This window comes from Plantibacter sp. CFBP 8775, assembly GCF_014839505.1.
Lineage (GTDB): Bacteria > Actinomycetota > Actinomycetes > Actinomycetales > Microbacteriaceae > Plantibacter > Plantibacter auratus.
On sequence record NZ_JACYNV010000002.1, the window covers coordinates 398,011 to 512,508 of the forward strand.

Consider the following 114,498-nt stretch of genomic DNA (forward strand, 5'->3'; position numbering starts at 1 on the left):
TGACCCCGGAAGACGTCATGTCGAGCCCGGTCCTTCCCCACCCGATCGAGGTGCAGGAGCACATCAAGCCGACCGTCCAGATCACGGTCCCGGCGCTCACGATGGCCGGTGTGAGCGATGCCCCGGCGACGCTCGACGGCTACGGACCCATCGACCCGGAGACCGCCGCACGTATCGCCGTGAACGCACCAAGCTTCACCCGGATCCTCGTCCAACCGGAAACCGGCGCGGTCCTTTCCGTCGGCCGCAATCAGTACCGGGTTCCGGCTGACCTGCAACGCGCGGTCCGCCTGCGAGACGGCACCTGTCGGGCACCGGGCTGCGGCAGACGAGCCCGGGCCTGCGATCTCGACCACTCAGTCGCGTGGCAGGACGGCGGGACGACGGATGTCGGGAACCTCGCCTGCCTGTGTCGACATCACCACCGGCTGAAGCACCTAGCCGGGTGGAACCTCGAACACGGAGCCGGCGGCGTCCTCGACTGGACGACACCCGACGGGAAACACCACCGGACCGAACGGGACCCTGCACCGTTCTGACCGCTGCCTGTCCCTGAGCTGCGTCGCACTGAGCTTGTCGACGTGTCGAAGGGGTTCTCGTGGGCACTTCGACAGGCTCAGTGACCGGGAGAAGTGTGCCCGGAACGTCTCGGTCCCTGAGCCTGTCGAAGGGCAGCTGGGTCGTGACACCGCAGTGGCCGGAGGAGGTTCACCGGGAATGCCTCGGTCCCTGAGCCTGTCGAAGGGCAGCTGGGTCGTGACACCGCAGTGGCCGGAGGAGCTCTACCGGGAACGCCTCGGTCCCTGAGCATGTCGAACGTTTCCTCGTGGGCACTTCGACGAGCTCAGTGACCGGGAAAGGTGTGCCCGGAACGATGAGGAGTCCTCGTGGGCACTTCGACAAGCTCAGTGACCGGAAGAGGTGTGCCCGGATGCGTTCCGGTCCCTGACCCTGTCGAAGGGTGTTGCACCGTCGGAGCGGGTCAGCCCTCGTCGGACACGCCGACCGCACCCACGCCGGCACGGGAGCCGTCGCGCGGGATCTCGAGCCAGACGTCGAGTTCCTCGTCGTCGTCGTCCGGACCCGCAGCGACGCCCGGTTCCCGGTGCACCGCACGCAGGCCGACCACGGTCACCGCGACGCGCTCGTCGTCCGGGACGCTCCGCACGATGAGGCGCGTGGCGTGCGAGGCGGCGAGCGCTTCGGCGATCTGCTCGTGGATCGCGTCGAGGACGCCGGCGTGGAGCTCCTCGAGGCCGCCTTCGTCCAGCATGTTCACGATCGCGCCGCGCCGTCGGGCCGCGAGCACTTCGGCACGGACCGGGTCGCTCAAGAGGTGTCGCCCGCGGATCTCGTCGCGGAGACTGGCCTCCAGCGTCCGGCACTCCGTACGATCGGCCACCGACAGCCTGCCGCCGTTGGCGATGATCGTGCGGAGCATCGGAGTCGCCAGGCGGCCCGTCTGACTGAGGCGTCGTCGCCGCTCGTGCACGTGCGCGTACTGCGCCGCCTGCCAGTCGGAGGTCGCATGCTCCGCCTGCGTGAGGCGCTCGGCGTCGTGCTGCGCCCCAGCGATCGATCGGGTGAGCACACTCGCGAGGACGACCCAGATGAGGCTGCCTGTGACACCCATCCCGAGCGCCAGTCCCGGACCCGCCCAGAGGAGCGACTGGACCGTGAGGAAGACGATCCCGATGTAGGCGACCGCCTCCCGCTGCCGGACCACGGTGATCGTCATCAGTGTCCCGATCGACGCGACGTGCCAGGTGGCGTACCCGTTGTTCCGCGTGGGGTCGAGCTGGCTGGTCACGAGCAACGGGACGATGATCGCGGTCGCGAGGTTGATGCTCGCGAGCCACGACGGCATGCGCGTCGTGCCCATCGGCCAGAGACTCAGGACGCTCGCGACGGCGTAGACGAGCATCGCGATGAGGACCGGGACGACGTCGCGGGGTGTCTCGAGCGTCAGCGCCGCACGGAGCAGGTGGTACGCCGAGAACAGGGCGGCGAGGATGACGAGGGCGTACCGCGGTGCCGGGGTCACGAGCCGTGCTCCGGTGACCACTCGATGCGGATCACGGCACCCTCACCCGGACGGGAGATCACCGTCGAGCGTCCGCCGACCGCGGCGACGCGCTCGACGATCGAGACCTTCAGCCCGAGCCGCTCCTCGGCGACCTGCTCGGGGCAGAACCCGACGCCGTCGTCGCCGACGATGACGCAGACGCCGCCGGAGACCGTGCCCTCGATGGACAGGCTCCGCGCAACTCCCGAACCCGCGTGCTCGACGCTGTTGACCATCGCCTGCACCGTCGCCCAGTAGACCGCGTTCGCGACCGTGACGGGCAGGACCCGGCCGGACGCCCCCTCGACCGTTACGGAGAACGGTTCACCGAGCATCGACGCGGCCGCACGCAGCCGTTCGATGAGCTCGGCGAGGCCGGTGACCTCGTCCTCGTTGGTCATCGGCGCTCCAACGCCCTCGAGCTGCTCGATCGCGACCCGCGCCATCATGACGGCGAGCGCCTCCGACTTCGGGGTCAGCGCCCGATCCGCGGCGAGCAGGGAGGCGAGGACGCTGTCGTGGACGATCGAATCGACCTCGACGCGCTCCACCTCCGTGGCGTGCTGCTTGACGGCCGCGTCGTAGGTGGCGAGGGCGGCCGCCCTCGCGATGTCGACCCGACCGGCCAGCACACGGAACAGCCCGACGAGGACGACGATGAGCCCACCGATGATCGTCGCGTACGAAGCGTCGAGCGCACCGATCTCGAAGGACGCCGGCGCGAAGTCGGCGTCGATGACGCGGTTGACGCCGTACATGACCGAGGTCACGACGAGGTACACGATGGCCCCCCGCAACTGCAGCGGGATGCAGGCGAACGCGACGGCGATCGTGCAGAGGTACCAGATCCACGGTTCCTGGTTGATGTCCGCCGACGCCTGCGCGTTCACCGCGGGCCAGATGAGGAGGGCCACGAAGAACACTGCGGCGAAGACGCCGGAGGCGATGCGGTGGTGCCACAGGAAGAAGCAGCAGATGATGGCGCCGAACATCGTCCCGAAGACGAGGGAGACGTAGAGCACGCCGAACCAGCCGGTGATCTGGACGCCCTGCCCGAGCGTGGTGAACGCGGTCTGCAGTCCGAAGACGAGTCCGATGATCGCGACCGAACGGCCGAGGAGGCGTTCGAAGTTCGCGGTGTTCAGCATCCGGCGCTGAACCTGGGCATCTCTCGTGGTCGCGGGGATCGCGGGATGCCTGGTCGGTGCCCGGAAGCTAGGAGACATCCGTCCCGCCTTGATCGAGGCCGGGGAGGATCCCGTCCTCGACCGCTCGGCGGAGCAGGTCGACCTTCGTCGGTGCCGGGCGCCCCACCTCGACGTACTTGACCCGGATGCGGTCGATGTGCTCTCGGGCCGTGGAGTAGGCGATGCCGAGCTGCATGGCGACGGTCTTCAACGGCAGGCCGGACGCGTAGAGGTGCAGGACGTCGCGCTCACGACGGCCCAGCTGCGCCCGCGCGAAGTCGCTGTCGGCGTCGATCGCGCTCGCCCATTCGATGTTGTTCAGCGCCTCGCCACGGGCCACCGTGCCGATGGCGGCGATGACCGTGTCCGTCGGCGACGACTTGGGGATGACACCGGACGCTCCGGCGGCCAGCGCCTCGCGCACCAGTGCGACCCGATCGGCGATGGAGTGGATGAGGACGTGCGCCCCCACCGCCTGCACCGCATGGATGTTCGAGGTCGGCGTGCTGCCGTCGGAGAGCGAGAGGTCGAGCACGACCACGTCTGGCACCACGCCGTTCAACGCGGCGATGCACTCGACGGCGGTCGGGGCACTCGCCACGACCTGATACCCGGCGTGCGCGCACACCGCTTCGATCCCGAGCCTGACGGACTCGTGATCATCAATGATTGCGACGGTCACCACGGCACCATCGTAGCGAGTGACGGACCCGCCGGGCGCGACGGCCTGATCGCGAGTCGCCTCCGTCGGCACGGGCCCGCTCAAGCCGTTCGCGAGAAGCCCGCGACGGCCTCGAGGTGGTGCGTGTTGGGGAAGAGGTCGTAGGCCGCGAGGTGGTCGAGCTCGTAGCCCTGCTCGGCCAGGAGGGCGACGTCGCGGGACAGCGCGATGGGGTCGCAGGCGACGTAGACGATCGAGGCGGGCCGGAGCTCGCCGAGCATGGCGACGATCTCCGCGCCGGCGCCCGAGCGGGGCGGGTCGAGCACGACGGTCGCGGTGGCGTACCGGGACCGCTCGATCCGACTGCCCGTCGCGATCTCCGACCGCAGGAAGGCGTCGACCTTCGCAGTGACGGCCTGTGCGCCAACCCACTCGGACAGGTTCTCGCCCGCGTACTCGGTGGCGCGTTCGTCACTCTCCACGGTCGTGATGCGGGTGGTGGAGCCGAAGCGGTCGCCCACGCCAGCGGCCAGGAGGCCGACGCCGCCGTAGAGGTCGAGGTTCGCGGCGCGCGGATCGAAGCGCGCGTCGTCGATGGCCGCGGACACGGCCTGCTGGAGGGTCGTCGCAGCCTGACGGTGGACCTGCCAGAATCCGTTCGCGTCGACGATGAACTCGCGCTCGCCGACGAGCTCGCGGATCGGGTCTGCCGCGGGACGGACCGGCTTCGGTCCCCCGCGTCGACCGCGCCCGCCACCGCGTCGGCGGTCGCCGCCTCCGGCCTCGTCCGCACGCGTCAGGACGCGGACCGTCCCGGTCGACGAGGCGACGATGTCGATGGAGGTGGTGCCGTGCGGCAGTTCCTCGAGCTTGGCCGCTTCGGCCACCGCTTCGATCGCGAGCGGCAGGTCGTCGACGGGGACGACGTGGTGGGACCTCGAGGCGTAGGGACCGATGTTGCCGTGCTGGTCGACGTGCAGGGAGACCCGCGTCCGCCACCGGGTGCCGTCGGGCGTCTCGCCGTCGATCGCGGCGACCGTGAACTCGGGAGCGACTCCGGCGAACCGTTCGAGGCCTTCCGCGAGGACCTGGTGCTTCAACGCGCGCTGGTGGGCGAGCTCGATGTGTCCGAACTCCGCTCCCCCGGCCCGCTCGCTCGGCTCGCGGTCGACGGAGGCCTCGGCCCAGACGTGCGGACGGCGGTGCTCGGACGGCGTGAGGACCTCCAGGGTCTCCGCCCGCCAGAAGCGCTTCTCGTTCTCGTCGACGATGCGTGCCCGCACGCGCTCACCGGGGAGCGTGTCGGGGACGAAGACCACCCGGCCCTCGTGCCGGGCGACGAAGACACCCCCGTGGGCTACGTTGGTGATGTCCAGTTCCACGGTGCGTGCAGTCGTCGTGCTCATGCGTCGAGCATGTCACACGGGCGGCTGCGGGGAGTCCACCGTCCACTGCAGAAGGAACCGTCATGCGCCTCACGCTCGCCTCCACGTCACCGGCCAGACTCGCCCTGCTGCGGTCGAGTGGCATCGAGCCGATCATCGTCCCGTCGTCGGTCGACGAGGAACAGGCCGTCGACGACGCGACCCTCGCCGCGGGTGCACCGCTCGCCCCCGACGAGGTCGTGGCACTCCTCGCCCGGGCGAAGGCGGAGGCCGCTCTGGCCGTCGTGCGCGAACGCGGCGACGCGGTCGACCTCATCCTCGGCGGGGACTCGGTCTTCGTCCTCGACGGCGTCGTCCACGGCAAGCCGCACACTCCCGAGCGCGCCCGCGAACGCTGGCACGCTCAGCGCGGGAGGACGGGGACCCTGTACTCCGGTCACTGGCTCATCGACTGCACCGGTGCCTCGCCGGTCGGGATCGGTGCGGTCGCGAGCGCCGAGGTGTCGTTCGCCGACGACCTCGACGACGCCGAGATCGACGCCTACATCGCATCGGGCGAGCCCCTGGCGGTGGCGGGGGCGTTCACGATCGACAGTCTGGGCGCCGCCTTCATCACCCGCATCGAGGGCGATCCGTCGACGGTCGTCGGCCTCTCGCTCCCGACCCTGCGGCGTCTCGTCCGCACGTTGGGACACGACTGGCACGAGCTCCGCAACCGGCGCGGCGCCCTCTGACGACCCGGGTCTTGTAGAGGCGGCACGTCGTTCCTGCGGCTTTTTTGTGCGTGTGAGCCAAAGGCTCACCCGGGCCTCCCGGTAGGCTCGTGGACTGTGCCACGTATAACCAAGGTCCTCATCGCCAACCGTGGCGAGATCGCCGTCCGCGTCATCCGAGCCGCGAAGGACAGCGGGATCGCCTCCGTCGCCGTCTACGCCGACCAGGATCGCGACGCCATGCACGCCCGTCTCGCCGACGAGGCCTACGCCCTCGACGGGACGACGAGCGCGGAGACGTACCTGGTCATCGACAAGCTCCTGTCCATCGCCCGACGGTCCGGCGCCGACGCCGTCCACCCGGGCTACGGCTTCCTCGCCGAGAACGCGGACTTCGCGCGCGCCGTCATGGCCGCAGGGCTGATCTGGATCGGCCCGTCGCCCGAGGCCATCGAGCGGCTCGGCGACAAGGTCTCCGCCCGCCACGTGGCCGAGAAGGTGGGCGCTCCGCTCGCCCCCGGCACGCTCAACCCCGTCTCGGGTGCCGAGGAGGTGCTCGACTTCGTCGACATCCATGGCCTGCCCGTCGCCATCAAGGCGGCGTTCGGCGGTGGCGGTCGCGGCCTGAAGGTCGCCCGCGAGCGCGAGGAGGTCGCCGAGCTCTTCGAGTCGGCCACCCGCGAGGCCATCGCAGCGTTCGGCCGGGGCGAGTGCTTCGTCGAGAAGTACCTCGACCAGCCGCGCCATGTCGAGACACAGTGCCTGGCCGACGCGCACGGCAACGTGGTCGTCGTCTCCACCCGCGACTGCTCGCTGCAGCGTCGCCACCAGAAGCTCGTCGAAGAGGCACCGGCACCCTTCCTCACCGACGACCAGGTCACGGAGCTCTACCGCGCGTCGAAGGCGATCCTCAAGGAGGTCGGTTACCTCGGTGCCGGCACCTGCGAGTTCCTCATCGGTAAGGACGGCACCGTCTCCTTCCTCGAGGTCAACACCCGCCTGCAGGTCGAGCACCCGGTCTCCGAGGAGATCACCGGCATCGACCTCGTCCGCGAGCAGTTCCGTCTCGCCGAGGGCGGCGTCCTCGACTACGACGACCCGCAGCCGAGCGGCCACTCCTTCGAGTTCCGCATCAACGGCGAGGACCCGGGACGCGGCTTCCTCCCGCAGCCGGGCCCGATCCACGTCTTCAAGACCTTCGGCGGCCCCGGTGTCCGCCTCGACTCCGGCGTCACGGCCGGCGACACGATCTCGGGGGCGTTCGACTCGCTCCTCGGCAAGATCATCGTCACGGGACGCACCCGCGAGGAGGCGCTTGAGCGCAGCCGTCGCGCGCTCGACGAGTTCGAGGTCGCCGGCCTCCCCACCGTCATCCCCTTCCACCGCAAGATCGTCCGCGACCCCGCGTTCACCGCGGAGGACGGCACCTTCGGTGTCTACACCCGATGGATCGAGACGGAGTTCGTCAACGACATCGAGCCCTGGGACGGATCCATCGATGCGCAGCAGGCACCCGCTGCCCGCTCGACGGTGGTCGTCGAGGTCGGCGGCAAGCGGCTCGAGGTCAGCCTTCCGGGCGGACAGCTGGGGCTGAACGTCGGTGCACCGGTCGCCGCTCCCGCTCCGCACCGCCGCGGTGGTGCAGCGGTGGTCTCTGGTGCGACGGGAGATTCCGTCTCGGCGCCCATGCAGGCGACCATCGTGAAGCTCGCGGTCGCCGAGGGCGATGTCGTCGTCAAGGGCGACCTCGTCGTCGTCCTCGAGGCGATGAAGATGGAACAGCCCATCACGGCGCACAAGGACGGCACGGTCGGCGCGATCGACGCGACGGTCGGTGCCACGGTCTCCTCGGGTCACCAGCTCCTCACCATCAGCTGACCCGACCGGCGCCTTCGGGCGTCGCATCGGACCCGGCGACGATACGCTGAGCAGGTGTCAGCAGCCGACCTCCTCGAAGATGCGTTGGATCGTGTGGCGGACTTCGACGCCGCCGGTGCGATCGCGCTGCTCGAGGCAGAGCCGCACGCGGCGTCCGATCCCCGCGTCCTCGCCCTCCTGTCGTACGCCAGGTTCACCACCGCCGACTTCGCGGGTTGTCGCCGGGACGCGGTGGATGCACTCGCCGCCTCGACGCACTCCGACCGGACGACGCGCCTGCTCGTGCTGGGAGCCGCCGGGCTGGCCCTCGGGTCGGACCGCTCGTCCGGCTCGGAGCTGGAGGGGTGCTTCGCGGAGGCGGACGCCCTCGTCGACGACGGCGGCGACCTCGAACCGACCCTGGCCTGGCTCGTCGGGTACCTGCTCGTCGAGGGTGCCGTCGTCAACGTCCTGATCCACGCGGCCCGGCGCTTCGCCGACGCGTTCGCCGACGACATCGCCGCCACCCCGGGCCGCTTGTACCGGACACTCGTCGACGGGGTCCTCGCTCGGCTGCTCCTCAACGAGGGACGCGTCGCCGAGGCTGAGGCCGCAGCGCTCACGATGTTCGAGCGGGCCGGGAGCGGACCGACCGCCCTGTACGCGGAGGCCGTGCAGTGCCTCGTCGCCGGGAACCGTGCCGAGCAGGGGGCGACCAGGACGCTCGCACGCCGCGTCCGTCAGGCCATCCCCGAACCCACGGGCGCCTTCCAGACGACGTGCTACCTCCTCGTCGGCTACGGTCTCGCCGCCCTCGCGGACGACCACGGAGCCGCAGCCCTCGCGCGGAGCGCCTCGGGGAACGACTTCAGCGGCCTGTCCGTCCAGGACCGGGCCCTCGCGATCGAGCTGCTCGTCTCAAGCGCCTTCCTCGACCGCGACATCGTCGAATCGGAACGCCTCATCGGCTTCATCGCCGCCGACGTCGACCGCAGGGTCCCCGGGCCGGCCATCCTCCGGATGCAGTGCAAGCTCGAACTCCTCCGTGGGCGACCCGCCGAGGCGCTGGCGCTCGCGCGCACGGCGACCACCCGCGCGTTGGTCGACGGCCGCATGCTGGAAGCCGGGATCGGTGAGATCCTCGCGACGCGTGCCCTCATCGCCATGTCCGACCGGACGCAGGCCGTCCGTGAGTTGGCCGCGCTCGCCGAGCAGGCGGTCCGCGGCGGGCACACGGCCGCGACCCGCTCCGCAGCCCGCGAGCTGAAGGCGATCGGTCGACGTCTCGCGCCGGTCGCGGGATCCGGTTGGGACGGACTGTCGCCGCGCGAACGCGAGGTCGCCCTCCTCTCCGCGGAGGGCAACTCGACGGCGGAGATCGCGTCCGTCCTCCAGCTCTCCTCGCGCACGGTCGACGCGCACGTCACCCGGGTGCTCGCCGCGTTCGGGATCGTGTCCCGCCGCCAGCTCCCCTCACGACTCCCGGCCACGCTGCCGTTGACCGCCGTCCCCGTCCCGACCGCGCCGCTGACGCCCCGACAGCGGGATCTCACCGAACTCGTCGCGGACGGCCTGTCGAACGACGAGATCGCGACGGCCCTCGGCATCTCCCGCAAGACCGTGGAGAAGCACCTGAGCGCCGTCTTCCACGCCTGGGGCGTGCGCTCGCGGGTCGCCGTCGCACGCATCGTGCTCGCGAACCGCGATCGGTGAACCCCGGCGCCTCGCCGACGGTTCGACGAGGACGACGCCTATTCGACGATGTGCATGGCGCGCGCCGCGTCGGTGATCGACCCGGTGAGTGACGGGTAGACCGTGAAGGCACGCGCGACCTGGTCGACGTTCAGCCGCTGCTCGACCGCGAGGGCGAGCGGGAAGATGAGCTCGCTGGCCTTCGGGGCGACGATGACCCCGCCGATGACCGTCCCGCTGCCGGTCCGCGCGAACAGCTTGACGAAGCCGTCCTTGATGCCCATCATCTTCGCGCGCGGGTTCTGGGCGAGGGGCAGCTTGTAGATCTCACCCTGGGCGATGCCGTCCTCGATCTGCTTCTGGGTCCAGCCGACGGTCGCGATCTCGGGCTGCGTGAAGATGTTCGCGGCGACGTTGCGGATCTCGGTCGGGTTCACGGCGTCGCCCATCGCGTGCAGCATCGAGGTGCGACCCTGCATCGAGGCGACGGACGCGAGCGGCAGGAAGGTCGTGCAGTCACCGGCGGCGTAGATGTTGGGGACGCTCGTGCGCGCCACCCGGTTCACGCGGATGTGCCCGGAATCGGTCAGCTGCACGCCGGCCTCCTCGAGACCGATCCCGGCGGTGTTCGGCACCGAACCGACCGCCATGAGGCAGTGCGACCCCTCGACGGTGCGACCGTCGGAGAGCGTGGCGACGACACCGTGCTCGGTGCGGGTGACGGAGTCGGCCCGCGACTTGGACAGGACCGTCATGCCGTTGCGCTTGAAGACGTTCTCGATGACCGCCGCCGCATCGGCGTCCTCACCGGGCAGCACCTGGTCGCGGCTCGAGATGAGCGTGACCTTGGAGCCGAGCGCCGTGTAGGCGGAGGCGAACTCGGCGCCGGTGACGCCCGAGCCGACGACGATGAGGTGCTCGGGGACGGAGGTGAGGTTGTAGAGCTGCGTCCAGGTGAGGATGCGCTCGCCGTCCGGCAGCGCGGAGGGCAACTGGCGCGGGCTCGCGCCGACGGAGACGACGACGGTGTCAGCCTCGATGCGGTCGAAGTCGGTGCCGCCGGACAGGTCGGTCGAGACGATGACCTCGTTCGGTCCGTCGAGCCGCCCCTGACCGTTGACGATGCGGACACCGGCACGGATGAGACTCGCCCGCATGTCCTCGGACTGCTGGCGGGCCAATCCGAGCAGTCGCTTGTTGACGGCGGCGAGGTTCACGGCGACCTCGGGACGGCTGGGCTTCCCGGTGGTCTCCGAGCGGACGAAGAACTGCACGCCGAGGTCGGCCGCCTCGCCGATGGCCCCGACCGCGTCGGCCGTGGCGATGAGGCTCTTGGACGGGACGACGTCGGTGATGACAGCCGCTCCGCCGACGCCCGAACGCTCCACGAGCGTGACGTCGGCCCCGAGCTGCGCCCCGGCGAGGGCAGCCTCGTACCCGCCGGGTCCGCCTCCGATGATCGCCACTCGCTGCTTGCGTTCGAACTCGTAGGCCATGCCTCCATTCTCGCGCGCCACCAGGGGCGGGACCAAACCCGTTCGGGCCTGCGGCGGCGGGGATCGTGCGCGGATGAGCGGGGTCGGCACGGTTGGGCGGCGGCCCCGCCCCTGTCTAGAGTGAGAGGATGTCCGAAACCTCTGCGAATCCACTCGATCTGTCCGATGTCGATCCCTTCGAGATCGCCCGCGAAGCCGCCGGCCAGATCGCCGAGAAGACCGGCGTCGAACGCCACGACATCGCGCTCACCCTCGGCAGCGGCTGGGGCAAGGCGGCCGACCTGATCGGCGAGACGACGGCGACGATCCCGGCCTCGGAGATCGTCGGCTTCTCGAAGCCGGCGCTCGAGGGCCACGTGGGCACCCTACGCTCGGTCCTGCTCCCGAGCGGCAAGCGTGCGCTCGTCATCGGCGCCCGGACGCACTACTACGAGAACCACGGTGTCCGCCGTGTCGTGCACAGCGTGCGGACGGCCGCTGCGGCCGGCGCGGGCATCATGGTGCTGACGAACGGCGCAGGCGGCATCAAGGACCACTGGACGCCAGGCACGCCCGTGCTGATCAGCGACCACATCAACCTCACTGCCGACTCGCCGCTCGAAGGTGCGACCTTCATCGACCTCACCGACCTCTACGCCAAGCGGCTGCGGGACATCGCGCACAGCGTCGCTCCGGAGCTCGACGAGGGCGTCTACACGCAGTTCCGCGGACCGCACTACGAGACCCCGGCCGAGGTCCAGATGGCGAAGGCGATCGGTGGCCACATCGTCGGCATGTCGACCGCGCTCGAGGCGATCGCCGCACGCCAGGCCGGCATGGAGGTCCTCGGGATGTCGCTCATCACGAACCTCGCCGCCGGCATCCAGCAGACGCCGCTCAGCCATGCCGAGGTCATCGAGGCCGGCCAGGCGGCCGAGCCGGTGATCAGCAAGCTCCTCGCGCAGATCGTCGCGGCCCTGTGAGCGAGGCGACGAGCCTGCTCGCGATCGCCGAGGCCTGGCTCGCCCAGGATCCCGACGACGAGACCCGGGCCGAACTGGCAGGCCTCGTCGAACGCGCCCGGGTGTCCGACGACGTGGCCGTCGCCGAGCTGCACGACCGCTTCGACACCCGACTGCAGTTCGGCACGGCCGGGCTCCGTGGTCGCATCGAGGCCGGCTCCAACCGGATGAACCGGGTCCTCGTCTCACAGGCCGCGGCCGGACTCGCCGCCTACCTGCTCGAGCAGGCGCCGGAAGGCGTGACGCCGAGCGTCGTCATCGGTTACGACGGCCGGAAGAACTCCGCCGTGTTCGCCAGCGACACCGCCGAGCTGATGGCCGGTGCCGGTGTCCGCGCCATCCTGCTCCCACGGCTCCTGCCGACGCCCGTCCTCGCGTTCGCCGTGCGGTTCTTCGACGCCTCGGCCGGAGTCATGGTGACCGCGAGTCACAATCCGCCCGCCGACAACGGCTACAAGGTGTACCTGGGCGGTGAGCACCACGGGTCCCAGATCGTCTCCCCCGCCGATGCGGCCATCGCCGCCCACATCGGGCGCATCGCCGAGACGGCGCTCGTCCAGGACCTCCCGCGCAGCGACGGGTTCGAGATCGCGGGCGAGGACGTCGTCGACGCCTATGTCGCCGAGACCGCGGCCGTCGCTCCCGCCCCGGCGGGCAGCCAGCTGCGCGTCGTCTACACGGCCATGCACGGCGTGGGTTGGGAGACGACCCGACGCGTCTTCGAGACCGCCGGGTATCCGGCACCGGAACTCGTCACCGAGCAGATCGATCCCGATCCCACCTTCCGGACCGTCAGCTTCCCGAATCCGGAGGAGCCGGGCGCACTCGACCTGTCCTTCGCGACGGCGCGAGCAGTCGGCGCCGACCTCATCATCGCCAACGACCCCGATGCCGACCGCCTGGCGATCGCGATCCCAGACGACGCGGCCCCCTCGGGGTTCCGTCGACTCACCGGCAACGAGGTCGGTCTCCTCCTCGGCTGGCGGGCAGCCCAGGCCGCCAGTGCTGCACTCGACGGCGATGCGGCTCCCGAGGGCACGCTCGCGTGCTCGATCGTCTCCTCCCCCGCCCTGCGCGTCGTCGCCGAGGCGCACGGCCTCGAGTTCCGCGAGACGCTCACCGGGTTCAAGTGGATCTCCCGGACGCCGGGCATGCTCTTCGGCTTCGAGGAGGCCCTCGGCTACCTCGTGAACCCCGGGACCGTGCGCGACAAGGACGGTATCTCGGCCGCCGTCGCGTTCCTCGGTCTCGCGACGGCGTCGGCGCAGGCGGGCGAGAGCGTCGCGGGGCTCCTCGACCAGTTCGCGGACACCTTCGGTTCCTTCGGCAGCGACCAGATCTCCATCCGCTACGCGGAGCTCAGCCGCATCGGCGAGGTCATGTCCGGACTGCGGGCGCTCCCACCGACGGAACTGGCGGGCGCCCGGGTGACCCGGATCGACGACCTCGCCGACGGGTTCGAGGCACTCCCGCCGAGTGACGTCCTGCGCGTCTGGCTCGACGACGGCACCCGGGTCATGATCCGGCCGAGCGGCACCGAACCGAAGCTCAAGGTGTACGTCGACGTCCATTCCGCCGACGGCGACGCCGCCGAGCGGGCGGCGACGGTCACCGCGCGGCTCGCCGCGCTGCGGACGGACCTGACGGCGCTCGTCTCCTAGCTGCTCGACGGGCTGAGCGGCCTGGCGGTGTGCGGCCCGGAGACCGGGCCGCACCGGTCAGCCGATGGCGCGTTCGAGCTTCTCGGTGAGTTCGGCGAGGTCGAAGTAGTTGTCGATGACGACGATGTCGGCGAAGGTCTTGCCGATGCGCTCGACGAGTTCCGGCGAGGTCAGGATCACCTGGGCGTCGGCCGCGGTCGTGCCGAGGCTCTCGATGTCGCCGGCGACGACGTCGGCCTCGAGGTCGAGGCGTTCGAGCGCGCGTTCGGCGTTGAGCTTGAGGATCGCGGAGGAGCCGACCCCCGAACCGCAGACGGCGACGATCTTCATGCCTGGTCTCCGATGCTCAGGGGGGACGCACCGAACACGGCCCGCACCTCGTCGAGCGTCGTGGCCGCTGCGAGCCGCGGGATGGCGGTCTCGTCGTTGAAGACGTTGGCGATCTCCGCCACCCAGCCCACGTGCGACTCGGCGGTGGTGACCGCGAGGCCGAGGACCACTGACACGGGGTCGTTGTGGGGGTGGCCGAACCGGACCGGAGCAGCGAGCGTCGCGACGACGAGGGCGTCCTCGTGGACGTCGGCACCCGGTCGGGCGTGCGCGAGCGCCAGGCCCGGCGCGATCACGACGTACGCGCCGAACTCCTCGACGACGTCGATCATCCGCTGGGTGTACGCGGCATCCGCCGCGTGGGTGTCGGACAGCAGCGCTCCGGCTACGCGGATCGCCTCGCGCCAGTCGCCGGCATCGACGTGGAGCGCGACGCTGGCTTCGGACAGTTCTGGGAGTGGCATCGCTTCAATCAGAGGATCGGTCGACCCGAATGGATCGGAACCATCGTAACGCTCCGAGGCTGGAAGCCTGCCGCGCAGGTGCCGCCCAGGCGGTCGCCGGAGCAGCACCTGCCGGCATCGTCAGTCCTTGTCGTCGTCGTCGAGGAACTCGTCGAACGCCTCCGAGATGCGGTCGGCCAGGGCCTCGCGGATCTCCAGCGGCTGGAACGTCGCGGCGGCGGCGTTCAGCTGGAAGGTCTCCAGGTCGGTGAGGTCGTAGTCGAACGCCTCGGAGAGGAGCGCGAGCTCCTTCGTCAGGCTCGTGTCGCTCATGGTGCGGTTGTCGACGTTGACCGTGACGGCGAAGTCGAGCTGGTAGAGCAGGTCGAACGGGTGGTCCTCGAGTTCCTCGCCCCAGGCCGCGATGGCGCCGGTCTGCAGGTTCGACTGCGGGCTGAGCTCCAACGGGATCTTGCGGTCGCGGACCCACTCGGCGACGGGACCGAGCGTGGCGTAGAGGGACTCGGCGTCGTCGCGCTCGATGAAGATGTCCTCGGCGATGCGGACACCGTGGCCGAGTCGCAACGCGCGGCCGTCGAGCATGGCGCTCCGGATCGACTCGATGCCGTCGGCCTCCCCCGCGTGGACGGTCACCGGGAACAGCTCGGCCGCGAGGTAGTCGAACGCCAGTCGGTGCTTGCTGGCGGGGAAGCCCGCCTCGGCGCCGGCGATGTCGAACCCGACCACGCCGCGCTCGCGATGGCGCACGGCGAGCTCAGCGATCTCGAGCGCGCGGTCGGCATGCCGCATGGCCGTGACGAGCTGGCCGATCTGGATGTCGGAGCCGGAGTGGGCCGCGTCCTTGATGCCGAGCTCGATGCCCTCCTGGACGGCCTCGACGACCGCGTCGAGGCTGAGGCCGCGGGTGAGGTGCTGCTCGGGAGCCCAGCGCACCTCGCCGTAGATGACGCCGTCCGCGGCGAGGTCCTGGACGAACTCGCGTGCGATGCGGACGAGCCCCTCCTCGGTCTGCATGACCGCGGTGCTGAGGTCGAAGGTCTTCAGGTACTCGACGAGCGAGCCGGCGTTGCACTGCGTGTAGAACCAGTCGGCCAGGCCGTCGGGGTCCGACACGGGGACGTCGACACCGTTCGCTTCGCCCAGCTCGATGATCGTGGCGGGCCGCACACCACCGTCGAGGTGGTCGTGGAGCGAGATCTTCGGGAGCGCGCGGAGGTCGACGCCGGAGAGGGGGGATTCGTCTGCAGAGGTCACGGGGTTCACTGTACCGCTCACGCTCACCGCGCGACATGGCCTGTCCTCGCCGGTTCGCCCGTGTGGCTGTCCGGCACACGCCGCGATGACCACACGGGGCGAATGTGTAGCGATCAGGGGCGCCAGCCTCGGCCGCGGAGACGGACGGCGAGTCGATCCAGCAGGTCGGCGCCGTCACGCAAATCGTCATCCGTGACACGCATGATGTGCCATCCAGCAGCTTCGAGGTCGTCGATCCGACGAATGTCGATGCGCCACTGGGTGCGGTTCGTCCGGTGATGGTCGCCCTCGTATTCGAGAGCGAGCTGCTGGGTCGGGAACGCGAGGTCCAGACGCACCCGCCGTCCGCCGGGCCGGAGCGTCAACTCATGATTCGGCGACGGAAACGGGAACGGGTACTCACTCAGCACGATGAGCACTCTGAGCATGGACTCGCGGTGCGATTGGGAACGGTCCGACAGCAGTGGAAGCGCTGCACGAAGGGAGCGGACACCGGCGCGCGTCACGTCGACGGCATCCTCGAGTTCTCGCCTGGTGCACAGCGGGTCCTGGAACCACAACAACCGGTCGCCCACGGCGACGAGCCCCGGGACATCGATCAGATTCGCCAGATCGCACCAGGTGCGAGCGGGGGTCGTCACCGGCAATCCGAAACGCACGGCCATCTCCGTCTCGGACAGCACCGACCGGTGTCCGATGACTCCTACCCCACGTCTCGCCCTGCCCGGTGGCGGGGTCGTCACGTGCAGCGACGGCGGCCGTGTTCCGTCGGGCAACGGTAGCCCCCAGACCGATGCAGCCGTGTGATGGCTGAAGACGGACCCGAGCGGCAGCTTGGGCAGGTACGCTCGCGCCAGCTGAACGGGATCCTCTGCATCGAACCCACTCGCGGCCAGCCGGACCCCGCGAAACGGGGCGGCCAGTTCAGGATTGCGGAGTTGCGCTCGAGTGACTCCGTGCTGCATCGCCGCCGCTGTCGAGAGCGCGCCGGCGGCAGTAGGCGGGAGCGGTTTCCGAAAGGCCATCCCCCGAGTTTCGACGCCGGTCCCGCCCCGCGCGTCACTCCGACCGACTGATGGGCACGCGCCAGCCGGCGGGGTCGCTGTGGAGCAGGGTCAGCGGGTATCCATTCGCCCCGTGTGGCGGTCCAAAGCAGAATTGGACAACCACACGGGGCGAACGGGCGGCCGTCAGGCCTCGATGCGGGCCCGGACGATGGGGCCGCGCGGCGGAGCCGTGTCCTCGATCGTGTAGGCGCCGTCGAGGGCCTCGAGCGCCCGCGGGAAGCGTGCCGCATCGTCGGCACTCAGCGTGAAGAGCGGCTGTCCGGCCCGGACCTCGTCGCCCGGCTTCGCGTGCAGGTCGATGCCCGCCGCGTGGATGACCGGGTCCTGCTGCCTGGCCCGACCGGCACCGAGGCGCCATGCCGCGATGCCGAACGGCAGTGCCTCCTGCGTCGCCAGCACGCCGTCGCGCGAAGCCGTGACGACGTGGGTCTCCTTGGCGACCGGCAGCGGTGCGTCCGGGTCGCCGTCCTGTGCGCGGATCATGCGCTTCCAGACGTCCATGGCCCGACCGTCCGCGAGGGCGCCCTCGACGTCAGCGTCCGGCTGCCCGGCGAGGGTCAGCATCTCCCGCGCGAGGGCGAGCGTCAGCTCGACGACGTCCGCCGGACCGCCACCCGCGAGGACCTCGACGGACTCGCGGACCTCGTTCGCGTTGCCGATCGCGAGGCCGAGCGGGACGTTCATGTCCGTCAACAGTGCTGTCGTCGCCACACCGGCGTCCGTCCCGAGCGCGACCATCGTGCGCGCCAGTTCCTCGGCACGCTCGTAGTCCTGCATGAAGGCGCCGGAGCCGAACTTGACGTCGAGGACGAGCGCACCAGTGCCTTCGGCGATCTTCTTCGACATGATGCTCGACGCGATGAGCGGGATCGCCTCGACCGTGCCCGTCGTGTCGCGCAGGGCATACAGACGCTTGTCGGCCGGGGCGAGACCGGAGCCGGCGGCGCAGATGACCGCGCCGACGTCCGCCAGCTGCGCCATCATCTCGTCGTTCGTCAACGCCGCACGCCAGCCGGGGATGCTCTCGAGCTTGTCGAGCGTCCCACCCGTGTGCCCGAGCCCGCGGCCAGACAGCTGCGGCACCGCGACGCCGAAGACGGCGACGAGCGGGGCGAGCGGCAGGGTGATCTTGTCGCCGACGCCGCCGGTCGAGTGCTTGTCAGAGGTCGGCTTGTCGAGCGACGCGAAACTCATCCGCTCGCCACTCGCGATCATCGCCATCGTGAGGTCGCGGATCTCGCGCCGCTCCATGCCGTTCAGCAGGATCGCCATCGCCAGCGCCGACATCTGCTCGTCGGCGACGTAGCCGCGGGTGAAGGCGTCGATCAGCCAGTCGATCTGCGGCGTCGACAGCTCTCCGCGGTCGCGCTTCGTGCGGATGAGGTCGACGACGTCGAATGCTTCTACGGAACTCATGCGTGGTACTCCTCGAGTTGACGTGGTCCGAAGGCGTCCGGCAGGACCTCGTCGATGGTGCGGATGCCGGAGACGGTGTCGAGCAGCATGCCCGCCGTCGAGTGCTCGTACAGCAGCTGTCGGCATCGGCCGCACGGCATGAGGCGTTCGCCCTTGCCGTCGACGCAGGCGAACGCCACGAGGCGTCCTCCGCCCGACATATGGAGGGCGGAGACGAGCGCGCACTCCGCGCACAGTGTCAGGCCGTAGCTGGCGTTCTCGACGTTGCAGCCGGAGATGATCCGGCCGTCGTCGACGAGGGCAGCCGCGCCGACCGGGAACCGGCTGTAGGGCACGTAGGCGTGACCCATCGCCTCCCGGGCCGCGGTGTGCAGCGCCTCCCAGTCGACGTGTGGCGTGGTCGTCGTGTCGCTCACGGTCAGCCCTTCACGTAGGGCTTGCCGGCGGCTGCCGGTCCGCGGGAGATGCCGACGAGTCCGGCGACTGCGAAGATCGTCACCACGTACGGCAGCATGAGCATGAACGCGCTCGGCACCGGGGAGCCGATGGCACTCAACGCGAACTGCAGGTTCTGCGTGAAGCCGAACAGCAGCGCGGCGAGCGTCGCCTTGAGCGGGTCCCAGCGTCCGAAGATGACCGCTGCGAGCGCGATGTAGCCGGCACCCGCCGTCATCTCCTTGTTGAACGCACCGACCGAGCCGAGGGTGAAGTACGCCCCACCGAGGCCGACGATCGCGCCCGCGAGCGCGACGTTCCAGAACCGCGTCCGGTTCACGTTGATGCCGACGGTGTCGGCCGCCTGCGGGTGCTCACCCACGGCGCGGAGGCGGAGGCCCCAGCGCGTGTAGAACAGGCAGAAGAAGACCACGGCCACGGCGATGTACATCAGGTAGATGATGATCGTCTGGCGGAACAGCACAGGCCCGATGAGCGGGATCTCGCTGAGGATCGGGATGTTGATCCGGGGGAACTTCGGCGGGCTGTTGAAGAGCGCCTCGTTCTTCGTGAGCACCTGCGAGTACAGGAAGCTCGTGAGTCCGACGACGAGGACGTTGAGCACCACACCGACGATGACCTGGTCGACGAGGTACTTGATCGAGAACGCCGCGAGCAGGAAGCTCACGAGCGTGCCGGCGATCATCGCCGCGACGAGCCCGAGGAAGGCGTTCCCCGTCACCGAGGCGACGAAGGCGGACGAGAACGCGCCGGCGAGCAGCTGGCCCTCGATCGCGATGTTCACGACGCCGACCCGCTCGGAGATGACGCCGCCGAGCGCACCGAAGATGAGCGGGACGCTCAGGGCGACCGTGCCGAGCAGGAGCCCGGTGATCGGGATCGCCTTGCCCGCGGCGGCCCACGACAGGAACCCGACCATGAACAGCACACCGAACACTGTGATGAGCCAGAGCGGGACCTTCTTGCCCGTCGTGACGAGGTACGCGCTCAGTGCCGCGATGGCGGCCAGGAGGATCGTGACGACGATGCCGGTGACCGTGGACGGGAGCACGACCGTCGGCAGCTGGATGACGTCGCCGTCGCTGGAGAGCCGGAACGTGCTGTTGCCGTCGCGGTGCCAGATGACGAACAACAGGAACGCGATGACGGTGAAGATCCCGAACGCGATCGGGGCCTTCCAGCTCCGGACGACGACCGTCTCGAGGACGATCGGGGCGTCGGGAGCCGGCTGCGGCGTCTGCTTGTCGAGCGTGAATCCACTCATGCGGACACCTCCTTCTTGGCGGAGCGACGCGTTCGGCGCGTCGAACCGTCGGGCTTCGGCAGGAAGAAGATCGCCCGCACGAGCGGCGGAGCCGCGATGAACAGCACGATGAGTGCCTGGAGGACGAGCACGATGTCGATCGGCACGTTGACGCCCTGGGTGGCCTGCATGGAGTACCCACCGGCCTTGAGCGCACCGAACAGGATGCCGGCGATGAGGATGCCGCCCGGCCGGCTGCGTCCGAGGAGCGCGACGGTGATGGCGTCGAAGCCGATGCCGGCGTCGATGCCGTTGTCGAACCCGGAGGTCACCGTTCCGAGCACCTGCGAGACGCCGGCGAGACCGATCAGTCCACCGGAGAGCAGCATGGCGTACACGTAGGTGTTCTTCACGTCGATACCCGCGACGCGCGCTGCGTTCGGGTTCTCACCGACCGCGCGGAAGCGGAAGCCGATCGACGAACGACTGAACAACCACCACACGAACACGACCGCGAGGATCGCGATGAGGAAACCGGCGTGCAGGTTGTAGCGGTCACCGAGGAGCTTGGGCAGGACGGCGTTCTCCGCCATCGCCGCGCTCTTCGGCACGTTCGACCCGGGAGCCTGCAACAGCCCCTGCGTGGAGAGCATGAAGGTGATGAGGTAGAACGCGACGTAGTTGAGCATGATCGTGATGATCACCTCGTGCGCGCCGGTGCGGGCCTTCAGGATGCCGACGATGCCGCCCCAGAACGCGCCACCGATGATGCCGGCGGCGATCGCGACGAGCAGGTGCACCACGGGCGGGAGGTCGAGCGTGAAGCCGACCCATCCGGCGCAGGCGGCGGCGATGAGCATCTGACCGCGTCCACCGATGTTGAACATGCCGACCCGGAACGCCAGGCCGACACCGAGTCCGGCGAGGATCAGCGGGGTCGCGAAGGTCAGCGTCTCCGTCAACGGGCGGATGCCGTTCAGGAAGTCGGGGCGCTTGAAGTTGTAGATCGACCCCTGGAAGAGCGCGCCGTACGCACCGGTCGCCGACTGCCAGACCGCCGCGATCGTGTCGCCCGGGCGCGCGAAGAAGTACCCGGCGGCGGTGTGGACCTTCGGATCGGTCAGCGCGATGAGGATCGCACCGACGACCATCGCCAGGACGACGGCGAGGATCGAGATGACGATGCTCGAGTTGAGGATCTCGGCGAGCACCTTGTTCGAGCGCGGCTGGGTCGTGTCGGGCTTCGCCTCACCCGGTGCCACCGGCTGGACCGTTCCGGGCGGGGTGTGGGACGTCTCGCTCATGCTGCTGCTCCTGCCGGGAGTTCTCCGGCCATCATGAGGCCGAGGACCTCTCTGGGGGTCGATGCCGGGACGATCCCGACGATGCCGCCGCGGTACATGACGGCGATGCGGTCGGCGAGCGCGACGACCTCGTCGAGCTCGGTCGACACGACGATGACGGGGATGCCGGCGTCGCGCGTGGCGACGATGCGCTTGTGCACGAACTCGATCGAGCCGACGTCGATCCCGCGGGTCGGCTGTGCGGCGACGAACAGCCGCAGCTCACGGCTGAGCTCACGGGCGAGGACGACCTTCTGCTGGTTGCCGCCCGACAGGGAGCCTGCCGGCGACTCGATGCCCTGCGACCGGACGTCGAACTCCTGCGACTTCTCGCGTGCGAACTCGTCGCGGAATCCGCGCTGGACGTTGCCGCCCTTCACGAAGGGTGCACCCGTCGATCGGTCCAGCATGAGGTTCTCGGCGATGGTGAACTGTTTGACGAGCCCGTCCTCGGATCGGTCCTCCGGCACGAACCCGACGCCGGCGTCGAGCACCTTGCGCGGGGTGGACCCGACGAGTTCGACACCGTCGAGCTTGATGCTGCCCTTGGTGTGCGGCTGCAGCCCGAGGATCGCCTCGGTGAGCTCGGTCTGCCCGTTCCCCTGGACGCCGGCGATGGCGAGCACCTCGCCCTCGCGCACCTCGAAGCTGACGCCGTTGACGACGAGCTGGCCGAGGTGGTCGACGACGGACAGGTCGTGCACGGTGAAGGTGGTGTCGCCGAGGTTCGGCGCCTCCTTGTGGACCGTGAGTTCGACGGGACGCCCGACCATGAGGGACGCCAGCTCGGCGTTCGTCGCGGTGGGCGAGGCCTCGCCGACGACCTTGCCGAGCCGGATGACGGTGATGCGGTCGGCGACTTCGCGGACCTCGCGCAGCTTGTGGGTGATGAAGACGATGGACGTGCCCTCGTCCTTCAACTGCTTCATGATCGCCATGAGCTCGTCCGTCTCCTGCGGGGTGAGCACGGCGGTGGGCTCGTCGAAGACGAGGACGTTGGCGTTGCGGGAGAGCGCCTTGACGATCTCGACGCGCTGCTGCACTCCGACCGGGAGGTCGCCGACGATGGCGTCCGGGTCGAGGCTGAAGCCGAACCGCTCGGAGATGTCGATGACGAGCTTGCGGGCCGCTGCGACGTCGAGGCGGCCACCGCCCTTGGTCTGCTCGTGGCCGAGCATGACGTTCTCGGCGACGGTGAAGACGGGGATGAGCATGAAGTGCTGGTGCACCATGCCGATGCCGGCGCCCATGGCGTCGCCGGGGCCCTGGAAGTGTTGGACGACGTCGTCCAGGAGGATCTCGCCCTCGTCGGCCTGATAGAGGCCGTACAGGACGTTCATGAGGGTGGATTTGCCTGCACCGTTCTCGCCGAGGAGACAGTGGATCTCCCCCGGTTCGACGGTGAGGTCGATGTGGTCGTTGGCGGTGAGTGCACCGAACCGTTTGGTGATGCCGCGGAGCTCGAGCTTCATGGGTCCCAATCTAGTCACGTGTCGAAGGTCGGCACAGGCGGTCGGGATCGCCGTCCGACCGTGCCGCGAACAAAGCGGGGGGAGGCCGCAGATCGCGGCCTCCCCCCGGAGTCCCGGGCGAGGGCCCGGGTGAAGAGGGACTACTTGACGGGCGAGGAGACCGAGGTCGCCTTGATGGAACCGTCGATGATGCCCTTCTTGATGGTCTCGAGCTCGTCGGCCAGGGTCGGGGAGACCTTGGACTCGAAGTCGTGGAACGGCGCGAGGCCGACGCCCTCGTTTTCGAGGGTGCCGATGTACGCGGCGGCGTCGAACTTGCCGCCGCCGGCCTCGGTCACGGTGTCGGCGACGCCGGCCTTCATGCCCTTGAGGATGGAGGTGAGGAACAGGCCCTTGTTCTCGGCGTTCGTCTCGTACAGGTCGGCGTCGACACCGATCATGGCGATGTCCTTACCGGTCTCCTGGATCTCGGCGATCGCGCTCAGGAAGATCGGGCCACCGACCGGAAGGAGCACGTCGGCGTTCTGGTCGATGAGCGTGCGGGCGAGCTGCTTGGCGGTGTCGTTCGCCTCGAAGCCACCGGTGAAGGAACCGGTCTGAGCGGCGACGTCCCAACCGACGACCTGGACGCTCTTGCCCTTCTGCTCGTTGTAGTACGCGACGCCCTCGGCGAAGCCGTCCATGAAGATCTGGACGGACGGGAAGGGCTGGCCACCGAAGGTACCGACGACGCCGGTCTTCGAGTAGTCGGCCGCCGCGTAGCCCGCGAGGAACGCGGCCTGGACGGTGTCGAACAGGATCGGCTTGATGTTCGGGGCGTCGACCTTGCCGTCGAAGTCGTTGTCGGCCGCGTCGTCGATGATCGCGTAGTCGACGTCCGGGTTCGCGAGTGCTGCGTCGACCGTGTCGGCGGAGAGGGCGAAGCCGACGCTGACGATGAGCGAGCAGCCCTGGTCGGCCAGGCTCTGCAGGTTCGGCTTGTAGTCGTCGGCCTTGTCGGACTGGACGGTGATGGGCTCGACGCCGAGCTCCTTCGCCGCCTCGGTCAGACCCTCGTAGCCGAGCTGGTTGAACGACTTGTCGGTGAACCCACCGGCGTCGGAGACCATGCACGGGAGGAAGTCGGATGCGGCACCGGTCGAGCCGCCGTCGCCGGTGCTGGGAGCCGATGCGCAGCCGGCGAGCAGTGCCATGAGACCGACGCCGGCGATTGCGCCCGCAGCGGCCTTCCGAGTTGAGATTGCCAAGGTAGCCTCCAAGATGCAGCCCCGCGGGTCACGGGGCGTATGGGGTTACGTTACCCAATGCGACGACTGCCGAACGGACGATCCCGGCTTCGCGACCGAAGCGTTACAGAACGGTGGCACCGGCGTCATGCGCCGGAAACACGGCAATGCGCAGACGCGCATCGGGGCTGGTCGTCGCTGCGCAGGTGAGCAGGCCGAGCCGCCCGTCTGCCCGGCTTGCGCTCCGGGTGCCTGTGGTTCCCGCCTGGGCACCGAGCGCTGCTCGGTGCCCAGGCCGAACCGACCGGGGTCCCGGTCAGCGGCGGTCCAGCGTCAGGGTGTCGCCGGCCCAGCGCCGACGGAGCCACCGGTCGTGGCTCGCGATGACGACCGCCCCCGGGTAGTCGCCGAGGGCGTCCTCGAGCTCCGTCGCAAGCGCGAGCGACAGGTGGTTCGTCGGCTCGTCCAGGAGGAACAGGTGCGGAGGCCTCGCGATGATCAGCGCCAGGGCCAGACGGCGCTGCTGCCCGACGGAGAGCTGGCCGATCGGACGGTCGAGGTCGCGAAGTGCCAGGAGCCCGAGACCCGCGAGCGGGGTGCGCGCTGCACGCGCCTCGCCGAGCGTCCGGTCGTAGACCTCCCGAGGTGATCGCTCCGTGTCCGGGAACGCGACGTCCTGCTCGAGGAGCCCCACGCGGAGCCCCTTCCGCCGGAGGAGCGTCCCCGCATCGAGGCGCAGCGACCCGGCGAGGACCGCCAGGAGCGTCGACTTCCCCGAACCGTTCGCCCCGGTGACCAGCACCCGCGACCGGGGTTCCAGCTGCAGGCGTTCGAGGTGCAGCCGGCCATCGACGCGGGCGTCGGCGAGGTCGAGCAGCTGCTCCCCCTCGTCGAGGACCGTCGAGCCGCTCGGGATCCCAGCGAACGAGAGTTGGCGAGGCGGGCGCCGCACCTGCTCGCGCTCGAGGACCTCGAGTCGGAGCTGCGCGTTCCGCACCCGCCGACTGATCTGCTGCTCGACGCGGTCGCCGCGCATGCCGAACGCCATCCGGTTGTTGTCGCGGATGCCCCGATCGTGGTTGATCCGCGGGGCCACGTCGTGCACCGCGGACGCGAGCCGTCGCAGCTCGGCCTGCTCCTCCTCGTAACGCGTCGACCACCGGTCGAGTTCCGCTGCCTTCCAGCCGAGGTACTCACTGAACGGCCCGCCGAACTCCACGACGGGTGATGCCTCGCCGACGGGGACCGGGCGGGACGGATCGATGTCGACGAGCCCCGTCGCCACCTCGTCGAGGAAGGCGCGGTCGTGGCTCGCGAAGAGCACCGGACCCGGCCACTCCGACAGGTGGCCGCGGAGGAAGGCGACCGCCTCGTCGTCCAGATGGTTGGTCGGCTCGTCGAGCAGCAGCGCGGTCGGTCTGGCGACGAGGAGCGCGGCGAGGGCGAAGCGGGATCGCTGTCCCCCGCTCACCCCACCGAGTCGTCGCGACCGTTCGATCGCGGCGATGCCGAGGCCGTCGACGACCGCGTCCAACCGGGCGTCCGCCGTCCAGACGTCGGCGCGTTCCGCCGCATCGAGCGCGGCGGCGTACCGCTGCTCGGCGGAACCATCACCGGCGGAACCCGTCTCACCGAGTGCCGCCGCCGACGTCTCGAGCTCCTGCTCGACGGCCCGAACCTCGCCGAGCGCCTGCTCCAGCAGCTCGCCGACCGTCGTGTCGTCCGGAAGTTCGAGTTCCTGCATGAGGATGCCGGTGCGAACCGGGCGGACGGCCTCGCCGTCGTCCGGCTCGTCGATCCCGGCGAGGATGCGCAGCAGCGTGGACTTCCCCGCGCCGTTCTCGCCGATCAGGCCGAGACGGTCCCCGGCCGACACGACGAGGTCGAAGTCGCGCAACACGACGCGGTCGCCGTAGGAGCGGGTGACGCCGTCCGCGCGGAGCTGCTGGATGTCGATGGATCGCCCGAAGGTCGATGCGGCGCGACGGTGGACTGGTGTTGCGTGGGTCATGGGTGCTCGCATGGAGGCCCCTTTCGAGATGGGGCACGCCGCGTACGGTCGTCGTCCGACACGTCAGGAGCGAGCGCTGGGCTCGAACTCCTGGGCGGACCTGGAAGCGTCTGGCGTACCTCGATGGATTCCCGCCGGGCGCATCACGTTCGTGATGGTCTGCCGCAGGCGCGGGACGTCGATTCGCTCAGTTCTTCACAGTGATCTCAGGCTATCCGTCGGTTGTCGACCGCCGCAAGCCCTTCGCGTCACCGGTCCCGATTAGGCTGGTCGTCATGCGTGCTCCGTCGGTCCCCTCGCCCGCGCGGCGTCGCCGTACGCATCGATCGGCCGCGGCCGCGCTGCTCACCGCGCTCGGCATCGGTGCGCTCGTCGCGCTCGGCGCACTGCCGACCACGCCGACGACCGCGGCCGCTGCGAGCTCGCAGTTGAGCCGGACGCAGACGACGCCGACGCCCACCCCGAGTCCCTCGCCGACCACGCCCTCGACGGCGACCCCGAAACCGACGAAGCCGACGACGCCGGCTCCCAGCAAGCCTGCCCAGCCGACACCGCCCACGGTCCGCGGTACGGACTTCGACCCGGGCGAGATCATCAGCGACGAGAACTTCTACGACGCGAACGCCATGAGCGAGGCGGACGTCCAGGCGTTCTTCGCCTCCCAGCCCTGTACCCCGAAGGACGGCGTGCCGTGCCTGGCGGACTTCCGTGCCAGCACCGAGTCCGTCCCGGCTGCCGAGCCCGGACACTGCGAGGCCTACCGCGGCGCCGTGAACGAGTCGGCGGCGAGGATCGTCGCGAAGGTCGCGCACGCGTGCGGGATCAACCCCAAGGTGCTGCTCGTCCTCATGCAGAAGGAGCAGTCGCTCATCACCGGCCCGAGCGAGTACGGCTACGCGCGCGCCATGGGTTGGGGCTGCCCCGACACCGGCCCGAACTTCAGCGCGAGCTGCGACGCGGACTACTTCGGGTTCCAGAACCAGGTCTACCGTTCCGCATGGCAGTTCCGGCAGTACACGCTGTACCCGCTCAACGTGCCGGGTGAGTCCTACCAGCGGGCGTACCACCTGGGATCGGTCTACATCCAGTACAGCCCCGATGCGGCCTGCGGCGGCACCCAGGTCGACATCCGCAACCAGGCGACGGCCAACCTCTACCTCTACACGCCGTACCAACCGAACGCTGCAGCCCTCGCGAACGTCTCGGGCACTGGCGACGCCTGCAGCGCCTACGGCAACCGCAACTTCTGGCGGCTCTACACGGAGTGGTTCGGCCCCGCGGTCTGATCGCCCGGTTCGTTCGCCCGAAGACGGGCGAACGAACGGGTCACTCGCCGATGAGGAGTGACACCCGGTCGTCGAGGTATGCGTCGAGCGGGGTGAGCCCGAGGTCGTGCCCGGCCCAGCGGAGCATGACCGTATCGTCGACGAGTCGCAGCGGACCCGACCCCTCCCGGAGTGACCCCTCGTCCAGCGCGAGCTCGACGACCTCGAAGTTCACGACGTCGCCCTCGGCGAACGGACCGCGATGGGCCGCCTGCTGCGCGATCCGACGGTGCTCGACCTCCGAGGAGCGGTGGTTGAACCACTTCGGCTCCACGGCCCGGGTGGACTCGGCGGCGGTGAAGAGGCGACCGTCGGCCGAGAGCAGGACGACCCCGAGGCGCCACGCCCGGCCGATCGGCCGCAGCGCGGGTGCCCGCTTCACGAGCGGGAGCCCGCGGGGTGTGTACACCTCTGCCAGGGCCTCGTCACGCACACCTGCGGCTTGGAGACGCGCGCCCGCCTGCAGGAGCAGCTCGCGCAGCGCGGTCACCGTCGGTCGCCGATCAGAGGACGTCGTCGCGACCGGACAGTTTGAGGGCGTCCACGACGCTCTTCACCCGCTGCGCGTTGGCGCTCGTGGTGACGAGCAGGGCGTCCGGGGTGTCGACGACGACGATGTCCTGCACGCCGATGAGGCTGATGACCCGACCGGTCTGGCTGACGACGATGCCGCTGGAGGCGTCCGACAACACCCGCGCGTTCTCGCCGAGGATGGCGAGGTCGGACTTGCGCCCACCGGAGTTGAGCTTGGCGAGCGAGGCGAAGTCCCCCACGTCGTCCCAGTCGAAGTGCGCCGGCACGACGGCCATGCGACCGGCAGCCGCGGCGGGCTCCGCCACGGAGTAGTCGATCGCGATCTTCTCGAGCGCCGGCCAGACGCGGTCGACGACCGGTCCGCGGGCCGCCGCGTCGTCCCAGACCTCGGCGAGTTCGAGGAGGCCCGCCAGGAGTTCGGGCTTCTGCCGACCGATCTCCTCGAGGAGGACGTCGGCCCGCGAGATGAACATCCCGGCGTTCCAGAGGTGCTCGCCGCTCGAGACGTACCGCTTGGCCGTGGCGAGGTCGGGCTTCTCGACGAAGGAGTCGACCAGCATGACCCCTTCGGCCCCGCGGATGCCGAGGTCGCGGGCGCTCTTGATGTAGCCGAAGCCGATGGCGGGCTCCGTGGGCTGGATGCCGATCGTGACGATGTAGCGCTCCTCGGCAGCCGTGACAGCCTGGGCGACGGCGGCGCGGAACAGGCGGTCGCCGCGGATCACGTGGTCGGCGGCGAACGAGCCGACGATGACGTCGGGTTCGCGACGGACGAGGATCGCTGCGGCGAGCCCGATCGCGGCGGTCGAGTCGCGCGGCTCGCTCTCGAGCACCACGTTGGCGTCGGCGAGGTCGGGCAGCTGCTGTTCGACGGCCGCGCGGTGCGCACGCCCGGTGACGACCATGATGCGCTGGTCGCCGGCGATCGGCGCGAGGCGGTCCCAGGTGGCGCGCAACAGCGTGCTGCCGGAGCCGGTGAGGTCGTGCAGGAACTTGGGCGCGTCGGCCCGCGAGAGCGGCCAGAGACGACTGCCGATGCCGCCGGCCGGGATCACCGCGTAGAAGCGTTCGAGGGGCGTGGTCATCCCCCGAGCGTACCGCCAGGCTCCAGCCTGAGGACGACGGCACGGAACCGTCATGTGACGGGATTACGATGAGCGCCAGATCGAGCATGAGAAAGAACGGTACGAGCATGGCTGGACGCAACGTCCTCGGGATCCCGATCCCGTCCTTCGGCAGCAAGCAGGCTCCGCCGGCCCCCGTCGGCCCGCCTGACGCCGCGGACCTCGACGGGCGCAACAGCATCGTCAACGCCTGCATCTACCGCCACGGTTCCCGTAGCTCGACGCTCACCTCGCTCGAGGACACCTTCCGCGCGCTCCACGAGACCCCGGACGGCGTCGCGTGGATCGGGCTCTACCGGCCCGACGCCGGCGAGCTCGGCGTCCTGGCGGCGGAGTTCGGTCTCCACCCGCTCGCCGTCGAAGACGCCATCACCGCGCACCAGCGACCGAAGATCGAGCGGTACGACGACGTCCTGTTCGTCGTCCTCCGGGCCGCCAACTACGTCGACGAGACCGAGACCGTCGAGTTCGGCGAGCTGCACGTCTTCGTCGGCCCGAACTTCGTCATCACCCTGCGGCACGCCGAGTCCCCCGACCTGTCGCACGTGCGGGCGCGGATGGAGCAGGAGCACGAACTCCTCGCCTATGGTCCGCAGGCGATCCTGTACGCCATCATCGACGCCGTCGTCGACGGCTACGGTCCGGTCGTCGCCGGGCTCTCGAACGACATCGACGAGATCGAAGAGCAGGTCTTCGTCGGCGAATCCCAGGTGTCCCGCCGCATCTACCAGCTCTCCCGCGAGGTCATCGCCTTCGAACGGGCGACGCACCCGCTCAGCGACGTGATGCTGTCGCTCGAGCAGGGCAGCGCGAAGTACGGGGTCGCCGACGAACTGCAACGCGGCCTCCGCGACGTCGCCGACCACCTCACGAGCGTCAACCAACGGATCGACGCCTACCGCGAGCTGTTGCGCGACATCCTGACCGTGAACAGCACCCTCGTCGGGCAACGCCAGAACGAGGAGATGGCGAAGATGACCGAGGCGAGCCTCAAGCAGGGCGACGAGGTGAAGAAGATCTCCTCCTGGGCCGCCATCCTGTTCGGCCCGAGTCTCATCGCGGGGATCTACGGCATGAACTTCACCCACATGCCGGAGTTGTCGTGGTGGTTCGGCTACCCGATGGCGCTCGCGCTCATGGCCACCACGAGCGTCATCCTCTACAAGGTGTTCAAGCGACGGAACTGGTTGTGAACACCCGGTGTCGCCCGGTCGTCGCGCAGGTGTCCGGCCTCTCTCGACGTCGAGACAGTTAGGCCAGCCTTAGCGGCGGGACCGCGCATCCCACGCCTACACTTGGTCCAGCGCGCCGATTCGACGCACGGCAGGCAACAACCCCCGCACGGCAGAACGATCTGCCGCAGATAGCGACTATCAGGGAGGACCTCGTGACCGCGAGTCTCACGCGAACGTCACCGTTGGAATCCACGACATCCAAACGCCCGGCCGGCACCCTGTACCGGGGCCGTGAGGGCATGTGGTCGTGGGTGCTCCACCGGATCACCGGCGTCGCCATCTTCTTCTTCCTCCTCGTGCACGTCCTCGACACCGCGCTGGTGCGGGTCTCCCCCGAGGCGTACAACGCGGTCATCGGCACGTACAAGAACCCCATCATGGGGCTCGGTGAGGTCGCGCTCGTCGCCGCCATCGCCTACCACGCGTACAACGGCATCCGCATCATCCTCATCGATTTCTGGTCGAAGGGCACCAAGTACCAGCGGCCCATGTTCTGGATCGTCATCGGTCTCTGGGTCGTGACGATGCTCGGCTTCACGCCGCGCCACCTGATCAACGTGTTCAGCGAGATGGGCCACTGATGACGACGATCGCCGCTCCCCGCACCCCCGCTCGTCCCGCGCGCCGCAAGGGCGTCAACTGGGAGAAGTGGGGCTGGATCTACATGCGCGTCTCCGGCGTGATCCTGCTGGTCCTCATCTTCGGCCACCTGTTCGTCAACCTCATGGTCGGCGACGGCATCAAGGCCATCGACTTCGCCTTCGTCGGCGGCAAGCTGTCGAACCCCTTCTGGCAGTGGTGGGACGTCGCCATGCTGTGGCTCGCACTGATCCACGGCGGCAACGGCATGCGCACCATCGTCAACGACTACGCCACGGGTCGCACGATCCGCGGTGTCCTCAAGGTCGCGATCCTCGCCGCCGTCACCATCCTCATCATCCTCGGGACCCTGGTCGTCTTCACCTTCGACCCGTGCCCCGCCGGCGCACCTGCAGACCTGCTCGCGTCGTTCTGCCCCGCCAACTGAGCAACCGAGACCGAGCAACGGAAACCGTGACTACAGAAACCACCGAGTCCACCGTCATCGACGGCATCCATTACCACCAGTTCGACATCGTGATCGTCGGTGCCGGCGGTGCCGGCATGCGCGCCGCGATCGAGGCCGGCCCCGGAGCGAAGACGGCCGTCATCTCCAAGCTCTACCCGACGCGGTCCCACACGGGAGCGGCGCAGGGAGGCATGGCCGCTGCGCTCGCGAACGTCGAGGAGGACAGCTGGGAGTGGCACACCTTCGACACCATCAAGGGCGGCGACTACCTCGTCGACCAGGATGCTGCGGAGATCCTCGCGAAGGAGGCCATCGACGCGGTCATCGACCTCGAGAACATGGGTCTGCCGTTCAACCGCACCCCCGAGGGCAAGATCGACCAGCGTCGCTTCGGCGGCCACACCCGCGACCACGGCAAGGCGCCGGTCCGCCGCGCCTGCTACGCGGCCGACCGCACTGGCCACATGATCCTGCAGACGCTGTTCCAGAACTGCGTCCGCCTCGGCATCAACTTCTTCAACGAGTACTACGCACTCGACCTGATCATGACGAACGTCGACGGCGTCGACAAGCCGTCCGGTGTGGTCGCGTACGAGCTCTCCACCGGCGAGATCCACGTCTTCCAGGCGAAGGCGGTCATCTTCGCCACCGGTGGCTTCGGCAAGATCTACAAGACGACCTCGAACGCACACACCCTCACGGGCGACGGCGTCGGGATCATCTGGCGCAAGGGTCTCCCGCTCGAGGACATGGAGTTCTTCCAGTTCCACCCCACCGGCCTCGCCGGTCTCGGCATCCTCCTCACCGAGGGAGCCCGAGGCGAGGGTGCGATCCTCCGGAACGCGAGCGGTGAACGCTTCATGGAGCGGTACGCCCCGACCATCAAGGACCTCGCCCCGCGAGACATCGTCGCGCGCTGCATGGTCCAGGAGGTCGCGGAAGGCCGCGGTGCCGGACCGAACAAGGACTACGTCTACCTCGACTGCACCCACCTCGGTGCCGAGGTCCTCGAGACCAAGCTGCCCGACATCACCGAGTTCGCGCGCACCTACCTCGGCGTCGACCCGGTGACGGAGCCCGTCCCGGTCATGCCGACGGCGCACTACGCCATGGGCGGCATCCCGACGAACGTCAAGGCCGAGGTCCTGAGCGACAACAACACCGTCGTCCCCGGCCTGTACGCGGCCGGCGAGTGCGCGTGCGTGTCCGTCCACGGCTCGAACCGACTCGGCACGAACTCGCTCCTCGACATCAACGTGTTCGGCAAGCGCGCCGGCAACAACGCCGTCGAGTACGTCCAGGGCGTCGACTTCACGCCGCTGCCCGAGAACCCCGCCGGCTTCGTCTCCGGCCTCATCGAGCAGATGCGGAACTCCAACGGCACCGAGCGGATCTCCACGATCCGCAAGGAGCTGCAGGAGGAGATGGACCGCAACGCCCAGGTGTTCCGGACCGACGAGTCCCTCGCCGGTGTCACCGCCACCATCCACAACCTGCGCGAGCGGTACCAGAACATCGCCGTCCAGGACAAGGGCAAGCGCTTCAACACCGACCTCCTCGAGGCGATCGAGCTGGGCTTCCTGCTCGACCTCGCCGAGGTCGTCGTCTACTCCGCTCGCAACCGTCAGGAGAGCCGTGGTGGTCACATGCGCGACGACTACCCGAAGCGCGACGACGAGAACTACATGAAGCACACGATGGCGTACCTGTCCGGCGACCCGCACTCGTCCGACGCGGCCGATCACATCCGGCTCGACTGGAAGCCCGTGGTCATCACGCGGTACCAGCCGATGGAGAGGAAGTACTAGCGATGAGCACTGCAACGCTCGAGAACCCGCCGGCCGCGGCCCCGGAGGAGATCCAGTCCTTCACGGTCACTCTGATCATCCGCCGGTTCGACCCGGACGTGGACGCCGAGCCGCGCTGGGAGGACTTCGACGTCGAGATGTTCCCGACGGACCGCATCCTGGACGCGCTCCACAAGATCAAGTGGGAGCAGGACGGGACCCTCACGTTCCGTCGCTCCTGCGCGCACGGCATCTGCGGCTCCGACGCCATGCGGATCAACGGCCGGAACCGCCTCGCCTGCAAGACGCTGATCAAGGACCTCGACATCTCGAAGCCGATCTACGTCGAGGCGATCAAGGGTCTGCCGCTCGAGAAGGACCTCGTCGTCGACATGGACCCGTTCTTCGCGTCGTTCCGCGAGGTGCAGCCGTTCCTCATGCCGGGCAAGCCCGCGGAGAAGAACAAGGAGCGCGTGCAGTCGGTCGCCGAGCGCGCCCGCTTCGACGACACCACGAAGTGCATCCTGTGCGCCGCGTGCACCTCGTCGTGCCCCGTCTTCTGGACCGACGGTCAGTACTTCGGCCCGGCGGCGATCGTGAACGCGCACCGCTTCATCTTCGACTCCCGCGACGACGCCTCGCAGGTCCGCCTGGACATCCTCAACGACCAGGAGGGCGTGTGGCGCTGCCGCACCACCTTCAACTGCACCGAGGCGTGCCCCCGCGGCATCCAGGTCACGCAGGCGATCGCCGAGGTCAAGCAGGCCATGATCTCCGGCAAGGTCTCCTAGCCCACACCCGGTTCGTCCGTCCGGCCCAGCGCACTGCGCTGGGCCGGACGTGTTCGTGCGGGACGACCCGTGCGTCGTGCGACGTCAGGCCAGCGCGGCAGCTCTGGCTTCAGCTGGTGACGCCGCGCTCAGGGCGTCCATGGCCATGGCGCGGGCCGCCTCGAGCGTGTAGCGGCGCAGCTCGCTCCGGACGTCGCCGAGCGCGGCCGGGGTGACCGAGAGACTCGTCGCCCCGAGGCCGACGAGCACGACCGCGAGGGCCGGGTCCGCTGCAGCCTCCCCGCAGACGCCGATCGAGCGCCCTGAGGCGAGACCGGCGTCGCCGACGAGCTTGACGAGCCGCAGCACGGCCGGGTGCCACGGGTCCTGATACGAGCCGAGCGGCCCGAGGAGACGGTCCGCCGCGAGCGTGTACTGCGTCAGATCGTTGGTCCCGATGCTCACGAAATCCGCGACCCCGAGGATCTGCGCGGCGAGCAGCGCACTCGACGGCACCTCGATCATCGTCCCGACCGTCCGCAGGCCGAGCCGCTTGGCGAGGGTCACGAACGCCGCGGCCTCGGGCAGGTCGGCGATCATCGGGGCCATCACCCAGAGGTCCGCCTCGTGGGCATCCTGTGCGAGCGCGAGCGCCGTGAGCTGGTCTCGGAGCACCTCGTCACGAGCGCGGAGCGCCCGGATACCCCGCACCCCGAGCGCCGGGTTGGGCTCGGCCTCGTCCGGTCGGAGGAAGGCGAGCGGCTTGTCGGCTCCGGCGTCGAACACCCGGACGACGATCCGCTTGCCCGGGAACGCCGCGAGCAACTCGCCGTAGCGGTCAGCCTGTTCGGCGACGCCCGGTGCTTCCGCGCGGTCGAGGAAGAGCAGCTCGGTGCGGAACAACCCGACCCCCTCAGCGCCGAGGGCGAGGGCACCGGCCGCGCCGGCGACGGACCCGAGGTTCGCGAGCAGGGGCACCGGGGTGCCGTCGGCGAGTTCGCCCGGTGAGCGCGGTGAGACCCGCACGCGCTCGGCCGCGGTGGACCTGGCCGACCGCACCTCGCGCTTCGTCGGCGACCCGGTGACGACCCCGGCTCCGGCGTCGACGAGCACGATCTCACCGTCCTCGAACTGCTCGGCTCCGGCGACACCCACGACGGCGATGAGGGACTGCTCGCGCGCGAGGATGGCCGTGTGCGAGGTCGCCGAGCCGCCACTCGTGACGAGCGCCAGCACCCGCTCGAGATCGAGGAGCGCGGCGTCTGCCGGCGCGAGGTCCGCGGCGACGAGGACGAACGGCTCGTCCGACTCGGGTGGGCCGGGGACAGGTCGGCCGAGCAACCGCGCGATGACCCGTTGCGAGACGTCGCCGACGTCGGTCGCACGCGCCGCCATCGGCTCCCCCAGGTTGAAGAGGACCTGCTGGACCGTCGCCAGGGCCTCGAACACCGCGCGCTCCGCGGAACGCCCGCCCGCGATGCGCGTCGCGACATCCGCCGCGAGGGCCGGATCGTCAGCCATGACCGCCTGCGCTTCGAGCACGTCCTGCGCATGGCCGCCGGCTCGGTGTGCCCGCTCCTCGAGGTCGGCCCGCGTCGCACTCAGTGCAGCGACGGCCCTGGCTTGTTCGAGCGCGACGTCCCCGCCGAACGGGTCGGCACTCGGCTCGGGCAGCGGCTCCGGCATGCGGAGCACGGGACCGGCGACGACGCCACGTCCGACGCCGGTGCCGGTGAACGTGCGTTGCCCCTCCGCCTCGCGCATGGTTCGACCCTAGTGCACCGCCTCTCCCCCGGTCCGGCCCGCTTGTAGGCTGGTGCGGTGACCAATCCGCGTGCGCCGAGGAAGGAATCCGCCGACGCACCGGACGTCAACACCACCCCCAGGGTGCGGCTGCAGCAGACACCACCGCCACTCGTGTTCCAGTGGATCCAGAACAGCGAGAACCCGTTCATCCGACGACTCGCGCCCCGCGCGGCGAGGGCGGAGCGCGCCACGACCTGGGTCATGCGGCTGAAGCCCTACCGCGTCATCCATCGGTATCTCGCCATGGACGGCAACCTCCTGGCCGCCGGGATCAGCTTCCAGGCCGTCTTCGCCGTGTTCGCCGCGGTCTACGTCGGATTCGCCATCACCGGCATCTGGCTCGGCAACAACGCCGAGGTCTTCCAAGCGCTGGTGGAGATCATCAACCGCGCCGTCCCCGGCCTCATCGGCACCGACGGCGAAGGCATCATCGCCGAGGAGCAGTTGTCGAGCGCCTCCCTGCTCGGGTGGACCGGGGTCATCGCCGCCGTCGGTCTCATCTGGACGGCGATCGGTTGGTTGTACTACACCCGGCAGGCGGTCAGGTCGATCTTCGCGCTCCCGAAGGTCGCCGCGAGCTTCTTCCTGCTGAAGGTCGTCGACTTCGTCCTGGCGCTCGCCTTCGGCGTCCTCCTCCTCGTCTCCGCGACGCTGTCGGTCGCCAGCACCCAGGCACTCAGCTGGCTGCTGTCGCTCGTCGGCTTGGAGGGCACCTTCTGGGTGACCGTCGGCAGCCGGATCGTCGGTCTGGTCGTCGCGGTCGTCGTGAACCTCGTCACCCTCGGCGCCATGTACCGCGTGCTCAGCCGGATCCGGATCCCGTGGCGCAACCTCTTCGGCGGCGCGCTCCTCGGCAGCCTGGTGCTCTCGCTCCTGAGCGTCGCGAGCAGTGCGGTGATCGCCGGGGCCTCCCGGAACCCGTTGCTCGCGACCTTCGCGGTGTTCATCGGTCTCATGCTGTGGTTCAACCTCGTGAGCCGCGTCATCCTCGCCTCCGCCGCGTGGATCGCCGTGGGGCTCGACGACCAGGGCATCAGTGTGCGCACGACGACGCCGGAGGAGCAGGCGGCCGAAGAGCTGGCGGCCAGGAGACTGATCGCCGAGGCGGAACTGCGGGAGGCTCGCGAATCCCTCCGGCGCGCCAAGGGCCCGGCGGTCTGGTTCGCCCGCCGGCGCGTCCGGCACGCCGAGGAGGCCTCGGCCGAGCTCATCCGAGAGCACGGCGAAGCCCCCGAGTCGCCAGCGGCGGACGCGTCGGACCCTCCCCATCGCCGACGCCCGGGCGGACGCCGGGGCCAGGGCGCTGTCGGCCCCCGCGACTAAGCTGGAGGCATGTCTGCACCCCTCCGCATCGCCAGTGTCAACGTCAACGGAGTCCGCGCGGCCTTCCGCAAGGGGATGGGCGACTGGCTCGAAGACCGCGGGGTCGACATCCTCGCCCTGCAGGAGGTCCGCGCCGCGACGAGCGACCTCGAGACGCTCTTCGGACCGGAGTGGAACATCCTGCACGATGCCGCGACCGCGAAGGGGCGTGCCGGCGTCGCGATCGTCAGCCGTCGCTCGGCGGGCATCCACCGCGTCGCCCTCGGAGCGGACGACTTCGACAGCGCGGGTCGGTGGATCGAGGCCGACTTCGACATCGACGGCACCCTCGTCACGGTCGTGAGCACCTACGTGCACTCCGGCGAGGTCGACACCCCCAAGCAGGTCGAGAAGTTCCGCTTCCTCGAGGCGATGCTCGAGCGGCTGCCCGCACTGCGCGAGCACAACCCGCTGTCCCTCGTCGTCGGCGACCTCAACGTCGGCCACACCGAGCTCGACATCAAGAACTGGAAGGGCAACGTCAAGCGTGCCGGCTTCCTGCCTGCCGAGCGGTCCTACTTCGACCGCTACCTCGGCCCGGCGGGCAAGACCGTGACGGGCGTCGACGGCGTGACCGGCACCGGCCTCGGCTGGGTCGACATCGGACGCCAGTCCGCCGGTCAGGTCCCCGGTCCCTACACCTGGTGGTCCCAGCGCGGCCAGGCCTTCGACACCGACACCGGATGGCGCATCGACTACCAGCTCGCCACCCCCGAGCTCGCGGCGCTCGCGTCCGGTTACACGATCGACCGAGCCGCGGCATACGACCAGCGATGGTCCGATCACGCCCCCGTCGTCGTCGACTACGCCGTCTGACCCTCCGGCATCACGCCACCCCACCACTCCGTGCCCCGGCTCCGGCCGCTCATCCCTCTGCGAGAACCCACATGACCAAGCCACGCCTGTACTCCGGCATGCAGCCTTCCGCCGACTCGCTCCACCTCGGCAACTACATCGGTGCCCTCCTGCAGTGGAAGCAGATGCAGCAGGAGCACGACGCCTTCTTCAGCATCGTCGACCTGCATGCGATCACGGTGCCGCAGGACCCCGCCGAGCTCCGCGAGAAGACCCGTCGCACGGCCGCTCAGTACATCGCCGCAGGCATCGACCCCTCGGCGTCGACCCTGTACGTCCAGTCGCACGTCCCGGCGCACGCGCAGCTCGCCTGGGTGCTCAACACGATCACCGGCATGGGTGAGGCCGCGCGCATGACGCAGTTCAAGGACAAGTCGGCCAAGCACGGGCGCGACGCCTCGTCGGTCGGGCTCTTCGCCTACCCGATCCTCATGGCTGCCGACATCCTGCTCTACCAGACCGACATCGTGCCGGTCGGCGACGACCAGCGCCAGCACATCGAGCTCACGCGCGACCTCGCCGAGCGGTTCAACGCCCGCTTCGGCGACACCTTCGTCGTCCCGAAGGCGCAGATCCAGAAGGACTCCGCGCGCATCTACGACCTCCAGAACCCGACGTCGAAGATGTCCAAGTCCGCCGAGACCCCGGCAGGGATCATCTGGTTGCTCGACGAGCCGAAGGTGACGCAGAAGAAGATCATGCGTGCCGTGACCGACAACGACGGCGTCATCGCCTTCGACGCACAGAAGAAGCCCGGTGTCTCGAACCTGCTGAGCATCTACTCCGCGATCACCGGCTCTCCCATCGAGGCCGTCGTCGGCGAGTTCGAAGGTCGTGGCTACGGCGACCTCAAGAAGGGCCTCGCCGAGGTCGTCGTGGGCGAACTCGAGCCGGTCCGTGCCCGGGCGCTCGAACTCCTCGACGACCCTGCCGAGCTCGACCGCCTGCTCGCGGTCAACGCCGCGCGCGCGACCGAGGTCGCCGAGCAGACCCTCGCCGAGGTCTACGACCGCGTCGGACTCCTCCGCCCCGTCTGATCCCGCCGTCCGTTCGCCCATCTTCGGGCGAACGAGGGCTCCGTCGCCCGAAGATGGGCGAACGGACCACGATAGAACGGCCCGCCCTCCGCGAGGAGGACGGGCCGTTCCGGTCGGTCGTGACTACTGCACGTCGTCGTCGACCCAGTCGAAGGTCTTCGTGACGGCCTTCTTCCAGTTGCGGTAGAGGCGGTCGCGCTCTGCGGAGTCCATGTTGGGCTCCCAGCGCTTGTCCTCCTGCCAGTTCTTCGCGAGGTCGTCGAGGTCGGACCAGAAGCCGACGGCGAGACCGGCCGCGTAGGCCGCGCCGAGCGCCGTGGTCTCCGCGACGACCGGTCGGATGACCGGGACGCCGAGGATGTCGGCCTGGAACTGCATGAGCGTGTCGTTGGCGGTCATGCCGCCGTCGACCTTGAGCTCCGTCAGCGGGACACCAGAGTCGGCGTTGACGGCGTCGATGACCTCGGCCGTCTGGAACGCGGTCGACTCGAGGGCGGCCCGGGCGATGTGGCCCTTGTTGACGTAGCGGGTGAGCCCGACGAGCGCACCGCGGGCGTCCGGACGCCAGTACGGCGCGAACAGCCCGGAGAACGCCGGCACGAAGTACGCGCCACCGTTGTCCTCGACGGTCTTGGCGAGCGCCTCGACCTCGGGAGCGGAGGAGAACATGCCGAGGTTGTCGCGCAGCCACTGGACGAGCGAACCGGTCACGGCGATCGAACCCTCGAGCGCGTAGTGCGGCTTCGCGTCGCCGAGCTTGTAGCCGAGCGTCGTCAGCAGACCGTTCTCGGAGTGGACGATCTCCTCACCGGTGTTGAAGATGATGAAGTTACCGGTGCCGTAGGTGTTCTTGGCCTCGCCCTGCTGGAATGCGGCCTGACCGAAGGTCGCCGCCTGCTGGTCGCCGAGGATGCCGGCGATCGGCGTCTCGCGGAGGAGGCTGTCGTCGGACGCGTGGCCGTAGATCTCGGAGGAGCTTTTGATCTCCGGGAGCATCGACTTCGGGACGCCGAACGCCTTGAGGATCTCGTCGTCCCACTGCAGGGTCTCGAGGTCCATGAAGAGCGTGCGCGAGGCGTTGGTGACGTCGGTGACGTGCACGCCGCCGTTGACACCACCGGTGAGGTTCCAGATGACCCAGCTGTCGGTCGTGCCGAAGAGGAGGTCGCCCGCCTCGGCCTTCTCGCGAGCACCCTCGACGTTCTCGAGGATCCAGACGATCTTCGTGCCGGAGAAGTAGGTCGCCAGCGGCAGGCCGACGGTCTTCTTGAAGCGCTCGACGCCACCGTCCGCAGCGAGGCGGTTCACGATGTCCTGCGTGCGCGTGTCCTGCCAGACGATCGCGTTGTAGACGGGCTGACCGGTGGTCTTGTCCCAGACGACGGCGGTCTCGCGCTGGTTCGTGATGCCGATGGCCGCGATGGCGTGCCGGGTGATGTTGGCCTTGCTGAGCGCCTGGCCGATGACCTCGCGGGTGTTGTTCCAGATCTGGTTCGGGTTGTGCTCGACCCAGCCGGCCTTCGGGAAGATCTGCTCGTGCTCGAGCTGGCCCGTCGAGACGATCGATCCGCTCTTGTCGAAGACGATGGCCCGGGAACTCGTCGTCCCCTGGTCGATTGCGATGACGTAGTCCGCCATTGGATACTCCTTCGTTGCGTGCGTTGCGAAGTGAGGCACCGGAACCGGTACCCCGGGGTGCCGCGGCGGTGATCGTGTCCGGTCACCGCCGCAGCGTCAGGTCAGACGGCCGGGAGCAGCACCATCGAGGCGAGGGCCGCGAGGACACCACCGAGCAGGGGGCCGACGACCGGCACCCAGGCGTAGGACCAGTCGCTCTTGCCCTTGCCCTTGATGGGGAGGAGGGCGTGGGCGATGCGCGGACCGAGGTCACGTGCCGGGTTGATCGCGTAGCCGGTCGGGCCACCGAGGGAGGCACCGATACCGACGACGAGCAGGGCGACGGGAAGGGCGCCAAGGGCTGCGAGTCCTCCGGGCACGCCCTCGATGACCACCGCGTCGGGGCCGGTCTTGCCGAAGGACATCACGACGAAGACGAGGACGAAGGTCGCGATGACCTCGGTCACGAGGTTCCAGCCGTAGCTGCGGATCTCCGGACCGGTCGAGAAGACGCCGAGCTTCTTGCCCGGGTCCTCCTCCTGGTCGAAGTGCTGCTTGAAGGCGAAGTACGTCAGCACGGCACCGATGAAGGCACCGACCATCTGCGCCGCCCAGTAGACGAGCGCCGTACCGAAGTCGATCGACCCCGTGGTGAGGAAGCCGATCGTGACGGCGGGGTTCAGGTGTCCGCCGGAGGCGTAGGACACCGTGACACCGGCGAAGACCGCGAGGCCCCAACCGAAGTTGATGAGCAGCCAGCCGCCACCGAGGCCCTTGGATTTCGTGAGGATCGCCGTGGCGACCACACCGGTACCGAGGAGGACGAGCATCGCCGTCCCCACGGTCTCGGAGAGGAAGATGGTTCCGAGGTTCATGTCTTCATTGACCTTTCATAGGTGTGGCCGTGTGGGGGCCGACGCCGAAGCGCGAGCCCCCGCTGGGCGAGGTTGCACTGACCAGTTGCTTGTAAGGTAGCCAGCTCCTGTTGCACAGGACAAGGGCCTTGCCTGCACATTCGTGCATTATGAGAACGCCGGGGCCTCCTTGGCGGCGTCGACCCGGAGGTCGACCTGGTGGGCGTCGCGCAGGCGGTCGAGCGCTGCGGTGATCTGCGCGGTCCGCTCGGCGTCGTCCCACCCGAGGACACCGCCGACGACGCGGGCGATCTCGTCGACGAGGTCGGCGGTCAGCGATCCGGTGAAGGCGAGGCTCGTGCGGCGGTGCAGCACGTCGGAGAGGTGCACGACCTGCTCCTGCTCGACGAGGTACTCCAGCTCCTGCACGCTGTAGTCGGCAGCGCCCTGCAAGCGGTCGTCGCCGTGCTCCGACAGGTGCTCGAGGAGTGCGGCGGCCTTCGTGCCGTACCGGTTGAGCAACTGCTCGGCACGCTTGGCACCGGTGCCGTCCTCGTGCGCGGCGACCCAGGTGCGCGTCGCCGAGTCGGTGCGCGGGAAGCCGGCTCCGCCGCCGATCGCGAGTCCGAGGGTCTCCACGGGACGCGGGGCCCCGAGGGTGTTGAGCACGTCAGTGCTGAGGTGCTCGGCGAGTGCCCGGAAGGTGGTCCACTTGCCACCGACGAGGCTGAACACGGTGGTGGACGGACGTGCAGCGGCGGCCCGGCGCTCGATCCGGTAGTCGCGCGACACGAAGCCGGGGGCCTCGTCGTCGTGCTTCGGGAGCGGGCGGATGCCGGAGAACCGGTAGACGATCTGCTCGCGCGAGGTCGCGATGGTCGGGAAGACGTGCTTCACGAGGTCGAAGAAGTAGTCGACCTCCTCCTCGGTGCAGACGCTCGGGGTGCTCGGGTCGGCGTCGATGTCGGTCGTGCCGACCATGACCTTGCCCTTGAGCGGGTAGATGAGGACGATGCGGCCGTCCTCGTGCTCGAAGAAGATCTCGCGCCCCTTGGTGGCCGCGTAGAGCTCCGCGTTGTCGAGGACGATGTGCGAGCCCTTCGTGCCACCCATGTAGGTCGTCGGCTCGCCGAGGCCGGCGTTCGTGAGGTCAGTCCAGGGGCCGGAGGTGTTGACCACGACGTCGCTCGTCACGGTGAAGGTCTGGCCGGTGACGGTGTCGCGGAGCTCGACGCCGTCGGCTCCCATGCCGACCGCCTCGACGTAGTTGACGGCGCGGGCGTGCGGGCCGGCGGCGAGGCCGTCCATGAGGACGTCGAGTGCGAGACGCTCCGGGTCGTGCATGGAGGCGTCGTAGTAGGTCGCCGTGTACTTGAGGCCCGGGTTCATCTTCGGCAGGTCGGCGAGGGACTTCTTGCGGCCGTGGAAGCGGTGACGCGGCACGCTGCCTCCGTCGCGGGAGAAGGAGTCGTACGCGGTGAGGCCGACCTTGATGAGCAGCGCACCACGCTCCTGCGGCTTGCCCTGCTTGTGGGTGAGGAAGCGCAGCGGTGCGGAGAGGATGCCCGAGAAGGTGGAGAAGATCGGGACCGTGGTCTCGAGCGGCTTCACGTAGTGCGGGGCGATCTTGATGAGCCCGTTGCGCTCCTGCACCGACTCCTGGACGAGGCGGAACTCGCCGTTCTCGAGGTACCGGATACCGCCGTGGATCATGTGGCTCGACGCGGCGGAGGCGCCGGAGGCCCAGTCGTTGCGTTCCACGAGTGTGACGTCGACACCCTGGAGCGCGAGGTCGCGGAAGGTCGCGATGCCGTTGATGCCGCCGCCGATGATGAGCACCGACGCCTGCGGGCGGTCGATGACGGACTGGACGGTGGAACGGGGAGCTGACGACTTGAGGGACATGAGATGCCTCGCTTCTTCGCGGTTGGTACGCGACGCTGCCGGGATTGCGCGCCGCTGAATGATGTGACTGAATACATCGTGACACCCGCTGCAACTCTGAACAGCCCTAGTGAACAAACGTGCAAGGAGACCCGATGTCGCTCGCAGACGCGCTCAGCCAGCCGGACAGGACGGCCGAGGCGCTCCGTGCCGCGCAGCTGTATTACGTGCAGGACCTCACCATGGAGGCCATCGCCCAGGAGCTCCACACCTCCCGGTCGTCGGTGTCCCGCCTGCTCGGTTATGCGCGGGAAAGCGGGCTCGTCGACATCCAGGTGCGCTCCCCGCACGACATGCCGTCGCGGCTCGAGGCGGAGTTCCGCGACCGCTTCGGGGTGACCGCCCACATCGTCCCGGTCCCGGACCACACGAGCGACATCGACCGCCTGGAGCGGGTCGCCCTCTCGGCTGCACGTTTTCTCGGCTCGGTGTTCGACTCGAACATGACGCTCGGCCTGGCATGGGGCTCGACCGTGAGTGCGGTGGCGAGGCACCTCACCCCCAAGCGGACCCACAACTCGCAGATCGTCCAGCTGAACGGTGCGGCCAACACGCGCACCTCGGGCATCCTCTACGCGAGTGAGATCCTGCACCGGTACGCGGACGCCTACGGGGCCTACGCTCAGCAGTTCGCGGTGCCGGCCTTCTTCGACGACCCGTCGACCAAACTCGCCCTCTGGCGGGAGCGCAGCATCCGACGCGTGCTCGAGATCCAACGCCGCATGGACGTCGCGCTGTTCGGTCTCGGTTCGCAGCTGTCGGGTGTGCCCAGCCACGTCTACGTCGGCGGCTACCTCGACGACAGCGACTTCGAGGCGCTCGCGAGCGCCGGTGCCGTCGGGGACGTCGCGACGGTGTTCTTCCGGGCCGACGGTTCCTGGCGGGACATCCCCTTCAACAACCGTGCATCCGGGCCCGACCTCGACGTGCTGCGCGGCGTCTCCCGACGGATCTGCGTGGTCGCGGGAGCCGCCAAGGTGCCCCCGCTCCTCGGGGCGTTGGCGGGCGGGCTCATCTCCGACCTCGTGGTCGACGAGGGAACCGCCCGCGCGGCGATCGACCAGCACGACGCCCAGCGCTGACCCCGGCCGCATCAGGCGCTGCAACCGGGCGTCATCCGAACCGGGAATAGGGCGGCCACTCAGCCCGTTGACCTAGAATCGACAACACGTAACGTGCTCCGGGGTCGGTGAGAGTCCGAACCGGCGGTGATAGTCCGCGACCCGTGTCTCGCGCAAGCGAGGCCCGGTTGACCTGGTGGAACTCCAGGACCGACGGTTATGAACGCGTCTGCTCGCAGGCGGCGTTCGAGTCCGGATGGAAGGAAGCACGGGCGTCGGCCGATGGTCGACGCCAGCGAGCACCTGCCCGCGACCCCGGAACTCGTGTCAGTACCGACCGAGATGACGGACAGATGAGCGCAGGAACCGAGGCACCGCAGGCGAGTGTCCGCGAGGAGCAGGCCATGCTGCGCGCGCTCGAACTCGCCGCCAACGGCCCGGCCCGCGGTGTGAACCCCCGCGTCGGCTGCGTCATCCTCGACGCCGACGGCACCGTACTCGCCGAGGGCTGGCACCGTGGAGCCGGCACCCCGCATGCGGAGGTCGACGCCCTGTCCCACCTCGCGCCCGCGGCGGCCCGCGGCGCGACCGCCGTCGTCACCCTGGAACCGTGCAACCACACGGGCCGGACCGGTCCGTGTGCCGTCGCCCTCCTCGAGGCCGGTGTCGAGCGCGTCGTGTTCGCCGTGGACGACCCCGGCCACCACTCCGGAGGTGGAGCGGAACGACTCCGCGACGGCGGCGTCACCGTCGTCGGCGGCGTGCTCGCCGGACCGGCGGAGGACCTCCTCGGTGACTGGCTCACCAGCGCCCGCCTCGGGCGTCCGCTCGTGACGGTGAAGTGGGCCTCGAGTCTCGACGGGCGGATCGCCGCGAGCGACGGCACGAGCCGCTGGATCACCGGCGATGCCGCGCGCGACGACGTCCACCGTCGACGGGCCGCCCACGATGCGATCCTCGTCGGCACGGGGACGGTCCTCGCCGACGACCCGAGCCTCACCGCTCGCGACGACCACGGCGACCTCTTGCCCGAGCAGCCCCTGCCCGTCGTCATGGGCGATCGCCCGATCCCCCTGGACGCCGCCGTCCACCGCCACCCCCGGCCGGTCGTCGTCCACCACGGGCATGATCCGGCTGCGCTGCTCGCCGAACTCCGCGCCGCGGGCGTCCGGAGCGTCTTCATCGAGGGCGGCCCGACCATCGCCACGGCGTTCCTCCGCGCAGGACTCGCCGACACGGTCCTCACCTACCTCGCCCCGGTGCTCCTCGGCGGCCCTCGCCTCGCGATCGGCGACCTCGGTGTCGACACCATCGGCGATGCGATCCGCCTCACCACCGTCGGCGTCGAACCACTCGGCGACGACCTCCTCGTCATCACGACACCCGACCGCAGCGCCTCCGCCTCGGCCGCCCGCCACCTCACCGCCTGACCCCCAGAGAACGGACCACCCATGTTCACGGGCATCATCGAAGAACTCGGCACCATCGTCGCCATCGACCACGGCGAGGACTCGGCACGTTTCACCGTCCGCGGCCCGCTCGCCCTCGAGGGCACCCGGCACGGGGACTCCATCGCCGTGAGCGGTGTCTGCCTCACCGTCGTCGAGCAGACCGGCGAGACGTTCACCGCCGACGTCATGGCCCAGACCCTCGCGATGAGCTCGCTCGACGGCGTCACGGTCGGATCCCCGGTCAACCTCGAGCGTGCGGCCCGCGTCGGCGACCGCCTCGGCGGCCACATCGTCCAAGGGCACGTCGACGGCACCGGCACCGTCCTGGCCACGGTGCCCGGCGAGGCCTGGCGCGTCGTGCGCGTCTCGCTCCCCGCGGCACTCGCGCCGCTCGTCGTCGACAAGGGGTCGATCACCGTCGACGGCGTCTCGCTCACCGTCAGCGCCATCAGCGCACCGGACGCACCGGAGGCCTGGTTCGAGGTGTCCCTCATCCCCGAGACGCTGGCCGCGACGACGCTCGGTGAGCGGGTCCCCGGCGACCGTGTGAACCTCGAGACCGACATCCTCGCCCGGCACGTCGAACGGATGCTCGCATTCAGCCGTCTCGAGTCGGCACTCCCCAGCAGCATCGACCAGGATCCGCAGTCCGCGGACCCGGTCGGCACCACCGCCACCGGAAGGGGCAACGCATGAGCATCGCCAGCATCCCGGAGGCCCTCGAGGCACTCCGCCAGGGCCGCCCGGTCATCGTGGCGGACGACGAAGGCCGAGAGAACGAGGGCGACGTGATCCTCGCCGCGGAGTCCGCCACGCAAGAGTGGATCGCGTGGACGGTCCGACACTCCTCCGGATTCATCTGTGCACCGATGACGAACGAGATCGCCGACCGACTGGCCCTCCCGCCGATGGTCGCGCTCAACGAGGACCCCAGAGGCACCGCGTACACCGTCACGGTCGACGCGGCCGACCGGCTCAGCACCGGCATCAGCGCCGCCGACCGCGCCCACACCCTGCGCGTGCTCGCCGACCCGGCGTCCGTGCCCGCCAGTCTCTCGCGCCCCGGACACATCGTCCCGTTGCGCGCCGTCGACGGCGGGGTGCGTGAGCGCGACGGCCACACGGAGGCGGCCGTCGACCTCATGAAGCTCGCTGGGCTGGTCCCCGTCGGGGCGATCTCCGAGATCGTCGCCGACGACGGCGAGATGATGCGCCTGCCCGGCCTCATCGCGCTCGGGGAGCGGGAGGGCGTGCTCGTCACGACGATCGCCGCACTCATCGCCTTCCTCGAGGAGAACCCCGATGCGGCTGCGGTCTGCGCCGAGGAACGCGCCGCCCAGGCGGCCATCCCCGAATCGTCGAACGTGTCGTTCGAGGTGGAGACGACCGTCCCGACGACGCACGGCTCGTTCCGGTTGCGCGCCTACCGCGACCGCAGGACCGGTGCCGACCACGTCGCCATCATCGCCGGCGACCCGCAGGCCACCGGTGCGCTCGTGCGCGTCCACTCCGAGTGCCTGACCGGCGAGGCGTTCGGCTCGCTCAAGTGCGAGTGCGGTCCGCAGCTCGACAGTGCTCTGGACACCATCCAGCGCCACGGCGGAGTCGTCGTCTACCTGCGCGGGCACGAAGGGCGCGGCATCGGCCTCGTCAACAAACTGCGCGCCTACCGGTTGCAGGAGGACGGTCTCGACACCCTCGACGCCAACCTCGCGCTCGGGTTGCCGGCCGACGCCCGCGACTACACGGCGGCGAGCGCGATCCTGACGGACCTCGGCATCACCTCCGTGCGCCTGCTCTCGAACAACCCGGAGAAGGAGCGACAGCTCACGAACCACGGCATCGCCGTGAGCGAGCGCGTCCCCCTGGTGGTCGGCGTCGGCCTGTTCAACGAGGGCTACCTCGAGACGAAGCGCGACCGCATGGGCCACAGCATCGGGTTCGAGCTCGCACCCGAACCGCACCCCCACCAGTAGTCCACCGCCGCCCTCGATTCCCTCGAGGAGCGAGAACACCACCAACCCCTCGACGCGCTCGAGGGAAGAAGACAGGAGACCGCATGAGCGGCGAAGGATCCCCCACCATCAGCGTCGACGGCACCGGCCTCGACATCGTCGTCATCGCCGGCACCTGGCACGAGACCATCACCGACGGTCTCATCGCCGGAGCAGTCAAGGCCCTCGATGCGAGCGGCGCCAACCACCGCCTCGTGCGGGTCCCCGGGAGCTTCGAACTCCCGGTCGTCGCCAAGGCCGCCCTCGAGGCCGGGGCCGACGCGGTCGTCGCACTCGGGGTCATCATCCGTGGCGGCACGCCGCACTTCGAGTACGTCTCCGACGCCGCGACGAGTGGCCTCACGCAGGTCAGCATCCAGACGGGCAAGCCCGTCGGCTTCGGCGTGCTCACCCTCGACGACGAGAAGCAGGGGCTCGACCGCGCAGGGCTGCCCGGGTCGAAGGAGGACAAGGGGGCGGAGGCCGCTGATGCCGCCGTCGCGACCGCGGTCGTCCTCCGCGAGCTGCGCGGCTGACCCGAGCAGAGGCGCATCACGCGGCATTCCGGTATCGGTATACGCCCTTCCTGGCAACCGAATACCGGAATGCCGTACTTCGGCGTACAGTGTCATGGTCCTGCCACAAGCGGGCGAACCTCTGATCCTGCCGTCGTCGGCGGGCGTGCGCGACCGGTGCTGATGCTTCGACGGCGTCCATTCCCGAACCGAAACGCGCACGCATGTCTCTCGAAGCAACCCCAGTCACCAAGGCCCCGGTCAATCCGCGCTCCCGAGTCGTCCTCGCCAGCCTCATCGGCACGACGATCGAGTTCTACGACTTCTACGTCTACGCGACGGCCGCCGTCCTCGTCTTCCCGCACCTCTTCTTCCCGAGTGAGGACCCGACCGCGGGTCTCCTCGCCTCCTTCGCCGTGTTCGGCGCCGCGATGGTGGCCCGCCCCGTCGGTGCCGTCATCTTCGGGCACCTCGGCGACAAACGCGGTCGGAAGGCGACCCTCGTCGGCGCCCTCCTCACCATGGGGATCGCGACCTTCCTCATCGGTCTGCTGCCGACCTACCAGCTCGTCGGCTGGGTCGCCCCGCTGCTCCTCGTGATCCTCCGCATCGGTCAGGGCTTCGCGCTCGGCGGCGAATGGTCGGGCGCCGCCCTCGTCGCGACGGAGAACGCGCCGACCGGCAAGCGTGCCCTGTTCGGCACGTTCCCGCAGCTCGGTGCGCCGATCGGCTTCATCATCGCCAACGGACTGTTCCTGATCATCGCGGCGATCCTGCCGAGCGACGACCCGTCCATGCCGTCCGAGGCGTTCCTCGAGTGGGGCTGGCGCATCCCGTTCCTCTTCTCCGTCGTCATGGTCATCGTCGGCCTCTGGGTCCGTCTCCGTCTCGTCGAGAGCAACGCGTTCACGAACGCGAAGGAGCAGGGCAAGGTGCAGCGGTCGCCGCTCGCGAGCGTCGTCAAGCTGCACTGGCGCAAGCTGCTCCTCGGCACCTTCTTCATGCTCGCCACCTACGTGCTCTTCTACCTGATGACGACGTTCTCCCTGAGCTACGGCCGTGCGCCACTCGACGCCCCGGTCGCCGGGCTCGGCTACAGCTACACGACCTTCGTGCTCATGCTCATCGCCGGCGTGGTCTTCTTCGGAATCTTCACGCTCGTGTCCGGTCCCTTCGCCGACAAGTACGGACGCCGCAAGACGCTCATCGTCGTGACGAGCGCGATCCTCGTGTTCGGTCTCGTCTGGGTCCCGTTGCTCGGCGCCGGGTTCACCGGGGTCATGATCTGGCTCATCATCGGATTCAGCCTCATGGGGTTCACCTTCGGACCGATGGGCGCCCTGCTGCCCGAGCTGTTCCCGACGAACGTGCGGTACACCGGGTCCGGGATCTCCTACAACGTGTCGTCGATCCTCGGTGCCGCGGTCGCACCGTTCATCGCCGTCGCGCTGTGGAGCGCCGGCGGCGGCAGCCCGTTCTGGGTCGGCGTCTACCTCTCGGCGATGGCCCTGATCACGCTCGTCGCCCTCATCGTCTCCAAGGAGACCAAGGACGTCGACATCGACGCCTGATCGAGGCGACCATCGAGGGCCGGTGCGTGGAGGACGTCTCCGCGCACCGGCCCTCGGTGCGTCCGCGCTCGGTGCGTCGGCTTCGGGCTCGGCGCGTGCGACCGTCGCCTAGAGTTGAACCACGGTGCGCCGTCGCCATGGACGTCTCGGAGCCGCGCACCGCACCTCGGAGGAAGAGCACCATGAGCACCCCAGCGCGCCCGGCACGCAGCCGCAACCCGTTCAGCCGACCGAAGGACGACGGTCCCCGCGCGAGCCTCAAGCAGCTCATGCCGTACATCTTCGAGCACCGCTCGATCCTCATCGTCGTCATCATCCTGAGCGTCATCGGAGCGGCCGCGTCACTCGCCCAGCCGCTCATCGTCAGCCAGGTGATCGGGGTCGTCGAGGCGGGCCGGTCGCTCGGCAACCTGGCGTGGCTCCTCGTCGGGCTCGTCGTGGTCTCCGGCGTCATCAGCGGGTACCAGCACTACCTCCTCCAGCGCGCCGGCACCGGGGTCGTGTACTCCTCCCGGCGCCAGCTGATCGCGCGCATCTTCCGGCTGCCGATCAGCCAGTTCGACACGCGCCGCACCGGCGACCTCGTCTCGCGGGTCGGCAGTGATACGACCATGCTCTACGCCGTCCTGACGCAGGGCTTCGTGGACGCCGTCGGCGGTGCCATCACCTTCCTCGGCGCACTCATCGCGATGGCGATCATCGACCCCGTCCTGCTGGGTCTCACCCTCCTCGTCGTCATCGTCTCGGTCGTCGTGGTCATCGCCCTGAGCGGACGCATCCGCGTCGCCAGCCGCGAGCAGCAGACCAAGGTGGGCGAGCTCGCCGCCGCGGTCGAGCGCGCCATCAGCTCCATCCGCACCATCCGGGCGTCCAACGCGACCGACCGCGAGATCGACGCGGTGGACGGCGTGGCCAAGGAGGTCTACGGCGTCGGCGTGCGGATCGCGAAGATCTCCTCGCTGGTCGTCCCGGTCGCCGGCATCGCCATGCAGACCTCGTTCCTGGTCGTCCTCGGCGTCGGTGGGTTCCGGGTCGCGTCCGGGGCCATCACCATCGCGAGTCTCGTCGCGTTCATCCTCTTCCTGTTCATGATGATCATGCCGCTCGGCCAGGCCTTCGGCGCGATCACGAGCGTCAACCAGGCGCTCGGAGCGCTCGGCCGGATCCAGGAGATCCTCGACCTGCCCGACGAGGGCGATGACGACGCGGCCATCGCCGCGCGGGTCGGGCGTCCCGGGACCGCCTCAGCGTCCGCGCCGGCGATCGAGTTCGACGGGGTCGAGTTCGCCTACCCGGACGCGGCGGTCATCGAGCGCGAACGGGCCGCAGCGGAGGCGCTCGCGACCGAGGCCCTGAGTGAGGGCACCAGCGCGCCGGAAGTCGTCGCCGCCGATGCCGCCCGACTCACCGAGGCGCAGTCCGCGCTCGGTCGTCAGGTCCTCCGTGGGGTGTCCTTCGCCGCGATGCAGGGCAGACGTACGGCGCTCGTCGGGCCGTCCGGCGCCGGCAAGAGCACCATCCTCGGGCTCATCGAACGCTTCTACGACCCGACGGCCGGTGCCATCCGCCTGGGCGGCGTGGACATCCGCACGATCCCCCGCGCCGACCTCCGGGACCAGATCGGATATGTGGAACAGGACGCCCCGGTCCTCGCCGGCACGCTGCGCGACAACCTGCTGCTGTCGTCACCGGATGCGAGTGACGCCGACTGCGAGCGCGTGCTGCACGCGGTCAACCTCGGTGGGGTCCTCGATCGCAACCCGCTCGGTCTCGCCGCTCCGGTCGGCGAGGACGGCATCATGTTGTCGGGTGGCGAGCGGCAACGCCTCGCCATCGCGCGCGCCATCCTCGCGGCTCCCCCGATCCTGTTGTTGGACGAGTCGACCTCGAGCCTCGACGGGGTCAACGAGCAGATGATGCGCGAGGCCATCGACGCGGTCGCGACGGGACGCACACTCATCGTCATCGCGCACCGGCTCTCGACCGTCGTCGACAGCGATCAGATCGTCGTCCTCGAGGAGGGTCGGGTGGTCGGCGTCGGCACCCACAGCGACCTCGTGACCGAGGTCCCGCTCTACCGCGAACTCGCCAAGCACCAGCTCCTCGTGTGACCCCGGTTCATTCGCCCATGTTTGGGCGAACGGGTGCTCAGTCGCCCAAAGATGGGCGAATGAACGGAGTCACGGGCGCCATCCTGCCGCGATGAGGCGCTCGCGCGCTCGGTCGATCGCGACGGCGGCACCCGCCTGCAGGTGATGTGCGAGGAAGCGGTCATGGGACCAGCCGAGTCTGGTGACGGCATGGATCCGGTCGACGTCCTTCGCGAACTGACCCGGGTCGGTGGCGTGCTGGCGCCCGTCGTACTCGAACGCTGCACGATACGCCGGGTAGGCGAGGTCGAGACGTGCGATGAATCGCCCCCGGCGATCGCGGAGTTCGTGGTTGAGCACCGGCTCCGGGAGGCCGGCACGAACGAAGGCGAGACGAAGTTCCGTCTCCTTCGGTGATTCGGAACCAGCGCGGATCTGCGGGAGCGCGGCACGGAGTGCCCCCGCGCCGAGATGCCGGGATCCGCTGAGCGCCGCTGCGAGGTCGTCGAGCGAGCAGAGTGGTAGAAGGCGCTGGTGGAGCCACCGGCCGGAGGCACCACGCTCACGGATCAGATGATCGCCGACCGCGACCAGCTCATCGATGTTGAGACTCGGTCCGAGCTGACGCCACATGTCGGCGGGACTCACGACCGCGAGCCTCTCGACGAGGACCGGATCGCCGAAGAGGCCCGCCAAGCGATGGCCGACGACCCCGGCAACCCTGGGCGCTCGGTCCGGCGGCCGGACGCCGACATGCACCTCGTCCCAGCGCAACCGCGCCGGGAGCGGAGCCTCCAGGAGATGCGCGGCCGACAGGTGCGAGAAGAACTGCGCCGGTGCCATTCGCAGTGCGTATGCCCGACACAGCTCCAGGTGCGCGAGATGACGCTGTTCGGGAGGCAGGTCCGCGCCCCTGCGTGGTGCAGCGAAGCTCCGAACCCCCGGAAACGGTGCTGGAACACGCGTCGTGCGGAGGCGCTCCGGCGAGACGCCCTGCTCCAGCGCCGAGCGGACGGAGAAGGCGTGGTGATCGGGTAGATCGGTCGGCATCATGCTTCGATCGTCGCGCGATCGGTCGGTCCGTGACCGGCGCACCCTCCTCACGTCGACGAGCAGCCGCGATCTCCGGCCGGTGGAGCGCCCTCGTCGCCGGTTCGTTCGCCCCTCTTTGGGCGCACGAACCTCCATTCGCCCAAAACTGGGCGAATGGAGGACGAGGATCAGGACCGGAGGCGGTAGCGCAGGGCGGCGAGTTCCGCACGGAGGGCGGCCGGGACGCGGCTGCCGAAGGTGTCGAAGAAGGACTCGGTGAGGTCGCACTCGACGAGCCAGGACTCGCGATCGACGGCGAACAGGGCGTCGAGGTCGGCGTCCGGCACGTCGATGCCGTCGAGGTTCAGCTCGTCGAGGACCGGCAACCGGCCGATCGCCGACTCCCGTGCGTCGACCTCGTGCTCGAGCCGCCGCACGATCCACTCGATGACCCGCGAGTTCTCGCCAAAGCCCGGCCACAGGAAGGAGCCGTCGGCGTCCTTCCGGAACCAGTTGACCTGGAAGATCCGCGGCGCCTTGCCGTGCTCGAGTGCACCGCCGACCCGCAACCAGTGACTCCAGTAGTCCGCCATGTTGTAGCCGCAGAACGGGAGCATCGCGAAGGGGTCGCGACGGAGCTCCCCGACCGTGCCCTCGGCGGCGGCGGTCTGCTCGGAGGAGATCGTCGCACCCATGAACACGCCGTGCTCCCAGCTGCTGGCCTCGACCACGAGCGGAACGTTCGTGGCACGACGCCCGCCGAAGAGGATCGCGTCGAGCGGGACGCCGTCGGCCGCGTCCCAGTCGTCGGCGATCGACGGGCACTGTGCCGCCGCGACGGTGAACCGCGAGTTCGGGTGGGCCGCCGGGCGCCCCGACTCGGGCGTCCAGTCCTGCCCCTGCCAGTCGACGAGGTGGGCGGGGGGCTCGGGGGTCAGCCCCTCCCACCAGACGTCTCCGTCGTCGCGGAGCGCGACGTTGGTGAAGATCGTGTTGCCCCACAGGGTGTCGACGGCCGTCGCATTCGTGCCGGCGCCCGTGCCGGGTGCGACCCCGAAGAAGCCGGCCTCCGGGTTGATGGCGTACAGACGTCCGTCGTCGCCGGGCCGGATCCACGCGATGTCGTCGCCGAGGGTCTCGACCGTCCACCCGGGGATCGTCGGCCGCAGCATCGCGAGGTTGGTCTTGCCACAGGCCGAGGGGAACGCGGCGGCGATGTGGAACGCCCGGCCCTCCGGCGAGACGACCCGGACCAGCAGCATGTGCTCGGCCAACCAGCCCTCATCGCGTCCGATGACCGAGGCGATCCGCAGCGCGAAGCACTTCTTCGCGAGGAGTGCGTTACCGCCGTAGCCGGAACCGAACGACCACACTTCGCGCGTCTCCGGGAACTGGACGATGTACTTGGTGTCGTTGCACGGCCAGACCACGTCGGCCTGCCCCGCTTCGAGCGGAGCGCCGACCGAGTGGACGGTCCGGACCCACGGCTGTCCGTCGGCGATGAGCTCAAGGACGCGGTCGCCCATCCGCGTCATGATGCCCATGCTGAGGACCGCGTACGCCGAATCGGTGATCTGCACGCCGAGCTGCGAGAGCGGCCCGCCGACCGCGCCCATCGAGAACGGCACGACGTACATCGTGCGGCCGCGCATGCTGCCGGCGAAGACCCCGTGCAGTTCGTCGCGCATCACCGCGGGATCGCGCCAGTTGTTCGTCGGGCCGGCGTCCTCCTCCTGCTCGGAGCAGATGAAGGTGCGGTCCTCGACGCGCGCGACGTCGCGCGGATCGCTGCGGGCGAGGAAACTGTTCGGCCGCCACTCCGGGTTGAGCTTGATCAGCTTCCTCTCCTCGACGAGCTGGTGGGTGAGCCGGTGCGATTCGCTCGCGGAGCCGTCGACCCAGTGGATCGCGGACGGCTCCAGGAGGGCCGCCAGGTCGTCGACCCAGTCGTGCAGCTCGGCGAGGCCGCTCCGCTTCGGGCGCGGCACCGCTCGGAGCTCCGCGCGGGCGGCGGGAGCGGGTGCGGTGTCGGGAATCAGTTCTGCGATGGACATGCGTTCCTCCGGCGTTGGTGGGACGGTCAAGAAGTGGTCGTAGAGCCACCATGCGCCCGTTTCGGTCGATCTTCTCGGTATTGCACCCTTCAAGAATCACTGTTCTTTCGATACGGTGAAGGAATGACTCCGACTCCCGCATCGACCGCCGCCGCCGAACTCCTCACGCTCGGCCATCGGATCCGGCACTTCCGGACCCGGCGAGGCCTCACCCTCGACGACCTCGGCGAACGGGTCGGGCTGGCGGCGAGCCAGCTCTCCCTCATCGAGAACGGGAAGCGCGAGCCGAAGCTGTCGGTCCTGCAGGAGCTGACGACCGCGCTCGGGATCGACCTGACCGACCTCCTGTCGAAGGAGGCACCGAACCCCCGCGCAGCGCTGGAGATCGAGCTGGACCGCCTCCAGCGCAGTGCGCTCTACGGCGAGTTGACCCTGCCGATCGTCAAGCCGTCGAAGGGCATCCCGGACGAGGCCCTCCGCGCACTCGTGGGCCTGCACCGCGAACTGCAGCGGCATGCAAACGAGGCGATCGCGACCCCGGAGGAGGCACGGCGTGCCAACACCGAGTTGCGGGAGTGGATGCGGGAGCGCGACAACCACCTGCCCGAGATCGAGGAACTCGCGGAGTCGCGCGTGCTGCGCGCCGGGCACAGCACCGGCGCGCTCACCCACCGCACGGTGAGCATCATGGCGGAACAGCTCGGCTTCGACCTCATCTACGTCAACGACCTGCCGCACTCCGCCCGCAGCGTCACCGATCTCGAGAACGGGCGCATCTACCTGCCACCGGCGTCGATCCCCGGCGGGCACGGCCTGCGGTCCATGGCCCTGCAGGCGATGGCGCACCGCCTGCTCGGGCACCAGCGCCCGACGAGCTACGCGGAGTTCCTCCGGCAACGGCTCGAGATCAACTACTTCGCGGCGGCGGCGCTCATGCCGCAGACGGCCGCGGTCTCGTTCCTGCAGCAGGCCAAGCGCGACCGCAACCTGGCCGTCGAGGACTTCCGCGACGCCTTCGGGGTCACCCATGAGGCCGCGGCGCTGCGCCTGACCAACCTGGCGACCGCCCGACTCGACATGCGCCTGCACTTCCTGCGGGTCTCCGAGGACGGGGCGATCTCGAAGGCCTATGAGAACGATGCTCTGCCGCTGCCCGTCGACGTGACGGGCGCGGTGGAGGGCCAGATCGTGTGCCGGAAGTGGAGCGCGCGGAACGCCTTCGCGCGGACGAACCGCACCACGGAGCTCTACCAGTACACCGACACCCCGGCCGGTACCTTCTGGTGTGCGACGCAGACCGGCACGACCGAGGCCGGCGAGTTCTCGATCTCGGTCGGCGTGCCCTGGGGCGAGGCGAAGTGGTTCCGCGGACGGGAGACCACGACGCGTGCGGTCTCCACCTGCCCGGACCCGACCTGCTGCCGTCGACCACCGTCGGACCTCGCCGACAAGTGGCGGGAGCAGGCTTGGCCGAGCGCCCGGTTGCACACCCACATCCTCTCCCCACTGCCGAGCGGCACCTTCCCGGGCGTCGACGACTCCGAGGTCTACGACTTCCTCGAGCGTCACGCGGCGGGCTGATCGCTCGGCGCGGCTACGCCGACGCGTGTTCCCGGGGCGCTGCAGAACGCCCAGGCCGGGAGGTGCCCCTGGCGGATCAGCGACCCGACGGTCGCCGCCAGCGGGTGGTCCAGCTCCTCGTCGACCAGCTCTGCGAGGAAGGCGGTCGCGCGCGTGCTCTGGCCGAGCGCCCACGACAGCCAGGCGAGCATGGCGAGCGGCGCGACGCGTGCCGACTCCGACGCTCGCGCCGCGACGCCGAGGAGCAGGCTGCTCGCCGCCCGGATGCGCTGGATATCGGGATGCGGTCCGTCGCCGACCAGCAGGTGGGCGACCCGGTGGAACACCTCCGGGTCGTCCGTCCCGACCGGCAGATGCCCGTACGCGCGTTCGGCGTCGTCGAGTTCCTCACCCAGCTCGCGCCCGAACGCCCACTGCATGAGTGCGAGATCGCTCGCCCACGGGCGTGACAGGCTCAGCAACAGGAAGGCCACTTCCCGGGCGGTCATCCCCTCGACGCCGCGGGCGAGCGCGTCCTCGAAGACCGCAGGAAGGCCGTCGAGTCGTTCCACGGCGTCTCCGACGTCGATCCGCCAGGTCGTGCGGGCGCGATCGGCGGCCGCGTCGAGCATGGAGGCCAGTCGAGCGCAGAGCACCCGGTACTCGAGGTCGACGGCTGCGAACGTCGCCACGTCCACCGACGGGACCTCGGTCGTGACGAGCTCCCAGGGGAGCGGTGGGACCGGCGGGACCGCCGCCGAGGCCACGATCGCCGGCGGACGCCCTCCGGCGGGGAGTCCGGGGTCGAGGTAGGAGCCCCATCCGTCGGCGGCCGAGCAGAGGGCGTCTTTGACCGTGAACCCCTGCGCGCTCGCCAGCTCCAGGACGGCGTCGGCGATCGTCCTGCCCGGCGGCTCCGCCCCGGCTCCGAACGCGTCGTCCGTGTAGACCACGGGCACGATGGCGTCGACACCCGGAGCCCGGCAGGCGAACCCGAGGGCGCGCTCCGCGGCGGCGTCCGCCACCTGCCGGTCGACGTCCGTTCCGGCCGGCAGGTGCACCTGGAGTGCGCCGCGGCTGTAACGGCCCGCGAACAGGACGACGACGAGACTCGATCTCGGAGTGCTTCCGACGAGTCCGGGGATGAGGGCGAGGAGGTCTTCGGCCGCGTTGGCCTGCACGATGTGGTTCATGGAGCCAGCCTCCGTCGAACCCGGGTCCGACTGTCCGGCAGGCGTCACGGATGTGGAGCGGATGCTGTCGCTGCCGCACTGTGCAGCGCGGTCGCTGCGGAGTAGAGTGTGCTCGTCAGACTCCGCAGCACGGGGGTCGTTGCTCGAAAAAAGGGCGATAGCGCGGCCAGCACCGGCGAGACACACACGGAATCCCATCCGTCCACGTTCTCGAAGGTCTCCCATGTCCGAACACGCTTCGTCGACCGTTCCCACGTCGATCCGCTCCTCCACCGTCTCCGCCCGGGTGGCACAGGCACTCAGCCGCCATGTCTCCGAGGTGTTCGGTGTCATGGGCAACGGCAACGCGCATCTCCTCGACGCCCTCGCCGCTACCACGACCCGCTTCACCGCCATGCGCCACGAGGCCGGGGGCGTCGCCGCAGCCGACGCCTACGCCCGCGCGGGCGGCGGTCTCGCTGCCGCGACTGCGACCTACGGAGCCGGATTCACCAACACCCTGACGCCCCTCGCGGAGGCGGTGATGGCTCAGATCCCGCTGATCCTCGTCGTCGGTGACGCCCCGACCACCGGGGCCCGCCCCTGGGACGTCGACCAGTTCCAGATCGCCGCCGGGCTCGGTGCACCGACCTTCACCGTCGGTCGTGACGACGCCACCGCGACCACGCTCCGTGCCATCGAGCACGCCGTCCACCGCCGGACCGCGGTCGTGCTCGCGATCCCCTACGACCTCGCCGCCGTGGCGTCCGACGAGCCGCTGCGGGCGGACGGGACACCACACCACCCGGCGCTCGTCCGGCCCTCCCGCGTGGAGCCCGTCGCGAGGCGCCTGGACACCGCCGCCGCCGCTCTGCGCAGCGCACACCGTCCGCTCATCCTGGCCGGGCGTGGAGCCTGGCTGGCCGACGCCGGACCCGTCCTCGGCGAGCTCGCCGAGCGGCTCGACGCCCACACCGCGACCACGGCGCTCGGACGCGGGCTCTTCGGTTCCAGCCCCCGTGATCTCGGGGTGGCCGGCGGCTTCGCGACGGAGCACGCCGCGAGGCGCATCGCCGAAGCAGACGTCGTGCTCGTCGTCGGCGCCGGCCTCAACCAGTTCACGATGCGGTTCGGCGAGGCCTTCGCCCACGATGCGCACGTCATCCAGGTCGACCTCGCCGACGCCCCGACGAATGCCAGGGTCGACGAGCTCATCCACGGTGACGCGGCCCTCGCAGCCGCAGGTCTCCTGGAACGGCTCGCCGACGGCGTGGGGTCCGGATGGGTCGCGTCGGCCGGTCCCGCCCGCCCCGCACCGCACCTCGACCGCGATTTGGGTGACGGCTCGTCCGGGGACGGACTGTGCGCCGACGGGCGCCTCGACCCACGCAGCCTCGCGCACCGACTCAATGAGCTGCTCCCGGCCGACCGCACGGTCGTGCAGGACGGTGGTCACTTCATCGGCTGGGCGCCGATGTACCTCGACATCCCCTCCCCCGACCGCCTCGTCATGGTCGGGACGGCGTACCAGTCGATCGGACTCGGGTTCCCGAGCGCCGTCGGTGCCTCGGTGGCCGGGCACACGGGCACAACCGTCCTCTGCACCGGCGACGGCGGCGGCCTCATGGCACTCCCCGACCTCGACACCGTCATCCGCACGGTGCCGAGCGGCGTGATCGTGGTCTTCAACGACGCCGCCTACGGAGCCGAGGTGCACCAGTACGGCTCGCGTGGACTCGACCAGACCCCGATGCTCATCGACGAGGTCGACTTCGCCGCCCTCGCGCGGGCCTTGGGGGGCCAGGGCGTGACGATCGACACGCTCGCGGACCTCGACGGACTCACCGACTGGGTCCACGCCGGGGCGCAGGGCGTCCTCCTGCTCGACTGCCGCATCTCCACGAGCGTCGTCGCCCCGTACCTCTCCGAGATGATGCAGCAGGGACCACGGCCGGTCGCCGTCGACTGAGCCTGCGCGGCGTCACCGCGGGTATCGTTGACGAGTGCTTCCTCAGCCTGCCCCGACCGCACCCACCTACGTCATGTCGACGGACGGCATCCGGATCGCGACGTACCTCCACGAACCGGCTCCGGGCACAGGCGACCTCGGCACGATCGTCGCGGTGCACGGCTTCGCCTCGAGCGCCGGACTCAACTGGGACCTCGCCGGGTGGACACGCACGCTGACGCGCGCCGGATACCGCCTGCTGACCCTCGATCAACGCGGTCACGGAGCCTCCGACAAACCGACGGATCCCGCCGCGTACCGACTCGACATCCTCGTCGACGACGTCCTGTCCGTCCTCGACGGCTACGGCGTCGACGAGCCGCACTATCTCGGGTACTCGCTGGGCTCCCGGGTGGGCTGGCGGTTGGGTGTCCGGCACCCCGACCGCGTGCGCTCCCTCAGCCTCGGCGGCCTCCCCGAGGGCGACTCGCTCCGCGACTTCGACCTGGAGGCGGCCCGTCACCACGTGAGGACCGGGACGACGATCACGCACGCCCTCACGGACACGTACGTGACGATGGCCGAGGGTGTCCCGGGCAACGACGTGGAGGCACTCATCGCCCTGGTGGACGGCCTGCGCGGAGGGCCACAGCCGAGCACGGCCGAGGTGCCACCGCCGCCGATGTTGCTCGTGACCGGAGACGACGATGCGGTCGCCGCCGGGAGTCGGCGGCTCGCCGAAGCCGCCGGTGCCCGCTACGTGGGGCTGCCCGGCCGCGAGCACTTCAACGCGGTCTCGTCGCGGGCGTTCAAGGACGCCGTGCTGGCGTTCCTCGCCGAGCAGGGGTAGCCGGTCGCGACCGCCTCGGTCAGCCCGCGTGCCGGTGCTCGACACGACCCTTCGCGAGCTTCGACGGCCACCAGATGGCGCTCCCGATGTCGTGGCTGAGGGCGGGGACGAGCAGCGTCCGGACGATGATCGTGTCGAGGAGCACCCCGAACGCCACGATGAACGCGATCTGCGCGAGGAACAGGATCGGAATGACGCCCAGCGCCGCGAACGTGGCCGCGAGCACGAGTCCGGCCGAGGTGATCACGCCACCCGTGATCGCCAGCCCCCGCAGCACGCCGGCCCTCGTTCCGACCCGCAGCGACTCCTCGCGGACCCTCGTCATGAGGAAGATGTTGTAGTCGATCCCGAGCGCCACGAGGAAGACGAAGCCGTAGAGCGGCACACTCGGGTCCGCGCCCGGGAACCCGAGCACGTGGTTGAACACGAGCGCGGACACCCCGAGAGCCGCCCCGAAGGACACCACCACGCTGAGGATCAGCAGGACCGGGGCGAGCACCGAGCGGAGCAGCAGCATGAGGATGAGGAGGATGACGGCGAGCACCACGGGGATGATGAGGTTCCGGTCGTGGATGGACGCGTCGTTCGAGTCGATGGCGGTCGCCGTGACGCCGCCGACCGGCGTGTGGGTGCCGACCTCGGCGTCGAGGGTCGAGCGCAGTTGTCGCACGCTCTCCTCCGCCGTCGTCGAGTCCGGTGCCGCGTCGAGCGTCGCCTGGAGCAGGATGCGGCCGTCGTCGACCGTCGGTTCGGCGGACGCCACCGGGGTCCCCGGGGGTCCCGCGGCGGGAGCCGTGAACACCGCCTCCCCGTCGCTCACCGTCGCGTCCGCGGTGCCGGTCGCGGAGTCGCTCGACAGCACCTGGACGCTGTCGAGACCGTCGGCCTCCTCGAGGATGCCGATGACCTGCGCGGCATCACCCTCCTGCGTGAGGACGTACACGGGGCTCGCCGAGCCGGCCGGGAAGTGCTCGCCGAGCGCGGCCTGACCGTCACGGGCCTCGGACGTGCCGAGGATGAGGTCGCTCTGGGCGACGCCGTCCGCCTTGAGCTGGAAGACCCCGAGGCTCGCGACCAGGAGGAGCAGGGTGCTCCCGATCCAGACGACGCGGGCGTGGCGGGAGATGAGGCGGGCGATCCCACCCCACAGACCGGTGGTCGGCACGGCGGAGTCGTCGGTCGACGAGGCGCGCACACGGTGCTCGCTCCCGACCTTCGGGCGCAGCGGCCAGAACGAGGTGCGACCGCAGGCCAGCAGGAGCGCGGGCAGGAAGGTGAGCGCCGCGAGGACCGAGAAGACGATCCCGATCGAGGCGACCGGCCCGAGCGCCTTGTTCGAGTTCAGGTCGCTGAGCAGCAGGCAGAGCAGTCCGGCGATGACGGTGCCGCCCGACGCGACGATCGGCTCGAACGATCCACGGAGCGCCGCCCACGTCGCATCCCACCGCCGCTCGTGGTCGCGGAGCGCCTCCCGGTACCGCGAGACGTAGAGCAGCGAGTAGTCGGTCGCCGCACCGATCACGAGGATGAAAAGGATGCCCTGCACCTGGCCGTTCAGCAGGACGACGCCGGCCTTCGCGAGCCACCACACGGTGAGGAGTGCGGTGCAGAGGGCGAACAGCGAGGTGCCGAGCACGAGGAACGGGAGGACCGGCGAGCGGTACACGACGATGAGGATGAGGAAGACGGCGCCGAGCGCGGTCAGGAGGAGGATGCCGTCGATGCCGGCGAAGGCGTCGGTGAGGTCGGCGGTGAACCCTGCCGGGCCGGTGACGAAGACGTCGAGGCCGGCCGGGGCAGCTTCGGCGAGCTGCGCACGGAGGGCCTCGACGACGTCGCCGACCTCCGCGTCACCGCTGATCGGGACGAAGACCTCGATCGCGTCGCCGTCCTCGGAGGGGATGGCCGGAGAGACGCCGTCAGCGACGCCCTCGGTGGAGGACAGGGCTGAGAGCTCGTCGTCGATCGCCGCCCGGTCCTCGTCGGTGATCCCGCCGTCGCGGACGAACAGCACGAGGGCCGGGATGTCGTCACCCTCCCGGAACCCGTCGAGTGCCGTCTGCACCTCGGTCGCGTCCGCGCTCGCTGGGAGGAAGCTCGTCTGGTCGTTGGTCGCGACCTCGCTCACCTTCCCGAAGTACGGACCGCCGACACCGGCGGCCGTGAGCCAGAGGAGGATGAGGACCGCGGGGAGCACGACCCGCAGCCACCGCGGCGCACCCGCCCGATCCCGCTGCTGCGTCCGGGTGTCCGCGTCCGTCTGCGTTCCGCCGTGTCGTCCGTGCGTCATGCGCGCGCCCCGTTCTCGCCCTGCTCGAAATAATATGCAGCTAGCTTACTATCTGCGACGGGCGGCCGGGGACGGAGTTCAGGCCGGGACGACGACTCCCCCGGCTTCGGTGATCTCGGCGAGCGCCGCATCCCCGGCGGCCCGGTCGACGGGCGCGACGAGTCCTGCGAGGACGCGGACCTGCAGGCCGTGCTCGATGGCGTCGAGCGCACTGCGGCGGACGCAGTAGTCGGTCGCGAGACCCACGACGTCGACCTCCGTGATGCCGGCATCCGTGAGGACCTCGTCGAGGCTCCGACCCTCCGGCATCACGCCCTCGAAGATCGAGTATCCGTGGGCGCCCTGGCCCTTGCGGATGTGGGTGTCGACGCTCTTGGTGTCGAGCGCGTGGTGGTACTCGGCGCCTGCACTCCCCGCGACGCAGTGCACCGGCCAGTTCGTCTCGTAGTCGGGCTCACCCGTCGCGAAGTGACCGTCGTTGTCGCCCTCGGCGTCGTGCCAGTCGCGTGAGGCGAACACGTGCGCGTACTCGTCCCCGTGCTCGGCCAACAGTTGCGTGACCCCCGCGGCGACGGCCTCGCCGCCGTCCACGCCGAGCGCACCGCCCTCGGTGAAGTCGTTCTGTACGTCGATGATGAAGAGCGCGCGCGCCACGATGCCTCCGGGTTGTCGTCGTCCCGCCTCGGTGGAGGTGGGTTCCATCGAGGGTAACGCCGGGGAACCGACCGGGTCAGGTGGTTGCGCCGTCGTGGTTCAGAGCCGACGTGCGCGCTCCTTGCGGCGGTCGAAGAACTGGAGACCGATGTTCACACCCATGACGACGGTGCCGAGGAGCATGGACACGAGCCCGGCGATCCGGAACCCGACCGGCAGCTCGAGGAGCAGCGCGAAGACGACCCCGAGCACGATGAGCGCGGCACCCGCGGAGAACAACACCAGATACTTCATGCCCCCAACGGTACCGGCTGGACGACGACCCCGGGACGGGACCGCGACCTAGGCTGGAGCCATGACCCGTCTCCCCCGTCGCGCGCACCTGCTCATCGCGGCGGGCGCTGCCCTCCTGCTCGCGGTCACCGCCGCCGGCTGCTCCACCTTCCCGAGCGGTGCACCCTCCAGGGCCGAATCGACCCCGTCGGCGGGCGGATTCCCCACGGACGTCGTCTTCGACTACCAGCTGGGTGGCGGCTACGAGCCGGCGGCCGGCGTGGGCGGCGTCGCCCGCGACAGCACCGACTCCCCCGACCTCGACCGGTACTCGATCTGCTACGTCAACGGGTTCCAGAGCCAGCCGGCCGATCGCGAGGCCTGGCTCGCCGAGCCGGACCTCGTCCTCACCGACGACGCCGGTGAACCGGTCATCGACGAGAACTGGCCCGACGAACTCATCTTCGACCTCTCCACCGACGACCGTCGCGCACGGATCGCCGAGCGGGTCGGCGCGAGCATCACCCGCTGCGCGGAGGCCGGCTTCGACGCCGTCGAGATCGACAACCTCGACTCGTACACCCGGTCCGACGGTCGACTCACCGTTGAGGACGCGATCGCCCTCGCCACCCGGTACGCCGACCTCGCCCACGACGCGGGTCTCCTCATCGGGCAGAAGAACGCCGCCGAGCTCGGCACGCGAGGTCGGGACGACGTCGGGTTCGACTTCGCCGTCGCGGAGGAGTGCCACCGCTTCGACGAGTGCGCCACCTACACCGAGGTGTACGGAGGCGCCGTGCTGGACATCGAGTACACCGACGACCTGCGCGGCACCTTCGACGAGGTGTGCGCCGATCCGCAGGTCCCCTTCTCAACGATCCTGCGCGACCGCGACCTCCGGACGGCCGACGACCCCGCCCACGTCTTCGACGCCTGCGCTCGGTAGGCACCGGCAGGAGATCCGCTCCGGGGCAGGAGGTTCCAAGGCGAAGCGTCCTGCTGCGGGGCGGACCCCCGGCACCCAGGCATGTCCAGCAGGTGTCGGTAGCGTGGAGGCATGATCCGGACCCACGACGCATGAACCTGGAGCAATTGGAAGCGGTCGTCGCGGTCGTCGACTACGGCTCGTACGCCGCAGCTGCCGACGTCCTCCGGATCTCGCAGCCCTCGCTCACGAGACGCATCCAACGCTGCGAGACGGACCTCGGGCTCGCGCTCTTCACCCGCGTCGGTCGGCGCATGCAGGTCACCGACGCCGGACGGTCCGTGCTCGGCCCGGCGAGGCGGATGCTCCAGGAGGCGAACGGGCTCCGCGCACTCGCCGACGCCCAGCAGGCGCTCACCGCCGGCACGCTCCGCATCGGCGCACTCCCCTCGCTCGTCGCGACCCACGTCCCGGAACTCGTCGCCCGGTTCCACGCCGCGCACCCCGACGTCCGCATCGAGGTCACGGGCGCCGTCGACTCCGCCGAACTGCTCGACGCCATCGACCTCGGGCGCATCGACCTCGGCGTGGCCGATGTGGCCACCGCCGGCCACGGTGTCGAGGTGCGGCTCCTGGAGGAACAGCGGTTCGCGATCGTCCTCCCCGGCCTCAGGACCGTCGCCGAGCGCGAGGCTGAGCACACGCCGCCGACCATCACCGGCGACGAGCTGGCTGCTCACACCCTGGTGACCCTTCCGCGCGGGACGTCGATGCGCGCCGTGACCGACGAGGCCTACGCCCGCTTCGGCGTGCAGCCACCGCGGGTCATCGTGACCACCCAGCGCGACGCGCTCACCCGGTTCGCGACCGCCGGCGTCGGACTGACCGTGGTCCCCGAGCGGCTCGCCGACTGGGCTGCGGCGAACGGCGCCCGGGTCCACCGGTTCCCGACACCGGTCACGAGGAGCATCGGCCTGCTCGTGCGCCACGACAGCGTCGGGACACCCGCCGTGAGTGCCTTCCTCCGCTTGGCGGAGCTGGTCCCACCCGGGGACTGACGACGCCCCGCGTCAGCCGCAGAGGTCCGCGGCGGCGTTGCGGGACTCGACCTCGACGGGCGCGGGCGCGGCAGGCGGGGTCAGTGAGGCGAAGTCGTCGCCGATGACGAGCACGACGTCCTCGTCGTCCGGCCCCGGTTCGCCGCTCACGACAATCGTGATCCCCAACTCCTGGGCGAGGGAGGCGGCCGTCGCCCGAGCCGCGTCCGAGTCGCGCGCGAGCAGGACCGTGACCGGGGTGTCCGTCTCCGCGTCGCCGATCGACGCGACGGTGTAACCGAGGGCGGTCAGTCGGTCGGCCGTCGCCGTCGCGACCCCGTTCGTCTGCGAGCCGTTGAGGACGCTGACCGCCACGACCCGCACCGGTTCGACCGGGGCGACCGGCTCGGCGGGGGACGCATCAGCGGTTCCCGCGATCGGCACCGGGACATCGGTGGCGAGGCTCGAGAAGACGATCGCGGCGTCATCACTCGGGATGACCCGGTTGGCGTCCGACGGCGCCTCGGTCCACGGCATCGTCAGGAAGGTGATGGCCGACGCCGGCACCTGCGAGACCCGGTGGGCGAGCGAGGTCAGGCTCGCGAGGTCGCCGAGCGCGGTGTCGACGGTGAGCGAGGAGGTGACCGCGTCCAGGAAGCGGATGAGGCGGTCCGGCCGGGTGAGCACCTCGGCACTCAGCGCCCGCTGCACGATCGCGGACATCACCATCTGCTGGTTGCCGAGGCGCGAGATGTCGCTGCCGTCACCCACCGCGTGCCGGGTACGGGCGAGCGCGAGCGCCTGCGTCCCGTCGATGACCTGCGCTCCGGCGGGCAACGCGAGGTTCGAATAGGGGTCCTCCATGTCCGACGGCAGACACACCGCCAGCCCGTCCATGCCGTTGACGATCGCCTGGAAGCCGCTGAAGTCGAGCTCGACGAAGTGGTCGATCGGCACACCGGTCATCGCCTGCACTGCGGCGACTGAACAGGCGGCCCCCGAGTTCAACGCCGCGTTCACCATCCCGTAGTCGTCGGGCGTCCCCCGCCCGGTGTCCGTGCACATCGACAGGTCGGTCAGCGTGTCACGTGGGATCTGCATCGCGTCGATCCGGGTGTTGCCCTCGGAGACGTGCACGAGCACCATCGCGTCGCTGCGCTTGGTGCCGGTGTCCTCGCCGTAGTCGCCGACCGCGAGGTCACGACTGTCGGAGCCGAGGAGGAGGACGTTGATCGCCGGGTCCGGTGCGCCCGGCTGCGCGGGCTCGGTCGAACGTCCGGTCGGGGCGGCGATGGCCTCGGAGCTGAGGTTGCCCTGCAGTCGCAGCGCGAGCGCACCGACACCCCCGAGGAGCGCGAGCACGAGGCCGCCTGCGATGCCGACGATGAGGCGCCGGCGGCGGACCCGTGCGCTCACCGCACCGCCGTGACGGCGAGCGTGGGCGGCACGTGGGCGGACGGACGCCTCGGGGAGATCGGGGAGATCGGGTCTGCGCATCGTCCCAGTGCACCAAGCGTCGAAGCGGCGGACAAGCAGCCTGCCCGGTGCGACTCATACGCGGCGCGCATGCGTCGGAGGATCAGCTCACGGGCGAGGCGACCTCCGAGCCACGCAGTCCGGGCACCGCACGATTGCCGAACTGGCCGGTGACGACCAGGATGAGCGTCGTCGCTGCGAGGAGGATCCAGCCCGGCCAGCCGAGCAGGGTGCCGAACACACTGCCGGTGTCCTGCATCGACGTCGGGCTGGCGAAGAGCAGCAGCGCCCCGACGGCGGCGTTCACCGCGCCGTGGGCGATCACCGCCGGCCAGACCGAGGCGGAGCGGAGCCGCAACCAGCCGATGAGGACGCCGAGCAGCATGCACCAGCCCACCATCAGGAGCAGGCCGAGGACGTCGGTCCGCTGGTAGTTGTAGCCGAGGAGGATGAGCGGTGCGTGCCACACGCCCCAGATCGCCCCGGACAGCAGGAGGGCGGGCCAGGTGCCGAGCGGCAGGAGGTTCGGCAGCAACCAGCCGCGCCAGCCGAGTTCCTCCCCGAACGCGGACAGCGATGCCACCAGGACGCCGAGGGGCAGGGTGAGGAGCTGGACCAGGGCGACCGTGGTGAGGTCGTCCCGCCCGAGCTCGCCGGCGCCCGAGGCGGTCATGATGGCGGCGAGACCGGACAGGCCGACGAGGTCGAGCTCGATGAGCCCCATGGCCTGCCCGAGCAGCATGGAACAGAACGCGAGGACCGGGAAACCGACGAGCGCCGCCGCGCAGAGCCCGAGGGTCCGGCCGAGGGGACGCAGCGGCGCGAGTCCGAGCAGCCGCGGGATGCTCCTCGGGCGGGCGACGAACAGCACCACGACGAGCGCGGCGATGGTCGGGGTGTACATCATGCCGAGGGCGATGAGCTGGAACCAGGGGTTCGCGAGTCCTTCACCGGACAGCCACAGCGGTGCGGCGATGAGCCAGGCGAGGCCGACGGCGAGCACGGTGAAGACCGTGACGGCGACCCACGGGACCCTGGCGGGCAGGATCGGGGCCAGCTCGCGGTTGCGCCGGCGCTGGCGGTCCGCCGCCGACTCCGGCTGCTGCGCGAGCACGGCCCGCCCGGCGGCACCGATCACCGGGCCCGCGGTCGGTGCTGGTGCTGGTGCCGGCGATCCGTCGGCGAGCGGCGTCCGGATCGGTCCAGGCGCGGGCTGTCCGATCGGCGCCCAGCCGCCCTCGGTCGGTGTGTCGTCCGGTCGCTGCATGTGATCCCCCGTGGTCGCGAACAGCTTCCCACGCTACGGAGCGACGGCGCGGGGCGCATCCGCCGCCCGGGGGATCACGCGGTGAGGTGACAGCCGCAGGACTCCCGCAGGAGGAGACCGACGGGGACGACGGTGCTGCGCTCGTGCTCGCCGTCCGCGTCACCGAAGCGGGCGAGCGCCCGGGTGGCGGCCAAGCGGCCGAGGCGTGCCGGGTCCTGTTCGATGACGCTGACGGCCGGATCGAGCTGGTCGGCCATCGGGAAGTCGCCGAAGCCGAGCGAGGCGATCCCGCGTGAGCGCAGCGCTGGGACGAGCGCCATCGTCACCCGCGCGTTCGCCGAGAACAGGGCCGTCGGCGGGGAGGCGAGGGCGAGGAGACCGTCGACCACGGCGGCAGCCGGTTCGCGATCCGTCGCGTCGAGGCTGACGAGGGCGTCGTCGAGGTCGATCCCGCTCTCGGCGAGCGCCGAACGGTAGCCCTCGAGCCGGCGACGGGTGCTCGGCGGGTGTGCCGAGTCGGCGATGAAGGCAACGCGGGTGTGCCCGTGCTCGAGCAGGTGCCTCGTCGCGAGGTAGGCGCCGCGGTGGTCGTCCTCGACGAAGCTGTCGGCGTCGAGTCCACCGGGGGCGCGGTCGACGAACACGATGGGCGTGTGCTCGGCCCACGGCGCGAGCCACGACTGGTCCTCCGCGACAGGCGCGAGGACGAGCCCCATGAGCTGTGACCGGAGCAGCGAGTCGAGCACGGCACGCTCGCGCGCCGGGTCGTCGCCGATGCTCGTGACGAGGGTGGTGATGCCCGAGACCGAACAGACCTCCTCGACGGCGCGGACGACCGCGGCGAAGAAGGGGTCGACGACGTCCGGGACCGCGACGCCGACAGAGGAGGACCGCCCGGCGCGGAAGGTGCGCGCCAGGACGTTCGGGACGTAGTTCAGCTCCCGCATGGCCGATTCGACCCGCGACCGCGTCTCCGGGAGCACGTGCGGGTCGTCGTTGAAAACGCGGGAGACCGTCTTCGAGCTCACTCCGGCGAGGGACGCCACGTCCTGCATCGTGGCCATGGCTGCTCCTCGGGTGGTTCCACCTGCGTGGCGTGGTCGGATCGGGCTGGTTCGCGGGCGGCGACCGAGGACGCCGCCCGCGATCCGTCAGCGACCGGCGAGCGCGGTCTCGATGACCTGCTCGAGCTCACGGAGGCGAGGCAGCGCACGGTTCGTGAGCAGTTCCTCACGCTTCGCCGACGAGATCGAAAGGCTATCCTTCCACAGCGAACGACCGGCCATCGCGCCGCCGGCACCGTTCTCGACCGCGGTGCGGACCTGGCCGACGAAGGTCTCGTGGTCGACGCCGGCGGAGAGCACGGCCCACGGCACACCGGCGGCGGCCTCGGTCACGGCTGCGGCGGCCTCGGCGGAGCCCGGGTACTGGAGCTTCAGGACCTTGGAACCGGCGGCGACGGAGATCTCCGCGGCGCCGCGCACGAGCTCGGGGAAGATCTCGGCGTAGGCCTCGTCGCTCTCGCCGTCGAGCTGGTAGACGAGGATCTCGACGATGAGCAACACGCCCTCGGCGGTGCACTCCTCCACGAGGCGGGCGATCTCGTCGATGACGACCTGCTCGGCCTCCCGCTGGTCGGAGCGCAGGTAGAAGAGCATCTTGGCGGCGTCGCCACCGAGTTCGCGGACCCGACGGGCGTCCATGCCGGGGACGTACTTCGTCCGGCGCAGACCGTTCTCGGTGTCGAAGCCCGAGGAGTCCATGCCGACGACGAGACCGGTCGTGCGGGAGAGGGTGCGCTCGTCGACGACGAGCGGGAGGGCGACCTCCGGGTCGAGGAGGATGGCGGGTGCGTGGTTGCCGAGGAACCGGACGAGGTCGCTCTTGGCCTCGGCGAGTTCGTCACGGCTGATGCCGGCCGCGCCATTCGGGGCGTCGGTCATGACGGCCTTCATGCCGTTGCGCTGGTCGCCGGCGACGATGAGCATGCCGCCGCCCGGGGTGCTGATCGTGGCCATGGCGCGGCGTTCGAGCGTCGTCAGCTCATTGGTCCTGGTGGCTACTGCGTTCATGAGGTGCTCCTTGTGCTTCGGATGGGGTCTGATCCCGGCAGCGGTCGCGCCGGGGAGGATCGGTCTGGGTCGTCGGGTGGTCGGTCGGTCAGGGATGTGATCGGGAGGTGGCTGGTTCGAGGAGGGTCCCGGCGAAGACGGCTGCGCCGTATGCCGTGTCCTGGGACCGGTGCGACACCTGCACACCGGGCAGGACGGCCGCTCGGGCGCGTTGCACGGACCGCATGCTCGCCCAGCCGCCGGTGAGCAGCGCCGAGGTGGCCGGCGCGACCTCGCGGTCCATCGCCGCGATGAGCACGGCGAGTTCGTCGTTGCCGTGCCGGAGCACCGCTTCGAAGACCTCTGCCGGTCCCGCGCCGTCGGCGCGGACCGTGAGCTTGAGGACGCCGTCGTCGTTCCGGGCGCCCGCGACCGAGATGTCGCCGTCACCGAGCAGCCCGCCCGCCGGAAGCGCCATGATCTCGTCGTCCAGGCGGTCGCGCCCTGCGCGGTCGGTCACCCCGACGAGCTGGAGGGTGCGACGCATGAGCAGGCCGGTCTTGACACCGGCGACGAGCACCCAGGTACCCGGCACGACATGACGGACGCAGTTGATGAACACCTCGGCGAGGCGCTCCCGGGCGGCGAACGGGAGTGGTTCGTCGAGGCGTCGCAGCAGGACCTCGGCCGTGCCCATCGACACGTGGTACCGCTCGGCGGGGAACGAGCCGGTGGAGACGGCCGACACGAGGTGGTCGTGGCCGGCGACGGTCAGGGCCGCACCGGAGAAGACCGGCGGCACCCACGGGCTGCTCGCGGCGCCGAGCGGGGCACCGGCGTCGGTGAACGGCGGGAGGAACGACGCGTCGACGCCGAGGTGGTCGAGCAGTTCGGGCCACGGCTCACCCGTGTCCTGGTCGAGCAGGCCGGTGCGCGACGAGAGCGAGTACTCGGCGGCCTCCTCGCCGCCGAGCGCCGAGACGAGGTACTCCGGCAGGTTGAGCCAGCGCGTTCCGGCGAGGTCGAGTCCGGCGTCACGGAGGTGGAGGAGCTTGATGACCGAGACCTGCACGCCGAGCGGCAGGCCGGTCCGACCGGCGAACTGCTCGGCGATCTCGGCCGGGAGGGCCGCGAGCTGTTCGGCGCCGCGCGGATCGAACCAGGCGATGGCGGGCGCGACGGGCCGGCCGACGGCGTCGAGGACGATCCCGGACTCCCCCATGCCGGAGACGGCGAGGGCCCGGACCCGCGCGGCCGGCCCGAACCGGTCGACGAGTTCTGCACCGACGTGGTCGAGGAGCTCCCGGACGGTGGCGATGAGGGATGCCGCCTCCATCACGGTCGTGCCGCCTGGACCGGCGAGCCACGGGGTGGGCAGCTGGTGGATGAGGACCTCGGCGCCGTCGGCGTCGGTCACGAGGATCTTGACGCCGGTGCTGCCGAGGTCGAGGCCGGCGACGAGTCGATCCGAGGCCACGGAGGTGACGGCGGTCGAGTCGAGGTTCGCAGCAGGGTGCACGGCGGTGTCCGTTCAGGTTCCGACGTCCGTGTCGGCTTCCGACGATGACTCCATGTCATCGATGTCATGGCGAGCATACCTCGTTCATGTCATCGATGACATACCCCAGCATGAATTCTTCGGAAACCGGGTACTTGACGGTGGCGGAGGCCGGTGGGCTCAGTCGCCGAAGTCGTCCACCGCCGGCTCGAACACGATCTCGAGGTCGACTTCGAACGACTCCCCGGGCTCCACGATCCGGCCCGCCTTCCCGCGATCCGGACCGGCCGCGTGACTCGGCCAGCAGGTGCCGGGTTCGATGCCGAGGGCGTACGACCCCGCGGCCGTGCTCCGCCACACCGTGAGGAACGGCAACTGCTCCGGCCGGAACCGGACCGTGACCGTGCCTGCCTCGCCCGACAGGGTCGCGATGGACCAGCCGTCGGGCCCGGCGACCGCGTCGAGGGCGTCGACCTGCTCGTCGGCAGCCGGCTCGGGCTCGCCGATCACCCGCCGCCAGCCACCGGCGTCCGGGCGTTCGGACCCCGCCCCGCCGGGGACGTCGGCCTCGGCCGCCACGACGGCACCGCCGTGCAGCACCGGCCAGCCGAGGTTCACGTGGTAGAGCAGGCGCACCGGCTCGGCGACGAACCCCTCGTTCCGGACGACGTCGTGCAGACGGATCCGCGCGACGCCGACCTCGGCTCGGATGCTGCGGGTCACCGTGAGGTTCTGCTGGAACACGGCGCCCTCGCGGAGCAGGCCGTCGACGAGGAGCTCGTACCGGCCCGCCGCGGTCCATCGCCCCTCGCGGCGGGTCACGGTCGCCGGGATACGATGCGCCCGACCGTGCATCCCACCGTCCGCCTCTGCGGCCACACCGACGGCGGTGAGTCCGCAGGTCGTCAGCAGACCGCCCTGCCATCGACGGGCCCAGCTCTCGGCCTGCGGAGCGGTCGTCGGCGCGACGAACGACACGATCTCGCCGTTCCAGGAGGCCTCGCCGAGGTCGAGGAACTGGTCGACCTCGACCGTGACCTCGAGTCCGCCGAGGTGGCGCAGTTCGACCTGGCGCCGGCCCGTCGACGGCCCGTCGTCGACGCGGACCGCACGCGGAGCCCACGCACGCTCGACGGCACCGGATCGGGCTTCGACGAAGCGTCGACGCCGGGCGCCCCACACGGCGTCGCGGTCGACCTGGTCGTCAGGCGTCTGTTCGGGCGGCGTCGTCGTCATGGCGGATCCTCGGGTCGGTGCGGTCGGGTCGAACGGTTCGGCGGGTGGGGCCGGCTCAGAGGGCGGTGTAGCCGCCGTCGATGACGAGGCTCTGGCCCGTGAGATACGAGGAGGCGTCGGACGCGAGCAGCAGGACGAGCCCGTGGAGGTCCTCCGGCTGCCCCATCCGGCCCGCCGGGATGTCCGCGGTCCACTCGGCGGCGAGGTCGGGGTTCGCCTCGGTGAACTCGCGGGTCATGTCCGAGAGGAAGTACCCGGGGGCGATCGCGTTGACCCGGACGTTGGAGGGTGCCCACTCGACCGCGAGCGACGACGCGAGGTGACTGACCGCCGCCTTCGAGGCGTTGTAGGAGGCCTGGAACTGCGGCTGGTTCACGATGAACGCCGACATCGACGAGATGAAGACCGCCGAGGCGGGCCGGCCCGCGGCGATGGCTCGACGGGCGAAGGACTGCGCGGCGAAGAAGGTGCCGTCGAGGTTCACGGCGAGCACCTTCCGCCAGGTGTCCGCCGGCACGTCGACGCTGTCGCCCCAGATGGTGATGCCCGCCGCGGTCACGAGCAGCGACGGCGCGCCGAGCTCGGCCTCGGCAGCGGCGAAGGCGGCCTCGACGGCGGTGGCGTCGGTGACGTCGACCGGGTGTGCCGAGGTGCGGACGCCGTACTCGGACGCCAACCGCTCGGCTGACTCGTGGACGGTCGGCAGGAGGTCGAGCAGCGCCACCTGGACGCCCTGTGCGGCGAGCGCCGTGGCGATCGAGTAGCCGAGCCCGCGGGCCCCGCCGGTGATGACGGCCGTGCGGCCGTTGAGGTCAGAGAACATGTGCGGTCCTTCGATCGGGGCGGGCTGGTGGAGGTGTCGTCGGGCGACGCGAGTCGCTCAGATCTCCTGGTCGGTGGGCAGGATGACGAGGTCGCGGATGGTGACGTGTCGGGGTCTCGTGAGCATGAAGAGCACGGCGTCGGCGACGTCCTCGGAACGGATGCCGGTGCGTGCGGCGATCTGGTCCTCCACTCCGGAGGCCCCCTCGGCGATCCCCCACAGCTCGTTGAGCACGACGCCGGGGGCGACCGCGCCCATCCGCACCCCGGATCCGACGAGGTTCCGCCGGGTGGTGTGGACGAACGACTGCATGGCGTGCTTCGTCGCGGAGTAGACGGGCTCCCAGTGGATGTCCTGGTGCCCGGACACCGAGCTCGTCACCAGGACGTCGCCCGCGCCCTGTTCGACGAGGTGCGGCAGCGCTGCGCGAACCGTCGCCATCGCTCCGAGGACGTTGACGCCGACGAGCTCCTCGATCGCGGTCATCGGGGTGTCGACGACGTCACCGCCGACGTAGAGGCCCGCGTTGGCGAGGACGATGTCGAGACGTCCGAAGGCGGCGAGCGCCAGGGCGACGGCCTGCTCGGACACGGCGGGGTCGGCGAGGTCACCCGCCAGGAAGACGCTCGGAGTCGGCAGGGCGTCGGCGACGCCCGAGAGTCGCTCGGTGGAGCGTCCGACGAGCACCGTGCGCACCCCGGCAGCGGCGAGCGCCTGGGCGTACGAGCGGCCGATGCCCGATGACGCTCCGGTGATGATCGCGACCTGCCCGGTGAGGTCGGTGGCGCTGGTCGGCTGGCTCATGACGTGGTCCTTCCGTGCGCCGTCCCGGCGCGGTCGGTCGTGGATTCCTGGGCGGCGAGCGCGGCTCGACGCAGCAGTTCGTCGGGTCTCGTGTCGATGCGGGCGACGGCCTCGTCGCTCAGGTACACCGGCCCGCCGGCGGCGAGTGCTCCGAGGAGCACCTGGGCGACCTTCACGGCCATCTCGGTGATGCGGAGGACCTCGGCCGCGCTCGATCCGAGGGCGAACATCCCGTGGTTCTGCAGGTACACGACCTTCGGCACCCGGTCCGTCGTGGCGAGCTGCTCGCGCAGCAGGCGGCGGACCGTGCGGGCCAGCTCGAGCCCGGGGTCGACGTACGGCACGAGCAGCGGATCGGTGCCGAGGACCACGATCTGGTCGGGGAAGAGCGACCCGCGGGTCAGGGCGTCGGCCGACGGCGAGCAGAGCAGCGCGTTGACCGGCACGGGATGGGTGTGGCCGACCGCGACGACGCCGGGCAGGTCGAGGCAGACGGCGTGGAGGATCGCCTCCACCGAGGGGCGCCGACCGTTCCCGGCGAGCGCCGCGGCATCGAACAGCGCGGCCACCTCGGCGTCCCCGCCCGCGTGCGAGTCGACGAGGTCGAGCACCGGTGCGATCGCGAGACGGACCGCGTCCTCGGCGGTCGCCACGGCCATCGACGCGCCGCTCGCCTTCACGAGCATCGCCGGATCACCCTCCTCGGGCAGGAGCAGCGAGGTGTTGCCCTCCGCCAGGAGCGCCCACGCCCGATCGGGACGGCCGAGGTCGCGCGAGAAGGCGACGAAGCGGTCGAGGAGGTCCGTCTCGGTCTCCGGTTGGTCGATGCGGTCGGTCATGTCGGTGTCCGCTCATGGTCATGGTCATGGTCGTCCTGGCCGTGCCGGTAGACCGCGTCGAGCGAGGGCGCGTGACCGGCCGCGACGAGTTGCACGGCCAGGTTGCCGAGCGCCGAAGCCTCCGCAGGACCGGCCGTGACCGGAAGACCGGTCCGTGCCGCCGTGCGGGCGCAGAGGAGTCGGTTGCGCGATCCGCCGCCGACGATACGGACCGAGCGGATCGTCACCCCGGTGATCGCCTCGCAGGCCCGGACCGTCTCGGCGTACGCGACCGCGAGGCTCTCGACCACGCTGCGCACGGTGTCGCTCCGTCCGCTCGGTGGACGCTGTCCGGTCTCCCGGCAGAGCGTCGCGATGCGTTCCGGCATGTCCCCCGGGACGAGCAGCCGTGGGTCGGCGACGTCGAACACCGCGGGCCTGACGTCCTCGTCCGTCTCCGCCTCCGCCTCCGCCGTTGCCGCCGACACGAGTTCGACGAGGTCGACCGCACTCCCGTCCTCGGCGGACCAGGCGCGGGCGCACTCCGTGAGCAGCCACATCCCCGCCAGGTTGCGGAGGAGCAGGGAGGATCCGGAGACACCGGCCTCGTTCGTGAAGCCGGCGTCCCGCGCGTGCTCGGTGAGCACCGGTGCCGACAGACATACCCCGACGAGGGACCAGCTGCCACTCGAAACGAGGAGCTCCGCACCGTCCGGGCGGGCGAAGGCGAGCGCGGACGCGGTGTCGTGCTCCGCGACGCGGTGGACGGGGATCGGCATGCTCGACCCGAGACGCGCGGTGACCTCCGGCGTCGTCGGGCCGACGACCGTCCCCGGTGCGACCACCGGCGGGAAGTCGAATCCGTCGAGACCCCAGCGACGGATGAGCTCCGCCGCCCAGTCACCGGTCCCCTGATCGAGCAGCTGCGTCGTCGAGGCGATCGTGCGCTCCGCTCCGACGACGCCGGTGAGCAGCCACACCCAGAGGTCCGGGACGAGCAACACGGTCGGGCGATCGCCGTCGGCTCGGCGCGCGTCGAGCTCCTCGGCGCGGGACCGCAGCTGGTACGAGGTGTTGATGGTCTGCTCCAGCACGCCGGTCACCGCGTAGGCCGTCGCGGCGTCGACGAGCACGGCGGCACGGGCCGGTCCGTCGGCGTCGGCGCCGCGGTGATGCGGCACCGACGGGAACGTCGGCGCGGAGCCATTCGGCATCGCCGTTCCGGTGCCGACGCCCACGAGCGCGACGTCGACGCCCCAGCTGTCGACCCCGATCCCGTCGAGCACACCGCCGGCGGTCTCTGCGATCCGGACGGCCTCCGCAAGCCCGACGAGGGTCTCCTCGAACAGGCGCTCCGCATCCCACCGGAGTCGACCGTCCTGCGTGATCGGGCCGTTCGGGAACCGGTGCACCTCGGTGAGCTCCAAGCGGCCGTCGGCCCAGCGCCCGAGCATGACGCGACCGCTCGACGCACCGAGGTCTACGGCGGCATGGAAGCGTGGAACGGCCTGATCGATCATGGCGTCGTCGCCTCGTCGCGTGGCGGCGTGGCCGGTTCGCTCAGCGGCGTCGTCGGGTCGGGGTCCTGGACGGCGACCGGTGTGGTGAGCGCCTCGAGGGAGGTGAGGATGGTCGTCGCGCTCGACACGGCGAGCGCACCCCAGGCGGCGGCAGACGCGACCGCCGCCGCCGGGTCGTCCCGTCCGTCCTCGCCGTGGAGTCCGACGAGGAATCCGGCCAACGAGGCGTCGCCGGCACCGGCCGTGTTCACGACCGTGGCTGCGACGTGCGCGTGCCACAGGCCCGCCGCGGTGCGGAGGAGCGCCCCGTCGGCCCCCATGCTCACGTAGACGAGGTCGCAGCCGGCACGGTGCAGTTCGTCGGCGGCGGAGGCGACATCGCCGATCGTCAGCAGCTCACGGCCGGTGAGCTCGGCGAGCTCGTGCGCGTTCGGTTTGAGCAGGTGGACGAGGTCGAGGTTCGCGACGGCGGTCTCGAGCGCCGCACCCGCGGTGTCGACGGCCACGCGCGCTCCCCGGTCACCCGCCTGCCGGAGCAACTGGAGGATGTCGACGAGGCCGGTGCCGCCCTGGACCGTCGGGATCGTGCCGGAGAGGACGAGCCAGTCCGCGCCGATCCGGTCGATCTCGGCCCCGGCGGTCGCGACGACGGCGGCCCAGTCCTCGGCGCGCAGCGGGATCGCCGGTTCGTTGACCTTGGTCGTCCCGGTCGCGGCGTCGAGGATGGTCGTGTTCACCCGCGTCCGACCGTCGGTCGGGACCACGGCGAGCAACGTCCGGAGTGCCGGGTCGTCGGCGAGGATCCGTCCGTCCGCACCCATCGGCACCACCGCACGGACCGGGAGCGGCGAGAGGGTGACCGCCCGCGCGACGTTGACGCCCTTGCCGCTCAGCTCGGTGGACACGCCCACCGCCCGGTTGACGTCGCCGAGTCGCAGCCCGTCGACGCGGTAGGTCTGGTCGATCGCGGCCGCCGGCGTGACCGTCACGATGCCGCTCATGCGTCCGCCCCGACCGTCTCGACGCGGACGCCGGTCGCGAGGAGGGCGGCGAGGGTCGGTTCGTCGACGCCGTGATGCACCACCGCCACGTCGAGGCGGGCGGCCGGGACGGAGGCCGCGAGGCCGTCGGCACCGAACGTCGCAGGGTCGCCCAGGAGGATCGTCGTGGAGGCCAGCTCGACCGCAGATGCGACGACCGCCGCCTCCTCCGGAGAGGCGTGGAGCAGTCGGCCGTCCGCGGAGACACCGAGCGCCTCGACGACCGCGACGTCGAGGCGGAGGCCGGCGAGCTGCTCGCGCGCCCAGGCGCCGGTGAGGACGCCGCGCCCGTCCGCCGTGCCGCCGACGAGGTGGACGACGGCCGATTCCTCGGCAGCGGCCGCGGCCAGGGCGACGGGCACCGAACCGGTCACGATGACGGTCCCGGCGGTCGTCGCGAGGCCCCCGGCGAGCGCCTCGCAGGCCGACCCCGCGCCGAGGAAGACCGCTGAGCCCGGGTCGACCAGGGTCAGCGCCCGCGCGGCGAGCGCACCGGACACCCCGGAGTCCTGGCCCGGGTCGAGGTCGACCCGCACCGCACCGCCGTGCGCGCGTCGGAGGCGTCCGTCGAGTTCGAGGACGCGGAGGTCGCGTCGGATCGTCTCCTCGGTCACGCCGAGGTCCACTGCGAGCACGCCGACCTCGACCCGCCCGTCCTGGTCGAGTCGGGTGAGGATCTCCCGACGCCGGTCGTCCACCGGGCTGGACGTGGCCGTCCCGCGGCCGCCGTCGGACGCGCTCATCGTTCCACCCCGGCACGGTCGTCGCCTTCGGACGCCGGACCGTCGGGGCTCGACTCCTCGGCCCGCCGTCGCCACCAGGGGCCGAGGGACTCGACGAGCTCGTCGAACGCGGTTCCGACCCCGGCCCAGTACGCGGCCGAGGCGTCCGTCGGCAGGACGGCGGGTGCGTGTCGGACGACGTCGTGCTGGGCCTGTTCCACCGACGGCAGGAGTCCGGTGGCGACCCCGGCGACGATCGCGGCGCCGAGGGCTCCGGCCTCCTCCGAGTCGACGACCGTCACGGGCGTTCGAAGCGCGTTGGCCACGAGTTGCACGTACAGCGGCGACCGTGCGAGGCCGCCGCCCAGGACGATCGGCTCGTCCCACCGGAACCGTTCGCCGAGCGCCCGGGTGTGCCAGCGGTGCATGAGCACGATGCCCTCGAGCGCCCCGCGCAGCACATGCGCCCGGGTGTGCCAGTCGCGGACGCCGACGAGGGTGGCCGAGGCTTCGGCGCCGAGCGGCGAGTCCGATTGGAAGGGCATAACGAGCGGCACCTGCTCCTCCGGAGGGAGTGCTGCGGCCTCGGCGATCAGCGCGTCACGGCCGGTGGCGTCAGTCACGCCCAGGAGCCGGAGCGTCCAGTCGAAGGAGGGCGATGCCGTCGCCGAGGTGGACATCGCGATCCGCAGGTCCGGGGTGATCGAGAGGCGGGACTGCCACCGCGGGTCCACGTCGGGCTGGGTCGTCGTCACGCCGTTGGTGCTGAACGAGCCGGCCACGAGGGCGAGCCGTCCGGGGACGAGCGCTCCCATACCGATCGACGAGGCCTGCACGTCGTGGAGTCCCGACACGACCGGTGTCCCGGCGACGAGGCCCGTGACCGCGGCGGCCGCCGGCAGCACCGACCCGACGATCGTGCCGCTCGGGTTGATCGGCGGCAGCAGACGGAGCAGTTCGGCAGGCAGGCCGTAGGCGTCGAGGACCTCGGCGCTCCAGGTGGCGGTCCCGACGTCCAGGAAGGAGGCGCAGGCGTCGGAGTAGTCAGTGGAGATCTCGCCGGTGAGCCGCAGGCGGACCACGTCCTTGCAGAAGAGCATCGCGTCTGCCTGCTCGACACGCTCCGGGTCGTGGCGGAGCAACCAGCGGAGGAGGTTGCCGGCGGCGCCCGGCGTCGGCAGCTGTCCGGAGCGTTCGAGCACCACGCGCAGCCGGTCCGGATCGGAGGCGAGTTCGGCGGCCTCGGCATGCGCCCGGGAGTCCATCGCCGTGATGGCCGGGCCGACCGGCTCTCCGGCGGCGGTCACGAGGTGCAGCCCGTCGCCGTGGCCGGTGATCCCGACGGCGGCGACCAGGGTCGGGTCGACACCCGACGTCGCCATCACCTCCGACACCGCGTCGGCGACCGCGGCCCATAGGGCGTCCTGCGGCCGCTCGGCATGCCGGGCGACCGGGCGGTCGACGGGGCTCGCGCGCCGAGCGACCGCGACCGGCAGCAACCGCTCGTCGTGCAGGACGGCCTTGACGGCGGTCTGCCCGACGTCGATCCCGAGCAGGAACCGCGACCCCGACTCGTGGGGTGCGCTGTGCGGCCCGTGCTCAGCCATCGGCGGCCTTCCGTTCGTCGTCATCATCGTCGTCGGGTGCGCCCGATCATGTTGATCTTTGCACCGATCCCACCGAATCGGAAGGTATATCGGACAGATTCGGATACGCTGGCCGGATCGGACGGAGCAGTCATGTACCCAGCAGAGCGTCACGCCGCGATCCTCGCGGGTGCCCGCGACGGCGACGGTGCCCTGTCGGTCGCCGAGCTGAGCAGCCGACTCGGCGTCACACCGGAGACCATCCGGCGCGACCTCGCGGTGCTCGAGCGACAGGGGCTCATCCGCCGCCACCACGGTGGCGCGGTCCTCGCCCGGCGACCCGCGTTCGAGCCCAGCCTCCAACGACGCCGCGAGGGCGAGCGCATCGAGCGCGCCGCCGTCGCCCGCCTCGTCGTCGAGCAGCTCCCCGAGGAAGGGGTCGTCCTGCTCGACTCCGGCGCGATGACCCTCGAGGTCGCCGCACTCCTCCCCCACTCCAGCCGACTCCTCGTGGTGACGAACAGCCTGCCGATCGTCGATCTGCTCGGTGGCCGACCGCGACTCACCGTGATCGCCCTGCCCGGGCGGGTCCGCGCCGTCACGCAGGCGACCGTCGGCGCGTGGACCGTCGAACGGCTGTCGGGGCTCCACGCCGACGTCGCCGTCCTCGGCGCCAACGGGGTGGGGCTCACCTCGGGCGCCACGACGACGCTGCCGGAGGAGGCCGAGGTGAAGCGGGCGATGCTCGGTATCTCCAGACGACGCATCCTCGCCGTCACCGCCGCGAAGTTCGCCACCACCTCGTTCCACCGGGCCGCGGGACTCGACGAGTTCGATCAGATCGTGACCGACGACGGGCTCGACCCGGACACCGTCGACGCGCTCGCCGAGAGCGGTCCAGAGCTGCTGCTGGCCACCACCTGACCATCCCCACCGGCACCGCCACCGCCACCGCCACCGCCACCGGGTCGATCGTCCCGCGTGCACCCCGAGAGGAACCACCATGACGCTCGTCTCCACCGCCGCGCTCCTCGACGCGCAGCGCGCCGTGCTCGCCTTCAACGTCATCCAGCTCGAACACGGCGAGGCCATCCTCCGCGGCGCGGAGCTCGCGGGCCGGGGCGTGATCCTGCAGGTGTCCGAGAACGCGGCGAGGTACCACGGCGGCCTCGCGCCGATCGGGCTCGCGAGTCTGGAACTCGCCCGTGAGGCCGGCACCGCGACCGCCGTGCACCTCGACCACGCCGAGGACGAGACGCTCGTCGAGGAGGCGGTCCGGCTCGGATTCACCTCGGTCATGTTCGACGCGGCGACCCTCCCCGACGAGGAGAACCGCGAACGCACCGCAGCGGTCGCCCGCTCGGCCCAGGCGCAGGGCGTGTGGGTCGAGGCGGAACTCGGGGCGATCGGCGGCAAGGGTGGCGCACACACGCCCGGCGTCCGGACCGACCCCGGTGAGGCCGTGGCGTTCGTCGCCGGCACCGGCGTCGACGGCCTCGCGGTCGCGGTCGGCAGCTCGCACGCGATGACGTCGCGGAGCGCAACCCTCGACTTCGGCCTCATCCGCGAACTCGCGTCGGCCGTCCCCGTCCCGCTCGTCCTGCACGGTTCGAGCGGCGTGAGCGACGAGGACCTCGTGCGGGCGGTGGACGCGGGCATGCGCAAGATCAACATCTCGACCCACATCAACGGCGTCTTCACCCGAGCCGTCCGTGAGCGCCTCGACGCGGACCCGTCACTCGTCGACCCGCGGAAGTACCTCGGCCCGGCGCGCGACGCCGTCGCCGCCGAGGTCGCGCGGCTCCTCACCCTCGTCGCCTAGGACTCGTCGCCGACCCGACCGTCAGTCGATCGAGTCGTTCACAACCAGTGGACGATGTCCGGGTCCAGGCAGACCCCGCCGAGGCCCTCGGTGGTGGTGACGCCGTCCGCGAACCGGATCACCACGGCCCGTCCCTCCATCCGCACGTACTCGGCCCGGAGTCCGAGTCGGAACGGGACGTCGGTCGACGCGGAGACCGCACGGCTCGCGCGTTCGGGGACCGTGATGACCAGGCGGTGGGCTCGCCCCGCTGCATCGACGACCTCGGCCTCGATCCGTCCCGGAGCATCGTCGGACAGCCGGCGCACTGCGGTCGCCGCGACGATCACCTGGGTCATGTCGCGATTCTCGCACCCGTGGAGGGTGGCGTCGAGGCGGAGCTGTCGGACGCAGCGCGACGGCGCCGGAGCTCGAAGCTCCGACGCCGTCGCGGTCTGGTGATGCGGAGTGGCCAGCAGGCCTAGCCGCACTTGGACTGGTAGACGGCATCCTTCGCGTCGCCGTCGACGTTGTCCTTCGTGATGATGGTGAAGCCGGTCTCGATCTTGGCCTCGACCTTGTCACCGTTCAGAGCGGCGATCGCCTGGGCGACGCCGTCCTTGCCGATGGTGGCCGGCTCCTGAGCGACGAGCGCCTGGACGGTGCCCTCCTTCAGCTGCTTGACCTGGGCGGGACCCGCGTCGAACCCGACGATGGTGACCGAGTCCTCCTTGCCGGCCTGCTTGACACCGGTCGCGGAACCTTCGGCCGCGAACAGGTTCGCTGCGAAGATGCCCACGATGTCGGGGTCCTTCTGGAGCGCCGCGGTCACGATCTCGGCAGCCGTGGACGGCTCGTTGTGGCTGTACTGCACGCCGAGGTCGGTGAACTTGTCATCGCCCTTCACCGCTTCCTGGAAGCCCTCGGCACGGGCGTCCGTGGTCGAGATGCCGGGGTCGACCGAGACCACGAGGACCTTGCCGCCCTCGGGGTGCGCTTCCTTGATCGCGTCGAACGCCGCAGCGCCGCCGCCCTTGTTGTCGCTCGAGATCTGCGAGACCGCGAACGACGGGTCGTCGACGGTGGTGTCGACGAGGACGACCTTGATGCCTGCGTCGGCCGCAGCCTTCAGCGGGGCCTCCATGGCCTTCACATCGGTCGGAGCGACGAGGATCGCGTCCGGCTTCGAGGCGACGACCGAGTCGACGAGCGGCTTCTGCAGCGTCGGGTCGAACTTCTCCGGACCCTGGGTCGTGACCGTCGCGCCGGCATCCTTCGCCGCCGATTCGATACCGCACTGCATCGAGATGTAGAACTCGTCGCCTGCGACGCCCTGGATGAACGCGATCTTGTAGCCGTCGGAACCTGCGCCTGCGCTGCTGCCGCCCGAGCTCGCGCCACCGGAACAACCGGTGAGCATGAGGCCTGCCGACGCGCCGAGCGCGAGGACTCCGAGAACTGACTTCTTCCACTTCATTGTGATTACCCGTTTCTCTTGAACTGCTGGACTACTGGGATGGTGCGGGGGGGGTGTTGATCTGTGTAGGGGTTATTTCTTCTTCCTGCTGACGAGGGCTCGCCAGAAGCTCGTGGATCCACCGCGGGCTGCGGAGGAACGGCGGACCTGATCGACGTAGACGGCCAGGATGAGGACGGCGCCGACCGCGACCTGCTGCCAGAAGGGCTGCACGCCGGTGATGACGAAGCCGTTCTGGAGGACGGCGGGGATGAACAGACCGACGACGGTGCCGAAGATCGTCCCGTAGCCGCCGAAGAGCGAGGTACCACCGATGACGACCGCGGCGATGACGTTCAGGTTCGTCTGCGACTGACCGGCGATCGCGGTGGTGCCGAACTGCGACAGCGACAGGATGCCGGCGAGACCCGCGAGGCCACCGGAGATCGCGTAGATGCGGATGAGGTGACGGTCGACCTTCACGCCGACGCGTCGTGCCGCCTCCTCGCTCGATCCGACCGCGTAGGTGTACAGGCCGAACTTCGTCTTGTGGAGGACGAGCGCACCGATGATGACGACGACGAGGGCGATGACCGAGATGATCGGGACTGCGCCGAAGATGTTGCCGTACCCGATGGAGTCGGTGAGGACCGACGGCACCTCGCGGATGTCGACACCGCCGGTGAGGATCTGGGCGAGGCCGAGCGCCATGCCGAGGCTACCGAGGGTGACGATCAGCGGTGGCACCTTCGCCTTGGAGATGAGGATGCCGTTGAACGTGCCCCAGAGGATGCCGACGCCGATCGACACGATGATGCCGACGATCGCAGTCCCCCAGTCGTCGCCGCCCATGGCCCGCATCGTCGTCGCGGACACGACGCCCGAGAAGACGAGGACGGAGCCGATCGAGAGGTCGATGCCGGAGGTGATGATGACGTAGGTCATGCCGACGCCGAGCACCGCGAGGATCGAGGCGTTCTGCACGACGAGCCGCAGGTTGGACAGCTGCGCAAAGGTGTCGGGCGCGATCGCGGAGAAGATCGCGATGACGACGAGGAGGACGATGAAGATCTGGAAGGCCTGGGCCTTGAAGAGCTTCCTGATCGGGGTCTCCCGATCCTTGGCCGTCTCGATGGCGGTCGTCTCCGGCCCCATCTCGGCCTGCTTCACCGCGCTCATGCGACGTTCCTCGTGCTGGCACCGGTCATGAGACCGACGAGTTCTTCCATGTTCGTGTCCTTCGTGTCGACCGTCGCCGCGCGGTGGCCGAGCCGCAGCACCTGCACGCGGTCGGACACCTCCATGACGTGCGGCATCGAGTGGCTGATGAAGACGACCGCGATGCCCTTGTCGCGCACCCGGCGGATCGTCTCGAGCACGTTCTTCGTCTGGCGGACGCCGAGGGCGGCCGTCGGTTCGTCGAGGAAGACGACCTTGTTGGCCCAGTGCACCGCGCGGGCGATGGCGATCGCCTGGCGCTGCCCACCGGACATCGCGCCCACCGGGTCGGTGAGCGAGCGGACGGTCGCGCCGAGTTCGTCGAAGGCGTGACGCGACTGCTTGCTCATCTCCTTGACGTTCATGAGGCCGAGCAGCCCGCCGAGGCCAGGCCGCATGATCTCGCGGCCGAGGTAGACGTTCTGCACGGGATCGAGGTGGGGCGCGAGTGCGAGGTCCTGGTAGACCGTCTCGATGCCGAGCGCGCTCGACTGCATGGGCGAGGTGAGGGTGATCGGTTCGCCTTCGAACTTGATCACGCCGCTGTCGACCGCGAGGTTGCCGGAGAGGGCTTTGACCAGGGTGGACTTGCCCGCCCCGTTGTCGCCGATGAGGGCGGTGACCTCGCCGGGGTAGACCTCGAAGTCCGCTTCGTCGAGGGCGCGGACGTGCCCGAACTGCCGGGTGAGGCCTCTGGCCTCCAAGACGGGAGTCGTCATGTCGTTCTCGTTCCTTTCCAGCCGGCCCCGGTGGACGGGTCCGGCGTGTGGTGGCTGTCGTACCGCCGTTCGGGGCGGTGGTGTGTGGTGAGCTGCTGCGTGATCGTGGGTCCTGCGTCGAGGGGTGGCGTCATCGGATGCCTCCCGATGCGAGGGTCGCCGGCCAGCCCGCACCGGGGCCGGCGGCGAGCACGGTCCCGGAACCGCTGACGGTCCAGGGCCCGAACCCGGCCGGGACGGCGAAGACCTCTCCGGCGGAGAACTCGACGGCCTCGGCGCCGGTCTCAGAGACCAGTGCGCCTGCGCCGGTGAGCGCGAGGGCCACCGAGAAGCCGGCGTCCACAGGTGCGCTGCCATCGGTGCCGGGCGCCACGGCGAAGAGCTGGAAGTAGGGGTCGGCGGCCGCGGGCAACAGCGGCACCGGCGCGTCCGTCCGGGCGTCGAGGTCGTGCAGCACGACGAGGTGTTCGATCTCGGACTGCGGGAGTGCCGTCGTCGACACCGCGCCCATCACGGTCTCGAATCCGAGGCCGAGGTGGGACTCGTCGCGCGTCGAGGTCGTGACCGACCACTCGAGGAGGATGGAGAGGTCGGTCGGTTCCTGCACCTCCGCGAGGAAGATGCCGCCGTCGATCGCGTGGGCCGTGCCGGCCGGGACGAGGATGCCCATGCCGCGCTCGACGACGATCCGGTTCATGTGCGACAGCATCCACTCGCTGTCCTGGGCGTCGCGACGACGGTCGAGTTCGTCGGGGTCGACGTCCTCGCTCCATCCGAGGTGGACGGCCGAACCGGGCTCGGCGTCGAGGATGAACCAGGCTTCCGTCTTGCCGTAGGCGCAGTCGAGGTGGGAGGCGGCGAACGCTCGATCCGGGTGGACGTGGACGGGGAGTCGCTGACGGGCGTCGAGCAGCTTGACGAGGATGCCGGTGTCGGCGGCGTCGGTGCCGTGATCCTGTCCCGCCCCGGTCCACTGCTCCGGGTCGGCCGCGACGAGGTCGCGGAGGAGCACGCCGTCGACGGTGCGGGCGAGGCCGATGGCGCCGCCGGGCTCCTGGTCGGCGCGGCTCACGGTCGCCCCGAGCCACTCTTCCGGCTGGAACTCGCTCTGCTGCTCGATGCCGCGCAGGCCGGCGATGCGGTCGCCGCCGCGGTAGAAGTGCTCGATGAGGTTCGGCGCGAGTCGCGTCGGCTGGGCGAGCCTCGTGGGGTGGGTCGTGCTCATGCTGCTGGTCCTCCGACCATGCTCGTGGTGGACGCGGTGCGCGCGTCCACGGTGTGACGCTGTGCCGGGCCGGGGATCTCTCCGGAACCACGCGACACCAGGGAGGTCGGGACGACCCACTCGCGCGGCTCGTCCGCCGGAGATTCGCGCAGCTCGAGGAGTCGCTCGATGGCGGCGGTACCGATGACGAACGGATCCTGGTTGATGCAGCTGACGGCCGGTCGCAGGACGTCGGCGAGCGTGAAGTCGCCGAACGCGATGTGCGCCGTCCCCTCGCGCCCGATGCGGTGCAGGGAGGTCGTCAGACCGATCGCCGCCTTCGCGTTCGACGCGAAGAACGCGGTGGGCGGGTCCTCGAGACCGAGCAGGCGCTCCGTCTCGGCGGCGTAGTCGAGCGAGCCGTCGATGGTCCAGGAGACGAGCGACGGGTCGAGGTCGATCCCCGCCTCGGCGAGGACGTCGGTGTAGCCCTGGTAGCGCCGACGGATGGTGAGGAAGCGTTCGTCCCGGTCGTAGAAGGCGATGCGGGTGTGACCGAGCTCGACGAACTGGCGGATCGCCAGCTGGGTGGCGGCGTAGTCGTCGACCACGACGCTGTCGAAGGCGGCGAGCGGACGGTCGACGGCGACGACGGGCGTCACGTTCCGGAACGCCTCGAGGTAGGGCAGCTCCGCGGCGACCGGGGCGATGATGACGCCGGCGACCTGGTGGCCGGCGATGAACCCGGTGAGCTGGTCGCGCTCGCGCCCCTCGTCGAGCCCGGTGCTCGCCACGAGGACGCTGAGGCCCTCCTTGAGCGCGCGGGCCTCGATGGCGCTCACGAGCGAGGCGAAGAACGGGTCGGCGAGCGAGTCGATGAGGACGCCGATCGCGCCGCCGGTGCCGGACTTCAGGGAGCGGGCGGCCGTGTTGGGCACGTACCCGAGGCGATCGATCGCCTCGAGCACGCGGCTTCGGGTCTCGGGGTGCACGGACGGTTCGCCGTTCACCACCCGCGAGACGGTCTTGATGCTGACGCCGGACTGCGCAGCCACATCCTTGATCCCGGGCGGCCGCATCAGCGGGTCCCCCTGACGGGAAGCGGAACGGGTCGGACGTCGCAGCCGGTCCGGAGCGACGGGACGTGCGCACGTGTCCGGATCGGACTGGTCGCGGTGATCGCGGGGTTGCAGGTGCCCATGGGCTCCACCTCCTGACAGCGTTGTCATCGGTCGGGGTGGTGCAGCTGCAGAACCCCGTCGTTCCTTCGTGCGCCTATACTGACCGCAGACCGACAACGTTGTCAAGCAACGTTGTCTGAAAGAGATCAAATTCATTTGGAACTCGCATTGAAGAGGCGTTCAGACCCCTCGGATGCGGGTCGCCACCCCGGAATCATCGAGGAGTCAGCGTGATCGTCGTCGTCGCAGGAGCAGCCGGAAGCGGCAAGACCACCCTCGGACGTGAGCTCGCCAGGGCCCTCCGACTCCCGCTCCTCGACCTCGACACCATCACCAATCCGTTGCTCGACGGTCTCGGTGCGGTGAGCGATCCCGATGGCGCCGAACCGCTCCACTGGAACGACGCGAAGCTGCGCCCGACCATGCGCCCGGCACGGTACGCGGCCCTCCGAGCGGTCCTCGCCGACCAACGCGGCAGTGGTGTCGGCGCGGTACTCGTGGCACCCTTCACCGCGGAGCTCCGTGGCGGCGCCGAATGGGACGCGCTCGTCGAGGCGGCCGGGGTCGTCCCGAAGGTCGTCTGGCTGCACGCCGATGCCGCCACGCTCGCGGCTCGCCGGGCCGAACGGGGTGCCGAGCGGGACACACACATCGTGGACCCGTCGACCGACACCCCACCCGCCATCGAGCACCTGTCGATCGAAGCCGCGTTGTCCACCTCGCAGCAGCTCGCCGCCGTCCAACGCGCGCTCGGTCTCGGACGGACCATCGAGGCCTCCGCCCCGATCTTCGACCAGGTCTTCGCCGCCGGGCTCTTCGACCTCGACGGGACCCTCATCGACTCGACGCCGGCGGTGAACCGGTCATGGGCGCAGCTCGCCCGCGAGTACGGACTCGAGGGCGACCTGCTCGCCGCGGGACACGGCCAGCCCGCCGCCCAGGTGCTCGCCGCGATCTTCCCACCCGAGCAGGTCGCCGGAGCGCTCGCACGGATCATAGAGATCGAGGCCGACGAGGTCGCCGACGTCATCGCGCTCCCGGGGGCGGCGGAGGCGCTGGCGGCGCTCGGTGACGACGCGAAGGCGATCGTCACGAGCGGCACGAGACTCATCGCCGGCAACCGGATCGCGGCCGCCGGGCTCGTGCGGCCGGAGGTCGTCGTGACCTTCGACGACGTCACGAAGGGCAAGCCGGACCCCGAACCGTTCCTGCTCGGCCGCACCCGGCTGGGCATGGAGTCGCAGCCGTGTGTCGTGTTCGAGGACGCACCGGCCGGGCTCGCCGCAGCGCGCGCCGCCGGCTGCTGGACGGTGGGCATCGCGGGGACGCACGAGGCGCACGAACTCGATGCGGACCTCGTCATCGACGGCCTGTTCCAACTGCGGCTCGAGCCGGTCGCCGAGGGTGGGTTCCGACTCGTCCCGGCGTCGCTCGGCTGAGCGGCGCCCCGCTCCCCGAGCCTGTCGACGGGCCTCCGAACACATCCTCGATCGCGACGACTCCCCCGCCACGACGGTTCGTTCTCCACCGCTGCCTCGGGCGGTTGCGACCGCCATTCTTGTCTTGCATCTGAAATAACACTGCTAACATATCGACTGCTATGTCGATCGTTACAGACGCTCCCTCCCGCCGATCCCTCCGCCCGTTCTCCGCACTGGCCCTCGCCGCGGCGTGGTTCACCCTGTGGTGCCTGACCCCGGGTATCACCGACCGAGGCCCTGTGCGCCTCGTGGTGCAGGAGGACACCCTCGTGGTGTTCCTCGAGTCCCTGATCGCCGGCCTCCTGGTGATCGCCATCGCCATCCTGCAGCGCGCCCACACCCGTGAACTCTTCGCACCGTCCCGGCAGCGGTTCCTGTACGTCATCCCGGTCGTGCTCGCCCTCGCGTTGCCGTTGCACTACGAGCTCGAGTTCCCCGTGCTGCTCTACATCTTCTGGATGACCGTCTCGGTGTTCTGGCAGGACTACCTGACCTTCGGACTCCTGCAACGCCATCTCGCCGCGCGCTTGCCGTCGCGCGCGGTCATCCCCGCCGTCGCAGTCCTGTTCGCCCTCGGACACGTCATCCTGCTCCCCGACAGATTCGGGATCGTCCCGAACCCACTCCCGGCACTGAGCATGCTCGCGCTCGGACTCCTGCTCGCGTGGCTCCGTCGCCGGTTCACGACGATGCACCTCATCCTGACGCTGCACCTGTCGTTCTACTTCGTCTTCGCGTGAGGTCCGGCCGCACGTCCCTTCTGCACCACTCCTCGACAACCGCGGAGACTCGTTCCCTGAGCCTGTCGAAGGGCCCCCGAGCAACCTCCCCCACCGCACGCCGGCACCGCGGGCACTCGGTGCCTGAGCTTGTCGAAGGGCGCCCCAAACAACCTTCCCCACCGCACCACGACAGACTCCGCGACCGCGTCACCGCCGTTCCCTGAGCTTGTCGAAGGGCCCACGAACAGCCTTCCCCACCGCACCTCGACAGACTCCGCGACCGCGCCCCCGCCGGTCCCCGAGCTCGTCGAAGGGCCCTCGAACAACCTCCCCCACCGCACCTCGGCAGGCTCGGCGGACGCGTCATCGCCGGTCTCTGAACCTGTCGAAGGGGGCCCTGAGGAAGTATCAATTGTCGGATAAATACCCAGATCAGCGGATGATTCGTTGGCCGTTCGAATGTCAGTGGTCCGTGTTTGGATGGACCCGTGACCAGCACCGCACCGAACCCACTCGCCGCCGCCGCGGCGGGGTTCGATGCGGTCTGGCAGGGCGCGCTCGACGCGATCCGCCCAGGCGCCTGTGTCGCGGAACAGCTCGAGAACATGAACGACGAAGCGATCCTCCGGGTCCTGGACGAACTCGGCGCCGTGCAGCACGCGGTCGAGGTCCTCGCCGCACGCGTCACCGGCGCGATCGCGTTGCGGCCGTCGCCTACCCGCCGCGACGGCACCCTCGTGCGCGCCGCCGGTTACGCGAACCCGGGCGTCATGGTGTCCGAGCGGTGGCGGGTGGCACGCGCCCGAGGCGCGGCGATCGCGGAGGTCGGTGCCGCGATCACGCAGCCCCGCGGGCTGCTCGGCGAGTTGGAGGAATGTCCGTTCCCGGCGATCACCTCCGCCCTCGAACCGGCCGCCAGTCCCGAGTCATCGAACACCGACGCAGTCCCGGATGACACCCACCCGTCAAGCGATGGCGGCACACCCAAAGCACCCCTCAGCGTGGATGGTGCTGCGGTCATCGTCCGGGAGCTCCGCAACGCCGGCCGCATCTGCAGCAGAGGCGAACTGCAAGCGGCGTCGGTGATCGCGGTCGAGCACGCCGGACACGCGCCCCTGCAGGACGTCACCCGCATCGCGAAACTCGTCCGCACCCGCCTCGACCAAGACGGCCGCGAACCCCGCGACGAACTCCTCCGCCGAGCGGAACGCTGCACCATCCACGAACTCCCCACCGGCATGACCCTCCTCCGCGCCGAACTCGCCCCCGAAAGCGCCGCCTTCATCCGCGCCGGCCTCGACGCCCTCATCGGCGCCACCCACCGCAAACCCCACTTCATCAACCCCGACACGACCGACCCCGCCGACCAACCCGACGGATCAGGTCACCCCATGCCCGACGGGCCCACCCTCATCCCCATCGACCGGCGACGCGCCATCGCGCTCACCGAGACCTTCCGACACCTGGCCGGCTGCAACGCCGCCGCCACCGAACTCACCCCCGTCACCGTCATCATCCGCACCGACCACGACACCCTCGAAACCGGTCTCGGCACCACCACCATCGACGGCATCGACGAACCCATCGGCCCCGGCGCCCTCCGCCGCCTCGCCGCCGACGCCAACCTCATCCCCGCAGTGCTCCGCGGACCATCCCAGGTCCTCGACCTCGGCACCAGCACCCGACTGTTCTCCCGCGCCCAGAAACTCGCCCTCGCCGAACGCGACGGCGGCTGCGCCTGGACCGGCTGCACCCACCCACCATCCTTCACCGAAGCCCACCACATCACCTGGTGGTCCCAAGGCGGACCCACCAACCTCAACAACGGCATCCTCCTCTGCCCCTTCCACCACCACCGCATCCACGACGACCACTGGACCATCACCATCCAAAACGGCATCCCCTGGTTCATCCCACCCAGCCACATCGACCGACACCAAACCCCCATCCGAGGCGGATGCATCCACCTCGCCGCCTGAACCCGGGGCACCCCTCTGCCTCCCCACCCACCTGCCCTTCGACAAGCTCAGGGACCGAAACGGGAACCACCCTTCGACAAGCTCAGGGACCGAGACCGGAACACCATCGCGCCTAGCCAACCTCAGCAATCGACGCCGTACTCGACAACCCACCCACCCCGGTCCCTGAGCCTCTCGAAGGGCCCACGATCGGCCGTTGAACCTGCCCTTCGACAAGCTCAGGGACCGAGACGGGAACCACCCTGCCTCGTACACGCTCGCGACCGACGCCGTCCTCGACAACCCGGCCACCCCGGTCTCTGAGCCTGTCGAAGGGCACACGAACAGCCGTTGAACCTGCCCCTCGACAAGCTCAAGGACCGAGACGTGAACCACCATGCCTCGTACACGCTCAGCGACCGACGCCCTACTCGACAACCCGGCCACCCCGGTCCCTGAGCCTGTCGAAGGGCACACGAACAGCCTTCGAACCTGCCCTTCGACAAGCTCAGGGACCGAGACGGGAACCACCAGCACTCGAGGACGGGGACGACTCAGCGACCGAGCGCCCCCTCAACCGGCCGTAGGGCCGACGAGGCACCGTCCCGCCGCCGCAGGGTCACCCCGCGGCGACGACCTCTTCCACCGCCACCCGCGCACCGACGTTCGCCAGCCGTGCTCGCGCCGCGATGAACGCCTTGCGTAGCCGCGCGTCCGATCCGAGGTCGCCGAACACGACCTCCAGGTCGAGGAACGCCCCAGGGCGCTCCGCCTCCTGCGCGACGGCCGCCTGCAACTCGGCCAACCGCCGGTCGACCGGCGCAAGCTCCCGCCCATCATCACCGACACCCTCGATGAATCGACTCCACGCCGCGAGCACGAGCGCCGAGCGCGCGATCCCGCCGCCGGTCCGCAACTGCTCACGGACGACCGGGAGCAGGAACTTCGGGATGCGCTCCGAACCGTCGACGATCTGCCGCGCCAAGGTGTCCTTGATCGCCTCACTGCCGAACCGGCGCATCAGCTCCGCACAGTACGCGTCGATGTCGATCCCCGGGACCGGCGCGAGCGTCGGCCTCGCCTCCTCATGCATGTACCCGAGAAGGAACCGCGAGAACAGCTCGTCACGGCAGACGTCGTGCACGTACGTCTCCCCCGCCAGCAACCCGAGGTAGCTCATCGCCTGGTGGGAGGCGTTCAACAACCGGAGCTTCATCAGCTCATACGGCTCGACGTCCTCCACGAGCTGCACGCCCACCTGCTCGTACGGCGGACGGCCGTCGGAGAAGTCGTCCTCGAGCACCCACTGCTCGAACGATTCCGAGAGCACCGGCCAGCGGTCGTCGATCCCGAACCGCTCGGAGACGAACGCCCGCTGCTCGTCCGTCGTCGCCGGCGTGATGCGGTCCACCATCGAGTTCGGGAACCGCACCTCGGCACCGATCCAGGCGGCGAGCGCCGGGTCGATCCGCTCGGCGAACGCGAGGATCGCCGTCCGGGCGACGTGCCCGTTGCCCTGGATGTTGTCGCAGGACATGACCGTGAACGGGACCGCACCGGCGTCGCGCCGGGCACGGAGGGCCGCCGTGATGAAGCCGAGTGGGCTCTGCGGCACCGCGCCCACCGGCAGACCGTCGAGGTCCGCGAGCGTCGCACCGTCACTCGGCTCGAAGGCCCCGGTCGCGTCGTTCACTCCGTAGCCGCCCTCGGTGATCGTGAGCGACACGATCCGCGTCGACGGATCGCTCACGCGGGCGAGGACCGCTTCCGGGTCGTCGGGAGCGAACAGGTACTCGACGATCGACCCGACGACGCGCGCCTCGACCTCGCCGTCCGGACTCGTCGTCACGAGCGTGTAGAGCCGGTCCTGAGCACCGAGTGCGTCCCGCATGGCGGCGTCACCGGCCAGTGTGCCGACGCCGACGAGCCCCCAGGACGCGTGCTCGTCGCCGGGGAGCCCGAGTACGCGGTCGACGAACATCGCCCCGTGCGCACGATGGAAGGCGCCGACCCCGAAGTGGACGATGCCGGGTCGGATGGCCGAGCGGTCATAGGCGGGGACGGCCACCCGCTCATCGAGAGCGGTGAGGGTGGCGTCGGAGAGCTGGGTCATGTGGTGCCTTCTCGTCGGTGAGCGGGTTCCAGGTGGTGCAGGTCGAGGGTGGTGCGGGTCGAGGGTGCTGCGACTGCAGGGTGGATCAGACGCCGTGGGTGGACTCGGTCTCCACCGGCGTCGACGCGTCGAGCGTGACGATGCGGGTGGCGCGCTGCTTGGTCGCGTCGACCAGGCGGGCGTTCGGCTCGTCGACGCCGAGCACCCAGGCTTCGGCCTCGTCGCGCGGGTGTCCGTGACCGAGGCGTCGGGCGATGAGTCGGTCGCGGCGGACCTCGTCGTCCACGTCGACGTACCAGGACTCGTCGAGATGCGCGGCGACACCCTGCCAGCCGTGGTCGTCGAACAGGAGGTAGTTGCCCTCCGTGATCACGAGCGGCACCTCGGGGCGGACGAGGACGGCACTGCCGATCGACGCCTCGAGCGAGCGGTCGAACCGGGGTGCGTAGATCGGCGTGCCCGGTGAATCGGCGGTGCGCCCGGCACGGGCGAGGCGGGACAGCAGTGCGATGTAGCCGTCGACGTCGAAGGTGTCGGGCGCGCCCTTGCGGTCGCGTCGCCCGAGGCGGACGAGCTCGGCGTTGTCGAGGTGGAAGCCGTCCATCCCGACGATGACGGCCCGGTCGCCGAGCGCCGCGGCGATCGCGTCGCTCACGGTGGACTTGCCCGCACCGGGCGCACCGACGATCCCGAGGATCCGGCGGGACCCGGTGGCGGCGAGGGAGCGGGCGTGATCAATGAGGCCATCGAGGTCGACGAAGCCATCGAGGCCGGTCCCGGCGGTGGTCGTCGTGCCGCTCATCGTGATGCCTGACCTCTCCTCAGAGCCGACCGGTCGCGGTCGCGCCGTCGCCCGACTCACGGTAGGTCCAGGGGATGCGTGTGTCAACACCGGATGTCACCGGTGTCATCATCTGCCGCAGAAATCCATGTCACGGGTGACATGACCGTCATTCCGTGGTTATGATGCTCCCGACCCGGTGCACCGACGCACGGGCCTCATCACGTCGATCGGACCACCTCATGACTGACTTCAACGGCCGCACCATCCTCGTCACGGGAGCGAGCGGCGGCATCGGCGGCGCGACCGTCCGCCACCTCGTCGCAGCGGGCGCGCAGGTGATCGCCTCCGGTCGCAACGTCGAGCACCTCGACGCCATCGCCGCCGAGACGGGCGCCGAACCGCTGCCCTTCGACCTCACCTCGGAGGACAGCATCCGCGACGCGATCGAGGGACGCGACATCTGGGGCGTCGTGAACTCCGGCGGTTGGGGCGGCGAGATCGCCTCTCCACAGGAGACCGACATCGACGTGTTCGACAAGGTCATCAGCATCAACGCACGCGGGTCGCTGCTCGTCACCAAGTACGCGTCCCGCGAGATGATCCGCCAGGAGCGCGGCGGGGCGATCGTCAACGTCTCGAGCCAGGCGAGCCTCGTCGCCCTCTCCGGCCACATCTCCTACGGCTCGTCGAAGGCCGCGCTCGACAACATCACACGGGTCTCCGCCCTGGAACTCGGGAGGTACGGCATCCGGGTGAACGCCGTCAACCCGACGGTCGTGATGACACCGATGTCCGCCTGGTACTGGGGTCGCCCCGACATCGAAGGCCCCTTCCTCGAGGCGATGCCGCTCGGCAAGTGGGCCACCGAGGACGACATCGCCGGCCCGATCACCTTCCTGCTGAGCGACGCCGCCGGCATGATCTCGGGCGTCTCGCTGCCGATCGACGGCGGCTACACCGCGCGCTGACCCGATCCGGCACGACCGAACGGGAGGGACCCGAGCATGGCCACGATGCGCCAGATCGCCGCAGCCGCCGGCGTGAGCGCGAAGACGGTCTCGCGGGTCTTCAACGACGACCCGCACGTCCTCCCGGCGACCCGAGAACGGGTCGAGTCGATCATGCGGGAGCTCGACTACGTGCCGAACTCCCTCGCGACGGCGTTCCGCTCGGGCCGCCCGTCGGTCATCGGCGTCGCCGTCCCCGACATCGTCGACCCGTTCTTCGCCGAGATCGCGCGTGCGGTGGAGCGGACGGCGCGCGATCACGACATGTCGACGCTCGTGACGAGCCTCGGCGACGACCCGGACCGCGAGCGCGCGGTCCTCGAGCCGATGCTCCGGCGCCAGCTGGCCGGAGTGGTGCTCGCGCCGATCAGCGACGACCAGAGCTCACTGGCCGCGTGGGCGTCGCGGACGCCGTTCGTGTTCGTCGACCGCGCGCCGGGTGGCCTCGCCGCCGACGCCTTCACGCAGGACGACTTCGGTGGGGCGTTCGCGGCGACGACGCACCTCGTCGAGCACGGCCACCGCCGGATCGCCTTCGTCGGCGACGAGCTGGCCCTGCCGACGACCGCCGAGCGGCTGCGCGGGTACCGGGCGGCACTCACCGAAGCCGGGCTGCCCGCCGACGAGGAACTCATCGCCCTCGGCGCGGCGACCCGCGAGGGGGCGGCTCGTGCGCTGGCGGCGATCGACTCGAAGGCGACGGCCCTGTTCTCGTCGAACGCCGTCTGCACGATGGCGTTGCTGCCCGCACTCGCCGAGCAACCGCTCCCACTCGTCGCGTTCGGCGACTTCCCCCTGGCCGAGCTCCTGCGACCGTCGGTGTCCGTGATCACGCAGGACCCGGAGGCCCTCGGTCGACTCGCTGCGGAACGGATCATCGACCGACTCGACCGCCCCGATGCGCGATACCGCCGGAGCACGGTCCTCCCGGTGCACCTCGTCGAGCGCGACTCATGCCGGGCCGCGCCCGCGGTGCGCTGAGCCCTCCCGACTCAGCGCCGCCCCGTATAGCCGTCGAATCCCCGGCCCCTGAACCATCTCGGTCCCTGAGCCTGTCGAAGGGCGCCACGCGAACGCCCCGAAAACTCCACCGGCTCGGGAACCGAAACCGGCCGGCCTAATAGGGCAACGTCGCCGGCGCGAGCTCCGCGGTCTGGTCGCCGACGCGGCTCGGGTCGCGCGGGTCGAGGCGACGGACCTCGCCGACATCCGCGAGTTCGTCGAGCTCGATCCAGAAGATGTTCGGACTCCGTGTCGAGCCGAAGTAGTAGACCCGGTTCGTGAGGTCCGCCCCGGCCCGCCACCACGTCGGGTACACGTCGCCCGTCGAGTACGGCGCGCCGTACGGCACCGACACGTTCGCGATGAGCTGGAACACACCCGCCACCGCCTCGACGGTGTCCGCCGGCTCCGGCAGGTAGTGGAGGAAGTAGGAGGCCCGCACGAAGCGGTCGACCGAGGTGATGTCGCCGGGAGGCGGCAGCTCGCCGCCGAACGGCCGGTAGCGGTCGCGGTTGGCGAGCTGCTCGTCGAGGCTCGGCGAGTTGGCCATGACGGTGTACTCGCGGCCGTGGTGGACCACGAGCCGGCCGTCGATCGGCTCGATGATCGCGGAGTCACCCGATGCGTCCTCGATGGCGATGTGGATCCCCATCTGGAGGCCGCGGAACATCGGGGACGTGATGCGGACCGTGTCGATGTCGGCGATGGCCTCGGCGACCGAGGCGTAGGTGTCGAGGAGGTACTGCACCCACAGCGCGTTCGAGACCGTCGGACGGCCGTCGGGCTCGGCGAACGTCACGTCCTCCGGGTCGAGATACAGTGCGTGTGCTCCGAGGCCCGCCGTGTTCAGGCCGTCGACGGTCCCCATCCCCCACATGCTCGTGACGACACTGCCGTACCGGGAGGTCCACCGGTGCGAGGTGGCGTCGCCCGTGCCACCTCGGTCGGTACCGCTCGGGACGAACCACAGCTCGGGTTCGTCGCTCTCCGACCAGTCCATGCAGCGGCTGACCGTCTTGGCGACCGCGTTGTCGTTCCAGAAGATTCGAGTGCACACGCGCTGAGCGTACTCCGAGCGCGGTGCTCGACGGAGGGGCTATCGCCCACGCAGTGCCGCCGCCTCGCTGAGCCAGCGGCTATAGCAGTCCCAGGGGTCGACGTCGCGGGCGACCGAGGCGATGTGGGCGAGCAGTCGGGGCGACCCCGTGAACCATTCGGAACGTTCGAGGCGCTCGCGGGCGAACTGTTCGTGACGCGCACGCTCGACGTGCCGGTCGCCGCGTTCGAGGGCGAGCAGTTCGTCGTGCCAGATCGCGGCGAACCGCTGGCGGGGGTTCGTCGTGGTGCCGATCTTCACGCGGTCGCCGTGACGGAGGTAGTACACGACGTCGATCCGCGGCCGGGCGAGGTCGTCGTCGGGCACGTCGCCGTGCCGCCACTCGCACGCGGCGCACAACCAGGCGGACGGGTAGTGCCGGCCGAGCCGCGAGCCGCACATGATGCACGGCGAGGGCAGGGCATCGACCACACCCCAACGGCGCTCCGCCCAGTCGGCGGCGAGGGCCACGTGATCCTCGCAGAGCGCGACGGGCGCGTCGACCGGTGCCGCGGCGTCACACCCGGGTTGTACGCATCGTCTGTGGGGCATCTCCCGAGTGTCCCCCACCCCGCCGACACCGACCTCCAACCCCGGTCCCTGAGCCTGTCGAAGGGCACACGAACAGACCCCACCCTTCGACAAGCTCAGGGACCGAACGGTTGCGCCGGCAGGGACCGAACGGACGGGCGAACAAAACGATCGACTTCAACCCCGGTCCCTGAGCCTGTCGAAGGGCACACGAACAGACCCCACCCTTCGACAAGCTCAGGGACCGAACGGTTGCGCCGGCAGGGACCGAACGGACGGGCGAACAAAACGATCGACTTCAACCCCGGTCCCTGAGCCTGTCGAAGGGCACACGAACAGACCCCGCCCTTCGACAAGCTCAGGGACCGAACGGTTGCGCCGGCAGGGACCGAACGGTTTGGCACTGCAAGGGACCGAACGGTTTGGCACTGCAAGGGACCGAACGGGCGAAGCGGCAGGGTCGAGCGACGGTCCTCCACAACTCCCCTGTGATCCGAGAGCGTCCACCGTCGGACGTCAGCGCAGACCGACAGGATCGAGGTCCTGCGAGGCTTCCCGGATGCCCCACGTCTACATCCTCAAATGCGCCGACGGATCCTTCTACACCGGCAGCACCATCGACCTTGCTCGACGAGTCGCCGAGCACATGGACGGCCTCGGAGCGACCTACACCCGCGAGCGACTGCCCGTCACACTCGTCTGGTCGGCCGAGTACGACCGCGTGGACGACGCATTCTTCATCGAGAAACGTCTTCAGGGGTGGAGCCGGGCGAAGAAGCAAGCCGTGATCGACGGGCGGTTCGACGACCTCCCGCGCCTCAGCTGCTCGCGGATCACCGCATGGCGCGATCCAGAACCCGGAACGGACCCGGTGGCCGGTCCCTGAGCCTGTCGAAGGGCACACGGACAGCCCCCACCCTTCGACAAGCTCAGGGACCGAACGGGTGGGCCGGCAAGGACCCAACGGTTGGGCCGGCAAGGACCGGCTGGGTGAGCGGACAAGGACCGACCCTTCAGAAACGACCGACTCCGACCCCGGTCCCTGAGCCTGTCGAAGGGCACACGAACAGAGCCCACCCTTCGACAAGCTCAGGGACCAGACAGGTGAGCGGACAAGGACCGACCCTTCAGAAACGACCGACTCCAACCCCGGTCCCTGAGCCTGTCGAAGGGCACACGGACAGACCCCACCCTTCGACAAGCTCAGGGACCGATCGGTTGGGCTGGCAGGGACCCAACGGGTGGGCTGGCAAGGACCGGCTGAGTAGCCGGACAGGGACCGACCATTCAGAAACGGCCGACTCCGACCCCGGTCCCTGAGCCTGTCGAAGGGCACACGGACAGACCCCACCCTTCGACGAGCTCAGGAACCGATACGTTGCGATGGCAGGGACCGGGCAGGTGAGCGAACAGGGAGCGCCCTTCGACACGCTCAGGGAGCGGACCGGCGAAGGGCGTTCGGCTGGGAGACGATCGGGTGGCCTCCCAGCCGATGCGCACGTCACAGCGCAATCGCGCGACCCTCCTCATGGGAGCGGATCGCCGCTCGGTAGATGTCGTGGGTGAGCGCCGCCTCCTCGGGGCGCGCCGCCCCGAACCGGTCGCCGAGCGAGCCGTGCCGCTCGGCGAGGAACACGGCCCACATCTGGAGGATCGTGTCGGAGAACCCGGACTCGAAGTTCGGGCCGGTCACCGTCGGCCAGACCGACTGGCTGCCTGCGTCGAGCTGCTGCCACACCTGCTCCCGACCGCCACCCGGGATGTCCCGCACCGCGAACACCTCGACGAGCTTCGGGTTCTTCGTGCTGAACCGGACCCCGCCGTCGAGACCGATCGCCTCGAACTCCCACGTGTTCTTCTGCCCGGGATCGATGCGCTTCGTCTCGGTCGTGAGCGGGAAGCGGACACCGTCATGGGTCGCCCAGCTGTGCAGCACCGCGTTGTCCCACGTGTCGCACGGCACGAGCGAACCGTCGGGACCGGGACGCTCGGTGACGATGTTCTGCAGCACCCCGTACACGCTCTCGGGTGCCCAGCCGAGCCGCAGCGGCACGTGCCAGGTGTGCATCCCGAGGTCGTTCATCACGCCGGCCTCACCGCAGAACTGCGTCTGGCGCTTCCAGTTGATCTGCTTGCCCCGATCGATGTCGCTCGAGTGCAGGAAACTGTTGCGCGCCTCGACGATCGTGCCGAGCGCTCCGGACCGCACGTAGTCGATCGCCAGCTGCGCACCCGGGAAGAACGGCATCTCACTCGAACACCGGACGAAGCTCTCCGGGTGCTCGGCCATCGCCGCGAGGACGGACTGCGCGGCCGCCGCGTCGATCCCGAAGGGCTTCTCCGCCAGCAGGCTCTTCCCGGCCCGGATGACGTCGGTGTAGATCTGCTCGTGGAGGTCGTGACGCACGGCCACGTAGACGACGTCGACCGACGGGTCGACGAGCAGCTCGTGGTAGTCCGTGGTCTTCGTGACGACCGTGTCGATCTCGTCGAACCAGTCGAGCGCCGCCGGATTGATGTCGCAGACGGCCGTCAGTCGCGGTCGCACCGGGTGGTCGATGAGTGCCGGCCAGCGCTGGATGGCGGCTGCGATCTCGCGCCCCATGAGTCCACCGCCGATGATCGCGACGTTGACGCGCTCCGCCGTCGCCCGGTCGGCCGTCACCTGGTCGGCGCTCATGCGCGAGCCGCCTCGAGGATCGCGAGGCCGGCATCCGCATCGGCCCCGTCGTGCAGCACCGCCATGAGTGCCGCGGTGATGGCGGCCGGGTGCTCGTGCTGGATGATGTTGCGGCCGTAGACGATGCCGCTGACCCCCGCGTCGAGGACGGCGACCGTGCGCTCCAACAGGGTCCGGTCGTCGACGCGACCGCCGCCACGGACGAGGACGGGGATGTCTCCGGCGACCTGCACGACGCGTGCGTACTCGGTGATGTCGCTACTCGGATCGGCCTTGATGAGGTCGGCACCGAGTTCGACCGCCTGGCGCACGAGGGTGACGATCTTCTCGATGTCGCCGTCGACCTGGTACCCGCCGGCCGTCGTGTTGTCCTGCATGACGAGCGGTTCGATCATGAGCGGCATCCCGTACCGGGTCGCTTCGCGACGCAAGGCCATGATCGAGCGGATGTTCGCCTCGCGGACCTCGGGGTGCTCGGGGATCTGCATGAGGTTGACGCACACGGCGACGGCGTCGAGCCGGACGGCCTCCTCGATCGCGTGCGGCACGTGGTGGCTGTAGAGGATCGAGTCGAGGGGGTTGCCGTAAACGTTCGCGACGTCCGTCCGCAGGACGAGCGCAGGCTTGTCCTTGCCGGGGACCTGCTGCAGGAGACGGGCCTGGCCGAGGGTCAGCTGGACGGCGTCCGGGCCCGCGGCGACGAGGGTGCGGACGACCTCGCCCATGTCCTCGATGCCGGTGATGAACGAACGCTCGCCGAAGAACCCGTGGTCGACGGCGACGTCGAGCGCGCGACCTGATCGGGCGTTGAAGAGACGATTGAGGCGGTACAGCGACATTGCGGCGGCTCCTGATCGTGACGGGGAGGGTTTCCGAATCGTCCCTCGGTGTGTCACAGTAGTGGCCTGAGACAACGTTGTCTAGCTTGCACCGGGTCACCCCCGGCGCGAAGAACGGAGGGTCCATGGGCGAGATCGTCATCGCCGGTCACATCTGCGTCGACCTGTCGCCAGGGCTGAGCGCGAACGCACGCATCGATCCGGGCGCCCTCATCGACACCGGCCCGCTCCGCATCTCCCTCGGCGGCTGCGTCGCGAACACCGGCCTGGCCCTCGCCGATCTCGGGAGCACGGTCCGCCTGCACGCGACGGTCGGCGACGACGAGCTCGGCGCGATCGTCGCCTCACGCATCGCCGCGCACGACCGACTGCACCCGGCGCTCGAGGTCACCGACCGGGCCGCGACCTCCTACAGCGTCGTCGTCGAGCCCGCCGGCCTCGACCGGACCTTCTGGCACCACACGGGCGCGAACGAGGTGTTCACCGGCGAGCACCTGGCCGTCGGCGACGCGGACCTCGTCCACCTCGGCTATCCCCCGCTGCTCCCCGGGATCGTCGCCGACGATGCGGCGCCCCTCGCGAAGCTGCTCGAACGGATCCACCGACACGGCGCGACCACCTCGATGGACCTCGCCGTCGTCGACCCCACGAGCGCCGTCGGCCATCTGGACTGGGAGGCGATCCTCCGGCGCACCCTGCCGCTGACCGACGTCGTGAGTCCGAGCGTCGACGACCTGCGTTCGGCGCTCGGCACGCTCCGCCTCCCGGCCGGAACCAGCGCATCGCCCCTGGCCCAAGCGGCGGCGTTCGCGGACCTCCTGCTCGCCTGGGGTGCCGGCGTCGTGGCGATCTCGGCCGGCGAGGACGGGCTGCTCCTCCGGGCCGCCGGTGTCGACCGCCTGCGCCTGGGCGGACGGATGCTCGCACCGCTCGCCGAGGCCTGGGCCGACGTCGACCTCGTCGCGCCGCCCGTCCCCGCACCCGCGTTCGTGTCGACCAACGGCGCCGGGGACGCGTCGACCGCCGGCCTGCTGTTCGCGATGTCACGCGGTGCCGCACCGGCGGAAGCCGCCGAAGTCGCGGGCGCGAGCGCCGCTGCGACGATCGCGGGACGCCGGCCGACAGCGGCCGAGATCACCCGACTGCGACCCGGACTCAGCGGCCTCTTCGCTGTCGCGGGGGCGGACGAGCCGATCGCGTGATCCCCCATACGCCAGGATGGTGAGCATGCGCAGCTCCCGACCCCCGACCATGAACGACGTCGCCGCGGCGGCCGGGGTGGGGCTGAAGACGGTGTCACGGTACGTGAACGGCGCGACGAACATCAACCAGGAGCTGTCGGAACGGATCGGCGCGGCGATCGAGGCCCTCGGCTACCGGCACAACCTGGCGGCCGCGAGCATCCGGCCCGGGCGGTCGAGCAAGGTCATCGGGCTCATCATCAGCGACCTGGCGAACCCCTATTACTCGGTCCTGGCACGCTCGGTGGAGCGCGTGTGCACCGAACACGGCTACCTGCTGATGTCCGCGAGCTCCGAGGAGGACGCCGACCGACACCGACTCCTCGTCGACCGGCTGGTCGCGCAGCGCGTGGACGGCCTCGTCGTCGTGCCACCACGGCAGGCGACCGCGGCCTGGGCGACGAGCACGGTCGTGCACGTCCCGATGGTGCTCGTCGACCGACCGACCGGGCCGCTCGAGTCGGTCGAGGTGCACACGGTGCTCGCCGACAACGCGGGCGGGGCGACCCGCGCGACCGCGGCCATGCTCGCCGCGGGCGCACGACGGGTCGCGTTCCTCGGCGACTCACTCGAGCTGTACACGATGCGCGAGCGACTGGCCGGCTACCACCGGGCGCTGGCTGAGGCCGATCTCGGCGGCGCGACGGGGACGGGGCCGATCGAGCCGATCGTCTCCGATGGCGCACACTCCGTCGAGGACGCCGCGGCGGTCGTGGCGGGGTTCCTGGCGTCGGGCGAGGTGGACGCCGTGTTCGCCGCGAACAACCGGGCCGCGATCGGGGCCATGCAGGCGTTCGCGACGGCCGGGCACCGGCTGCCGCTCGTGGGGTTCGACGACTTCGAGGCGGCACCGCTCGTGACACCGGCGGTGTCGGTGGTGGCGCAGGACGTGGCGCTCATGGGCCGGGTCGCGGCGGAGACGCTCCTGGCGCTCATCGCCGGCGAGGCGGGCCCGCCCGTGACCCACACCCTGGACGTGCGCCTGGAGCTGCGCGGCTCCGAGCGCTGACGCCCTTCGACAGGCTCAGGGACCGGAGGGGGTGCTCAGGGACCGGGAGGAGTGCTCCGGGACCGGAGGGGCATTCACGGGCGGTGGGAAGCGACCCCGAGCACGAAGAAACCGCGCACGGAGAACCGCTCCCTGAGCCTGTCGAAGGGCACACGAGAAGACGCCGCCCTTCGACGAGCGCAGGGACCGGAAGGGGGGGGCTCAGGGACCGGGAGAGGTGCACCCGGACGCCCTTCGACAAGCTCAGGGACCGGAAGGGGCGCTCAGGGACCGGAGGGGGTGCTCCGGGACCGCCCTTCGACAAGCTCAGGGACCGGGAGAGGCGCTCAGGGACCGGCGGGGTACGTGAGACCGTGGCCGAAGCGGAAGAGCGGGTCCTCGGTGTCGTAGGGGACGTCGGACCGACTCGCCTCGACGGCCGCCATCGAGCGCGGCAGGTCGAACGGGAGCCGACCCTCCGGCAGTGCCCGACCGAAGACGACGTCGAGGAACGCCGCATCACTGCCGCCGAAGCTCGCGACGAGCGCCGCGACCGCATCTGCCACCCCGGTGAGGATCGCCGGTCGGTCGAGGTGCATGTCGAGCACGGTCGGCACCGTCAGCGCGAGCGCCCGCAACCGCTCGACCTCGTCGGCCGGGATGTCGAGCGATCCGGCGTGGAACATGGCCTCGAAGCCGCCGGGACGCGGTTCGTACGGCGTCTGCATGCGCACGAGCGCGACGTCCGCCGACGCCGGATCCGCGACGACCTCGCCGTACGCGCCCGCGACCTCGGGGTCGACACCCTCCAGGTACAACCGGGGACGCGGCGAGCGCACCGGCAGCGTCTCCTCCACGTTCGTCAGGACGGTGAACGCGCGGCGCTGTGCGGCCTCGCCGGCGGCGACGAAGTCCGCGCGCCCGACGATCCCACTCGCGGCGCCCGCGTCGACGTACGGCTGCTCGAAGAGCCCCAGCACGAACTTCTCGCGCAGCAGTCGGCGCACCGAGGCGTCGATGCGATCCTCCGCGACACGTCCCTGCTCGACGAGTTCGACGACGAGCTCGGGGCGGGCCTCGCCACCGAACTGGTCGCAGCCGGCCTGCAGGATGCGCTCGACCCGGGACAGCTCGTCGAGGTGCTCCAGGCCCCATGCCCGTGCAGGCATGTCCTGCCCCATGATCGACGTGTCGGTGACGAGTCCCCAGTCGGTGCAGACGATACCTGCGAAGCCGAGCTCCTCGCGGAGGAGCCCGGTGATGATCCCGTGGTTGAAGGCGAAGGCGACCTCCTCGTGCTCGGTCCCGACGGGCATGCCGTAGTAGGGCATCATCTGCGCGGCTCCGGCGGCGATCGCGGCGCGGAACGGGATGAGGTGGTAGTCGAAGTTGTCGCCGGGGTACACCTGTTCGCGCCCGTAGGCGAAGTGCGGGTCCTCCCCGTCGAGCTGGGGCCCACCACCCGGGAAGTGCTTCGTCATCGTGGAGACCGACTGCGGCCCGAGTTCGGCGCCCTGGAACCCTCGGATGTAACCGGCGACGAGTTCGGCACTGAGCTCGGCGTCCTCGCCGAAGGTGCCGCCGATGCGCGACCAGCGCGGTTCAGTCGCGAGGTCGACCTGCGGGTGGAGCGCCAGCCGGATCCCGACGGCGAGGTACTCCTGCCTCGCGGTGTCGGCGAACGCCTCGACGAGGTCGGCCGACCCGATCGCCGCGAGGCCGAGCGTCTCGGGCCACTGCGAGAACGCACCGGCGCGGGCCGCCGTCCCGACGTTGTCGGTGAAGTGGTTGCGGGGGTCGGTCGACAGCGTGACCGGGATGCCGAGTCGGGTCCGCGACGCGCGCTCCTGCAGGGCGTTCGTCCACTCGGCGAGGGCCGTCGTGTCGGGCGCGGTGCCGAGGACGTTGAAGTGGGACATGAGCTGCTCGCCGATCATGTGCTCGCCGCTCGCGAGTCCCATGTGCGGGTTCGCCTCGTCGATGGGGCCCGGGGCGATCATCGTCTGGAAGAGCATGCCGGCCTTCTCGGCGACGGTCATCCGTCCGAGGAGGTCCTCCACCCGGTCCTCCACCGGCAGGCTCGCGTCGCGGTAGGGCAGCGCCGGTTCATGCTCGCTCATGGGTGGTCCGTTTCTCGTCAGTGAGTGGGGCGGCGTCGGGATCACCCGGGCTCAGGCGAGCCGGAAGCGAAAACCGAACTCCGTTCGGGAACGGAGCGTGACTCCAGTATGCCCGCTGACGAGGATCACGCAAGACTCAGTCGGCGTGGGTCCCCTTGGCGCGCAGCCCGTCGGCCAGCCAGTCCAGCGACGGGGAGACGCCTGGCGCGGCCGGATGGCGATTGAGGTGGCCGTGCAGGACGCCCGGCTCGAGCCGACTGCGGACGGAAGCGCCGGCGGCCTCGGACGCCGCGATGAGCAGCTCCCCCGACGGCCGGAGGTCGTCGAACTCCGAGAGCAGGACCGACAGCGGCGGGCGGTCCGGGGTCACGGGGACGATTCCCGGCAGGGCGAGCTCGGGCACGTCCTCCAATCGACCGACGTAGTTCCCGACCATCCAGTCGATCGACTCGGTCGGGAAGCGCATGAAGTCCGGGAGGACCGCCATCTCGGCCAGGAGGTCCGCAGGCAGTGCTGGCACGACGGCGTGCAGGAACGGGTACGCCAGCAGCACGGCGTCCGCGCGACGATCGCTGCGGAGTGACGCGGCGAGCGCGAGGGCCGCTCCGGCGCTGGCCCCACCGATGGCCGTCCGCGCACCGGGAACGGCCGACCGCTCGTCGTCGAGCTGCTCCCAGACCGCGAGCACGTCGTCGAGCGGCACCGGGTACCGCGTCGTGCCGTCCGCCAGTCGGTAGTCGACGGAGACGACCTCGGCACCCGCCCGCGCCGCCAGTTCGGCGCTCACGACGTGCGCCTCCGGCCAGTCGAGCGTCCCCGCCGCGAAGCCGCCGCCGTGCACCCAGAGGAGGGCGGCACCACTGGCGTCCGCCGGGACGTAGCGCCGGATCGGGACCGCACCGTGCGGGCCGTCGACGACCTCGTCGGTGATCACCACATCGCTCGGCGGGTTCCACGGCCCGTCGTCGCCATACGCGGCGAGTCGTTCCTGGAACGCCTCGTCGAGCGTGCCGCCGGCAGCGGCGCGATCGGCGGTCGAGAACCCGTCGAAGAGGCTCAGGCGGTCGCGGTAGTACGGATCGAGTGACATGCGCCGAGCCTACCCAGCCGACTCAGACCACGACGCCGCCGACGCGGTGGAGGTAGACGTCGATGGCGTCCCGGCTCTCCTGGATGCAGCCGAGCTTCGCATCCAGTCGCTCGCGATGCTCGAGCAACCGCTCCAGCACCTCCGCCGAGGGCGTCACCTGGTAGATCGTGTCGTCGTCCTCGAAGCAGGGCAGGACCTGGAGGATGAGCGCGGTCGGCATGCCGACGGCGATCAGCTCGCGGATGCGCTGCACCTTCGCGACGAGGTGGTCCCCGTACTCGCGGTACCCGTTCGGGCAGCGGGTCGGGCGCAGCAACCCCTGTTCCTCGTAGTACCGGAGCAGCCGCGGCGTGCTCCCGGTGGCCGCCGCCAGTTCGCCGATGCGCATGCAAGACCCCTTCGACCGAGTTGTGTCCCCTTGGAGCAGCCGTCGGTGCCGGGCGGATATTCCCGGCGCACCCTCGTCGACTTGACCCTGCCACCAGTGGCAGGCCGGGAGACTCACCGACATGACCACCGACAGCGTGCGCACGACACGATCCACGACCCCTCCTGCCACCCGAACCCGCTCTCCCCTCCCGACCGCGCTGCTCCTCGCCGCCGTCGGATTCGTGACGCTCCTCACCGAGGTGCTCCCGGCCGGGGTCCTCCCCGCGATGGCCGCCGACCTGGGTGTCTCGGAGTCGATCGCGGGCCAGAGCGTCGCCGTCTTCGCACTCGGTTGCATCGTCGCCGCGATCCCGCTCAGCCGTGCGCTCGCGAAGCTCGACCGCCGGACGGTCGTGCTGCTCGCCCTGGTCGTCTCGGCACTCGCGAACGCCGGCACGGCCGTCGCACCCGACCTGCTCACGCATCTCGCGACCCGGTTCGTCGCGGGGCTCGTTGCCGGCGTCGTCTGGGCGATGCTCCCGGGGTACACGCGCGGGTTCACCACCCCGGAGCGGTTCGGCTCCACACTCGGCATCGTGCTGTCCGGTGCCACACTCGGCTTCGCGCTCGGCGTCCCGGCCGGCGCGGTCCTCGGTGAGGAGTTCGGTTGGCGCGCGGTGTTCGGGATCGTCGCCGCCGCCACCGCGCTCCTCGGCGTCCTCGCGGTCGTCGTCGCTCCTCGCGTGACAGGCAGCGCCCCCGGGCGTTCGACACGCATGGGTGCGGCGCTCCGCATCCCCGCGGTGGTCACGATCCTCGTCGCCCTCGCCGTCTGCATCATCGGCCAGAACATCGCGTACACCTACCTCGCACCCGTCCTGTCCTCCCGAGGGACGCCCGTGCCGCTCGGGGTGCTCCTCGCCACCTTCGGTGTGGCGTCGGTCGTCGGCACGCTCGGCGCCGGACGGCTGGCGAACCTGCGCCTCGGGACGACCATCCTCACGGCCGCCCTCCTCGGGACCGTCGGCCTCGCCGTCGTGGCCTGGGATCCCCCAGTCGTCGTCCTCCTCATCGCCGCGGCAGGGTGGGGACTCGCCTTCGGCGCCTACTCCGTGCTCTTCCAGGTGGCGATCGCCCGGGTCGCCGGGAACGCTGCTGACGCGGCCCAGTCGGCGCTCGTCACGGTGTGGAACTGCTCGATCGCCACCGGCGGGGCGGTCGGCGGGATCATCCTCGGCACCTGGGGCCCGGCCCTGCTCCTCCCGGCAGCGGCCGCGCTGACCGTCGTCGCCATCCCCCTCTGCGCCGTGATCGCACGCGTCGTCCGCCGCGGGTGAACGACGGAGGACCCGGCACGCCGCAGCCGGGTCCTCCTAGACTCGATGCGATGCCCGTCCCGTTCCTGCACTCGCCGAACATCCTGTTCGACACCGTCGTGGACCGCACGGAGCGGCTGTCCCCCGGCTTCGTCCGCCTCACCCTCGCCGGTGCCTCGCTCGCCGACTTCGCCCCGTACGAGCGGGACCAGCGGATCAAGATCCTGCTGCCGGGAGACGACGGCGCCTACCCGGACGGACTCCACGACGGCCTGCCGGAGCACGCGTGGCGGCGGGCCTGGCGCGCACTCCCACCGGCGGACCGCCCGGTGATGCGCAGCTACACGGCCCATCGCGTCAGGCCGGCGCAGCAGGAGGTCGACCTCGACGTGTTCATCCACGAGCCGGCTGGCCCGGCCAGTCGATGGGCGCTCGGGGCGCGGCCGGGCGACCGGTTGCTCGTCTCGGGTCCGGACGTCCGTCGCGGCGACCCGACACACGGTGTCCAGTGGGCGCCCAGTACCGCGACGACCGTGCTCATCGCCGCCGACGAGACGGCCTTCCCCGCCGTCCACGGGATCCTGCGCTCCCTCGACGAGGACGTCCGCGCCCACGTCCTCCTCGAGCTCGGAGACCCCGCCGACACCGCCCTGCTCGGGCCACTGTTCGAGCGTCACACGGTCGAGGTCCATGAACGGGCCGGGCGGCCGGGCGGTGACGCGCTCGTCGCCGGCGTCGAGCGGTGGCTCCATCTGCACGGGTCGTCGGCGGCGACACTGGGCACCGACTTCGCCGCCTGGCTGGTGACCGAGAGCACCCGGATCCCCCTCCTGCGCGCTGCGACGACCGACCACGGGATCGATCCGGAGCGCGTCCACGGGCAGGGCTACTGGAACGCTCGCCCCAGAGCCACACCCGAATGAAGGTTATGCTTGCCTTACTCGGTCGCATGCCTCGCGACCCGTTCGAAAGGTGATCCGTGCCCCTCCCCCTCGCCCATCGTCGACGTCTCGTCGCCGTCGCCGCCCTCTCCATCGCCGCCCTCGGCCTCTCCGCCTGCAGCAGCTCGAGCGCCTCGACCCCCTCGGACACCGCGACGAGCGCGACGCACGTCATGGAGCACGCCCACGGCGAGACCAGCATCCCCGACGCACCCAAGCGGGTCGTCGTCCTCGAACCGGTGCAGCTCGACACGACCGTCGCGCTCGGCATCACCCCGGTGGGCGCAGCGGTGCTGAACGAGACCGCCGGCGTCCCCGCCTACCTCGGCGAGAAGGCCGCCGACATCCCCACCGTCGGGACCGTGGCGGAGCCGAACGTGCAGCTGATCGCCGCCGCGAAGCCCGACCTCATCATCGGCACCGAGTCGCGACACTCCGCCCTGTACGACCAGTTGTCCGAGATCGCGCCGACCGTCTTCATGGCGACGCAGACCGACCCCTGGCGCGACAACGTGCAGTTCGTCGCCGAAGCACTCGGTGACCCGGACGGCGCGGATGAACTCCTCGACGCCTACGACGCACGCTGCGCGGAGATCGCCAAGGAGCACGACACCGCCGGGAAGACGGCACAGCTGATCCGCCCCCGCGACGGCGTCCTCACGCTGTACGGCCCCACCTCCTTCGCCGGTAGCACCCTCGAGTGCGCCGGGTTCACGACGCCCGAACACGCCTGGGAGGACATCTCCCTCGACCTCTCCCCCGAGCGCGTGCTCGAGGCGAAGGCCGACCAGGTCTTCGTGACGAGCGTCGATCCCGACGACACCTCGACCCTGCCGGCCTCCCTCACCGCGAACACGGACGCCTTCCCCGAGCTGCACCTGGTCGACCAGTCGTTCTGGATCACCGGCGTCGGCCCCCTCGGCGGTATGGCCGTCCTCGACGACCTCGACCGGCTGCTCTCCGACGGGTCGTGACGAACCCGACCGCGACCCTGACCGCCCGCGACACCTCGGTGAGCGGGCGGGCGACGCAACGACACCGCCTGCTCGTCGTACTGCTCGCGGGCGTCGCGGCGCTCGCGGTCGCCGTCCTCCTGTCGCTGTTCGTCGGCGCGAACCCGATCGCACCGGATGACGTCCGTGCGGCGCTCCTCGGCACGGGCTCGGACGAGGCGGACTTCGTCGTGTGGGATCAGCGGGTGCCACGCACGGTCGCGGCGCTGGCCGTCGGTGCGGCCCTGGGCGTCGCGGGCGCGCTCATGCAGGCGTTCACCCGGAACCCGCTCGCCGACCCCGGCATCCTCGGGGTCAACGCCGGTGCAGGCTTCGCGGTCGCCGTCGGCCTGGCGTTCCTCGGCGTCCGGGCGCCGGGCGACATCGCCTGGCTCGCCTGCGGTGGGGCGCTCGTCGTCACCCTCGTCGTGTACGCGATCGGTTCCGGCGGGCGTGAGCAGTCCTCCACCGCCCGCCTCACCGTCACGGGCGTCGCCTTCGGTGCCGTGCTCGCCGGGCTGACGACGGGGATCGCGATCACGCACCCCGACGCGTTCGATCGGATGCGCGGCTGGAACGCCGGCAGCCTGCTCGAACGCGACCTCGGTGTCGTCGTGCCGGTCCTCCCCTTCCTCGCCGTGGGGCTCGTCCTGGCCGCGGCGAGCGCGCGAAGCCTCAACGCGATCGCCCTCGGTCCGGACGTCGCCAGAGCACAGGGCGTCAGCGTCACGCGCAGTCGCATCCTGGTGCTCGCCGCGGTGACGCTGCTCGCCGGTGGCGCCACGGCGATCGCCGGGCCGATCGCCTTCGTCGGCCTCGTCGTGCCCCACCTCGTGCGCTGGTCGGTCGGCAATGATCAGCGCCGCATCCTCGGGGGTTCGGTCCTCGTCGGCTGCGTCCTCGTGCTGTGCTCCGACGTCGTCGGACGGATCGCGGTGCTCCCAGGTGAGATGCCCGTCGGGCTCGTGACCGCGTTCGTCGGGGCGCCCGTCCTCATCGCGCTCGCCCGACGCAGAACGGCCTCGGGCCTGTGAGCACGACACGGGAACGGGAGACCGCCGGTCCTGTCACCGGGCACCGACCGACACGACGGACCCTCCTCGTCTGCGCCGCCGTCGTCCTGGCGATCGTCGTCGCGGCGATCGCCGGTCTCGCGCTCGGCGACTACCCGCTGACCACCGACGAGGTGATCGGCGTCCTCACCGGACGCGTCGACGGCCTGGCCCGCACGGTCGTCCTGGACTGGCGACTGCCCCGCGTGCTCGCGGCGATCGGTTTCGGCGCAGCGCTCGGTGTCTCGGGAGCGATCTTCCAGACGCTCACCCGGAATCCGCTCGCGAGCCCCGACATCATCGGCCTCGCGAACGGCTCGTTCACCGGGATGCTCGTCGCGCTCCTCCTTCTCGGCGGCAGCTGGCCGGCGTTGATGGCCGGGTCGCTGATCGGCGGTCTGGCGGCCGCGGTCGCGATCTTCCTGCTGGCCCTCCGCCAGGGCTTGTCGGGCTTCCGCTTCATCGTCGTGGGCATCGGCGTCTCGGCCATGCTCGCGGCGTTCAACAGCTGGCTCCTGCTCCGGGCCGACCTCGACGTCGCGCTCTTCGCGGCGGCCTGGGGCGCGGGGACGCTCAACACCGCGACCGCGACCGTCGTCTGGCCGGCACTCGCGTGCCTCGTGGTGCTCTTCGCGGTCCTGCCGTTCGCCGCCCGTCCGCTCCGCCAGCTGGAACTCGGTGACGACGTGGCCGCTGCGACCGGGGTGCGCCTCACCCGTGAACGCGCCATCCTCATCGGCCTCGCGGTCGCGCTGGTGAGCGTGGTGACCGCCGTCGCCGGCCCGATCGCCTTCATCGCCCTGGCCGCTCCGCAGATCGCCCGCCGGCTGACCCGCTCGCCGGGCATCCCGCTGGTCGCGACGGGACTCGTCGGCGGCCTCCTGCTCCTCGCGTCCGACCTCGTGGCCCAGCATCTGATCCCGCTGACGGTGCCGGTCGGCGTCGTCACGGTGGTCGTCGGCGGGCTGTACCTCACGCAGTTGCTGCTCCGGGAACGCCGACGCTGACGGTCGGTACCGGACCACTCAGCGGGCGTCGTCGAGCTCCAGCAGTTCGCCGACCGTGCAGTCGAGCACCCGGCAGATCGCCGTCAGCGTCGAGAACCGGATCGCCTTCGCTCGGTCGTTCTTCAGCACGGACAGGTTCACCACGCTCACCCCGACGAGCTCGCTGAGCCGGGCGAGGGTGAGACCACGGTCGGCGAGCAACCGGTCGAGGTTGCAGTGCACGCCGGTCGCGATGTCCTCCTCGGGCGCCGGCACCATCAGACGAGTCCCTCGGTGTCGGCGCGCAGGCGCTCACCGGCGCGGAAGGCGATCGCGAGGCCGCCGACCGCCATGGCGACGAAGAACGGGATCCAGGTGAGCGGGTAGGGGGTTCCTTCGACGGCGCCGTCGGTCGCGGCCGCGAGCGCGCCGTTGGACGCCATCGTGCCGAACCAGGTGTCCGCGATCCACCCGCAGAGGATGGCGATGGAGGCGATCGAGAGCAGCCGTGCGTTCCCGGGCGCGAAGGCATCGCCACGCAGCAGGCGGCGGAAGAAGCGGAACGCGCAGACGATGACCACGAGGTTCGCGATCGCCGGCAGGATCGCGGCGAGCAGCACGCACACGAAGGTCACCACCGGGAGGTCGGCCACGACGACCGAACCCTGGTCGATCGTGAAGGCGCCGGCTCCTGCCGCACTCGGCAGGACTGCGTCGACGGCGTCGAAGAACACGGGCACCCGGGTCCCGTCGGTGCCGAAGATATCGAGCAGCCGGAGGACGAGGGTGACGACGACGACCCCCGCCGCGACGACGGCGGCACCGAGCACGGACACGAGGTCGTTGCGGTTGGAGCGCTGGGTCTTCGCGGCCTGCCAGGCCGCGTGGTCGAAGCCGGACGGCGTCGGGCGATCGGTGGACTCGGTCATGATCATCACATCCATATCGATTGTCGTTGGTATCGATAAACGATATGTCGAAACTGATCAGAACGC

General features: G+C 70.3%; 100 protein-coding genes and 1 riboswitch (1 of these 101 only partly in view). Of the genes, 42 read left to right on the forward strand and 58 right to left on the reverse strand.

Annotated features, from left to right (window positions below):
- Positions 1–539: the final stretch of an HNH endonuclease signature motif containing protein gene (locus tag IFR14_RS14400; RefSeq protein ID WP_191941478.1), read on the forward strand. It extends 733 nt beyond the left edge of the window; only the last 539 of its 1,272 coding nucleotides appear in the window; its start codon lies off the left edge, out of view; it ends in the stop codon at positions 537–539.
- Between the two features lie 443 nt (positions 540–982).
- Here IFR14_RS14400 and IFR14_RS14405 read toward each other — a convergent pair whose 3' ends face one another.
- From IFR14_RS14405 to IFR14_RS14420, 4 genes are all read right to left on the reverse strand, one after another.
- Positions 983–2,044: a hypothetical protein gene (locus IFR14_RS14405; RefSeq protein ID WP_191941479.1), complete on the reverse strand. Its 1,062-nt coding sequence runs from the start codon at positions 2,042–2,044 to the stop codon at positions 983–985.
- Positions 2,041–3,213, reverse strand: a complete 1,173-nt coding sequence (locus IFR14_RS14410; protein WP_191941480.1) for a sensor histidine kinase — start codon at positions 3,211–3,213, stop codon at positions 2,041–2,043. Before IFR14_RS14410 ends, IFR14_RS14405 begins: the two co-directional genes overlap by 4 nt.
- A gap of 67 nt (positions 3,214–3,280) precedes the next feature.
- Positions 3,281–3,937 carry a response regulator transcription factor gene (locus IFR14_RS14415; protein ID WP_064294846.1) on the reverse strand — a complete coding sequence of 219 codons (657 nt, stop codon included), beginning with the start codon at positions 3,935–3,937 and terminating at the stop codon, positions 3,281–3,283.
- A 77-nt stretch (positions 3,938–4,014) separates the two neighbouring features.
- Entirely contained in the window at positions 4,015–5,319 is a 1,305-nt protein-coding gene (locus IFR14_RS14420; protein WP_191941481.1) for a class I SAM-dependent RNA methyltransferase, read from the reverse strand.
- A 62-nt stretch (positions 5,320–5,381) separates the two neighbouring features.
- On the opposite strand from IFR14_RS14420, the gene IFR14_RS14425 reads away from it, so the two are divergent.
- The 3 genes from IFR14_RS14425 (at position 5,382) to IFR14_RS21430 (ending at position 9,581) form a co-directional block, all read left to right on the forward strand.
- On the forward strand, positions 5,382–6,032 hold the full coding sequence (locus IFR14_RS14425; RefSeq protein WP_137243419.1) for a Maf family protein: 651 nt from the start codon (positions 5,382–5,384) through the stop codon (positions 6,030–6,032).
- 96 nt (positions 6,033–6,128) lie between these two features.
- On the forward strand, positions 6,129–7,889 hold the full coding sequence (locus IFR14_RS14430) for an ATP-binding protein (protein ID WP_079707321.1): 1,761 nt from the start codon (positions 6,129–6,131) through the stop codon (positions 7,887–7,889).
- A 54-nt stretch (positions 7,890–7,943) separates the two neighbouring features.
- Positions 7,944–9,581: a LuxR C-terminal-related transcriptional regulator gene (locus IFR14_RS21430; RefSeq protein WP_191941482.1), complete on the forward strand. Its 1,638-nt coding sequence runs from the start codon at positions 7,944–7,946 to the stop codon at positions 9,579–9,581.
- A gap of 38 nt (positions 9,582–9,619) precedes the next feature.
- Here the strand turns inward: IFR14_RS21430 and IFR14_RS14440 are convergent, their stop codons facing one another.
- On the reverse strand, positions 9,620–11,056 hold the full coding sequence (locus tag IFR14_RS14440; RefSeq protein WP_191941483.1) for an NAD(P)H-quinone dehydrogenase: 1,437 nt from the start codon (positions 11,054–11,056) through the stop codon (positions 9,620–9,622).
- A gap of 128 nt (positions 11,057–11,184) precedes the next feature.
- Here IFR14_RS14440 and IFR14_RS14445 point away from each other — a divergent pair, with 128 nt between their 5' ends.
- Together IFR14_RS14445 and IFR14_RS14450 are read left to right on the forward strand one after the other, a co-directional pair.
- Complete coding sequence (locus IFR14_RS14445) at positions 11,185–12,018, forward strand: purine-nucleoside phosphorylase (RefSeq protein ID WP_079707324.1); 834 nt, start codon at positions 11,185–11,187, stop codon at positions 12,016–12,018.
- A complete protein-coding gene (locus tag IFR14_RS14450; RefSeq protein ID WP_191941484.1) occupies positions 12,015–13,718 on the forward strand; it encodes a phospho-sugar mutase in 1,704 nt (567 codons plus the stop codon). Before IFR14_RS14445 ends, IFR14_RS14450 begins: the two co-directional genes overlap by 4 nt.
- Positions 13,719–13,775: 57 nt before the next feature.
- Here IFR14_RS14450 and IFR14_RS14455 read toward each other — a convergent pair whose 3' ends face one another.
- The 11 genes from IFR14_RS14455 to IFR14_RS14505 form a co-directional block, all read right to left on the reverse strand.
- Entirely contained in the window at positions 13,776–14,048 is a 273-nt protein-coding gene (locus IFR14_RS14455) for a PTS sugar transporter subunit IIB (protein ID WP_064294838.1), read from the reverse strand.
- Positions 14,045–14,512, reverse strand: coding sequence for a PTS sugar transporter subunit IIA (locus tag IFR14_RS14460; RefSeq protein WP_137243423.1), 468 nt, complete (start codon positions 14,510–14,512; stop codon positions 14,045–14,047). The genes IFR14_RS14455 and IFR14_RS14460 overlap by 4 nt, the downstream gene beginning before the upstream one ends.
- A 120-nt stretch (positions 14,513–14,632) precedes the next feature.
- Positions 14,633–15,766 carry an adenosine deaminase gene (locus IFR14_RS14465; RefSeq protein WP_191941485.1) on the reverse strand — a complete coding sequence of 378 codons (1,134 nt, stop codon included), beginning with the start codon at positions 15,764–15,766 and terminating at the stop codon, positions 14,633–14,635.
- 113 nt (positions 15,767–15,879) lie between these two features.
- Positions 15,880–16,407: a hypothetical protein gene (locus IFR14_RS14470; protein WP_137243425.1), complete on the reverse strand. Its 528-nt coding sequence runs from the start codon at positions 16,405–16,407 to the stop codon at positions 15,880–15,882.
- 549 nt (positions 16,408–16,956) lie between these two features.
- On the reverse strand, positions 16,957–18,249 hold the full coding sequence (locus IFR14_RS14475) for a thymidine phosphorylase (RefSeq protein WP_079707328.1): 1,293 nt from the start codon (positions 18,247–18,249) through the stop codon (positions 16,957–16,959).
- On the reverse strand, positions 18,246–18,665 hold the full coding sequence (locus IFR14_RS14480) for a cytidine deaminase (protein WP_191941486.1): 420 nt from the start codon (positions 18,663–18,665) through the stop codon (positions 18,246–18,248). The genes IFR14_RS14475 and IFR14_RS14480 overlap by 4 nt, the downstream gene beginning before the upstream one ends.
- Before the next feature lie 2 nt (positions 18,666–18,667).
- Complete coding sequence (locus IFR14_RS14485) at positions 18,668–19,969, reverse strand: ABC transporter permease (protein WP_191941487.1); 1,302 nt, start codon at positions 19,967–19,969, stop codon at positions 18,668–18,670.
- A complete protein-coding gene (locus IFR14_RS14490; RefSeq protein ID WP_191941488.1) occupies positions 19,966–21,252 on the reverse strand; it encodes an ABC transporter permease in 1,287 nt (428 codons plus the stop codon). The genes IFR14_RS14485 and IFR14_RS14490 overlap by 4 nt, the downstream gene beginning before the upstream one ends.
- Positions 21,249–22,763, reverse strand: a complete 1,515-nt coding sequence (locus tag IFR14_RS14495; RefSeq protein WP_124769712.1) for an ABC transporter ATP-binding protein — start codon at positions 22,761–22,763, stop codon at positions 21,249–21,251. The genes IFR14_RS14490 and IFR14_RS14495 overlap by 4 nt, the downstream gene beginning before the upstream one ends.
- A gap of 140 nt (positions 22,764–22,903) precedes the next feature.
- Positions 22,904–24,010, reverse strand: a complete 1,107-nt coding sequence (locus tag IFR14_RS14500; RefSeq protein WP_198425059.1) for a BMP family lipoprotein — start codon at positions 24,008–24,010, stop codon at positions 22,904–22,906.
- Positions 24,011–24,305: 295 nt separating this feature from the next.
- Complete coding sequence (locus IFR14_RS14505) at positions 24,306–26,012, reverse strand: ABC-F family ATP-binding cassette domain-containing protein (protein ID WP_249407026.1); 1,707 nt, start codon at positions 26,010–26,012, stop codon at positions 24,306–24,308.
- 263 nt (positions 26,013–26,275) lie between these two features.
- Between IFR14_RS14505 and IFR14_RS14510 the strand changes: the two genes are divergently transcribed.
- On the forward strand, positions 26,276–27,286 hold the full coding sequence (locus tag IFR14_RS14510) for a hypothetical protein (protein ID WP_191941489.1): 1,011 nt from the start codon (positions 26,276–26,278) through the stop codon (positions 27,284–27,286).
- A gap of 40 nt (positions 27,287–27,326) precedes the next feature.
- Here IFR14_RS14510 and IFR14_RS14515 read toward each other — a convergent pair whose 3' ends face one another.
- Both IFR14_RS14515 and IFR14_RS14520 read right to left on the reverse strand, forming a co-directional pair.
- A complete protein-coding gene (locus IFR14_RS14515; RefSeq protein ID WP_191941490.1) occupies positions 27,327–27,815 on the reverse strand; it encodes a hypothetical protein in 489 nt (162 codons plus the stop codon).
- Between the two features lie 13 nt (positions 27,816–27,828).
- The gene (locus IFR14_RS14520; protein ID WP_064294827.1) at positions 27,829–28,944 is read right to left on the reverse strand and encodes a mannose-1-phosphate guanylyltransferase; all 1,116 of its coding nucleotides are present in this window, start codon (positions 28,942–28,944) and stop codon (positions 27,829–27,831) included.
- Positions 28,945–29,051: 107 nt separating this feature from the next.
- Here IFR14_RS14520 and corA point away from each other — a divergent pair, with 107 nt between their 5' ends.
- The 5 genes from corA (at position 29,052) to IFR14_RS14545 (ending at position 33,844) form a co-directional block, all read left to right on the forward strand.
- The gene (corA, locus tag IFR14_RS14525) at positions 29,052–30,176 is read left to right on the forward strand and encodes a magnesium/cobalt transporter CorA (RefSeq protein WP_085512255.1); all 1,125 of its coding nucleotides are present in this window, start codon (positions 29,052–29,054) and stop codon (positions 30,174–30,176) included.
- A 194-nt stretch (positions 30,177–30,370) separates the two neighbouring features.
- The gene (gene sdhC / locus IFR14_RS14530; protein WP_255376691.1) at positions 30,371–30,799 is read left to right on the forward strand and encodes a succinate dehydrogenase, cytochrome b556 subunit; all 429 of its coding nucleotides are present in this window, start codon (positions 30,371–30,373) and stop codon (positions 30,797–30,799) included.
- On the forward strand, positions 30,799–31,245 hold the full coding sequence (locus IFR14_RS14535; protein ID WP_064294824.1) for a succinate dehydrogenase hydrophobic membrane anchor subunit: 447 nt from the start codon (positions 30,799–30,801) through the stop codon (positions 31,243–31,245). Before sdhC ends, IFR14_RS14535 begins: the two co-directional genes overlap by 1 nt.
- A gap of 26 nt (positions 31,246–31,271) precedes the next feature.
- On the forward strand, positions 31,272–33,074 hold the full coding sequence (gene sdhA / locus IFR14_RS14540; protein ID WP_086474106.1) for a succinate dehydrogenase flavoprotein subunit: 1,803 nt from the start codon (positions 31,272–31,274) through the stop codon (positions 33,072–33,074).
- A 2-nt stretch (positions 33,075–33,076) separates the two neighbouring features.
- Positions 33,077–33,844 (forward strand): succinate dehydrogenase iron-sulfur subunit, encoded by a 768-nt coding sequence (locus IFR14_RS14545; protein ID WP_064294822.1) that lies wholly within the window; start codon positions 33,077–33,079, stop codon positions 33,842–33,844.
- A gap of 84 nt (positions 33,845–33,928) precedes the next feature.
- On the opposite strand, the gene ptsP is transcribed toward IFR14_RS14545, so the two are convergent.
- Positions 33,929–35,587 carry a phosphoenolpyruvate--protein phosphotransferase gene (ptsP, locus tag IFR14_RS14550; RefSeq protein ID WP_191941491.1) on the reverse strand — a complete coding sequence of 553 codons (1,659 nt, stop codon included), beginning with the start codon at positions 35,585–35,587 and terminating at the stop codon, positions 33,929–33,931.
- 57 nt (positions 35,588–35,644) lie between these two features.
- Here ptsP and IFR14_RS14555 point away from each other — a divergent pair, with 57 nt between their 5' ends.
- From IFR14_RS14555 to trpS, 3 genes are all read left to right on the forward strand, one after another.
- Positions 35,645–36,952: a YhjD/YihY/BrkB family envelope integrity protein gene (locus tag IFR14_RS14555; protein ID WP_191941492.1), complete on the forward strand. Its 1,308-nt coding sequence runs from the start codon at positions 35,645–35,647 to the stop codon at positions 36,950–36,952.
- Between the two features lie 9 nt (positions 36,953–36,961).
- Positions 36,962–37,807 carry an exodeoxyribonuclease III gene (locus IFR14_RS14560; RefSeq protein WP_191941493.1) on the forward strand — a complete coding sequence of 282 codons (846 nt, stop codon included), beginning with the start codon at positions 36,962–36,964 and terminating at the stop codon, positions 37,805–37,807.
- A gap of 71 nt (positions 37,808–37,878) precedes the next feature.
- On the forward strand, positions 37,879–38,883 hold the full coding sequence (gene trpS, locus IFR14_RS14565; RefSeq protein ID WP_191941494.1) for a tryptophan--tRNA ligase: 1,005 nt from the start codon (positions 37,879–37,881) through the stop codon (positions 38,881–38,883).
- A gap of 123 nt (positions 38,884–39,006) precedes the next feature.
- On the opposite strand, the gene glpK is transcribed toward trpS, so the two are convergent.
- From glpK to IFR14_RS14580, 3 genes are all read right to left on the reverse strand, one after another.
- Positions 39,007–40,521 carry a glycerol kinase GlpK gene (glpK, locus tag IFR14_RS14570; protein WP_079707342.1) on the reverse strand — a complete coding sequence of 505 codons (1,515 nt, stop codon included), beginning with the start codon at positions 40,519–40,521 and terminating at the stop codon, positions 39,007–39,009.
- Positions 40,522–40,622: 101 nt separating this feature from the next.
- Positions 40,623–41,375: an MIP/aquaporin family protein gene (locus IFR14_RS14575; protein ID WP_079002885.1), complete on the reverse strand. Its 753-nt coding sequence runs from the start codon at positions 41,373–41,375 to the stop codon at positions 40,623–40,625.
- A 147-nt stretch (positions 41,376–41,522) separates the two neighbouring features.
- Entirely contained in the window at positions 41,523–43,259 is a 1,737-nt protein-coding gene (locus tag IFR14_RS14580; RefSeq protein WP_137243437.1) for a glycerol-3-phosphate dehydrogenase/oxidase, read from the reverse strand.
- A 134-nt stretch (positions 43,260–43,393) separates the two neighbouring features.
- On the opposite strand from IFR14_RS14580, the gene IFR14_RS14585 reads away from it, so the two are divergent.
- From IFR14_RS14585 to IFR14_RS14615, 7 genes are all read left to right on the forward strand, one after another.
- Positions 43,394–44,380, forward strand: coding sequence for a sugar-binding transcriptional regulator (locus IFR14_RS14585; RefSeq protein WP_064294816.1), 987 nt, complete (start codon positions 43,394–43,396; stop codon positions 44,378–44,380).
- Between the two features lie 90 nt (positions 44,381–44,470).
- Positions 44,471–44,632: riboswitch (FMN riboswitch) on the forward strand.
- A gap of 80 nt (positions 44,633–44,712) precedes the next feature.
- Complete coding sequence (gene ribD / locus IFR14_RS14590) at positions 44,713–45,789, forward strand: bifunctional diaminohydroxyphosphoribosylaminopyrimidine deaminase/5-amino-6-(5-phosphoribosylamino)uracil reductase RibD (RefSeq protein ID WP_249407027.1); 1,077 nt, start codon at positions 44,713–44,715, stop codon at positions 45,787–45,789.
- 21 nt (positions 45,790–45,810) lie between these two features.
- Positions 45,811–46,506 (forward strand): riboflavin synthase, encoded by a 696-nt coding sequence (locus IFR14_RS14595; protein ID WP_086474114.1) that lies wholly within the window; start codon positions 45,811–45,813, stop codon positions 46,504–46,506.
- Positions 46,503–47,786: a GTP cyclohydrolase II gene (gene ribA, locus IFR14_RS14600; RefSeq protein WP_191941495.1), complete on the forward strand. Its 1,284-nt coding sequence runs from the start codon at positions 46,503–46,505 to the stop codon at positions 47,784–47,786. Before IFR14_RS14595 ends, ribA begins: the two co-directional genes overlap by 4 nt.
- Positions 47,787–47,869: 83 nt before the next feature.
- Positions 47,870–48,340, forward strand: a complete 471-nt coding sequence (gene ribH, locus IFR14_RS14605; protein ID WP_064294813.1) for a 6,7-dimethyl-8-ribityllumazine synthase — start codon at positions 47,870–47,872, stop codon at positions 48,338–48,340.
- 203 nt (positions 48,341–48,543) lie between these two features.
- Complete coding sequence (locus IFR14_RS14610) at positions 48,544–49,890, forward strand: MFS transporter (protein WP_079707347.1); 1,347 nt, start codon at positions 48,544–48,546, stop codon at positions 49,888–49,890.
- A 182-nt stretch (positions 49,891–50,072) separates the two neighbouring features.
- The gene (locus IFR14_RS14615; protein ID WP_191941496.1) at positions 50,073–52,001 is read left to right on the forward strand and encodes an ABC transporter ATP-binding protein; all 1,929 of its coding nucleotides are present in this window, start codon (positions 50,073–50,075) and stop codon (positions 51,999–52,001) included.
- Between the two features lie 69 nt (positions 52,002–52,070).
- Here IFR14_RS14615 and IFR14_RS14620 read toward each other — a convergent pair whose 3' ends face one another.
- Complete coding sequence (locus tag IFR14_RS14620; RefSeq protein WP_191941497.1) at positions 52,071–52,823, reverse strand: hypothetical protein; 753 nt, start codon at positions 52,821–52,823, stop codon at positions 52,071–52,073.
- Between the two features lie 377 nt (positions 52,824–53,200).
- Positions 53,201–55,066, reverse strand: coding sequence for a phosphoenolpyruvate carboxykinase (GTP) (locus IFR14_RS14625; protein WP_191941498.1), 1,866 nt, complete (start codon positions 55,064–55,066; stop codon positions 53,201–53,203).
- Positions 55,067–55,189: 123 nt separating this feature from the next.
- On the opposite strand from IFR14_RS14625, the gene IFR14_RS14630 reads away from it, so the two are divergent.
- Positions 55,190–56,647, forward strand: coding sequence for a helix-turn-helix transcriptional regulator (locus tag IFR14_RS14630; protein WP_191941499.1), 1,458 nt, complete (start codon positions 55,190–55,192; stop codon positions 56,645–56,647).
- Here the strand turns inward: IFR14_RS14630 and IFR14_RS14635 are convergent.
- Positions 56,632–57,819 carry a DUF4192 family protein gene (locus IFR14_RS14635; RefSeq protein WP_191941500.1) on the reverse strand — a complete coding sequence of 396 codons (1,188 nt, stop codon included), beginning with the start codon at positions 57,817–57,819 and terminating at the stop codon, positions 56,632–56,634. The two genes, IFR14_RS14630 and IFR14_RS14635, sit on opposite strands and share 16 nt — an antisense overlap.
- 223 nt (positions 57,820–58,042) lie before the next feature.
- Between IFR14_RS14635 and IFR14_RS14640 the strand changes: the two genes are divergently transcribed.
- Both IFR14_RS14640 and IFR14_RS14645 read left to right on the forward strand, forming a co-directional pair.
- Complete coding sequence (locus IFR14_RS14640) at positions 58,043–59,767, forward strand: thiamine pyrophosphate-binding protein (protein WP_191941501.1); 1,725 nt, start codon at positions 58,043–58,045, stop codon at positions 59,765–59,767.
- A 34-nt stretch (positions 59,768–59,801) separates the two neighbouring features.
- The gene (locus IFR14_RS14645) at positions 59,802–60,596 is read left to right on the forward strand and encodes an alpha/beta fold hydrolase (protein WP_342365712.1); all 795 of its coding nucleotides are present in this window, start codon (positions 59,802–59,804) and stop codon (positions 60,594–60,596) included.
- A 19-nt stretch (positions 60,597–60,615) separates the two neighbouring features.
- Here IFR14_RS14645 and IFR14_RS14650 read toward each other — a convergent pair whose 3' ends face one another.
- The 3 genes from IFR14_RS14650 to IFR14_RS14660 all read right to left on the reverse strand — a co-directional run bounded on the left by IFR14_RS14650 (position 60,616) and on the right by IFR14_RS14660 (position 63,834).
- Positions 60,616–62,886 carry an MMPL family transporter gene (locus IFR14_RS14650; RefSeq protein WP_191941502.1) on the reverse strand — a complete coding sequence of 757 codons (2,271 nt, stop codon included), beginning with the start codon at positions 62,884–62,886 and terminating at the stop codon, positions 60,616–60,618.
- 78 nt (positions 62,887–62,964) lie between these two features.
- Positions 62,965–63,540, reverse strand: a complete 576-nt coding sequence (locus IFR14_RS14655; RefSeq protein WP_342365769.1) for an isochorismatase family protein — start codon at positions 63,538–63,540, stop codon at positions 62,965–62,967.
- A gap of 99 nt (positions 63,541–63,639) precedes the next feature.
- On the reverse strand, positions 63,640–63,834 hold the full coding sequence (locus IFR14_RS14660; RefSeq protein ID WP_191941504.1) for a hypothetical protein: 195 nt from the start codon (positions 63,832–63,834) through the stop codon (positions 63,640–63,642).
- A gap of 61 nt (positions 63,835–63,895) precedes the next feature.
- On the opposite strand from IFR14_RS14660, the gene IFR14_RS14665 reads away from it, so the two are divergent.
- Both IFR14_RS14665 and IFR14_RS14670 read left to right on the forward strand, forming a co-directional pair.
- Positions 63,896–64,759 (forward strand): endo alpha-1,4 polygalactosaminidase, encoded by an 864-nt coding sequence (locus IFR14_RS14665; protein WP_191941505.1) that lies wholly within the window; start codon positions 63,896–63,898, stop codon positions 64,757–64,759.
- Between the two features lie 131 nt (positions 64,760–64,890).
- Complete coding sequence (locus tag IFR14_RS14670) at positions 64,891–65,796, forward strand: LysR family transcriptional regulator (protein WP_191941506.1); 906 nt, start codon at positions 64,891–64,893, stop codon at positions 65,794–65,796.
- A gap of 12 nt (positions 65,797–65,808) precedes the next feature.
- On the opposite strand, the gene IFR14_RS14675 is transcribed toward IFR14_RS14670, so the two are convergent.
- The 13 genes from IFR14_RS14675 to IFR14_RS14735 form a co-directional block, all read right to left on the reverse strand.
- Positions 65,809–67,272, reverse strand: a complete 1,464-nt coding sequence (locus tag IFR14_RS14675; protein ID WP_191941507.1) for an LCP family protein — start codon at positions 67,270–67,272, stop codon at positions 65,809–65,811.
- An 82-nt stretch (positions 67,273–67,354) separates the two neighbouring features.
- Positions 67,355–68,518, reverse strand: coding sequence for a CPBP family intramembrane glutamic endopeptidase (locus IFR14_RS14680; protein ID WP_191941508.1), 1,164 nt, complete (start codon positions 68,516–68,518; stop codon positions 67,355–67,357).
- A gap of 74 nt (positions 68,519–68,592) precedes the next feature.
- Positions 68,593–69,582 (reverse strand): LacI family DNA-binding transcriptional regulator, encoded by a 990-nt coding sequence (locus IFR14_RS14685; RefSeq protein ID WP_191941509.1) that lies wholly within the window; start codon positions 69,580–69,582, stop codon positions 68,593–68,595.
- 87 nt (positions 69,583–69,669) lie between these two features.
- On the reverse strand, positions 69,670–70,590 hold the full coding sequence (locus IFR14_RS14690; RefSeq protein WP_197479028.1) for a hypothetical protein: 921 nt from the start codon (positions 70,588–70,590) through the stop codon (positions 69,670–69,672).
- An 88-nt stretch (positions 70,591–70,678) separates the two neighbouring features.
- Entirely contained in the window at positions 70,679–72,088 is a 1,410-nt protein-coding gene (locus IFR14_RS14695) for an FGGY family carbohydrate kinase (protein ID WP_198425060.1), read from the reverse strand.
- 159 nt (positions 72,089–72,247) lie between these two features.
- Positions 72,248–73,303 carry a DUF4432 family protein gene (locus IFR14_RS14700; RefSeq protein WP_191941510.1) on the reverse strand — a complete coding sequence of 352 codons (1,056 nt, stop codon included), beginning with the start codon at positions 73,301–73,303 and terminating at the stop codon, positions 72,248–72,250.
- A 55-nt stretch (positions 73,304–73,358) separates the two neighbouring features.
- Positions 73,359–74,126 (reverse strand): SDR family oxidoreductase, encoded by a 768-nt coding sequence (locus IFR14_RS14705; protein WP_191941511.1) that lies wholly within the window; start codon positions 74,124–74,126, stop codon positions 73,359–73,361.
- Between the two features lie 57 nt (positions 74,127–74,183).
- Positions 74,184–74,930 carry an SDR family oxidoreductase gene (locus tag IFR14_RS14710; protein WP_191941512.1) on the reverse strand — a complete coding sequence of 249 codons (747 nt, stop codon included), beginning with the start codon at positions 74,928–74,930 and terminating at the stop codon, positions 74,184–74,186.
- Entirely contained in the window at positions 74,927–75,769 is an 843-nt protein-coding gene (locus IFR14_RS14715) for a class II aldolase/adducin family protein (protein ID WP_191941513.1), read from the reverse strand. Before IFR14_RS14715 ends, IFR14_RS14710 begins: the two co-directional genes overlap by 4 nt.
- Positions 75,766–77,268, reverse strand: coding sequence for a rhamnulokinase (locus IFR14_RS14720; protein WP_191941514.1), 1,503 nt, complete (start codon positions 77,266–77,268; stop codon positions 75,766–75,768). The genes IFR14_RS14715 and IFR14_RS14720 overlap by 4 nt, the downstream gene beginning before the upstream one ends.
- On the reverse strand, positions 77,265–78,269 hold the full coding sequence (locus tag IFR14_RS14725) for a 1-phosphofructokinase family hexose kinase (RefSeq protein WP_191941515.1): 1,005 nt from the start codon (positions 78,267–78,269) through the stop codon (positions 77,265–77,267). The genes IFR14_RS14720 and IFR14_RS14725 overlap by 4 nt, the downstream gene beginning before the upstream one ends.
- Positions 78,266–79,051, reverse strand: coding sequence for a DeoR/GlpR family DNA-binding transcription regulator (locus IFR14_RS14730; protein WP_191941516.1), 786 nt, complete (start codon positions 79,049–79,051; stop codon positions 78,266–78,268). The genes IFR14_RS14725 and IFR14_RS14730 overlap by 4 nt, the downstream gene beginning before the upstream one ends.
- On the reverse strand, positions 79,048–80,637 hold the full coding sequence (locus tag IFR14_RS14735) for an FGGY-family carbohydrate kinase (protein WP_191941517.1): 1,590 nt from the start codon (positions 80,635–80,637) through the stop codon (positions 79,048–79,050). Before IFR14_RS14735 ends, IFR14_RS14730 begins: the two co-directional genes overlap by 4 nt.
- 132 nt (positions 80,638–80,769) lie before the next feature.
- On the opposite strand from IFR14_RS14735, the gene IFR14_RS14740 reads away from it, so the two are divergent.
- Positions 80,770–81,540: a DeoR/GlpR family DNA-binding transcription regulator gene (locus IFR14_RS14740; protein ID WP_191941518.1), complete on the forward strand. Its 771-nt coding sequence runs from the start codon at positions 80,770–80,772 to the stop codon at positions 81,538–81,540.
- 79 nt (positions 81,541–81,619) lie between these two features.
- Complete coding sequence (locus IFR14_RS14745) at positions 81,620–82,438, forward strand: class II fructose-bisphosphate aldolase (protein ID WP_191941519.1); 819 nt, start codon at positions 81,620–81,622, stop codon at positions 82,436–82,438.
- Between the two features lie 38 nt (positions 82,439–82,476).
- On the opposite strand, the gene IFR14_RS14750 is transcribed toward IFR14_RS14745, so the two are convergent.
- The 6 genes from IFR14_RS14750 to IFR14_RS14775 form a co-directional block, all read right to left on the reverse strand.
- Positions 82,477–82,776 carry a hypothetical protein gene (locus IFR14_RS14750; RefSeq protein ID WP_191941520.1) on the reverse strand — a complete coding sequence of 100 codons (300 nt, stop codon included), beginning with the start codon at positions 82,774–82,776 and terminating at the stop codon, positions 82,477–82,479.
- 122 nt (positions 82,777–82,898) lie between these two features.
- A complete protein-coding gene (locus IFR14_RS14755; protein ID WP_056013014.1) occupies positions 82,899–83,894 on the reverse strand; it encodes an ABC transporter substrate-binding protein in 996 nt (331 codons plus the stop codon).
- Positions 83,895–83,966: 72 nt separating this feature from the next.
- The gene (locus tag IFR14_RS14760) at positions 83,967–85,052 is read right to left on the reverse strand and encodes an ABC transporter permease (RefSeq protein ID WP_079707371.1); all 1,086 of its coding nucleotides are present in this window, start codon (positions 85,050–85,052) and stop codon (positions 83,967–83,969) included.
- Positions 85,049–85,810: an ATP-binding cassette domain-containing protein gene (locus tag IFR14_RS14765; protein ID WP_079707372.1), complete on the reverse strand. Its 762-nt coding sequence runs from the start codon at positions 85,808–85,810 to the stop codon at positions 85,049–85,051. The genes IFR14_RS14760 and IFR14_RS14765 overlap by 4 nt, the downstream gene beginning before the upstream one ends.
- Before the next feature lie 130 nt (positions 85,811–85,940).
- The gene (locus tag IFR14_RS14770; protein WP_191941521.1) at positions 85,941–87,035 is read right to left on the reverse strand and encodes a class I mannose-6-phosphate isomerase; all 1,095 of its coding nucleotides are present in this window, start codon (positions 87,033–87,035) and stop codon (positions 85,941–85,943) included.
- Positions 87,032–88,069 (reverse strand): LacI family DNA-binding transcriptional regulator, encoded by a 1,038-nt coding sequence (locus IFR14_RS14775; protein ID WP_159879498.1) that lies wholly within the window; start codon positions 88,067–88,069, stop codon positions 87,032–87,034. The genes IFR14_RS14770 and IFR14_RS14775 overlap by 4 nt, the downstream gene beginning before the upstream one ends.
- A 356-nt stretch (positions 88,070–88,425) precedes the next feature.
- Here IFR14_RS14775 and IFR14_RS21435 point away from each other — a divergent pair, with 356 nt between their 5' ends.
- The 3 genes from IFR14_RS21435 to IFR14_RS14790 all read left to right on the forward strand — a co-directional run bounded on the left by IFR14_RS21435 (position 88,426) and on the right by IFR14_RS14790 (position 92,377).
- Entirely contained in the window at positions 88,426–89,634 is a 1,209-nt protein-coding gene (locus IFR14_RS21435) for an HAD-IA family hydrolase (protein WP_191941522.1), read from the forward strand.
- 161 nt (positions 89,635–89,795) lie between these two features.
- Positions 89,796–90,416, forward strand: a complete 621-nt coding sequence (locus IFR14_RS14785) for a CPBP family glutamic-type intramembrane protease (protein WP_191941523.1) — start codon at positions 89,796–89,798, stop codon at positions 90,414–90,416.
- Positions 90,417–90,886: 470 nt separating this feature from the next.
- Positions 90,887–92,377: a DUF222 domain-containing protein gene (locus IFR14_RS14790; RefSeq protein WP_191941524.1), complete on the forward strand. Its 1,491-nt coding sequence runs from the start codon at positions 90,887–90,889 to the stop codon at positions 92,375–92,377.
- 598 nt (positions 92,378–92,975) lie between these two features.
- Here IFR14_RS14790 and IFR14_RS14795 read toward each other — a convergent pair.
- Both IFR14_RS14795 and IFR14_RS14800 read right to left on the reverse strand, forming a co-directional pair.
- Positions 92,976–94,469: a mannitol dehydrogenase family protein gene (locus IFR14_RS14795; protein WP_191941525.1), complete on the reverse strand. Its 1,494-nt coding sequence runs from the start codon at positions 94,467–94,469 to the stop codon at positions 92,976–92,978.
- Between the two features lie 85 nt (positions 94,470–94,554).
- Positions 94,555–95,271 carry a nucleoside/nucleotide kinase family protein gene (locus IFR14_RS14800; RefSeq protein ID WP_191941526.1) on the reverse strand — a complete coding sequence of 239 codons (717 nt, stop codon included), beginning with the start codon at positions 95,269–95,271 and terminating at the stop codon, positions 94,555–94,557.
- Between the two features lie 221 nt (positions 95,272–95,492).
- Here IFR14_RS14800 and IFR14_RS14805 point away from each other — a divergent pair, with 221 nt between their 5' ends.
- Both IFR14_RS14805 and IFR14_RS14810 read left to right on the forward strand, forming a co-directional pair.
- Positions 95,493–96,221, forward strand: a complete 729-nt coding sequence (locus IFR14_RS14805) for an SDR family oxidoreductase (RefSeq protein WP_191941527.1) — start codon at positions 95,493–95,495, stop codon at positions 96,219–96,221.
- Between the two features lie 36 nt (positions 96,222–96,257).
- The gene (locus IFR14_RS14810) at positions 96,258–97,241 is read left to right on the forward strand and encodes a LacI family DNA-binding transcriptional regulator (protein ID WP_191941528.1); all 984 of its coding nucleotides are present in this window, start codon (positions 96,258–96,260) and stop codon (positions 97,239–97,241) included.
- Positions 97,242–97,377: 136 nt separating this feature from the next.
- Here IFR14_RS14810 and IFR14_RS14815 read toward each other — a convergent pair whose 3' ends face one another.
- Positions 97,378–98,319, reverse strand: coding sequence for a linear amide C-N hydrolase (locus IFR14_RS14815; protein WP_191941529.1), 942 nt, complete (start codon positions 98,317–98,319; stop codon positions 97,378–97,380).
- Positions 98,320–98,358: 39 nt separating this feature from the next.
- Positions 98,359–98,910, reverse strand: coding sequence for a GIY-YIG nuclease family protein (locus tag IFR14_RS14820; protein ID WP_191941530.1), 552 nt, complete (start codon positions 98,908–98,910; stop codon positions 98,359–98,361).
- Between the two features lie 538 nt (positions 98,911–99,448).
- Here IFR14_RS14820 and IFR14_RS14825 point away from each other — a divergent pair.
- On the forward strand, positions 99,449–99,775 hold the full coding sequence (locus IFR14_RS14825; protein WP_124769757.1) for a GIY-YIG nuclease family protein: 327 nt from the start codon (positions 99,449–99,451) through the stop codon (positions 99,773–99,775).
- A 615-nt stretch (positions 99,776–100,390) separates the two neighbouring features.
- Here the strand turns inward: IFR14_RS14825 and IFR14_RS14830 are convergent.
- A complete protein-coding gene (locus IFR14_RS14830) occupies positions 100,391–101,569 on the reverse strand; it encodes a Gfo/Idh/MocA family protein (RefSeq protein ID WP_191941531.1) in 1,179 nt (392 codons plus the stop codon).
- On the reverse strand, positions 101,566–102,408 hold the full coding sequence (locus tag IFR14_RS14835) for a class I fructose-bisphosphate aldolase (RefSeq protein WP_138944854.1): 843 nt from the start codon (positions 102,406–102,408) through the stop codon (positions 101,566–101,568). The genes IFR14_RS14830 and IFR14_RS14835 overlap by 4 nt, the downstream gene beginning before the upstream one ends.
- Before the next feature lie 125 nt (positions 102,409–102,533).
- Between IFR14_RS14835 and IFR14_RS14840 the strand changes: the two genes are divergently transcribed.
- Positions 102,534–103,610 (forward strand): carbohydrate kinase family protein, encoded by a 1,077-nt coding sequence (locus IFR14_RS14840; RefSeq protein ID WP_191941532.1) that lies wholly within the window; start codon positions 102,534–102,536, stop codon positions 103,608–103,610.
- A 25-nt stretch (positions 103,611–103,635) separates the two neighbouring features.
- A complete protein-coding gene (locus IFR14_RS14845) occupies positions 103,636–104,658 on the forward strand; it encodes a LacI family DNA-binding transcriptional regulator (protein ID WP_191941533.1) in 1,023 nt (340 codons plus the stop codon).
- Between the two features lie 326 nt (positions 104,659–104,984).
- On the opposite strand, the gene IFR14_RS14850 is transcribed toward IFR14_RS14845, so the two are convergent.
- The 3 genes from IFR14_RS14850 to IFR14_RS14860 all read right to left on the reverse strand — a co-directional run bounded on the left by IFR14_RS14850 (position 104,985) and on the right by IFR14_RS14860 (position 108,235).
- Positions 104,985–106,757 (reverse strand): glycoside hydrolase family 3 protein, encoded by a 1,773-nt coding sequence (locus tag IFR14_RS14850; RefSeq protein WP_191941534.1) that lies wholly within the window; start codon positions 106,755–106,757, stop codon positions 104,985–104,987.
- Positions 106,758–106,893: 136 nt separating this feature from the next.
- Entirely contained in the window at positions 106,894–107,847 is a 954-nt protein-coding gene (locus IFR14_RS14855; RefSeq protein WP_191941535.1) for an alpha/beta hydrolase, read from the reverse strand.
- Between the two features lie 22 nt (positions 107,848–107,869).
- Complete coding sequence (locus IFR14_RS14860; protein ID WP_191941536.1) at positions 107,870–108,235, reverse strand: MerR family transcriptional regulator; 366 nt, start codon at positions 108,233–108,235, stop codon at positions 107,870–107,872.
- 121 nt (positions 108,236–108,356) lie between these two features.
- Here IFR14_RS14860 and IFR14_RS14865 point away from each other — a divergent pair, with 121 nt between their 5' ends.
- Genes IFR14_RS14865 through IFR14_RS14885 form a run of 5 tightly spaced genes read left to right on the forward strand, consistent with a single transcriptional unit; the run spans position 108,357 to position 113,524 of the window.
- Entirely contained in the window at positions 108,357–109,553 is a 1,197-nt protein-coding gene (locus tag IFR14_RS14865; RefSeq protein WP_191941537.1) for an MFS transporter, read from the forward strand.
- A gap of 50 nt (positions 109,554–109,603) precedes the next feature.
- A complete protein-coding gene (locus IFR14_RS14870) occupies positions 109,604–110,455 on the forward strand; it encodes a siderophore-interacting protein (protein ID WP_191941538.1) in 852 nt (283 codons plus the stop codon).
- 56 nt (positions 110,456–110,511) lie between these two features.
- The gene (locus IFR14_RS14875) at positions 110,512–111,447 is read left to right on the forward strand and encodes an ABC transporter substrate-binding protein (RefSeq protein WP_191941539.1); all 936 of its coding nucleotides are present in this window, start codon (positions 110,512–110,514) and stop codon (positions 111,445–111,447) included.
- Positions 111,444–112,499: a FecCD family ABC transporter permease gene (locus IFR14_RS14880; RefSeq protein ID WP_342365713.1), complete on the forward strand. Its 1,056-nt coding sequence runs from the start codon at positions 111,444–111,446 to the stop codon at positions 112,497–112,499. The genes IFR14_RS14875 and IFR14_RS14880 overlap by 4 nt, the downstream gene beginning before the upstream one ends.
- Positions 112,496–113,524 (forward strand): iron chelate uptake ABC transporter family permease subunit, encoded by a 1,029-nt coding sequence (locus tag IFR14_RS14885; RefSeq protein ID WP_191941540.1) that lies wholly within the window; start codon positions 112,496–112,498, stop codon positions 113,522–113,524. Before IFR14_RS14880 ends, IFR14_RS14885 begins: the two co-directional genes overlap by 4 nt.
- An 18-nt stretch (positions 113,525–113,542) precedes the next feature.
- On the opposite strand, the gene IFR14_RS14890 is transcribed toward IFR14_RS14885, so the two are convergent.
- Both IFR14_RS14890 and IFR14_RS14895 read right to left on the reverse strand, forming a co-directional pair.
- Positions 113,543–113,782 (reverse strand): helix-turn-helix domain-containing protein, encoded by a 240-nt coding sequence (locus IFR14_RS14890; protein ID WP_159879522.1) that lies wholly within the window; start codon positions 113,780–113,782, stop codon positions 113,543–113,545.
- Positions 113,782–114,432 carry a DUF2975 domain-containing protein gene (locus IFR14_RS14895; protein WP_191941541.1) on the reverse strand — a complete coding sequence of 217 codons (651 nt, stop codon included), beginning with the start codon at positions 114,430–114,432 and terminating at the stop codon, positions 113,782–113,784. The genes IFR14_RS14890 and IFR14_RS14895 overlap by 1 nt, the downstream gene beginning before the upstream one ends.
- Between the last annotated feature and the right edge of the window lie 66 nt (positions 114,433–114,498).

What these genes read in the sequence shown, in the direction of transcription:
- IFR14_RS14410 (WP_191941480.1), bottom strand. Translation starts at nt 3,213, where the DNA reads ATGCTGAACACCGCGAACTTCGAACGCCTCCTCGGCCGTTCGGTCGCG.
- IFR14_RS14420 (WP_191941481.1), bottom strand. Translation starts at nt 5,319, where the DNA reads ATGAGCACGACGACTGCACGCACCGTGGAACTGGACATCACCAACGTA.
- IFR14_RS14425 (WP_137243419.1), top strand. Translation starts at nt 5,382, where the DNA reads ATGCGCCTCACGCTCGCCTCCACGTCACCGGCCAGACTCGCCCTGCTG.
- IFR14_RS14440 (WP_191941483.1), bottom strand. Translation starts at nt 11,056, where the DNA reads ATGGCCTACGAGTTCGAACGCAAGCAGCGAGTGGCGATCATCGGAGGC.
- IFR14_RS14445 (WP_079707324.1), top strand. Translation starts at nt 11,185, where the DNA reads ATGTCCGAAACCTCTGCGAATCCACTCGATCTGTCCGATGTCGATCCC.
- IFR14_RS14455 (WP_064294838.1), bottom strand. Translation starts at nt 14,048, where the DNA reads ATGAAGATCGTCGCCGTCTGCGGTTCGGGGGTCGGCTCCTCCGCGATC.
- IFR14_RS14460 (WP_137243423.1), bottom strand. Translation starts at nt 14,512, where the DNA reads ATGCCACTCCCAGAACTGTCCGAAGCCAGCGTCGCGCTCCACGTCGAT.
- IFR14_RS14475 (WP_079707328.1), bottom strand. Translation starts at nt 18,249, where the DNA reads ATGAGTTCCGTAGAAGCATTCGACGTCGTCGACCTCATCCGCACGAAG.
- IFR14_RS14485 (WP_191941487.1), bottom strand. Translation starts at nt 19,969, where the DNA reads ATGAGTGGATTCACGCTCGACAAGCAGACGCCGCAGCCGGCTCCCGAC.
- IFR14_RS14490 (WP_191941488.1), bottom strand. Translation starts at nt 21,252, where the DNA reads ATGAGCGAGACGTCCCACACCCCGCCCGGAACGGTCCAGCCGGTGGCA.
- IFR14_RS14495 (WP_124769712.1), bottom strand. Translation starts at nt 22,763, where the DNA reads ATGAAGCTCGAGCTCCGCGGCATCACCAAACGGTTCGGTGCACTCACC.
- IFR14_RS14505 (WP_249407026.1), bottom strand. Translation starts at nt 26,012, where the DNA reads ATGCGAGCACCCATGACCCACGCAACACCAGTCCACCGTCGCGCCGCA.
- IFR14_RS14510 (WP_191941489.1), top strand. Translation starts at nt 26,276, where the DNA reads ATGCGTGCTCCGTCGGTCCCCTCGCCCGCGCGGCGTCGCCGTACGCAT.
- IFR14_RS14520 (WP_064294827.1), bottom strand. Translation starts at nt 28,944, where the DNA reads ATGACCACGCCCCTCGAACGCTTCTACGCGGTGATCCCGGCCGGCGGC.
- corA (WP_085512255.1), top strand. Translation starts at nt 29,052, where the DNA reads ATGGCTGGACGCAACGTCCTCGGGATCCCGATCCCGTCCTTCGGCAGC.
- IFR14_RS14535 (WP_064294824.1), top strand. Translation starts at nt 30,799, where the DNA reads ATGACGACGATCGCCGCTCCCCGCACCCCCGCTCGTCCCGCGCGCCGC.
- IFR14_RS14545 (WP_064294822.1), top strand. Translation starts at nt 33,077, where the DNA reads ATGAGCACTGCAACGCTCGAGAACCCGCCGGCCGCGGCCCCGGAGGAG.
- ptsP (WP_191941491.1), bottom strand. Translation starts at nt 35,587, where the DNA reads ATGCGCGAGGCGGAGGGGCAACGCACGTTCACCGGCACCGGCGTCGGA.
- IFR14_RS14560 (WP_191941493.1), top strand. Translation starts at nt 36,962, where the DNA reads ATGTCTGCACCCCTCCGCATCGCCAGTGTCAACGTCAACGGAGTCCGC.
- trpS (WP_191941494.1), top strand. Translation starts at nt 37,879, where the DNA reads ATGACCAAGCCACGCCTGTACTCCGGCATGCAGCCTTCCGCCGACTCG.
- glpK (WP_079707342.1), bottom strand. Translation starts at nt 40,521, where the DNA reads ATGGCGGACTACGTCATCGCAATCGACCAGGGGACGACGAGTTCCCGG.
- IFR14_RS14575 (WP_079002885.1), bottom strand. Translation starts at nt 41,375, where the DNA reads ATGAACCTCGGAACCATCTTCCTCTCCGAGACCGTGGGGACGGCGATG.
- IFR14_RS14580 (WP_137243437.1), bottom strand. Translation starts at nt 43,259, where the DNA reads ATGTCCCTCAAGTCGTCAGCTCCCCGTTCCACCGTCCAGTCCGTCATC.
- IFR14_RS14585 (WP_064294816.1), top strand. Translation starts at nt 43,394, where the DNA reads ATGTCGCTCGCAGACGCGCTCAGCCAGCCGGACAGGACGGCCGAGGCG.
- ribD (WP_249407027.1), top strand. Translation starts at nt 44,713, where the DNA reads ATGAGCGCAGGAACCGAGGCACCGCAGGCGAGTGTCCGCGAGGAGCAG.
- IFR14_RS14595 (WP_086474114.1), top strand. Translation starts at nt 45,811, where the DNA reads ATGTTCACGGGCATCATCGAAGAACTCGGCACCATCGTCGCCATCGAC.
- ribA (WP_191941495.1), top strand. Translation starts at nt 46,503, where the DNA reads ATGAGCATCGCCAGCATCCCGGAGGCCCTCGAGGCACTCCGCCAGGGC.
- ribH (WP_064294813.1), top strand. Translation starts at nt 47,870, where the DNA reads ATGAGCGGCGAAGGATCCCCCACCATCAGCGTCGACGGCACCGGCCTC.
- IFR14_RS14610 (WP_079707347.1), top strand. Translation starts at nt 48,544, where the DNA reads ATGTCTCTCGAAGCAACCCCAGTCACCAAGGCCCCGGTCAATCCGCGC.
- IFR14_RS14615 (WP_191941496.1), top strand. Translation starts at nt 50,073, where the DNA reads ATGAGCACCCCAGCGCGCCCGGCACGCAGCCGCAACCCGTTCAGCCGA.
- IFR14_RS14620 (WP_191941497.1), bottom strand. Translation starts at nt 52,823, where the DNA reads ATGGCACCGGCGCAGTTCTTCTCGCACCTGTCGGCCGCGCATCTCCTG.
- IFR14_RS14625 (WP_191941498.1), bottom strand. Translation starts at nt 55,066, where the DNA reads ATGTCCATCGCAGAACTGATTCCCGACACCGCACCCGCTCCCGCCGCC.
- IFR14_RS14630 (WP_191941499.1), top strand. Translation starts at nt 55,190, where the DNA reads ATGACTCCGACTCCCGCATCGACCGCCGCCGCCGAACTCCTCACGCTC.
- IFR14_RS14635 (WP_191941500.1), bottom strand. Translation starts at nt 57,819, where the DNA reads ATGAACCACATCGTGCAGGCCAACGCGGCCGAAGACCTCCTCGCCCTC.
- IFR14_RS14640 (WP_191941501.1), top strand. Translation starts at nt 58,043, where the DNA reads ATGTCCGAACACGCTTCGTCGACCGTTCCCACGTCGATCCGCTCCTCC.
- IFR14_RS14650 (WP_191941502.1), bottom strand. Translation starts at nt 62,886, where the DNA reads ATGACGCACGGACGACACGGCGGAACGCAGACGGACGCGGACACCCGG.
- IFR14_RS14660 (WP_191941504.1), bottom strand. Translation starts at nt 63,834, where the DNA reads ATGAAGTATCTGGTGTTGTTCTCCGCGGGTGCCGCGCTCATCGTGCTC.
- IFR14_RS14665 (WP_191941505.1), top strand. Translation starts at nt 63,896, where the DNA reads ATGACCCGTCTCCCCCGTCGCGCGCACCTGCTCATCGCGGCGGGCGCT.
- IFR14_RS14670 (WP_191941506.1), top strand. Translation starts at nt 64,891, where the DNA reads ATGAACCTGGAGCAATTGGAAGCGGTCGTCGCGGTCGTCGACTACGGC.
- IFR14_RS14675 (WP_191941507.1), bottom strand. Translation starts at nt 67,272, where the DNA reads ATGCGCAGACCCGATCTCCCCGATCTCCCCGAGGCGTCCGTCCGCCCA.
- IFR14_RS14680 (WP_191941508.1), bottom strand. Translation starts at nt 68,518, where the DNA reads ATGCAGCGACCGGACGACACACCGACCGAGGGCGGCTGGGCGCCGATC.
- IFR14_RS14685 (WP_191941509.1), bottom strand. Translation starts at nt 69,582, where the DNA reads ATGGCCACGATGCAGGACGTGGCGTCCCTCGCCGGAGTGAGCTCGAAG.
- IFR14_RS14690 (WP_197479028.1), bottom strand. Translation starts at nt 70,590, where the DNA reads ATGAACGCAGTAGCCACCAGGACCAATGAGCTGACGACGCTCGAACGC.
- IFR14_RS14700 (WP_191941510.1), bottom strand. Translation starts at nt 73,303, where the DNA reads ATGACGACGACGCCGCCCGAACAGACGCCTGACGACCAGGTCGACCGC.
- IFR14_RS14705 (WP_191941511.1), bottom strand. Translation starts at nt 74,126, where the DNA reads ATGTTCTCTGACCTCAACGGCCGCACGGCCGTCATCACCGGCGGGGCC.
- IFR14_RS14710 (WP_191941512.1), bottom strand. Translation starts at nt 74,930, where the DNA reads ATGAGCCAGCCGACCAGCGCCACCGACCTCACCGGGCAGGTCGCGATC.
- IFR14_RS14715 (WP_191941513.1), bottom strand. Translation starts at nt 75,769, where the DNA reads ATGACCGACCGCATCGACCAACCGGAGACCGAGACGGACCTCCTCGAC.
- IFR14_RS14720 (WP_191941514.1), bottom strand. Translation starts at nt 77,268, where the DNA reads ATGATCGATCAGGCCGTTCCACGCTTCCATGCCGCCGTAGACCTCGGT.
- IFR14_RS14725 (WP_191941515.1), bottom strand. Translation starts at nt 78,269, where the DNA reads ATGAGCGGCATCGTGACGGTCACGCCGGCGGCCGCGATCGACCAGACC.
- IFR14_RS14730 (WP_191941516.1), bottom strand. Translation starts at nt 79,051, where the DNA reads ATGAGCGCGTCCGACGGCGGCCGCGGGACGGCCACGTCCAGCCCGGTG.
- IFR14_RS14735 (WP_191941517.1), bottom strand. Translation starts at nt 80,637, where the DNA reads ATGGCTGAGCACGGGCCGCACAGCGCACCCCACGAGTCGGGGTCGCGG.
- IFR14_RS14740 (WP_191941518.1), top strand. Translation starts at nt 80,770, where the DNA reads ATGTACCCAGCAGAGCGTCACGCCGCGATCCTCGCGGGTGCCCGCGAC.
- IFR14_RS14745 (WP_191941519.1), top strand. Translation starts at nt 81,620, where the DNA reads ATGACGCTCGTCTCCACCGCCGCGCTCCTCGACGCGCAGCGCGCCGTG.
- IFR14_RS14750 (WP_191941520.1), bottom strand. Translation starts at nt 82,776, where the DNA reads ATGACCCAGGTGATCGTCGCGGCGACCGCAGTGCGCCGGCTGTCCGAC.
- IFR14_RS14755 (WP_056013014.1), bottom strand. Translation starts at nt 83,894, where the DNA reads ATGAAGTGGAAGAAGTCAGTTCTCGGAGTCCTCGCGCTCGGCGCGTCG.
- IFR14_RS14760 (WP_079707371.1), bottom strand. Translation starts at nt 85,052, where the DNA reads ATGAGCGCGGTGAAGCAGGCCGAGATGGGGCCGGAGACGACCGCCATC.
- IFR14_RS14765 (WP_079707372.1), bottom strand. Translation starts at nt 85,810, where the DNA reads ATGACGACTCCCGTCTTGGAGGCCAGAGGCCTCACCCGGCAGTTCGGG.
- IFR14_RS14770 (WP_191941521.1), bottom strand. Translation starts at nt 87,035, where the DNA reads ATGAGCACGACCCACCCCACGAGGCTCGCCCAGCCGACGCGACTCGCG.
- IFR14_RS14785 (WP_191941523.1), top strand. Translation starts at nt 89,796, where the DNA reads ATGTCGATCGTTACAGACGCTCCCTCCCGCCGATCCCTCCGCCCGTTC.
- IFR14_RS14795 (WP_191941525.1), bottom strand. Translation starts at nt 94,469, where the DNA reads ATGACCCAGCTCTCCGACGCCACCCTCACCGCTCTCGATGAGCGGGTG.
- IFR14_RS14800 (WP_191941526.1), bottom strand. Translation starts at nt 95,271, where the DNA reads ATGAGCGGCACGACGACCACCGCCGGGACCGGCCTCGATGGCTTCGTC.
- IFR14_RS14805 (WP_191941527.1), top strand. Translation starts at nt 95,493, where the DNA reads ATGACTGACTTCAACGGCCGCACCATCCTCGTCACGGGAGCGAGCGGC.
- IFR14_RS14810 (WP_191941528.1), top strand. Translation starts at nt 96,258, where the DNA reads ATGGCCACGATGCGCCAGATCGCCGCAGCCGCCGGCGTGAGCGCGAAG.
- IFR14_RS14820 (WP_191941530.1), bottom strand. Translation starts at nt 98,910, where the DNA reads ATGCCCCACAGACGATGCGTACAACCCGGGTGTGACGCCGCGGCACCG.
- IFR14_RS14825 (WP_124769757.1), top strand. Translation starts at nt 99,449, where the DNA reads ATGCCCCACGTCTACATCCTCAAATGCGCCGACGGATCCTTCTACACC.
- IFR14_RS14830 (WP_191941531.1), bottom strand. Translation starts at nt 101,569, where the DNA reads ATGAGCGCCGACCAGGTGACGGCCGACCGGGCGACGGCGGAGCGCGTC.
- IFR14_RS14835 (WP_138944854.1), bottom strand. Translation starts at nt 102,408, where the DNA reads ATGTCGCTGTACCGCCTCAATCGTCTCTTCAACGCCCGATCAGGTCGC.
- IFR14_RS14840 (WP_191941532.1), top strand. Translation starts at nt 102,534, where the DNA reads ATGGGCGAGATCGTCATCGCCGGTCACATCTGCGTCGACCTGTCGCCA.
- IFR14_RS14845 (WP_191941533.1), top strand. Translation starts at nt 103,636, where the DNA reads ATGCGCAGCTCCCGACCCCCGACCATGAACGACGTCGCCGCGGCGGCC.
- IFR14_RS14850 (WP_191941534.1), bottom strand. Translation starts at nt 106,757, where the DNA reads ATGAGCGAGCATGAACCGGCGCTGCCCTACCGCGACGCGAGCCTGCCG.
- IFR14_RS14855 (WP_191941535.1), bottom strand. Translation starts at nt 107,847, where the DNA reads ATGTCACTCGATCCGTACTACCGCGACCGCCTGAGCCTCTTCGACGGG.
- IFR14_RS14860 (WP_191941536.1), bottom strand. Translation starts at nt 108,235, where the DNA reads ATGCGCATCGGCGAACTGGCGGCGGCCACCGGGAGCACGCCGCGGCTG.
- IFR14_RS14865 (WP_191941537.1), top strand. Translation starts at nt 108,357, where the DNA reads ATGACCACCGACAGCGTGCGCACGACACGATCCACGACCCCTCCTGCC.
- IFR14_RS14870 (WP_191941538.1), top strand. Translation starts at nt 109,604, where the DNA reads ATGCCCGTCCCGTTCCTGCACTCGCCGAACATCCTGTTCGACACCGTC.
- IFR14_RS14890 (WP_159879522.1), bottom strand. Translation starts at nt 113,782, where the DNA reads ATGGTGCCGGCGCCCGAGGAGGACATCGCGACCGGCGTGCACTGCAAC.
- IFR14_RS14895 (WP_191941541.1), bottom strand. Translation starts at nt 114,432, where the DNA reads ATGACCGAGTCCACCGATCGCCCGACGCCGTCCGGCTTCGACCACGCG.